At 69.3% G+C, this 115,343-nt stretch carries 80 protein-coding genes and 2 pseudogenes (1 of these 82 only partly in view); 43 read left to right on the forward strand and 39 right to left on the reverse strand.

What is annotated here, in order from left to right; translation table 11 throughout:
• The 12 genes from SALPAC4_RS0119830 to SALPAC4_RS0119900 all read right to left on the reverse strand — a co-directional run.
• Positions 1-379: the 5' portion of a cobalamin B12-binding domain-containing protein gene (locus tag SALPAC4_RS0119830; RefSeq protein ID WP_019871815.1), read on the reverse strand. The gene continues 137 nt to the left of window position 1, outside the view; only the first 379 of its 516 coding nucleotides appear in the window; the start codon lies at positions 377-379; its stop codon lies beyond the left edge, outside the window.
• Positions 376-2,202, reverse strand: coding sequence for a non-ribosomal peptide synthetase (locus tag SALPAC4_RS0119835; RefSeq protein ID WP_019871816.1), 1,827 nt, complete (start codon positions 2,200-2,202; stop codon positions 376-378). Before SALPAC4_RS0119835 ends, SALPAC4_RS0119830 begins: the two co-directional genes overlap by 4 nt.
• A 31-nt stretch (positions 2,203-2,233) precedes the next feature.
• Positions 2,234-2,440: an MbtH family protein gene (locus SALPAC4_RS0119840; RefSeq protein ID WP_019871817.1), complete on the reverse strand. Its 207-nt coding sequence runs from the start codon at positions 2,438-2,440 to the stop codon at positions 2,234-2,236.
• Positions 2,441-2,479: 39 nt separating this feature from the next.
• Positions 2,480-9,769: an amino acid adenylation domain-containing protein gene (locus SALPAC4_RS0119845; protein WP_019871818.1), complete on the reverse strand. Its 7,290-nt coding sequence runs from the start codon at positions 9,767-9,769 to the stop codon at positions 2,480-2,482.
• A complete protein-coding gene (locus tag SALPAC4_RS0119850; protein WP_019871819.1) occupies positions 9,766-14,313 on the reverse strand; it encodes a non-ribosomal peptide synthetase in 4,548 nt (1,515 codons plus the stop codon). The genes SALPAC4_RS0119845 and SALPAC4_RS0119850 overlap by 4 nt, the downstream gene beginning before the upstream one ends.
• Before the next feature lie 118 nt (positions 14,314-14,431).
• Positions 14,432-16,303: a non-ribosomal peptide synthetase gene (locus tag SALPAC4_RS0119860; RefSeq protein WP_019871820.1), complete on the reverse strand. Its 1,872-nt coding sequence runs from the start codon at positions 16,301-16,303 to the stop codon at positions 14,432-14,434.
• A complete protein-coding gene (locus SALPAC4_RS0119865; RefSeq protein ID WP_019871821.1) occupies positions 16,300-17,211 on the reverse strand; it encodes an LLM class flavin-dependent oxidoreductase in 912 nt (303 codons plus the stop codon). The genes SALPAC4_RS0119860 and SALPAC4_RS0119865 overlap by 4 nt, the downstream gene beginning before the upstream one ends.
• A complete protein-coding gene (locus SALPAC4_RS0119870; RefSeq protein ID WP_019871822.1) occupies positions 17,208-18,563 on the reverse strand; it encodes a flavin monoamine oxidase family protein in 1,356 nt (451 codons plus the stop codon). Before SALPAC4_RS0119870 ends, SALPAC4_RS0119865 begins: the two co-directional genes overlap by 4 nt.
• Positions 18,560-19,687, reverse strand: coding sequence for an aromatic ring-hydroxylating oxygenase subunit alpha (locus SALPAC4_RS0119875; protein WP_019871823.1), 1,128 nt, complete (start codon positions 19,685-19,687; stop codon positions 18,560-18,562). The genes SALPAC4_RS0119870 and SALPAC4_RS0119875 overlap by 4 nt, the downstream gene beginning before the upstream one ends.
• A gap of 493 nt (positions 19,688-20,180) precedes the next feature.
• Positions 20,181-20,384: a hypothetical protein gene (locus SALPAC4_RS0119880; protein WP_019871824.1), complete on the reverse strand. Its 204-nt coding sequence runs from the start codon at positions 20,382-20,384 to the stop codon at positions 20,181-20,183.
• Between the two features lie 1,275 nt (positions 20,385-21,659).
• Positions 21,660-22,424, reverse strand: coding sequence for an ABC transporter permease (locus SALPAC4_RS0119895; protein ID WP_019871827.1), 765 nt, complete (start codon positions 22,422-22,424; stop codon positions 21,660-21,662).
• Positions 22,421-23,350 carry an ATP-binding cassette domain-containing protein gene (locus tag SALPAC4_RS0119900; RefSeq protein ID WP_019871828.1) on the reverse strand — a complete coding sequence of 310 codons (930 nt, stop codon included), beginning with the start codon at positions 23,348-23,350 and terminating at the stop codon, positions 22,421-22,423. Before SALPAC4_RS0119900 ends, SALPAC4_RS0119895 begins: the two co-directional genes overlap by 4 nt.
• Positions 23,351-23,624: 274 nt before the next feature.
• On the opposite strand from SALPAC4_RS0119900, the gene SALPAC4_RS0119905 reads away from it, so the two are divergent.
• From SALPAC4_RS0119905 to SALPAC4_RS0119915, 3 genes are read left to right on the forward strand one after another with little or no spacing between them, the layout of a single operon-like run.
• Positions 23,625-24,179, forward strand: a complete 555-nt coding sequence (locus SALPAC4_RS0119905; protein ID WP_019871829.1) for a sensor domain-containing protein — start codon at positions 23,625-23,627, stop codon at positions 24,177-24,179.
• Positions 24,180-24,183: 4 nt separating this feature from the next.
• Positions 24,184-24,732, forward strand: coding sequence for a hypothetical protein (locus SALPAC4_RS0119910; RefSeq protein ID WP_223874801.1), 549 nt, complete (start codon positions 24,184-24,186; stop codon positions 24,730-24,732).
• Complete coding sequence (locus SALPAC4_RS0119915; RefSeq protein WP_019871831.1) at positions 24,729-25,343, forward strand: HD domain-containing protein; 615 nt, start codon at positions 24,729-24,731, stop codon at positions 25,341-25,343. The genes SALPAC4_RS0119910 and SALPAC4_RS0119915 overlap by 4 nt, the downstream gene beginning before the upstream one ends.
• Positions 25,344-25,662: 319 nt before the next feature.
• Here SALPAC4_RS0119915 and SALPAC4_RS27815 read toward each other — a convergent pair whose 3' ends face one another.
• Positions 25,663-26,532, reverse strand: coding sequence for a hypothetical protein (locus SALPAC4_RS27815; protein WP_162562157.1), 870 nt, complete (start codon positions 26,530-26,532; stop codon positions 25,663-25,665).
• A gap of 298 nt (positions 26,533-26,830) precedes the next feature.
• A complete protein-coding gene (locus SALPAC4_RS0119925) occupies positions 26,831-27,601 on the reverse strand; it encodes a DUF6042 family protein (protein WP_223874802.1) in 771 nt (256 codons plus the stop codon).
• Positions 27,602-27,661: 60 nt separating this feature from the next.
• Here SALPAC4_RS0119925 and SALPAC4_RS0119930 point away from each other — a divergent pair, with 60 nt between their 5' ends.
• Positions 27,662-27,871: a sensor histidine kinase gene (locus SALPAC4_RS0119930; RefSeq protein ID WP_019871834.1), complete on the forward strand. Its 210-nt coding sequence runs from the start codon at positions 27,662-27,664 to the stop codon at positions 27,869-27,871.
• On the opposite strand, the gene SALPAC4_RS0119935 is transcribed toward SALPAC4_RS0119930, so the two are convergent.
• Positions 27,856-28,500, reverse strand: a complete 645-nt coding sequence (locus SALPAC4_RS0119935) for a response regulator transcription factor (RefSeq protein ID WP_019871835.1) — start codon at positions 28,498-28,500, stop codon at positions 27,856-27,858. The two genes, SALPAC4_RS0119930 and SALPAC4_RS0119935, sit on opposite strands and share 16 nt — an antisense overlap.
• A gap of 476 nt (positions 28,501-28,976) precedes the next feature.
• Here SALPAC4_RS0119935 and SALPAC4_RS0119940 point away from each other — a divergent pair, with 476 nt between their 5' ends.
• On the forward strand, positions 28,977-29,618 hold the full coding sequence (locus SALPAC4_RS0119940) for a hemerythrin domain-containing protein (protein WP_223874803.1): 642 nt from the start codon (positions 28,977-28,979) through the stop codon (positions 29,616-29,618).
• A gap of 724 nt (positions 29,619-30,342) precedes the next feature.
• A complete protein-coding gene (locus SALPAC4_RS0119945) occupies positions 30,343-30,684 on the forward strand; it encodes an HIT domain-containing protein (RefSeq protein ID WP_018737804.1) in 342 nt (113 codons plus the stop codon).
• A 393-nt stretch (positions 30,685-31,077) separates the two neighbouring features.
• Here the strand turns inward: SALPAC4_RS0119945 and SALPAC4_RS0119950 are convergent, their stop codons facing one another.
• The 7 genes from SALPAC4_RS0119950 to SALPAC4_RS0119980 form a co-directional block, all read right to left on the reverse strand.
• Positions 31,078-31,758: a hypothetical protein gene (locus SALPAC4_RS0119950; RefSeq protein ID WP_019871837.1), complete on the reverse strand. Its 681-nt coding sequence runs from the start codon at positions 31,756-31,758 to the stop codon at positions 31,078-31,080.
• Positions 31,759-32,037: 279 nt separating this feature from the next.
• Positions 32,038-34,173, reverse strand: a complete 2,136-nt coding sequence (locus tag SALPAC4_RS0119955) for a UvrD-helicase domain-containing protein (protein WP_019871838.1) — start codon at positions 34,171-34,173, stop codon at positions 32,038-32,040.
• Positions 34,173-40,490 carry a DEAD/DEAH box helicase gene (locus SALPAC4_RS0119960; protein ID WP_019871839.1) on the reverse strand — a complete coding sequence of 2,106 codons (6,318 nt, stop codon included), beginning with the start codon at positions 40,488-40,490 and terminating at the stop codon, positions 34,173-34,175. Before SALPAC4_RS0119960 ends, SALPAC4_RS0119955 begins: the two co-directional genes overlap by 1 nt.
• A complete protein-coding gene (locus SALPAC4_RS0119965) occupies positions 40,487-45,196 on the reverse strand; it encodes a restriction endonuclease subunit M (RefSeq protein ID WP_019871840.1) in 4,710 nt (1,569 codons plus the stop codon). The genes SALPAC4_RS0119960 and SALPAC4_RS0119965 overlap by 4 nt, the downstream gene beginning before the upstream one ends.
• A complete protein-coding gene (locus SALPAC4_RS0119970) occupies positions 45,193-48,039 on the reverse strand; it encodes a helicase-related protein (protein WP_019871841.1) in 2,847 nt (948 codons plus the stop codon). The genes SALPAC4_RS0119965 and SALPAC4_RS0119970 overlap by 4 nt, the downstream gene beginning before the upstream one ends.
• Before the next feature lie 277 nt (positions 48,040-48,316).
• The gene (locus tag SALPAC4_RS0119975; protein WP_019871842.1) at positions 48,317-50,053 is read right to left on the reverse strand and encodes a hypothetical protein; all 1,737 of its coding nucleotides are present in this window, start codon (positions 50,051-50,053) and stop codon (positions 48,317-48,319) included.
• Positions 50,054-50,064: 11 nt separating this feature from the next.
• A complete protein-coding gene (locus SALPAC4_RS0119980) occupies positions 50,065-53,139 on the reverse strand; it encodes a helicase-related protein (protein WP_027644899.1) in 3,075 nt (1,024 codons plus the stop codon).
• A 287-nt stretch (positions 53,140-53,426) separates the two neighbouring features.
• Between SALPAC4_RS0119980 and SALPAC4_RS0119985 the strand changes: the two genes are divergently transcribed.
• The 4 genes from SALPAC4_RS0119985 (at position 53,427) to SALPAC4_RS0120000 (ending at position 56,178) form a co-directional block, all read left to right on the forward strand.
• Complete coding sequence (locus SALPAC4_RS0119985) at positions 53,427-54,560, forward strand: DNA cytosine methyltransferase (protein WP_050564996.1); 1,134 nt, start codon at positions 53,427-53,429, stop codon at positions 54,558-54,560.
• Between the two features lie 99 nt (positions 54,561-54,659).
• A complete protein-coding gene (locus tag SALPAC4_RS0119990; protein ID WP_019871845.1) occupies positions 54,660-55,340 on the forward strand; it encodes an ATP-binding cassette domain-containing protein in 681 nt (226 codons plus the stop codon).
• The gene (locus tag SALPAC4_RS0119995) at positions 55,337-55,561 is read left to right on the forward strand and encodes a hypothetical protein (RefSeq protein ID WP_019871846.1); all 225 of its coding nucleotides are present in this window, start codon (positions 55,337-55,339) and stop codon (positions 55,559-55,561) included. The genes SALPAC4_RS0119990 and SALPAC4_RS0119995 overlap by 4 nt, the downstream gene beginning before the upstream one ends.
• Positions 55,558-56,178, forward strand: coding sequence for a hypothetical protein (locus tag SALPAC4_RS0120000; protein WP_019871847.1), 621 nt, complete (start codon positions 55,558-55,560; stop codon positions 56,176-56,178). Before SALPAC4_RS0119995 ends, SALPAC4_RS0120000 begins: the two co-directional genes overlap by 4 nt.
• A 42-nt stretch (positions 56,179-56,220) precedes the next feature.
• Here the strand turns inward: SALPAC4_RS0120000 and SALPAC4_RS0120005 are convergent, their stop codons facing one another.
• The 4 genes from SALPAC4_RS0120005 to SALPAC4_RS0120020 all read right to left on the reverse strand — a co-directional run bounded on the left by SALPAC4_RS0120005 (position 56,221) and on the right by SALPAC4_RS0120020 (position 61,701).
• Positions 56,221-57,255, reverse strand: a complete 1,035-nt coding sequence (locus SALPAC4_RS0120005) for a CU044_5270 family protein (RefSeq protein ID WP_019871848.1) — start codon at positions 57,253-57,255, stop codon at positions 56,221-56,223.
• Positions 57,252-57,806, reverse strand: a complete 555-nt coding sequence (locus SALPAC4_RS0120010) for an RNA polymerase sigma factor (protein WP_019871849.1) — start codon at positions 57,804-57,806, stop codon at positions 57,252-57,254. The genes SALPAC4_RS0120005 and SALPAC4_RS0120010 overlap by 4 nt, the downstream gene beginning before the upstream one ends.
• Before the next feature lie 875 nt (positions 57,807-58,681).
• Positions 58,682-61,018 carry an ABC transporter permease gene (locus SALPAC4_RS0120015; protein ID WP_019871850.1) on the reverse strand — a complete coding sequence of 779 codons (2,337 nt, stop codon included), beginning with the start codon at positions 61,016-61,018 and terminating at the stop codon, positions 58,682-58,684.
• The gene (locus SALPAC4_RS0120020; protein ID WP_018732439.1) at positions 61,015-61,701 is read right to left on the reverse strand and encodes an ABC transporter ATP-binding protein; all 687 of its coding nucleotides are present in this window, start codon (positions 61,699-61,701) and stop codon (positions 61,015-61,017) included. The genes SALPAC4_RS0120015 and SALPAC4_RS0120020 overlap by 4 nt, the downstream gene beginning before the upstream one ends.
• 138 nt (positions 61,702-61,839) lie before the next feature.
• Between SALPAC4_RS0120020 and SALPAC4_RS0120025 the strand changes: the two genes are divergently transcribed.
• From SALPAC4_RS0120025 to SALPAC4_RS0120080, 12 genes are all read left to right on the forward strand, one after another.
• The gene (locus SALPAC4_RS0120025) at positions 61,840-62,673 is read left to right on the forward strand and encodes a sensor histidine kinase (RefSeq protein WP_019871851.1); all 834 of its coding nucleotides are present in this window, start codon (positions 61,840-61,842) and stop codon (positions 62,671-62,673) included.
• Entirely contained in the window at positions 62,670-63,335 is a 666-nt protein-coding gene (locus SALPAC4_RS0120030; protein WP_019871852.1) for a response regulator transcription factor, read from the forward strand. Before SALPAC4_RS0120025 ends, SALPAC4_RS0120030 begins: the two co-directional genes overlap by 4 nt.
• Positions 63,336-63,548: 213 nt before the next feature.
• Entirely contained in the window at positions 63,549-64,289 is a 741-nt protein-coding gene (locus SALPAC4_RS0120035; RefSeq protein ID WP_019871853.1) for a class I SAM-dependent methyltransferase, read from the forward strand.
• Between the two features lie 111 nt (positions 64,290-64,400).
• On the forward strand, positions 64,401-68,390 hold the full coding sequence (locus tag SALPAC4_RS0120040; RefSeq protein WP_019871854.1) for a non-ribosomal peptide synthetase: 3,990 nt from the start codon (positions 64,401-64,403) through the stop codon (positions 68,388-68,390).
• Entirely contained in the window at positions 68,387-75,085 is a 6,699-nt protein-coding gene (locus SALPAC4_RS0120045) for a type I polyketide synthase (protein ID WP_019871855.1), read from the forward strand. The genes SALPAC4_RS0120040 and SALPAC4_RS0120045 overlap by 4 nt, the downstream gene beginning before the upstream one ends.
• A 34-nt stretch (positions 75,086-75,119) precedes the next feature.
• Positions 75,120-76,673 carry an ABC transporter substrate-binding protein gene (locus SALPAC4_RS0120050; RefSeq protein WP_019871856.1) on the forward strand — a complete coding sequence of 518 codons (1,554 nt, stop codon included), beginning with the start codon at positions 75,120-75,122 and terminating at the stop codon, positions 76,671-76,673.
• Positions 76,670-77,626 (forward strand): ABC transporter permease, encoded by a 957-nt coding sequence (locus SALPAC4_RS0120055; protein ID WP_019871857.1) that lies wholly within the window; start codon positions 76,670-76,672, stop codon positions 77,624-77,626. The genes SALPAC4_RS0120050 and SALPAC4_RS0120055 overlap by 4 nt, the downstream gene beginning before the upstream one ends.
• On the forward strand, positions 77,623-78,420 hold the full coding sequence (locus SALPAC4_RS0120060) for an ABC transporter permease subunit (protein ID WP_027644900.1): 798 nt from the start codon (positions 77,623-77,625) through the stop codon (positions 78,418-78,420). The genes SALPAC4_RS0120055 and SALPAC4_RS0120060 overlap by 4 nt, the downstream gene beginning before the upstream one ends.
• On the forward strand, positions 78,417-79,958 hold the full coding sequence (locus SALPAC4_RS25505; protein ID WP_033665037.1) for an ABC transporter ATP-binding protein: 1,542 nt from the start codon (positions 78,417-78,419) through the stop codon (positions 79,956-79,958). Before SALPAC4_RS0120060 ends, SALPAC4_RS25505 begins: the two co-directional genes overlap by 4 nt.
• 1 nt (position 79,959) lies before the next feature.
• Positions 79,960-81,330 (forward strand): class I SAM-dependent methyltransferase, encoded by a 1,371-nt coding sequence (locus tag SALPAC4_RS0120070; RefSeq protein WP_027644901.1) that lies wholly within the window; start codon positions 79,960-79,962, stop codon positions 81,328-81,330.
• Positions 81,327-82,742 (forward strand): class I SAM-dependent methyltransferase, encoded by a 1,416-nt coding sequence (locus SALPAC4_RS0120075; RefSeq protein WP_019871861.1) that lies wholly within the window; start codon positions 81,327-81,329, stop codon positions 82,740-82,742. The genes SALPAC4_RS0120070 and SALPAC4_RS0120075 overlap by 4 nt, the downstream gene beginning before the upstream one ends.
• Positions 82,739-84,751: a condensation domain-containing protein gene (locus SALPAC4_RS0120080; RefSeq protein WP_019871862.1), complete on the forward strand. Its 2,013-nt coding sequence runs from the start codon at positions 82,739-82,741 to the stop codon at positions 84,749-84,751. The genes SALPAC4_RS0120075 and SALPAC4_RS0120080 overlap by 4 nt, the downstream gene beginning before the upstream one ends.
• 62 nt (positions 84,752-84,813) lie before the next feature.
• Here the strand turns inward: SALPAC4_RS0120080 and SALPAC4_RS0120085 are convergent, their stop codons facing one another.
• A complete protein-coding gene (locus tag SALPAC4_RS0120085; RefSeq protein WP_019871863.1) occupies positions 84,814-85,755 on the reverse strand; it encodes an NAD(P)/FAD-dependent oxidoreductase in 942 nt (313 codons plus the stop codon).
• Between the two features lie 101 nt (positions 85,756-85,856).
• Between SALPAC4_RS0120085 and SALPAC4_RS0120090 the strand changes: the two genes are divergently transcribed.
• Positions 85,857-86,972, forward strand: coding sequence for a saccharopine dehydrogenase NADP-binding domain-containing protein (locus tag SALPAC4_RS0120090; protein ID WP_019871864.1), 1,116 nt, complete (start codon positions 85,857-85,859; stop codon positions 86,970-86,972).
• A 376-nt stretch (positions 86,973-87,348) separates the two neighbouring features.
• Here the strand turns inward: SALPAC4_RS0120090 and SALPAC4_RS0120095 are convergent, their stop codons facing one another.
• The gene (locus SALPAC4_RS0120095; protein ID WP_019871865.1) at positions 87,349-88,416 is read right to left on the reverse strand and encodes a MerR family transcriptional regulator; all 1,068 of its coding nucleotides are present in this window, start codon (positions 88,414-88,416) and stop codon (positions 87,349-87,351) included.
• Between the two features lie 319 nt (positions 88,417-88,735).
• Between SALPAC4_RS0120095 and SALPAC4_RS0120100 the strand changes: the two genes are divergently transcribed.
• The 9 genes from SALPAC4_RS0120100 (at position 88,736) to SALPAC4_RS0120140 (ending at position 98,855) form a co-directional block, all read left to right on the forward strand.
• Entirely contained in the window at positions 88,736-90,205 is a 1,470-nt protein-coding gene (locus SALPAC4_RS0120100) for a choice-of-anchor M domain-containing protein (protein ID WP_188116875.1), read from the forward strand.
• A 124-nt stretch (positions 90,206-90,329) separates the two neighbouring features.
• Positions 90,330-91,448, forward strand: coding sequence for a WxL protein peptidoglycan domain-containing protein (locus tag SALPAC4_RS0120105; RefSeq protein ID WP_019871867.1), 1,119 nt, complete (start codon positions 90,330-90,332; stop codon positions 91,446-91,448).
• Complete coding sequence (locus tag SALPAC4_RS0120110; RefSeq protein ID WP_027644903.1) at positions 91,445-93,064, forward strand: TIGR03773 family transporter-associated surface protein; 1,620 nt, start codon at positions 91,445-91,447, stop codon at positions 93,062-93,064. Before SALPAC4_RS0120105 ends, SALPAC4_RS0120110 begins: the two co-directional genes overlap by 4 nt.
• Complete coding sequence (locus SALPAC4_RS0120115) at positions 93,061-94,659, forward strand: anchored repeat ABC transporter, substrate-binding protein (protein WP_019871869.1); 1,599 nt, start codon at positions 93,061-93,063, stop codon at positions 94,657-94,659. The genes SALPAC4_RS0120110 and SALPAC4_RS0120115 overlap by 4 nt, the downstream gene beginning before the upstream one ends.
• Positions 94,656-95,636: a choice-of-anchor M domain-containing protein gene (locus SALPAC4_RS0120120; protein WP_019871870.1), complete on the forward strand. Its 981-nt coding sequence runs from the start codon at positions 94,656-94,658 to the stop codon at positions 95,634-95,636. Before SALPAC4_RS0120115 ends, SALPAC4_RS0120120 begins: the two co-directional genes overlap by 4 nt.
• Positions 95,633-96,376, forward strand: a complete 744-nt coding sequence (locus SALPAC4_RS0120125; protein WP_018735239.1) for an anchored repeat-type ABC transporter ATP-binding subunit — start codon at positions 95,633-95,635, stop codon at positions 96,374-96,376. Before SALPAC4_RS0120120 ends, SALPAC4_RS0120125 begins: the two co-directional genes overlap by 4 nt.
• Positions 96,376-97,308 carry an anchored repeat-type ABC transporter permease subunit gene (locus tag SALPAC4_RS0120130; protein ID WP_019871871.1) on the forward strand — a complete coding sequence of 311 codons (933 nt, stop codon included), beginning with the start codon at positions 96,376-96,378 and terminating at the stop codon, positions 97,306-97,308. Before SALPAC4_RS0120125 ends, SALPAC4_RS0120130 begins: the two co-directional genes overlap by 1 nt.
• A 258-nt stretch (positions 97,309-97,566) precedes the next feature.
• Positions 97,567-98,214, forward strand: coding sequence for a choice-of-anchor M domain-containing protein (locus SALPAC4_RS0120135; protein ID WP_019871872.1), 648 nt, complete (start codon positions 97,567-97,569; stop codon positions 98,212-98,214).
• Between the two features lie 5 nt (positions 98,215-98,219).
• Positions 98,220-98,855 (forward strand): choice-of-anchor M domain-containing protein, encoded by a 636-nt coding sequence (locus SALPAC4_RS0120140; protein WP_019871873.1) that lies wholly within the window; start codon positions 98,220-98,222, stop codon positions 98,853-98,855.
• A gap of 180 nt (positions 98,856-99,035) precedes the next feature.
• Here SALPAC4_RS0120140 and prfH read toward each other — a convergent pair whose 3' ends face one another.
• Both prfH and SALPAC4_RS0120150 read right to left on the reverse strand, forming a co-directional pair.
• Positions 99,036-99,644, reverse strand: coding sequence for a peptide chain release factor H (gene prfH, locus SALPAC4_RS0120145; RefSeq protein ID WP_027644905.1), 609 nt, complete (start codon positions 99,642-99,644; stop codon positions 99,036-99,038).
• Complete coding sequence (locus SALPAC4_RS0120150; RefSeq protein WP_027644906.1) at positions 99,641-100,828, reverse strand: RNA ligase RtcB family protein; 1,188 nt, start codon at positions 100,826-100,828, stop codon at positions 99,641-99,643. Before SALPAC4_RS0120150 ends, prfH begins: the two co-directional genes overlap by 4 nt.
• Positions 100,829-101,038: 210 nt before the next feature.
• On the opposite strand from SALPAC4_RS0120150, the gene SALPAC4_RS0120155 reads away from it, so the two are divergent.
• Both SALPAC4_RS0120155 and SALPAC4_RS0120160 read left to right on the forward strand, forming a co-directional pair.
• A complete protein-coding gene (locus SALPAC4_RS0120155; RefSeq protein ID WP_019871876.1) occupies positions 101,039-101,320 on the forward strand; it encodes a hypothetical protein in 282 nt (93 codons plus the stop codon).
• A 58-nt stretch (positions 101,321-101,378) separates the two neighbouring features.
• The gene (locus SALPAC4_RS0120160) at positions 101,379-101,750 is read left to right on the forward strand and encodes a fibronectin type III domain-containing protein (protein ID WP_223874804.1); all 372 of its coding nucleotides are present in this window, start codon (positions 101,379-101,381) and stop codon (positions 101,748-101,750) included.
• 516 nt (positions 101,751-102,266) lie between these two features.
• On the opposite strand, the pseudogene SALPAC4_RS28635 reads toward SALPAC4_RS0120160, so the two are convergent.
• The 5 genes and pseudogenes from SALPAC4_RS28635 to SALPAC4_RS0120180 form a co-directional block, all read right to left on the reverse strand.
• Positions 102,267-102,591 (reverse strand): annotated as a pseudogene (locus SALPAC4_RS28635) (transposase); the annotation flags it as partial.
• 4 nt (positions 102,592-102,595) lie between these two features.
• A complete protein-coding gene (locus tag SALPAC4_RS28850) occupies positions 102,596-102,730 on the reverse strand; it encodes a hypothetical protein (protein ID WP_263404840.1) in 135 nt (44 codons plus the stop codon).
• A 67-nt stretch (positions 102,731-102,797) separates the two neighbouring features.
• A complete protein-coding gene (locus SALPAC4_RS28640) occupies positions 102,798-103,142 on the reverse strand; it encodes a hypothetical protein (RefSeq protein WP_223874805.1) in 345 nt (114 codons plus the stop codon).
• Positions 103,139-105,019 carry an FtsX-like permease family protein gene (locus SALPAC4_RS25515; protein WP_223874806.1) on the reverse strand — a complete coding sequence of 627 codons (1,881 nt, stop codon included), beginning with the start codon at positions 105,017-105,019 and terminating at the stop codon, positions 103,139-103,141. Before SALPAC4_RS25515 ends, SALPAC4_RS28640 begins: the two co-directional genes overlap by 4 nt.
• Positions 105,016-105,702: an ABC transporter ATP-binding protein gene (locus SALPAC4_RS0120180; RefSeq protein WP_223874807.1), complete on the reverse strand. Its 687-nt coding sequence runs from the start codon at positions 105,700-105,702 to the stop codon at positions 105,016-105,018. Before SALPAC4_RS0120180 ends, SALPAC4_RS25515 begins: the two co-directional genes overlap by 4 nt.
• A 154-nt stretch (positions 105,703-105,856) precedes the next feature.
• On the opposite strand from SALPAC4_RS0120180, the gene SALPAC4_RS0120185 reads away from it, so the two are divergent.
• Together SALPAC4_RS0120185 and SALPAC4_RS28645 are read left to right on the forward strand one after the other, a co-directional pair.
• Complete coding sequence (locus SALPAC4_RS0120185; protein WP_033665017.1) at positions 105,857-107,125, forward strand: serine hydrolase domain-containing protein; 1,269 nt, start codon at positions 105,857-105,859, stop codon at positions 107,123-107,125.
• 56 nt (positions 107,126-107,181) lie between these two features.
• Positions 107,182-107,352 (forward strand): annotated as a pseudogene (locus tag SALPAC4_RS28645) (GNAT family N-acetyltransferase); the annotation flags it as partial.
• Between the two features lie 121 nt (positions 107,353-107,473).
• On the opposite strand, the gene sph reads toward SALPAC4_RS28645, so the two are convergent.
• The 3 genes from sph to SALPAC4_RS0120200 all read right to left on the reverse strand — a co-directional run bounded on the left by sph (position 107,474) and on the right by SALPAC4_RS0120200 (position 110,186).
• Complete coding sequence (gene sph / locus SALPAC4_RS0120190; protein WP_027644909.1) at positions 107,474-108,430, reverse strand: sphingomyelin phosphodiesterase; 957 nt, start codon at positions 108,428-108,430, stop codon at positions 107,474-107,476.
• A gap of 102 nt (positions 108,431-108,532) precedes the next feature.
• Positions 108,533-109,444, reverse strand: coding sequence for an SDR family oxidoreductase (locus SALPAC4_RS0120195; protein WP_019871883.1), 912 nt, complete (start codon positions 109,442-109,444; stop codon positions 108,533-108,535).
• A gap of 10 nt (positions 109,445-109,454) precedes the next feature.
• Positions 109,455-110,186: a DNA alkylation repair protein gene (locus SALPAC4_RS0120200; protein WP_019871884.1), complete on the reverse strand. Its 732-nt coding sequence runs from the start codon at positions 110,184-110,186 to the stop codon at positions 109,455-109,457.
• A gap of 225 nt (positions 110,187-110,411) precedes the next feature.
• On the opposite strand from SALPAC4_RS0120200, the gene SALPAC4_RS0120205 reads away from it, so the two are divergent.
• The 4 genes from SALPAC4_RS0120205 (at position 110,412) to SALPAC4_RS0120220 (ending at position 112,127) form a co-directional block, all read left to right on the forward strand.
• Positions 110,412-110,807 (forward strand): ArsR/SmtB family transcription factor, encoded by a 396-nt coding sequence (locus SALPAC4_RS0120205; RefSeq protein WP_019871885.1) that lies wholly within the window; start codon positions 110,412-110,414, stop codon positions 110,805-110,807.
• Complete coding sequence (locus tag SALPAC4_RS0120210; RefSeq protein WP_019871886.1) at positions 110,804-111,280, forward strand: SRPBCC family protein; 477 nt, start codon at positions 110,804-110,806, stop codon at positions 111,278-111,280. The genes SALPAC4_RS0120205 and SALPAC4_RS0120210 overlap by 4 nt, the downstream gene beginning before the upstream one ends.
• 88 nt (positions 111,281-111,368) lie before the next feature.
• Positions 111,369-111,782 carry a VOC family protein gene (locus tag SALPAC4_RS0120215; protein WP_027644910.1) on the forward strand — a complete coding sequence of 138 codons (414 nt, stop codon included), beginning with the start codon at positions 111,369-111,371 and terminating at the stop codon, positions 111,780-111,782.
• A 54-nt stretch (positions 111,783-111,836) separates the two neighbouring features.
• Positions 111,837-112,127: a DUF2277 domain-containing protein gene (locus SALPAC4_RS0120220; RefSeq protein ID WP_018731150.1), complete on the forward strand. Its 291-nt coding sequence runs from the start codon at positions 111,837-111,839 to the stop codon at positions 112,125-112,127.
• Positions 112,128-112,138: 11 nt separating this feature from the next.
• Here SALPAC4_RS0120220 and SALPAC4_RS0120225 read toward each other — a convergent pair whose 3' ends face one another.
• A complete protein-coding gene (locus SALPAC4_RS0120225; RefSeq protein WP_019871888.1) occupies positions 112,139-112,993 on the reverse strand; it encodes a nitroreductase family deazaflavin-dependent oxidoreductase in 855 nt (284 codons plus the stop codon).
• 570 nt (positions 112,994-113,563) lie between these two features.
• Here SALPAC4_RS0120225 and SALPAC4_RS0120230 point away from each other — a divergent pair.
• Genes SALPAC4_RS0120230 through SALPAC4_RS0120240 form a run of 3 tightly spaced genes read left to right on the forward strand, consistent with a single transcriptional unit; the run spans position 113,564 to position 115,290 of the window.
• A complete protein-coding gene (locus SALPAC4_RS0120230; RefSeq protein WP_027644911.1) occupies positions 113,564-114,064 on the forward strand; it encodes a SigE family RNA polymerase sigma factor in 501 nt (166 codons plus the stop codon).
• Complete coding sequence (locus SALPAC4_RS0120235) at positions 114,061-114,840, forward strand: hypothetical protein (RefSeq protein ID WP_019871890.1); 780 nt, start codon at positions 114,061-114,063, stop codon at positions 114,838-114,840. Before SALPAC4_RS0120230 ends, SALPAC4_RS0120235 begins: the two co-directional genes overlap by 4 nt.
• A 48-nt stretch (positions 114,841-114,888) precedes the next feature.
• On the forward strand, positions 114,889-115,290 hold the full coding sequence (locus SALPAC4_RS0120240) for a VOC family protein (protein WP_019871891.1): 402 nt from the start codon (positions 114,889-114,891) through the stop codon (positions 115,288-115,290).
• Positions 115,291-115,343: the final 53 nt, after the last annotated feature.

A 115,343-nucleotide genomic window follows, 5' to 3' on the forward strand; every position in this document is an offset into this window, starting at 1 on the left:
TTGGCAGGTCGTCCTTCTCGAGGACGGCGGTCACCCCAGCGGCCCGCAGCGCGGGCGCGTGGTCGGCGTTCGGGTTCCCGGCGGTGCCGAGCAGCCCACCAACGATGATCGGCATCGCGTCGTGCCGGGGGTCGTGGCGCACCACCGCGGCCGCCCGGGCCGCGTCGGTGTGGCCGTGCCCGTTGACCGAGCTGATCACCAGTGTGTCGGGCCGCAGCCGGACGCAGGTCTCGGTCAGCAGGTCGTCCGGGACGCACGGCCCGAGGTTGGTGACCTCGTGGCCGGCCTCCTCGAGGGCGAGCTGCAGGTACATGAGGTTCCAGGTGTGGGCGTCGGACGACGTGCCCGTCACCAGCACGTGCAGGCGGCGCAGGGTCACGACGGACGCCCACCGATCAGGGCCGCCAACTCGGCCGGAGTGCGGTGCTCGAAAACGTCCACATAGGTCAGCTCGGCGTCGAACCGCCGGTACACCTTCGAGATCAGCCGGGTGGCCTTAAGAGAGTCGCCGCCCGCGTCAAAGAAGTCGTCGTTCACGCCGCACGGGGCGCCCAGGACGGCGGAGCACAGGTCGGCCAGCTCGGTGGCGACCGGGTCGACCTCGGGCGTGGCGGGCGCGGTGTCATTGCTGGAGATCATGCTGAGGTTCACCTTTCCGTTCGGGAGCAGCGGGAGCCGGTCGGCGATGCGCAGGGTCGCGGGTACGAGGTAGCTGGGCAGCCGCCCGGCGAGCCAGGTGCGGATCGCGGCGGCGTCCGGGGCGGTGCTGGGGTCGAGCGGGACCACCCAGGCGGTGAGACCGCTCGGGCCGTCGGGGCCGTCAACCGGGGCCACGGCCGCGACGTGCAGCTGCGGGTGGGCGCAGAGGGCACGTTCCACCTCCTCGGGCTCGACGCGTAGTCCCCGGATCTTGATTTGCCGGTCGCGGCGGCCCAGGTAGTCGAGCCCGCCGTCCGGCCGTTCGGCGACCAGGTCGCCGGTGCGGTAGTAGCGGCCGGTGCCGTCCGGGCCGGGACCGAACCGGGCGGCGGTCTCCTCCGGCTTGCCGGCGTAGCCGAGGCTGAGCGACGGTCCACCGACGAGCAGTTCGGCGGTGCCGTCCTGGTCCGGCAGGAGGATCTGTTGCACGTGGTCCAGGGGGGTGCCGATCGGCACCCGGTCGCTGGGCCCGATCCGCCGGCCGAACCCGCCGCCCAGCTCGGCGGCGTGGGTGACGAGCACCGTCTCGGTCTGCCCGTACGTGTTGAGCAGCCGGATCCGGTCGGGGGCGCGCCTGGCCCAGGTCCGTACCTGGGGCGCCCGAACCTCCTCGCCGCCGATGATCACCAGCCGGAGGTCGCCGAGCAGCGTCGCCGTCGCCGCCGGGGTCTCGTCGGCCTCATCGAGGAATGCCACCAGTTCGTACCAGAAGGCCGTGGGCAGGTCGATGACGGTGATCCGGTGGCGCCGGACCGCGCTCAGCAGGGCGGGCACGGATCCGCTGGTCGCGGCCGGGTCGATGACGAGGGTGGCTCCGGACAGGAACGCCGACCAGATCTCCTCGCCGCTGGTGTCCCAGCTCAGGGAGGCGAAGCTCAGCACCCGGTCGCCCGGGCCGGTGCCGCACAGCCTGATCAGCGAGGCGGCCGCCGCGTACAGGGCGCCCTGCGACACCCGGACGCCCTTGGGGTCCCCGGTGGAGCCGGAGGTGTGAATGACGTACACCGGGTTGTCGGGGTCCGTGACGTCGTCGGCCAGGCCTTCGCCGGACCGCAGAGCTGAATCGATGTGCAGGAATTCCACCGAGAGGCTGTGCGGGAAGCCCATCAGGGCGTCGCACTGCCCGATGACCGTCCGGACACCGCTGCCGGCGATCATCCGTTCGAGTCGGGGAGCGGGCTGGGCCGCGTCGAGCGGCGTGTAGGCCGCGCCGATCCGGCCGAGCGCCAGCAGGCAGAGCAGGCTCTGCCGGGTGCGTTCGGCGGCGACGCCGACCACATCGCCGCGGCCGATCCCGTGGCGGCGCAGGGACCCGGCGAGCATCCCGGCCTGGGACCACAGTTCGTGGTAGGTCAAGGTTCCGTCCGGGTCGACGAGGGCGGGGGCGCCGGGCCACAGCGTCGCCGAGCGGCGCAGCGCCGCGACGATGGTGCCGGGGCTCGGCCCCCGGTCGGGCACCGGCTCGGCGGCGGCCGGGCCGGTGCGGGAGTAGGTCGCTGTCATGGCGTGTCCCTGTGGTCGGAGGCGGCGGGGATCAATTCGTGGCTGCCTGCTGGCGCTGCCGGAGGCTCAGCGGCCGCATGTCGGTCCAGAGGGTCTCGATCCGGTCCAGGCAGGTCTGCTTGGGACCGCGGGTCCCCTCCTCCCGCCAGCCCGGTGGGGCGGGGCGGGTGGCCGGCCAGATCGAGTACTGCTCCTCGTCATTGAGTACGACCTTGAACTGTTCGTCGGTGTCGGACACGGCTTCGCCTTTCTCGGAGGTGACGCGAAACGGTGGATGTCAGTGCCGGCGAGCGCCGTCCGCCGTGCCCAGTGCTTCCACGCAGGCGTTGACGACGGTGGGACAGCGGTCGGTGGTGAGCATGGTGGCGTGGATGCCTGGCAGCTGGATGGTTCGCGGCGCCGCGGACCGGCCCAGCAGCTTCCGCCACCCGGCCGCGTACGGGCCGTAGGCGGTGTGCGAGGTACCGGAGGGGCGTTCGGGCGTGGCGTCGGTGCATTCGGCCGAGACCACGAACTGGGTACGCACCGTCGACTCGTCCGGCAGCGGGAGTGGGCGGTACTCGGCGAAGGCCGCCAGCATCTGGCCGCAGGCGCGCATCGGCAGGGCGTCGCCGAGGCTGACCTCGCCGGCCGAGTATCCGGCGTCTTCCAGCAGCCGGGTCAGTTCGGCCCGCAGCCGGTCGCCTTCCGGATCGCCGGCGGGCAGCCGGAGGATCCGCTCCGCGAGGTCCGCGCCGCGCAGGTAGCTGTCCCGGGCCGGCCGGTGCAGGTCGATGGTCCGGGCCACCTCGGGCAGGGTGGGTTCGAGCAGGATCAGCTGGACCGGTTCGCCGAGCCGGTCCAGCTGCCGCGCCAGCTCGAAGGCGATGGTGCCGCCGAGGGACCAGCCGACCACGACGTACGGGCCCTCCGGCTGCACCAGTCGCAGGTCGGCCAGATACCCGGCGGCCATGTCCTCGATGGTCTCCGCGGGTGCCTCCCGCCCGTCCATGCCCAGCGGCTGGAACGCGTGCACCGGGTGCGCCGTGGGGAGGGCACGCGTCAGGGGCAGGTACCAGGCGACGCCGCCGCCGCTCGGGTGCACGCAGAACACCGGGCGCCCGTCGCCCGCGGCACGTAGGGTCACCACCGTCCGCGTCGTGCCGGTGTGCCCGGCGCCGAAGACGGTGTCCAGCACCGGGGCGTACGCATCGTCGCGGCTCCGCGCGATCGCGCGCATGGCCTGTCCACGGACGGTCGGTTGCTCGAAGACGTCCTTGGGTGAGATCTCCACCCCGGCCCGGCGGCAGGCGCCGGAGAGCTGGATGACGGAGATCGACGTACCGCCAAGGTCGAAGAAGTTGTCCTCGATCCCGACCCGGTCGGTGCCCAGGACCGTGGACCACAACTCGGCCAGCAGCTGCTCGCCGGGGGTGCGTGGCGCCTGGTACCGGTCCTCGAGTTCCGGTCGTCCGGACGTCGGGCCGGGCAGTGCCGGGTGGTTGACCTTGCCGTGCGGCGTGAGGGGGAAGGCGTCGAGGGCTACCCACTGGTTCGGCACCATGAACTCTGGCAGTTGCTCCGCGCAGAACCGGCGCAGCGCCGACACGGTGACCGGCGGGTGGTCCTCGGCCGGGATGAACCAGCCGACCAACTGCTCGTCGCGGACCAGCACCACCGCTTGTTTCACCCCAAGGTGCTCGGCGATGCGGGTCTCGATCTCGCCCAGCTCGATCCGGTAGCCGCGCAGCTTGACCTGGTCGTCGACCCGTCCGACGAAGTCGAGGAGCCCATCGCCGCGCCACCGCACCAGGTCGCCGGTGCGGTACATCCGCGCGCCCGGCTCGCCGGCCGGGTCGGGCAGGAACTTTTCGGCGGTGAGGACGGGCCGGCCGAGGTAGCCGCGGGCGATGCCGTCGCCGCCGATGAAGAGCTCCCCGACGGCCCCGACCGGAACCGCCTCGAGCCACGCGTCGAGAATCTGGAGCCGGGTCTCGCCGAGCGGGCGGCCGAGCGGCAGTGGGCTGTCCCCAGCCAGCTCCCCGGCATCGCGCACCGGGTGCACCACCCGCCCGATCACCGTCTCGGTCGGCCCGTAGTGATTGATGACCTCGGCGTCCGGGCGCAGCTCCAGCAGCTGCCGCACCAGAGCCGGGTCCAGCGTCTCGCCGCCGACGACCCAGCCGCGCGCCGCCGGTGGCTGCCCCTGGCCGGTCCAGTGTCCGACCAGGTGGCGCAGGTGCGACGGGGTGAGCCGGATGTAGTCGTACGCCAGCGGCCCGGATAGTTCCTCGGCCAGCTCGGCCAGGGTCGCATCGGCTGGCATCAGGGTGACGCCGCGACCGGACACCAGCGGCTCGAAGAGGGCCGACATGGTCAGGTCGAAGCCGACCGACGAGTGCGCCAGGGTGCCGCGCCGTCCGGCAGTCGGATAGTTCGCGGCCGCCCAGGAGAGGTAGCGCACGAACCCGATGTGCTCCACCGCGACGCCTTTCGGCTGCCCGGTCGACCCGGACGTGAAAATCGAGTAGGCCAGGCTGCGGGGGTCGACGGTCACCTCGGGGCGTTGGTCCGGCATCGTGGTGAGCCGGTCGGCCACCCGGTCCAGCGCCACCACCGGCACGTCGCCGAAGACCTCGGTCCCCGGTAGGCCCCCACTTTGCCGGGTGCGGGTCAGGACCAGCGCGGGTGTCACCGTGCCGGCGATTCGGGTCAGCCGGGCCATCGGGTAGGCCGGGTCCACCGGGATGAGGTAGCCCCCTGCCTTGAGGACGGCGAGCATCGCGACCACGAGGTCCGGGCTCCGGTCCAGCAGGAGCAGCACCGGTGTCTCCGGGCCGACCGGCGGTGCCCCCAGCGCCCCGGTGTGCAGGGCGTGGGCCAGGCGGTTCGCCTGGGCGTCGAGGCCGGCGAAGGTGAGGCTGCTGTCGGCGGTGCGCAGCGCGGTCCGCCCCGGGGTCCGGTCGGCCTGCGCCTCAACGAGCTGGTGCACCGTACGGTCGTCGCCGATGTGCTGCTCGGAACGCCCCCACCGGGACGTGCGTACCGTGTCGCTCTCGGACGTGATGGCCAGGCGGGTGACCGCGATGTCCGGGGTACGGACGGCTGCGGCGAGCAGATTGGTCAGCGATGTCACGAGCCGTTCGGCGGTGCCGGGCAGATAGAGGTCATCGGCGTACTCGAGGACGCCCTCCAGCGCCGAGCCGTCGTCCAGCACGGTCAGGACGAGGTCGAACTTGCAGGTCGTGACCGGTACGGGTACGGGTTCGAGGTCCACGTCGCCGGCGCTGCGGCCGGCCGGCTCCTGGCTGCTGAAGCTGTACATGATCCGGAACAGTGGCCCGCTGCCGGCGCCGCGGTCGACGACCAGATGCTCGAACGGGAGCTCCTGGTGGGCCAGGGCGTCCGTGGTCCGGGCGTGGGTGCGGCGCAGCAGTTCGTGGAACGTCGGGGCGCCGGACAGGTCACCCCGCAGGACCACCGTGTTGACCAGGCAGCCGACCAGGTTGTCCAGCCGCGGGTCGCCGCGCCCGAACACGGTGCTGCCGAGCACGACGTCGTCGCCGCCGGTGATCCGGTACAGCAGGGTCTGCAGGGCCGAGAGCACCACGGTGGACACCGTGGTACCGCACCGGCGGGCCAGCGCGCGGATGCCCTGGATCTGCCGCGGTGCCAGCGCGAATTCCACCGCGCCGCCACCGCCGCCGGGCGTGGCCGGGCGCGGGAGGTCGCCGGGGACCTCGGTGGCGACGGCGCCGGTCAGCTCGGTGCGCCAGAAGTCCAGCTCCGCCGCGTACCGCCCGCGCTGCGCGGACTGGCGCTGCCAGACCGCGTAGTCGGCCTGCGCAAGGGCCGGCTCGCCGAGCTCGGGTTCACGGTGCCCGGTGTCGGCCGCGTACAGCTCGGTGAGGTCGCGCTGGATCAGGTCCATCGACCAGGCGTCAACCGCCACGTGGTGGGCGGTCAGCAGCAGGACGTGCTCCCGCTCATCAAGGCGCCACAGCACGGTGCGCAGCGGGTGCTCGGTCGCGAGGGCGAAACCGAGGGCGGCTTCGGCCAGCAGGAGCTGCGCGAGGTCCGTGCCCGGTGCGGCATCGCGCTCGTCGAGTGTCGCGCCGCATCCGGCGGCGTCCGCGACCTGGACCGGCATCCCGTCCGGGCCGGGGTAGATTCGGGTGCGCAGCATCTCGTGGCGGTCGACCACCCGGTTCAGCGCGCGGCGCAGCGCCCCCCGGTCCAGCGGGCCGATCAGCCGCAGCGCCAGCGGCACGTTGTAGACGCTGTCGCCGCCGGTCACCTGATCTGCCAGCCAGATCGACTCCTGCATCGGCGACAGGGGCAGCGGCTCATCCCGGGGCACCGGGGCCAGGTCGACGGCGTCATCACCGGTGGACGCCTCGGCCGCGAGTTCCGTGGCGACGGCGGCGACGGTCGGGGCGGCCAGCAGCCGCCGCAGGGAGAAGCCGGCGCCGAACTCGTCGCGGATCCGGGCGAGGAGCCGGAAGGCGAGCAGCGAGTGGCCGCCGAGTGCGAAGAAGTTGTCGCTGACCGCCACCTCCGGCAGGCCGAGCACCTCGGCGAAAGCGGTGCAGAGGAAGCGCTCCCGGTCGTCCCGCGGCGGGCGGGCGGCGCTGCGGGTGCCGTAGTCCGGCGCGGGCAGCGCGGCGCGGTCGAGCTTGCCGTTCGGTGTCGTGGGGAAGTCCGGCACCGGCACGATCACCGCCGGGATCATGTAGTCGGGCAGCGTCCGGGAGAGCTCTGTGCGCAGCGCGTCGGGGTCGACCGGGCCGTCCGGGATCACGTACGCCACCAGTCGCAGGTCACCGGGGCGGTCCTCGCGGACGACCGCCGCGGCCCGGCGCACCGGACCGGCGTCGAGCAGCGTCGTCTCGATCTCTCCGAGCTCGATCCGGAATCCGCGGAGCTTGACCTGGTGGTCGGTGCGGCCCAGGTACTCCAGGTCGCCTGCGGCGGACCAGCGGACCAGGTCGCCGGTGCGGTACATCCGGGCACCGGGCGGGCCGAACGGGTCGGGCAGGAACTTCTCGGCCGTCAGTCCGGGCCGGTTCCAGTATCCGCGGGCCAGCCCTTCTCCGGCGATGTGGAGTTCACCGAGGACCCCGATCGGGGCGGGGCGCAGGTTCGCATCCAGGACGTACACCTGGGTGTTGTCGATGGGCACCCCGATGGACCCGCGGCGGGTGCTGCCCTCGCTGGCCGGGCCGCTGGTAGACCAGATGGTGGTCTCCGTCGGTCCGTACATGTTGGTGACCTCGGCGCCGGCGTCGCGTAGCCGGCGGGCCAGTTCGGCGGGGAGCGCCTCGCCCCCGACCAGGACCCGAATTCCGGCCAGCGCCGGTCCGGACAGCTCCGGTGCGAGGGCCTGCCACAGCGTCGGTGTGGCCTGGGCCAGGGTAACCCGGTGGCGGCCGGCGAGGTCGATCAGTGCCGCCGGGTCGCGGGCGGTGTCCGCGTCGGCGAGCACCACGCCGGCGCCGGAGCGCAGCGGCAGGTACAGCTCCAGGCCGGCGATGTCGAACGAGGTGGTGGTGGTGGCCAGGACCCGGTCATCGGTGGTGAGGGGGAACCGTTCGGCCATGGCCGTCAGGAAGTTATCGAGCGCGGCCCGGGTGATCACCACACCTTTTGGCCGGCCGGTCGATCCCGATGTGTAGATCACGTACGCGGCGTGTCCGGCGGGGACGGCGGGCAGCTCCGTGGCGGGATAGCCGCCGGTGTCGGTCTCCTCCAGGACCACGAGCCCGGTGCTGTCGTCCGGGCCGAGCCGCTCGGCCGTGGCGGTGTCGGTCACCACCAGCACCGGGCGGGCGTCGGACAGCAGGTAGGCGATCCGCTCGAGCGGGAAGTCCGGGTCGATGGGCAGGTACGCGGCCCCGGCCTTGATGACGGCGAGCAGGGTGACGAGCAGATCGGCGGACCGCGGGAGCAGCACGGCCACGAACGTCTCGGCGCCCGCGCCCCGCTCCATCAGGAGCCGGGCCAGCCGGTTCGCCCGCTCGTCGAGCTCGCGGTAGCTGAGTGTCCTGTCCCCCTCGATCACGGCGACCGCACCGGGTGTGCGGCGGCACCACTGCTGGAAGCGTTCGCCAAACGACGCGGCGGGCAGCGGCCGGGCGGTGTCGTTCCACGTACGCAGGACGGTGTGCAGCTCGTCCGCGTCCAGCAGGTCCACCTCGGAGACCAGCCGGTCGGGCGCCCCGGTCAGCCCGGCGAGCAGGCTGCGGAACTGGCCGGCCAGTTGTTCCGCGGCCGCCGGGGTGAACAGGTCCGCGGCGGCCACCAGGGTGACGGCGAGGCGTTCGCCGTCGTCCAGGACGCTCAGGTCAAGGTCGCACTTGGCGAGAGCCACGTCGACCGGCTGCTCGGTGCCGGCCGCCGCGCCGAACGTCAGCGCCACGGCGGTCGGTTCGGTCCCGGCCATCGCCTGCACCAGCGGCTGGCTGCCCGCGACGCGGTCCCGGCGCAGCTCGCGGACGAGCCGGTCGAACGGGATCTGCGGGTGGGCGAAGTCGTTGCGCGAGCCAGCGACCGTACGGCTCAGCACCTCGTTGAAGCCGGGCCGGCCGGTCAGCTCCAGCCGGACCGGTACCACCCCGGCGAAGAGGCCGACCACCGATTCGAGGTCGGTACGCTCGCGACCGGCGACCGGTACGCCGACCGCGAAGTCGTCCTGGCCGGTGAGCCGGTGCAGGAACGTGCCGTACGCGGCGAGCAGCACGGTGAACGGTGTGGTGTCGTGGGCTGCGGCCAACCGGCGGACGGCCGCCGCGGTGGCGGCGGGCAGTTCCCGCCGGACGCTGTGGGCGCGCCAGTCCCGGTCTGCCGGGCGCTGCCGGTCGCCGGGAATCTCCAGGTCGGGCAGCCCGGCGAGCCGCTGCCGCCAGTACCGGAGCTGGTCGTCCAGGGCACCGTCGGCGAGTCGCCCGTGCTGCCAAGCGGCGACGTCACGGAAGGCCGGTGCCGCCACGCCCGCCGGGAGTTCGCCGGTGTAGGCGCGGGCCAGGTCGGCGAGGAGCAGGCCGCCCGACCAGCCATCCAGGACGAGGTGGTGGACGGTGACGAGCAGGACGTGTTGCCGGGCGGAGACCCGGTGGAGCCAGGCCCGCAGCAGCGGCCCGCGTTCCAGGTCGAAGGGCTGTTCGGCGGCGGTACGCAGCGCCTGCGGCAGCTCGGCCTCGGTGACGTCGATGACCGGCAGCGCGACCGGTGCCGCGGGAGCGGTCTGCTGGACTGGTTCGCCGTCCGGCCCGAGTTGGAACACGGTGCGTAGCGCCTCGTGCCGGGCCGTCACCGCGTCCAGCGCCGCGCGCAGCGCGTCCACGTCGAGCGGGCCGGTCAGCCGGACGGCGAGCGGCACGTTGTACAGCGGCGTCCCCGGCCGCAGTTGTTCGGAGAACCAGATGCCGGCCTGTCCCGGCGCCAGCGGCACGGGTCCCGGCGGCTGGACCGGTAGGCCGCCGCCGTGCGCCGCGCCCTGGCGCAGACGGGTGCCTGCGCGAGCGATCCGGGCCCGGACCGCCTCCAGGCGCGGGTCCGTCTCGGCGCGAGGCAGCTCTTCGATGGTCATGCGGTGCCTTCCTGCGTGTCGGAGACGAGGGCGCCCAGGACGGATTCGGCGACGGCGGCCACCGTCCGGGTGGCGTACAGCTCGGTCAGGGAGAACTCGATGTCGAAGCTCTCGCGGAGGCGGGCGACGAGCTGGGTCGCGCGCAGGGAGTGCCCGCCCAGGTGGAAGAAGTCGTCGAACACCCCCGGCGGGTCCGTCTGCAGGACCGCGGCGAACAGGTCCGCGACGAGCTGCTCCAGGTCGTTGCGGGGCTCCGTACGGCCCGTACCGCGCAGGCCGTTTCGCCGCGGATCGGGCAGGGCCTGCCGGTCCACCTTTCCCGCCGTGGTCAGCGGCAGCCGGTCGAGTTCGACGAAGAGGGCCGGGACCATGTACGACGGGAGCGTCGCGGAGCAGAAGCGGCTCAGGGCGGCGGCGTCCAGGCGGTGCCCGGCGTCCGGCACCACGTAGCCGACCAGGACGCGTTCCGCGCCAGGCTCGGGTGCGAGATGGTCGACGACGGCCGCCGTCTCCACCCCGGGCGCCACCGCGAGCCGGGCCGCGACCTCACCCGGCTCCACCCGGTGGCCGCGGATCTGCACCTGGTCGTCGGCCCGACCCAGGAAGTCGAGGCGCCCGTCGGCCCGGGCCCGAACCAGATCGCCGCTGCGGTACATGCGTTCGCCGGGGACCACCGGGTCGGGTAGGAACCGCTCGGCGGTCAGCGCGGGCCGCCCGAGGTACCCGCGGCTGAGGCACCCGCCGATGTACAGCTCGCCGGTCGTGCCGGGTGGCACCGGCCGCAGGGCGTCGTCGAGCACGTGCACCCGCGTGCCGTACCGAGGGCCGCCGATACCGACGACCTCCGCCTGCGCCTCCGCCAGGGTGACATCGACGGCGGTGGCGGTGATGGTCGCCTCGGTCGGGCCGTACGTGTTCACCAGCCGGCACCGCGGAGCCCACGCGAGCCAGCGTCGGGCGACGTCACCGGATACGGCCTCACCGCCGAGAACGAGCAGCCGGAGCAGGTCCGGCGGCGGCGCGTCGCCGAGGCGGTTGACGACGGCGGACCAGTAGGCGGGCGGCAGTTCCGCGACGGTCACCGTCGTGCGTCGCAGCAGCTCCGGGAACTCCTCCGGCTGCCACAGCTCGTCCGGGCGCAGCACCACCGTGGCGCCCACCGTCAGTCCGGGCAGCAGTTGTTCGAGCGAGGCGTCGAACGAGTGGCTGGCGAACTGCAGGACGCGGTCGGCGGCGGTGAGCTCGTACGCCGCGGCCATCGCCCGGCAGTGCCGCGTCAGCATGCCGTGCAGCCCGATGACGGCCTTGGGCCGGCCGGACGTTCCCGAGGTGTAGATGAGGTACACCGGCTGTTGGACATCCACTGCGGGCAGCGGGCCCGCGCCGGCTTCCGGGCCGGCGACCGGGACCGGTACGACGCCGTCGGGCAGGGTCAGGCCGCCGTCCACGACGGCGAACCTGGTCCCGGAGTCGAGCAGGAGAGCGCGTTTACGGTCGGCCGGCAGGACTGGGTCGACCGGCAGGTAGGTGCCGCCGGCGCGGAGCACTGCCAGCAGGGCGACCACCGAGTCGACGCCGCGCGGCAGGTGCACGGCCACCGGCTGCTCCGGCCGCACGCCGAGGGCGACCAGCCGCCGGGCCAGGTCTCCGGTCCGCTCGGTCAGTTCCGCGTAGGTGAGCCGGCCCGCGCCGCAGACCACGGCTGTGGCCGAGGGGGTGCGCGCCGCCTGCTCGGTGATCAGGTCATGGATCGGGCGGTCCGGTTCGTCCGTGGGTGTCCGCGTGTCCCACGGGAGTATCGCGGAACCGCCACCGTCCAGTTCGCTTACCCGGATGCCCGGGCTGGCGGCGGTCTGTTCCAGCACGGCCAGGAAGCGGGCGGCCAGTTGCTCGGCCGCAGCGGTGGTGAACAGGTCGGTGGCGTACTCGATCGTCGCGCTCAACCCGCCTTCCGCGTCCAGCTCCAGGTCAGCGGTGAGGTCGGCGGAGGCGCTGAGCCGGGGGAGCGCGGCATCGCGGACAGTCAGGCCGGCGACGGCCACCGGCGTCCGGTCCACGTGCCGCACGTCAAACAGCACGGTGAACGGACTCTCGGCCGGCAGGTCACCCCGGCGGCGCAGCTCGGCCAGTAGTCCCTCCACCGAGCAGCCGGGGACCGCCCGGCCCACTGCCGACCGGACCCGGCCTCGGGAGTACCGGTGGGTGTCCAGGTCGCCGGTGCGGACGGTCTCGATCAGGGACAGCATCGTCGGGTCCGCGGACAGGTCGACCGGGCGCGGGACGGTGTCGACGAAGAAGCCTGCGACGGTTTCGCCGTCCGCGTGCAGGCGGTCGGCCAGCGGCGTGCCGACACACGTGCGGGGGGTTCCAGTCCAGCGGGACAGCAGCGCGTGGAAGCAGGCCAGCAGAACCACGTTCGCGGTGGTCCGTGAGCTCGCCGCCAATCGGCGCAGCGCCGCCGTGGTGCCGTCCGGGACGGTGATGGTGAGGGTGGCGCCGCGCCCGGTCCGCGCCGCGGCTCCGGGGATATCAACTGGCAGCTGCGGTGCGACGGCTTTGGCGAGCCGGCGGCGCCACCAGTCGAGCCGCTCCGCGGCCGGCTCGGCTTCCTCGGCCACTCGGGCCAGGGTGAAGTCGCGGAATGACACTGGTTCCGGCAGGGCCGGGCCGTCCCCGCTGGCGGCCTCCCGGTACAGGTGCAGCAACTCGTCGCGCAGGACGTCGAGCGACTGGCCGTCGGCGGCGACGTGTGCGACCGACAGCAGCAGCACATGCCGGTCATCTCCGGTGCGGACCAGCAGGACCCGGGTCAGTGGCCCGGCGGCGAGGTCGAACGGACGGGCGAGCTCGTCCGCCAGCCGGTCCGTCAGCACGGCGGCCGGGTCGGCCGCGCTCCGGAGGTCGGCGTACCGGGGGATGATCGCGGCCGGGCGGCGTGCTGTCCAGTGCGGCCGGCCGCCCGCGCCGGCGACGATGCGGGCGCGCAGGGCCTCGTGCCGGGAGACCAGCCCGGTCAGCGCCTCGGTCAGGGCGGCCCGGTCCAGCGGGCCGTCCAGCGAGAGGGCCAGGGGACACGCGTGCTCGGCGGAGTCCGGCCGCAGCTGGTGTGCCGTCCACATTCGCTGCTGACCGGCGGTCAGGGCGAAGTCCGCAGGCGCCGGGCGCCGGGACGGGACCAGGCCGAGCGGTGCCAGCAGCCGCAGGGCAGCAGACGGCGCAACGGCGAAGACGTCCACCCCGGCGTCGGCGTCGGCGGCCACCGCCGCGAGCCCGCGCGTCAGCGTCTCGCTCAGGGCCTCGATGCCGGCGGGGTCGAACAGCCCGGAGTCATACTCCAAGAACGCGGTCATCGCGCCGGCCTCGTCGGCGACGTCAAGCAGCAGGTCGAACTTGGCGGTTGCCCGGGGCACCGTGACCGGCTCGACCGAGACTCCCGGGAGGTCCAGTGTCTCGCCCACCGCGTTCTGGTAGTTGAAGCCGACCTGGAACAGGGCGGTCCCGGTCGGGGTCCGCCGCGGGCACACCCGGCGGACCACCTGGTCGAAGGGGATGTCCTGGTGGGCGTAGTTGTGCAGTGCGGTCCGGCGGGTGTCGGCCAGTAGGGCGGTGAACGAGCTGCCGGGCACGACGCGGACCCGTTGCACCACCGTGTTCACCAGGTAGCCGACGACGTCCTCGCTGCCGGGAACCGACCGGGTGGCGACCGGTGAGGTCACCGCGACGTCCGGGCTGCCGCTCCAGTCGCTCAGGGTGGCCTGTAGCGCCGCGAGCAGCACAATGTAGACCGACGAGCGGGACGTCCGGGCCAGCGCACGGATGCCGGCCGCCGTACTGGCCGGGATGACGAAGTGGATGGCGGCACCCGCGCCGCGGTGATGCCGGTGACGGGGCCGGTCGGTGGGCACGGCCAGGTGCCGCAGCCCGGCGAGCCCGTCCGCCCAGTACCGCAGGTGCTTCTCGGCGTCGAGCCCGGCCAGGCGTTCGTTCTCCTGCCGGACCAGGTCCGGATAGTCCAGCTCCGGCCCCGTCCAGGCTGCCCCCTTTTGGTACGCCGCGCCGAGGTTGCGCAGCAGGATGCCGGTGGACCAGTCGTCGAAGACGATGTGGTGGACGTTGAACACCAGGACCGCGTCGTCGGGACCGAGGCGCAGCAACTGGGCCCGCGCGAGGGGCCCGTTCGCCAGGTCCAGCGGCTGCCAGCCGAACCCGGCGGCGGCGGTCCGGGCCGCCTCGACGGTGCCGCCGGTCAGGTCGACGATATCGAGGTCGAACGGGGCGTGCGGGTCGATCTCGTGCCACGGCTCGCCGTTCTCGTCGACCGGGAACCGGGCGCGCAACGCGGCGTGCTGCCGGGCCAGTGCGTCCAGGGCGGTCCGCAGCCGCTGCTCGTCGAGCGGGCCGCGCAGGCGAACCGCCACCGGGACGTTGTAGGCGGGGGCCGCGTCCTCGAAGATCTCGGCGAACCAGATGCGCTGCTGCCCGGCGGTCAGGGGCAGGCGGCCAGCCTGCTCGGTCTCCGGCGGCGTCACGTTCCGCGTGGTCATCGACTCACCTGCTCGGCGGGCGCGTGCCGGCGCCACCACTGTCGGTGGCTGATGCCGGTCTTCGCCAGGGCGGTCACGGTCACGTCGTCCTCCTCGTGCGGGAAACGGGCGTGGCAGGTCAGTGGGCAGGGTCCTCGACCGCGGCGGCGAGACCGGCGACCGTGGGCTGTTCGAGCAGGTCGAAGTAGGTGAGCCGGACGCCGTGCGCGCGCTGGATCGCGTGCAGGGCGCGCGCGGCGAGCAACGAGTGCCCGCCCAGTTCGAAGAAGTCGTCGTCGGCGCCGATCGGATCGACCTTCAGCAGCTCGGACCAGATCCCGGCGATGCTGGTCTCCAGCTCTCCCTGCGGTGCCCGGAAGGCTGCGGTGCAGCTGCGGCCCGCCACGGCGGGTCCGTGCAGCGCGGACCGGTCGACCTTGCCGGTCGGCCCCAGCGGCAGCTCGTCCAGGGCGGTGACCGTGTGCGGGATCTGGTAGGCCGGCAGCGTGTCGCGGAGCCGGTCCTGCACGTGCGCGACGAGGGCCGGACCGGCCGGCGCGTCCGGGGCGGTGACCACGAAGGCCTGCAGCCGCTTGGTGCCGTCGTCGGCCTGCGCGACGACCGCTGCCTTGCTGATCTCCGGTAGCCGGGTCAGGGCGGCTTCGACCGCGCCGGGTTCCACCCGGAACCCCTGGATTTTGACCTGCTGGTCGGCCCGGCCGAGGAACGTGAGGGTGCCGTCCGGTTCCCAGCGGGCCAGGTCGCCGGTGCGGTACATGCGGACCGGGGTCGCGTCCGGTCCGGGCAGGTTCCGGAACCTCTCGGCGGTCGCGTCCGGGCGGCCCAGGTAGCCGCTGGCCAGGCCTTCGCCGAAGGCGTACAACTCGCCATCCTCGCCCACCGGGACCGGCTGGTGCCCGGCGTCCAGCAGCGCCACGCCGGTCCCGCTGACCGGCCGCCCGATGGGGACCGGCCCGTTGATGGCGGCCGGGCCGCGCACCGTCCAGCAGGTGGTGAAGGTGGTGTTCTCGGTCGGACCGTAGCCGTTGGTGAAGGTGAGGTGCGGGTGCGCCGCGAGCAGACGACCGACGAAGTCGGGCGACAGGACGTCCCCACCGGCGAGCAGGTGCCGCAGGCCGCCGAGGGCGTCGAGCCGGGTGTCGACCATGTGGTGGAAGAAACCGGCCGTCAGCCACAGCACGCTGACCTGCTCGTCCGCCAGGACCTCGGCGAGCGTGTCGGGGGTGGTGCGGCCGGCTGGGTGGATCGCCAGCCGGCCCCCGAGGGTCAGCGGGGTCCAGATCTCCAGCGTGGACGCGTCGAAGGCGACCGGCGCGAGTTGCAGGAACACGTCGTCCGCGGTGAACGACGCCCAGTCCGGCTGCTGCACCAACCGGGCGACCGCGCGGTGCGGGACGCACACGCCCTTCGGCTCGCCGGTCGACCCCGAGGTGTAGCTGACGTACGCCCGGTCGTCCGGGGTGACCGGGGTGGCGGGCGCCGGGTCGGTGACCGGTTCGGCGAGGAGCTGGTCCAGGTCGGCTATCGGTGCACGGCAGGCGCCGGTGGTGCCAGGCAGGGACGGGTCGGCCAGCAGCAGCACCGGGTCCGCGTCCGCGACGAGGGCGGCGAGGGCGGCCGGCGGGGCGTCGTGGTCGAGGACGAGGTACGCGCCGCCCGCCTTGAGGATGGCCAGCAGCGCGACGATCAGCCGCGGGGACCGTTCGGCCAGCACCGCGACCACCCGATCCGGTCCGGCTCCGCGCTTGACCAGGTGTGCGGCGAGCGCGGTCGCGAAGGCGTCCAGTTCGGCGTACGTCAGCCGGTCCGCGTCGCTGGACACCGCCACGGCGTCCGGGGTGCGGCGGGCCGCCTCCGCGACGAGATCGTGGATGCACCGGGCGGGCGCCGCTGCGGCGGGGTGCCCGCTCCACGAGCGGATCGGCTCGGGCCAGGGGCTCGGGTCGGCGCTGCGCGGCTCAGCCGGACGAGCCGGCGACGTGACGGTCATACTGCTCTCCGATCGTTGTCGGGCGGGCCGGCGTCGAGCCAGCCGGTCAGTTCCTTGGGGGATCGGCGCCAGGGGTCGAACGCCTCGATGCGCCAGGTCGCACCGGCGGCGGCCAGCAGGCCGGTCCGGTCGGCGGCCTGCCCGGTGCCGGGCCGGCTGCGGTCCAGGGCGACCACCTCGTACGGGCGGTCCGGGGGCTGCTCGGGTGCCAGTTCGGCCAGGCGGCTCAGAATGGCCGTCAGCTCCGCCGGTTCCGGGCCGCGCAGCTGCCCGTGGTCGTCGCGGACCATGGGGGCGACGCCGTCGAGTCGGGCGGCGCGGCGCAGCGCTCCGGTCTGTGAGGCGGGCCAGGTGGCGGCACTCCAGACGGTGACGGCCGGGTGGCCGTGCCGGTCGGTGCCGCGGGGCGTCGGCAGGAAGGTGGCCCGGTCGACCCGGTAGTGCTCGCCGGTGTGGCTGAACTCGGTCCCGCGCCACAGGCCGGAGAGCACGCGCAGCGCCTCGTCGAGTTTCGCGGCCCGGGTCCGCGGCCCGGCGGGTTCGCCGAACGCCGCGAAGTCGAGGTCCGGTTCGGCGCCCAGTCCGGCCCCGAGCACCAGCCGCCCGGCGGACAGGTGGTCGAGTGTCGTCGCCTCCCGGGCCACCTTCCACGGCCGGCGCCGGGCCAGGGGGGTCATCAACGGGCCGCTGCGTAGCCGGGTGGTGCGGGCGAGGATCGCGGTGACGACGGTCCACGCGTCGGCCATCGGGAGGCGCAGTTCACGGGCGAACATCAGGTGGTCCCAGAGGAACAGTCCGTCCCAGCCGGACTCCTCCGCGCGGACCGCGACGTCGACCAGCCGTGCCGGGTCGGCGTAGTAGCCGGCGTTCGGGAGCAGGAGACCGTGCCGGACGCCCGGAGCGCTCACCGCGGTACCTGTTCGCCGGATCCGGCCGGGCGGGGGATCCGCTGGACGAGAGCGTTCGCCGAGCGGACGGCGCCCTCGAGGTGGCCGAAGAAGTACGGCGAATGCTCTGCACCCACCCGGTGCAGGGGACCGCCCGGGTCGCCGGGGGATCCGGCGTCGAGCCAGGCGCCGGGATGTGGCACCGCCGCGTAGCAGCCCTGGACCCACGGCTGCCGCTGCCAGTCCTGCGCGGTGACGTGCACGGGAGCCAGGGCCGGGGGCCCGAACCAGTCCGCCAGCCGGGCCGTGAGGCCTGCCCAGGTGATCCGGCCGGCGCGGTAGGCCCGGGCTTCCGCCCCGGTCAGGAATCCGACCAGGACACCGAGGCCGTCGCGCCCGTTGGAGTCGTCGACCAGGAAGCGCAGCGGTGCCCGGTCCGCGGTGACCCAGCCGCTGAGCCCGCTGTCGCGCCAGAACGGCGTCCGGTAGACCAGGTGGATCTTCACCACCGAGCCGCCGGTGGATGCCGGCACCGGCGAGGCGGCCACGCCCGGGATCGCCACTTCGACAGCTCGTTCCGGTGCCGGTCCGATCGCCAGGACGACCCGGTCGCAGTCGGCGACAAAGCCGTCGGCCTCCACCCGGATCCCGCCGGTGGTGCCGCAGATGCGGCGGACCGGGCGACCGGTCCGCACCGGGCGGTCCAGCCGGGCGGCGAGCCGCTCGCTGAGTCCGGCGGCTCCACCGGCCAGGCGGAACTCCTGGGCGCCGCCGGCGAAGGCGGTGAGGAAGTCGAGACCGCCGCCGGATTTGACGTAGAAGAGGAAGTGGAGCAGGGACACCTCATCCGGCTCCGAGGCCAGCATCTCCCGCACGATCTGCTCGATCAGCAACGTGGTTGCGGAGGTCATCCGCTCGGTGCTCAACCACTCGTGCACGGTGGTCCGGTCCTGCCGCTCCGCGTCCGGTGACGAGCCGGGCGAGTGGAGGTCGACCGCCTCGGTCAGCTCTTCGATGCGGTCTAGGGCGAGGCCGAGGGCCAGGGCGTTGAAGGGCGCGTCGGCGTCGTCCCGGTACCGGCGACCGGACAGGTCGAACAGTGCGGCGCCGGGGGCGACAGTCCGCTGGAGCGGCACGCCCAGCCGGTCGGCCAGCTGCCGGACCTCGGTGTGCCGGTTCCCGAGGTAGGCACCGCCGCAGTCCAGTTCGAGTCCGAGCGGCGCCGCTTCGGTGCGGGTGCGTCCACCCAGCCGGTCGGATGCCTCCAGGACCTCGACATCGTGCCCGTCCGCGGCGAGCGCCTCCGCGGCGCACAGACCGGACAGACCCGCCCCGACGACGACGATGCCGGTCCGGATTCGCGTACCGCTCACCGTTCGATCCATAGCGGACGAAGCTGGCTGTCGTTGCGGTACGCGTCGGCCAAGGCCCGTACGAAGGTGTGGAGCTCCTCCTCGTGCGAGGCGAGCGGGCCGGCGACGTACCGCGGATCGGAGACGCCCCGCTGGGTGGACGAACAGGCGTCCCAGTCCTGCTGATTGGTGGTCTTCCAGAAATCGATCGCATAGTCCGGCGTAAACCCGGTGCTGGTCAGCAGTTCTTCCGGAAAGAACCATTCGCAGATTACCCGGGTGCGATCCGCGGCGACCGGGTCGAGGCGGTGGGTGACCACGTAATCGTGCATCGCGGTGACGAAAAGTCCGGGTAGCACCGCGTGGTAGCAGACCTGTCGTGCCCGGTTCTCGTCGAGCTCAGGAAACGTCCACTCCGGGCCCTTTCCGTCGAGGGACATGCTCGCCGCGGAGTTCTTCAGATCAAGGGAACCGCCGAGCCACATCCCGGTGCTGGCGAATCCCTCGCCGTTAACGGTTCGTTGGACCTTGCTGAGTTCGGGATGCGTGCTGGGGCAGTGGTAGCACTCCAGGTAGTTCTCGACGAGGAGCTTCCAGTTGGCGTGGACGTCGTACACCTCGGTGCCGACCTGTTTGAGGGTGCCGAGGTGATAGGGCGCGAGAATGTCGGTGAGATTGCCGAGGGATTCGCCGAAGTCGTCCGCGTCCCCGGAGTGGTTGACGAACAGCCATCCGTTCCATTCGGCGGATCGGACCGGAAGTAGGCCCATGCCCTGCGGGTGTCGCTCGGCGGCGTCCTCGAACCGCGGCGCCCGGCGCAGGTCGCCGTCCAGCCCGTAGACCCAGGCGTGGTAGGCGCACCAGACCTGGGCGCGCCGGACCGTGCAGGTGGGGGCGACCAGCTCGTGCCCACGGTGGCGGCAGGCGTTGACGAAGACGTTCACCCCGTCGCCGGTGCCGGTGATCAGGATGTTGCGCCCGGCCGACATGACGGCGGCCTGGGTGCCCTTCTCGGCGAACTCGGCGATCCGGCCGACCGGCAGCCAGCCCTGCCCGAAGAATCGCTCCAGCTCCCAGGCGAAAATGTCTTCCGACGTGTAGGCGAGACCAGGTAAACCGCGTGCATCCTGGATGTCGACTATCATTCGATTGGTTGTTTCGGATCCGAATAACTTGGATGGTGCCCCATTTTTGGGCAGCATCGAGCGCATATATATTTCACCTTTGTCGGGACGGGTCGACAGTCAAGGAATGGTGCAGCGCTGAGCGCGCCGGGTCGGCCGGTCGCGCTCAGCTACACGAAATTTTGAGCACCGAATCGGTGATTGCGTGAGAAGCCGCTACTCGGGGTAGGGGGTGGATCTGCCGAGTTCGTAAAGTTCGGCCCGCCGCCAGCGCATGGTAGTTCCCTCCCCTGGTGCGTGGCCGTGAAGTTGGGATGATTATTTACCATTGTGAGTCCGCCTAGAAGGGCATGTAATACTCGTCATAATCCCTTGTGGAGTCTTGACCGCAGGGCTCCGACAAGGTAAAGAATATGACTAGTGGGGGTGGACGCTCCGGCTCGTGCGGTGTGCCAGCCCTCCGGTGATCAGGCGCCCGCCAGAGCCGCCAGCGTGCCGCCCACCGCGGGGCCGATCAACTCGGCCAGCGTTCGGCGGTGCCCAGGTTGCCGTTGCTGTCGATGAGCCGGGTGGTGTGCACAAGTCTCGGCAGCTGACCGCGGTAGGCCACGGTGAACAGGACGGTCAGAATCCCGGACAGGCCGACGACAGCGTAGCGGTGCCACAGTGTCAGCTGTCCGAGCAGAGCGACGACGGGCACCGAGAGCACGAACAGCATCCGGCCCAGAATCGCACGCGATCACGAGCCGAGGCTGATCCACCCGGTCGGTGGTGATCCCGGCCGGGAGTGAGAAGACCAGATTCGGCAGCTATCCGAGAAACGTCAGGAGCGAGACCTGGAACGTGCTCGCCTGCGATGACTGGAGGGCGGCCGTGCGCGCGTCGACATCGGACTCCGGCACCGTCGGTACCGCTCAACCGCCGATTTCGCGGCCTGGAGCACGACAATCTCGCTGTTGTCGCCTGCGCGCAACAGCCAGCTGTCGTGGCGGGGCGAGGCCGCACGGCGTCCCACCTGTGGCCGTGCGTCGCGCTGGTCCGGATCGACCTCTCGTACGGACCTCGGTTGGCCCCCGGGCAGGTGTCTCTTTCTAGTCGCCTCTTCTGCGACGCCAGGAGTAATGCAGGACGGCGGCGACCGGAGCTGCGGCGATGGCGCTGACGAACACCGCGAAGATTCCGGCGGCGTCGTTGAAAACAGACTGTAGCAATACAAAGTATGCCGCGAAACCGATCCAGCTCCACCAAAACACGCCAGCCCTGGTCCCGTTCAACGACTACCTCCTGTCCTTTCTTCGCGTCGCGGTCAGGCGCAGCGTCGGCGGTGTGACCCGGGCTGACCAGGCCGCAGCCCGGCTCCCGGCAGCTGCGGTACGCGCCGGACGAGCGTAGCTCGTTGTCTCCACCGCACTGGTAAGCGTTCGGCGAGCGGACGCCTCCGGTCGGTGGCCCCGCAGAGCGGGTATCGGCCGGGGCCAGGTAGGGAGGGTGCGGGAGGAGCAGGGCGCTCGTCAGCCATCGTGAACGGTGAACGGTGAGTACCTCGATCACCCGCATCATGAGCTCGGACTGGTTGACCCCGGCGGTTGCGAGCGCTCGCGGCACGGTGCCCTTCTGCGCCTGCAGAATGCCGAGCAGCGGGTGCAGCCGTGGCGACGCACCCCGACGCTTACCCAAGCCCCGCTCAAGGGCCAGTTTGGCCGGGGCGCAGAGCTTGGTGGGGCGGGCGTGGCTCGCCCCGGGACGAATCATCATGTCGAGGGTGGCGAGCGACACCCCCGGCCACGCCAATACTCTGCTCGAACTCCCGCTGCGTAGCGGTACGAATGCCCCCGTAGTCGAGACCAACCCTACGAATACCGACGAGCCCCCCTCGCCGCGCTCAACACCTGCTGCGTGTTCGCATCGGGGTCGGGTAGATCGAATATCACCTACCCGGCCGGCCTGGCCTGACACCCGATCGGACCAGGCCGGCTCCGGTGTGACGTTCCGGTCAGGCGTCCTTGCGACGCATGACCCACCAGCCGGCGAGCAGCGCGGCCACCGCCCAGGCGGCCACGATCAGCAGGCCGATGGCCGGGGGATAGGGGTCGCTGCTTCCGCGCAGGTAGTGGTCGCCGGCGGTCCCCGGCAGCGCGGCGGCTAGGTGGTTGAGTACCTTGTTGTCGGGGGTGGTGAGAATCGGTGGGATGACCACCAACACGACGAAGATCGAGACGAGTGAGGCGACCGGACCGCGCAGGGCGGCGCTGAGGCCGATCGACAGCACCCCGATCAGTGCCAGATAGACGCCGATCGCGAGGGCGTGGCTGGTGATCTGTCCGCCCTGGACGTCACCGCGGTCCCCGAGCAGCGGGATCGCCAGGCCGGCGCCGAGCAGCCCGAGGAGGATGCCGGCGACCAGGATGGTGGCCCCGACGACCGCGCCCTTGGCCAGTAGGACCCGTCCCCGCGACGGCACCCAGGTCAGCGTCGTGCGAATCAGGCCGCTCGAGTGTTCGCCGGTCATCACCAATGTGGCCAGAGCGATCAGGGCGAACTGGGCCAAGGAGGCTCCCATGACCGCGATCGTGCCGGGGCCGACCAGCCCGTTCGCCTCGAACAGGTCCCTGCTGAGGTCGCCGCCCTTCGCGTAGATCGCGTACTGCGCAGCGCCCGCCGCCATCAGCAGGGTGGCGGTGATCAACGCCCACCACACGGTACGAGTCGTCCAGAGCTTGGTCCACTCCGCGCGTACCGCACCGTGCAGCGCGTTCATCGCCGTCCTCCACTCACTGCCGATCCGAACTCCACGCTGTCTGCGGTGAGTTGCAGATATGCGTCCTCAAGGGAGGCGGGTTTGCCGCTCAGCTCGTGCAGGCGTACGCCCAACTCGTGGGCATGGTCGCCCACCTCCGCCAGGGTGAGACCTTCGACGGTGAGCTCCTCGTCGTTGAGGTGGTGTATCCGGGACGAATGCGGGAGTAGCCGCTCCTTGAGCCGGGCGAGCCCACCGGCGTCCGGTAGGCGTACGGTGATCGTCCGGCCGGAGTTGGTGGCGATGACCTCGCTGACCGGGGCGTTGGTGAGCAGTTTTCCCCGTCCGATGACGACGACCTGGTCGGCGGTCAGCTGCATCTCGCTCATCAGGTGGCTGGAGACGAAGACCGTGCGCCCCTCGGCCGCGAGTGATCGCATGAGCTGGCGCACCCACCGCACACCGTCCGGGTCGAGCCCGTTGACCGGCTCGTCGAACAGGAGCACCGGCGGGTCGCCGAGCAACGCACCCGCGATCCCGAGCCGCTGCCCCATCCCGAGGGAGTACGTCCCCGCACGCTTGCGCGCCGCGTCCGTCAGTCCCACGATCTCGAGAACCTCGTCGACCCGACTCGGGCTGATGGAGTTGCTGTGTGCCATGGCCAGCAGGTGGTTGCGCCCGGTACGCCCGCCGTTCAGCGCCTTGGCGTCGAGGAGCGCTCCGACCTCCCGCAGCGGTTGCGGCAAGCTCAGATACGATTCGCCGTTGACCAGGGCTCGCCCGGAGGTGGGCCGGTCGAGGCCGAGGATCATGCGCATGGTGGTGGACTTGCCTGCCCCGTTGGGACCGAGGAAGCCTGTCACCCGTCCCGCCTCGATGGTGACGTCGAGCCCGTCCACAGCGGTGAGCGAGCCGAAGCGTTTGGTGAGATGCTGAAGTTGGATCAAGGTTGGCCTCCACGGATCACTGTTTCCGTGGGCCAACGCTAGGAGGGGCAGCTTCTCGCCCACAGCTGTCCAACGGCAGGAACGGCCCTTTACTTTCGTCATGGCGGACCGAAGGCTGGCCTCTCCGCGGGCAGCGCGGACGCGCGCTGGGCGATCGCCAGCTACCGGGATCGACATCAACGATGGGGACAGGCCGTAGTGGTGCCATGTCCTCGGCCCCGAGGTGGACTCAAGTCCACTTCCCGGGCCGCCGGGCATCCGGATAATCAGCGCCATGGCAACTCAACTGGCGCGCTCGGCCCGCCTCCGCTGGCGCCTGCTCGGCTGGGCGTTCGTCCTCGTCGCGCTGGCGCTCGTCGAGGTTCTGGTGCTGACCTGGGCGATGACCACACTGACACTCGCCGTTCTGTGGGTCACCGTGCCGCTTTTCACCGGTGCGGTCCTGGCTGCTCGGGCGATGGCGGACAGCCGACGCCGGTTCGTCGCCCGGGAGTTGGGCATTGCCGTCGAACGGCGGTACCGTCCCCTGCCCGCGGCCAACCGGTGGGCCCGGTTCCGCACCGTTTTGCGCGATCCGGCCAGCTGGCGGGACCTGCGCTGGCTGTTCGTCGATGCGACCGCCGGGCTGGTGCTGCTGACAGTGCCGGTGGCGACCTTCGGCGCTGGTCTGCTCGGCGTGACGATGGCGCGCAACCTAGGCGAACGATGGTCGGTCCTGGCTCGCGTCTGCGGGGGCCGCCAGCGCTGCCGACTATCGCTAGAGTTGGAACGCCGGCCAGTGCTGTCAACAATGGCTGTCAGGAGAGCGTGTGGCCGTACGAGTTGCTAGTTCGATGCCGGGCGATTCCTCGTGTCCGGTCGAGGTGCTCTACGACGGATCGAGGATATGTGCCTCCAACGCGGAGGAAGCCCTCGGCCTGATCGTTGAGGGATACCGAGACATCAAGCCTGGACCCGCGCGGATGCAGGCGCGACTCGCGCTGGCGCTTCGGGCCCGGAGCATGGTGCAGATGCTGCTCAATGCCGGTGAACTCTTCGACGAGAGCATGGACGAGCAGCGGCGAATTCTGCTGGCGCGGCAGGACGCGCCGCCGCCGCGCGTCGAGGTGTGGGACGGCGTCGTGCCCCTGGTGTTGGTGACCTCGTTCTACAGGCCGCTCGGGGATCGAGACCAGCCACGCGTGGCCGGGCCGGGTCAGGTCTGGTGGATTGATCCTCACACTTCCGGGTCTCTTCTGCGGACGCTTCACCAGGCGCGATGGCTTGACGTCACGCGGATGGAGGCAGGCTCGGATGATCAGGGCAGCCCCTACCGCAATCTTGGCTCGAACGGCGCTGCTGGCTACTGGTGGCGCCCCTGCGAAGCAGGTGTAGGCGCGTGACGGTCGATTACGCACTGGTCGTGCCGACCGACCAGCAGATCCGGGTCCTGCACGAGCGGTACGCGCCGAACGAGGAAGCCTTCGATCTGGTCTACACGCACTGCCAGATCGTTTGCGCCGTGGCTGAGCAACTCCTCGGAAGGCACCCCTCGGCCCTGAATGTCGATCTGGTGCGAGCGGGAAGTCTCCTGCACGACATCGGTGTTTACCGCCTCTACGATGCGACGGGGCAACTCGATCACGAGAACTACATCCGGCATGGGGTGCTGGGGCATGCGCTACTGCGCGATGCCGGACTTCCCGAACTGATCGGCAGGTTCTGTTCTCACCACACCGGCGTCGGGCTCACCCGTGAGGACGTGCTGCAGCAGCGGCTGCCGCTACCGGTGGGTGACTACATGGCCGATACAGCGGAAGAGCAGATAATCATGTACGCCGACAAGTTCCACAGCAAGACGACGCCACCCACGTTCGTGACCAGCGCGTCCTACGCTGCCGGTCTGCGGCGGTTCGGTGAGGACAAGGTGACCCAGTTCGCGGCATTGGTGGAGAAGTTCGGTGAGCCGGACCTGCTGTCACTGTCCCGTAGCTATCAGCAGCCGCTGATCTGAGTCATTAGCCAACGGCTGTGGACGCCGAGTCTCTACCGGTGCCTGTTGGGGTTAGAGCCCTGACCGTCGGTGCGCCTCGGCCTGGACGATCGGATATCACCGCCCCGGGCTGATGTGGCCTGTGGTGCGGATCGCTGGCGCGGAAATTCGAGGGCAGCCAATCTCGCCGGCGAGTTCGTCCGCTGCGTCTCGCTCCGGGGCTGAAAGGTGATGATGCTGGAGATGGGCCGGCCGCTGTCGGGCACCCAGACGAAGTCCTTCTCGGCGGCCTTCGGCCAGCGAAGGTAGTGCCGGTTGCCAAAACTGGTCAACTCACCGTCTACGGCTGCCCACATCTTGGCCGTCTGGCCCCCGTCGATGAAGCAGCCCCAGCGGAACCCTGCGTCAGCCGCGATGGAGTCTCGTGCCTCCTGCGGGGTAGCGCCCTGGAAGACAGGGGAGCCCGGACGGCCGTCGAACAACCGTAGATGGGTTCGGCCCATGGGGTCCTCGAAAACCGCCATCCGGGCCTTCCGGCTGTGCGCAAACGGCGGTACGACATCGAGCGACCGGTCCGTGTTGATGGGATGCGCTGCGAGCCGGCGGCACGGCCCAGGGCAGGCGTCACGCGCGACGCCTCGTCCAAGACTCGCACGCTGCCTTTCTCCGGGTCGTTTCGGCGAGTGATCACCATGTTGCCATTGCCAAAGGCATAGCACTCGGCCTGTCGCCCTGTGAGACTGCCGGTCCACGTCAGCTCGACCCCATTGATCATGACCGTGCCGGCGGCGGTGAGATTGCACGTTGACAGCACTCCAGCCCGAGAAACTAGGGCCTCGCGAACGACCACCGGCATGCTGAGGATTCGACCCTGCTCGACGGCGAGGTTCAGGCTTGTTTGAACGGGCAGGCCTGACGTCTCGTCGAGCAGCGTGAAGAACGCGGCCGTGGAGGTCGCCGGGGCGTGCCGAGCCGCATCGATGGCGGTGGTGGGGCGAGGCGTAAAACGCACCGCTGCCGTCGTAGCACTCGGTTTCCAGCTCAGGTCGTAGATGTTGGTGAAGCCACCGTCAGCGAAGCTCAACGGGCTGGTGCGCAACATGAGGCCGCTGCCGAGGTTGGTTTCCCGCATCGCCACTGGTCGGTCAATCTCGGTTTCCATGAATCGCGCCGCTTCCTGCAGCGACCGGAACCGACGCTCATCAGCCATCGGACCCAGCCAAGCAGGTTTGATCGCCAGCCTCGGACTGCATCGCGGCGCGCTCCCTCCTCCCGGGGTCACACCACTGTCTGGTGCGGCGGCGTGCGAGTCCATAGTGGCAGGACTAACTAGTCAGCGTGGTCCGCCTCTTCGAGGAGCGGACACGTACGCTGCTGGCGCGCGCCCGCGCGGCGGGCCCCGCCCAGCGTCACTTCGCACCCGGTGGCGCGCCGCTCGGTGACGACAACCCGCAGACGAGAGGGGCTGCCACCGTGCTGGCGGTCGACCGTGTGGCTGGCGGTTGTCGTCAGTAGTCCGAGCGCTCGACGGGCCGGTTGAGCTGTACCGAGATCCGGTCGGCGTAGAAACGGTCCGGGTCGACGACCAGATCGAATCGCTGGTGAGGAACGAGTCGCTCGGCGTCGACCCGGGCACCCTGCCGCTGGGCGGAGAAATCCCCTTCCTCAACCAGCACCTGGACCGCGTGACGGACGTCCTCCGGATCGGAGTCGGTCGCTGCGGCCAGCCGGTCCAGCGACGTCGCCAGGGTCACCCGGCTGAGGTCGCCGCTCACGTCGTCAACAAACAGTCGCAGCACTCGCTGCGCCAGCCTGCCGTACCGCGACAACCATCGCCCCTTGTCCTCCTCCGCCCGCTGCTCGGGACTCAGCGGCAAGACCTCCGTCGGTAGCGGAGGGTTCGTGGCCAGCCTCAGCGCATGGTTCCCGTGGGACATGTCGACCTCGATGAGGCGGAGCGTGATCATCAGGTCCAGCACCTGCTCGGCCGTCCGGACCTGGGGGATGCCGAGCCGGTCGGTCACCTCGTCGTACTCGTTGATGCGCCGCTGACGATCGGCCAACTCGTCCTGGTACGCCTGCTCGTCATCGGGCTCGCCGGTTGGTTCGGTGGGATTCGGCCACGCCGGCGCAACCGGCAGGCTGTCTCCGAGCACGTCGGGCGCGACGGTGCGGTCCAGTTCAACGCCGGCCCGCCGAGCGCTCCATACCCGTTGTGCTCGCACCACGTTCTGGCGGTCGGTGTCCGGAAAGCGGTGCAGGATCTCCTCGAAGTCCATCGCGGACAGCGGGAGCCAGCGGTACCCACGGTCAAGCACAGCGCCGCGAGCCGGGCATGGGTGCGTGGGCGACGGGAACGCGGCCAGCTGCACCTTGAGGTCGGCGATGATGGCAGGGGAGGAGCGGCGCTCGTTCCGGGCGGCGGCCTGGAGGGCATCCGGCGGCGGCTGGCGGCGTTCGACGGATCGCTTGCTGTCCGGGAGTCGGCCGGCGGCAGCACCAATCTGATCGTCGAGTTGCCGATCGCGGGGGCTCAGCTGCCGAGATAGGCGAGTACGGCGAGCACCCGACGGTTGTCGCTGTCGGACAGGTGCAGCCCCAGCTTGTTGAAGATGCTGCTGATGTGCTTGGCCACCGCCTTCTGAGAGACGTACAGCCGAGCGGCGATGGCGCTGTTGGATCGCCCCTCGGCCATCAACGCGAGGACCTCCCGCTCCCGAGGGCTCAGCCGATCGAGAGACCGGTGCCGAGACCGCCCGGTGAGCAGTTCGGCGATCACCTCCGGGTCCATCGCGGTTCCCCCGGAAGCCACCCTCCGTACCGCCTCGACGAACTGCGCGACATCGAAGACCCGATCCTTGAGTAGGTAGCCCACCGCGCCCTCACCGTCGGAGAGCAGCTCACGCGCATACAGCGGCTCGACGTACTGCGAGAGCACAAGCACCGGCAGCCGCGGCACCACGCCCCGAGCCTCGATGGCTGCCCGCAACCCGTCGTCGGTGTGGTTCGGTGGCATCCGGACGTCAACGACGGCAACATCAGGGCGCTGCTCGACCAACGCGGCCTTCAGATCCGGTCCATTGTCCGCACAGGCGACCACGTCGAAGCCGGAGGCTTCCAGTAACCGATTCAACCCGTCGCGCAGCAACGCAAGATCCTCTCCCAGGACCAGCCGCACATCTACACCCGTTCTCGAGTAGCTACCCGCTCGCATCGTCGCACAACCGACCACGATGGCGGGTCCGGATGCGGGGTCACACTGACGACCCGGTGTTGGCTACCGCGCCTCCAGCCGGGGGCGCCCGGGCTTCGGGACGAACAGCATTCTGCGCCTGCTGGGCAGGTCAAGCCTGCCCAGTAGCGTGCTGGGACATGGGTGAGTTGATCGCGCGGAAAGCTTGGTGCCCTTCTGGCTGCACTTTCGGGGAGTAGTGCCGCTTATGGCGCACGGGTCCAGCGACCTGCTACGCCTTGAGTTCCGCCAGCCGTATGCGCCGTACGACAAGAGAAAGAGCCGGCCGGAACCTTCCGAAATACGATGCCCTATAGGGTGGGCCACGACAACCGTAGCCTTCGATGTGAAGTGGCTACCGGTGCGGCGCCGGTTGAATAGCATAGTTGCGATGCGGGTCGACACCTTGCAAAGGAGGGAACGTGAGTACATCGGGGGATACCACGGGGTCCGGGTACCAGGTCATGGTCGTCGTCCATCGGGCCATGGTGCGCGACGTCCTGCAGATCAGCGACGCGGCTCGCGCGCTCGCCGACCGGCCTGATCCGGTGCAGGCAAAGGCCCTGTGTCGTTACGGTGACCGGGTCTTCCAACTCATCGCGCACCACCACGAGGTCGAGGACGAGGTGTTCTGGCCGATGCTGCGGTCGCGTGGTGCTCCGGTGGAGACGATCGAGTTGATGACGACCGAGCACGACGAGTTGGCGGGACTGCTGGAGCGGGCACGGGAGCTACTCGCCGACGCCCAGCGGGGTGAGGACTCCTTCGCGGCACTGGCCGAGGTGGGGCTCGCCCTGCATCAGGCGTTGCTGACGCACACCGCAGACGAGGAGCGGGAGCTCGCGGGACGGCTCAAGCCTGTGCTCGGTGATCAGGAGTGGAAGGTTCTCGAGCGGGAGATGGTGCGGTCCGCGCCGAAATGGACCCTCGGCTTCATGCCGCCCTGGATGGCGTCGGCTGCCCGTCCCGAGGAGCGCAAGGCGCTACCGGCCGCGCCGATCGCCTTGCTGATGCGGGGCAGCTTGAGAAGACAACGGCGACTGGCCTTCGGGACGCGGGCCTGAGTCGCCGGGCTGGCGGCGTCCGCCGACGAAAGTAGCGCCCGTCGGTGGCGCCGGCTCTCGTCTTCCGGCCGACGTGCGCAAGCACGGTCCTGACGCTGGTGGTCGGCAAACTTTCGTCGCCCTTGCCCAGATCGCGGAAATGTCCCGGCATTGATGGGATACAAGCGGGCGGCATAATCGCCGTGCGTGCGTGCGTGCGTGCGCGTGCGTGCTGGCGGCGGCCGCTATGTCAGTCGCACCGAGACACGTCATGGTGAATCAGGGGTAGGCGGCGGACGGGGTGAGCAGGTACGGTGCACCGGTTGACCTTGAGCAAGAGGAACGGGGCGCGTGGGCTACACCTTTCATGTGGACCTTCGAGGGATTGTTGATCTGCTTAGCCACCATCTTTACGCCAGCCCCCGCGTGTATGTGCGGGAGTTGATGCAAAGCGTGGCCGACGCGACTACCGCACGTCGCCGGGGAACAGCAAGCTTCCCTCTGGCGAGGGCGGCTGCTGCTGCGAGCCGGACGTGCTGCCGACGCCGAACGGGTCGCCCGCGAAGTCCTGGCCAGTCAAGCCGATGAAACCAACTGGGAAGCGGCGGTACTGGTCGCCTCCGCGCTACTGCGGCAAGGCCAGAAAGCGACGGCGGACCAGTTCATGGAAGATCACGATCTAGACGAATGTGACCTAGAAGGCTACGACGACACGTACCAGGCGCCGTGAGGAAGCGAGTTTGCGATGACCGAGGACTTCTACTGCGACGAGGCGCTCAGCGGCCGAACCAAAGTGACCGTAGTGGCAGAGACCGATCAGGTCCTTGCCTTCGAGCACACTAGGCCCTTCTGGCCGGTGCACATCGTCGTGGTGCCGAAGCGGCACGTGCCGTCTCTGGTTGACCTGGGCGATGCCAGCACGGATATCCTGCAGCGCGTTCTCGAGGTGGTTCGCCAGGTCGCCGGCCGGGTTGAGCGGGAGCAGGGTGCTTGCCGGGTGCTGACCAACCTCGGCCGGTATCAAGACTCCAAACACCTGCACTTTCACGTCTGTAGTGGACTGCCTTTCCGCCCCGACACGGCCTAGGGAGAGCAGGTGCTTTGCATCTGGTCCGCAAGGGGCCGTGAGCACAGGGATGGTGCGGCTGTGTGTGAAACATGTCGCCGTTGATGATCCCTGTAGTTGCTGGCACCTCGCCCAGGCGCGGCCCTTCTCGGGGTGCGGCTATCCCGAGAATCGCAGGATGTGGAGCGACTACCGGCCCGGACCGGCTTGCCCGTCCCCGCCGGTGGTCGCCGCGGTTCACCTGATTAGTAGTGGTTGCCAGCCGTCGCGGTGTCGAAGGCCGTCGGGTTGCAGTCGGATTTGGTCGTGCACTGTGCCGAAGACCGGCTCGGTTCGTACCGTCTGGGGTCGATCGGCCACGACACAGACGGTCTCGCCCGGCCACCACCAGCCGCAGGAGCGAGCTAGACCGGCCTAAACGTTGAGGTGCTCGGTCTCGTCCGGCCCGTATCGAGCAAGATCGAGCTGACGCAGCACGTCGTAGTAGGCGATCCAGGACACGTCCTGCTGCCCGTACCAGCACGTCGGCGAGGGGCCGTTGACTGCGAGAGCGGCTCGTACGGGTAGGTAGTAGCCGTGCGCGAGGCTGCGGTGCAATGCCGTTCGCACGCCCTGGTGCAGCACGACGGCGAGCGGCACGCCGTTGTCGAGCGCCTGGTGCGGTGCCAGTTCGGGCCACGGTCGTTTGGTCTTGCTCGTCCGCAGGGGCGACAGCTCGGTGTCGGTGTGCGTGCCGCCAGCGCTCAGCGCGCCGCGTAGCTGAGAGTTGATCGCGGCAATGTCGCTCGCCACTGGTGGTGTCTCGCGTGGCCGAGGGTCCCGGACCAGTTCGAAGAGTTGGTTGAGGGTGGGCCAGCCGGTGGTCAGGGACCGGGCCTGGTTCGGGGAGTCAACCCACTCGAAGCGGGGTCGCGGCCGGGAGGTCCGGGCATAGATAGCCGTCAGGCAGCGCTCCGCGGTTTGCCGGTCAGCAGGCTGGGTGGACAGAGCGTGTTCGAGCCATTCCTGACGGATCGGGAAGGCTTGCTGCCACAGTTCGTGGGGAGAGCTGCTGCGAGTGGTCTGTTGCGGGTTCGCTGCGCCGTCGCGCCGCACGGGGGCGTTCAACGCGTCGGGGCGTCGTCGCCCTTTCGGTACGAGATCATGTGACGACTATGGCGTACCACCCAGCACCGGCGCAAGGCGGTTCGCCGCCTCGGGATCTGTGCTTTCCAGTGGGATCATGGTCTGACGTCAACACCACTCGACAACAGCAAACCGGCCAGGAGGGACTGATTCTTAAGGGGGGCGACGTGAGTGGATGTGTGGAAAGACGTACTGGGGGCAAGGCGTCGGTTCGAGGCCGCCGCCCGACAGAAAATGTAGCACTGATGGTCAACTACGCGTTACTACGACGAGTTCGTCGCGTGCCCGGGTGGCAGCGACGTACCTCAGCGAACGGCTCCGAAGCTCGGCGTCTGCTCGTTCGGTGGGATCTAGCATGGCGAGACGTTCCAATGCGGCCAGGGCTGGGTTGCTCGCGGCTAGCACGACCTTGGAGAACTCGGTGCCCTTGGCCCGGTGCATCGTCAGGATGGGCACCCGCCCGGGCGGTGGGCGGTCGCGGTCGATGGCGCGTGCATTCACTCCCTGCTCGGTGAGAGCGGTGACGACTCGGTCACGGTGGAACCGGTCCTGTACCAGGACCGCCACCGTCTCCGGAGCGTCTCCGGCCTCGAGCCACTTGCGGATGTGGCGAACGATGGCGTGGAGCTCGTCCGCGAGGGAGTCGGCGACCACCCCGATGGGCGCAGGTCCGCTTCGAGCGGATCGATAGCCCGTGCCCTCCAGTTCGTCCTGTAGGTCAACGTACTGGCTGCCCTCGAGGATCGCCATGGCGTAACGCAGGTTCTGGGCGGTCGTGCGGTAGTTGAGCGTCAACCGTTGGGAACGGCCGACGATGGCGATTCCGTAGCGGCCCAGGACCACGCGGCTGCCGTAGATGCGCTGGTGTGAGTCCTCGGCGATGAACAGGTCGTCGGGGCGTTCCTTGACGGCGGCCCGGAGCAGGAGCCAGTGCGTGGGGGAGAGGTCTTGCCCTTCGTCAACCAGCACATGATCGGCTGGGCGTTCTCCGCCTGCGGCGAGGTACGCCGCGGCGACTGCGGCGGCCTCGGTGAAGTCGAGGCTGCCGTCGGTTCGGCAGCGCGCCCGGTAGGAGTCGATCAGTGCCCAGACGGCCCGGCGTTTGGCTCGGTCCAGGGCGACGCCTCGTCCTGGCCGGCGCACCCGCAGGTAGCCGGTCTCGTCGTACACCTTGTTCGGGAGGACGACATGCGCGTACTCCGTGGCGAGGAACGTTTCGTTGGCGATCTCTGGCGGTAGTGACGTGCCGGTCGATTCGACGATGTCGCGCCACAGGTTCGGCTCGGTGCGCGACAGTGGTGCTGCGCGCTCCTCGCCGAGGACGCCACGCATGGCCGACGAGAGACCGCTTCCTGCGCTACGCAACACGGCGGCAGCGAGCGCGTCCACACCGGTCACGTACACACCCGCTTCTCCGAGCGCCTTGGTCTGAGACACCCGTGGGTCAAGCTGGGTGAGGCTGTCGCCGAGTGCCTCGGCGAGGTTGGTGGTGAAGGTGGTGAGGATGATTCGGGCCGCTGGGTCACGTTGGGCGAGGGCACGGGTCCGGTGGACGAGGACGACAGTCTTGCCGGTGCCGGCACCGCCGACCAGCCGGAACGGGCCGTTGTATGGCCGGTCGATGTACCGGCGTTGCTCGGGGTGCAGGAAGATGCGCCAGGCGCTGAAGTCTCCGCCTTCGATGACGCGACGGAGCTCTTCCTGGCCGTCAATGAACGCGTATTGCAGGGCGGCCGCCGGCCGTTTGAGGGACTGCAGTACGTCGGCATCGTCGTCGGCCGAGGAAATCTTCTCCAACTGCATCCGCTCGATGATCGCGTCTATGTCGTCGCCGGCTGCCAAATCAACCAGGATGGTGCCGATCCAACCGTCGTGACGTTCGGCGATCGTGAGGATGGCGTCCTCGTCGTTGGCCGTTGCTGCCTGCGCGGCGACACTCTCGGGAAGCCCGAGCTTATAGACCAGGTCGGCGGGTTCGTGCCCGAGGCGGGCAAACAAGGGCTTCGCTGATTCCGGGTCGGTGGCCGCGGGGGGTGGCGGCACGGGATTGAAAGCCGGCTCGATCTCCTCTACCTGGGGCAGGCCGTTGATGGGATTGACTTTCAGCCGTACGCGCTGCGCCATGGTGATGGCGTCGTCGTGTGGCCAGATGCCATGAATGACGTAGTGGGTGTCGCCGTCACCGTCGAGGCGAAACATCACGGCCCGCCAGAACTCGTCCACGCGTCCGGTGCGAACCCGTGGGTCGGAGCTCTTCTGAATGGGTTCGATGTGCAGGCCCGGGAGAGTGTCGTCGGCCCCGAGTTTCTGCAGGAAGCTCATCGCCTTGCCCCGGACTGAGCCATCGATCTTGCTGGCGAGCTTTCCCATGATGATGGTCGGCATCAGTGTCCTTCGTTCGTCTTGATGGCGGCGCGGGTCAGCGCAGTAACGACCTCGGCGGGGTCGGGATCCACCAGGTGCCATCCGTGCTGTGCCAGATCGCTTCGGTCCTGTTGGGACATGTGGGCGAAGGCAACGACCATGCGGAGATCAGGCCAACAGATGTCGAGCGGAATGCCGTCGGGCCCTTCCGCGCCGACAATGGGCGGTGCGACGTTCTGGCCGGCGAGCGCGCTGATCAGCGCCTTTTCGTTCTCGGTGAACGCCGCGTCGTAAGCGTCAGCCCAGGCTCCGACCGGGCGGCTCGGCCCGGCCTGGTCCGGCTGTGCGGTCACCGGCTCGACCAGGCTGGTGGTCGTCACGCTGGTCGGCCAGTCACGCGGGCCGAGTGAGTTGGCAAGCCGCAGCCAGGCCCGCCAAGAGTCGGCGTTTTGCTCAGCGAGCATTTCGCTGCGGTCGTCAAGCACGACGGCGACCTCGACGCCCCCGGCCGTCATCTCGATGACCGCCGCGAGGGATCCGAGGCGGCGCAGGTGGACCCGGCGTTCGCCAGCGGGCAGGTCCTCCCCGAGCAAGACAGCTCTACCCACCTGCGGAAGGGTGACCGTGGTTGAGGACTGGATCGGCTGGGTCCCGGCCGACAGGAACATGGGCACGGCTCGGGCAGCAGCCTGAACCGCCGCTGGGTTCGGATCACGTACCCAGCCAACGAGCCAGTCGACCATGCCGTGTCCCAGGGCCTTGTAGGTTTCCGGCGGGGCCTGGAAGCCGGGGACGTTCATCAGGCTGCCGGCCAGGCCCGCGTTCCACCATGGCGGGGCGACGTTCGTGGCGGTCTCGGCGGCGGCGACGTCGGCGCTGGTCAGAGCGACGACCAGGATGCCCAGCTCGCGTAGGTGGGCCCGCTTGACGGCGTCGTCGGCGAGGCGGTTGACCGTGGAGGTCGCATGGTAGGACCGCCCGTCCGTGAAGATCGCGACGTCGGGCACATTCATGTCGCTGGTCTTCAACAGGTAGTCCGGCCGGGAATCCGCAACGTTGACCTGCGGACTGAGAGTCCATTGGCGGTGCGTGCCGGGCAGGGTGAACCTGGCTAGGTTACCGACCGCTGATGGGGTTTCGGTGACAGCGGCCCCGATGCGTCGTAGCCGGCCGAGAAAGACGCGGTGGAAGGACCGCTCCAGATATGACTCGGGTTCCTCGTGTGGAGCCACCGTGGTCACCGTCCACGTCGTGTCCTCAGCGGTTTGGACCTCGGCAGCCAAGCCGAGCAGGGCACGGAGGTGACGCTCGGCCGACGCGCGTGAAACTCGCCGGGCGGATCCCGGTGCGGTGAATGGTAGCAGGCATCGATGGCAGGCGAGGCGCTCCTCGTGGCGGCAGGCGCAGTCCCGTACTCGGTCCCAGGCGAGGACCATCAGCTCCCGAAGGGTGTCCGGCTCGGCGATGCCGGCCAGGTAGCCGGTACCGCCGGGAACGGTGTCGTGCAGCAGGATCGCGTCGTGATTATCGCTGCCATCGGAGAGAGTGGGGTCAACGACCTGCTCGACCCGGATGTGGTCGGGATGACCGCCCAGCTGTTCTCGTAGTCCGAGCAGTAGCGCCGCGGACAGGCTCGGCACCGCGAAGTGGTCACCGAGGCTGACCGTGTGCGGTAGGCGGATCAACAGCCCTTGGGTACGCAGGGTCCGGGACAGTGTGACCGCGGTGGTCACTTCGTTCGGTGCGGTTCTGTACGGACACCATGGACGGTGCTCATGGGCACGGTTCCGGCCGGTTTCGGTGTCGCGCTTTCCACAACCGGAGCAGACGCGGAACAGGGTTCCCTGCCGTTCGGCGCCGGCGATGGTTCGGGTCGCGCCGTGGCCGGCTGGCCCGAGGTTGAGCCATCGGATGTCGACCGAACGCAGATGGACCCAGCCCAGCCCGGATCCTTCGACGAACCGGCGCTCATCCATATGTTCCGGGGAAACATCCGCGGCGGTCACAATCTGAAACGCGACGCGACCGCGTTCGTCGTGCCGGTCGGAGATGGCGACCTCGTCCCGGCGTACTTCGGCCGAAACCCGGGTGAGCTCGACGACGTCGAGGCGCTGCCCGGTGTCGTGAATGCCCCGGCTGCCACAGCGCGGGCAGGCGACGGGGACAGATTCTCGGCCCGCCGCGGCGATGTCGCACGCGTGCCCGCAGGCGGGGCAGAGCGCCCAGGTGCGGATCGACGTGCCGTCCAGACCGAGATCCACCGCATCGATCTCGATTTCCCAACCGCGGGCGTAGAAGGTGGCCCCCGGCGCGAACTCACGTAGGGCCTGGGCTGAACCCCGCTGAAACTGGGCGCTGTCGTAGCGGTAGCTGCCGTCGTCCGGATCCATCCAGGACAGCCCGACGTCTAGGGTGACGCTGTCGTCGAGCAGGGTGTAGTTGGGCAGCAGTCCGTATTCCTCCAGGACGCCGATCCAGTAGCTGCTCCGCAGATGAGCGAGCTGTCCTCTTGTCAACTGCCCGGTCGCCTGTGCCGAACGTAGCGCCTGCTTGTCAGCGTCGGTCACCGTCGGCGAGTGCATCCGGGCTTCCAACTCGGGCAGCAACTCGGTGATCGCGGCCTGACGCTGTTCGAGCAGTGTCACTGTCTGCCGCCAGCGGTCGCTGGCATCGCGAACGCGGTGGGCGAAGCCGCTACTGCCGGGGCCGGCGACCGGCTTCAGCCAATCGCGAAGCCGCCCCACCACCTCGACGGGAAGCTCCTCGAACATAGCGACGAACCGGCTCAGATCCGTCTCCCACGACTGCTCGGCGTGCAACACCAGGTCACCGAGGAAGGTTCCCGGCGCGTACGAACCGATCGCACCCGCGGCCTTGCGCGGACGACGGCGTCCGGGTTCCCGCGCGAACGCGTCGATCAGATAGGCCGTGTACTGCCGGCGCAGGATCTCCTCGGCGGCGAGGTAGGTAGCCGGCGGGCGCACATCGCCGTCAATCACTGACAGCGGGTCGCCGATCTTCGGTAGGTGTTCCCCCCGACCGGTGACGAAGGCCAGATCGAAGGCGTTGCCAGTGAGTCGGCCCGCCCGCCCGACCCGTTGCAGGTATGAGGCGACGGTACGGGGCAGCGAGGCGAGGATGACCGCCGACAGATCGCCGATGTCGATGCCCATCTCTAGGGTGGGCGTGGCGACCAGGACGTTCGGCGACTGAGGGCTGGTTGCCGCATCCCGGAAACCGTCCTCGTACGCCAGCCGGGTCTCGTCGTCGAGCAGGCTGGTGTGTTCCCGGGCCACGACCCGGCGCATATCCGGCGAAGCGTACAGCCGCCGGTAGAAGTTGTCCCCCAGTGGTTGCCGGCGCAACTGTCCGTGACAGCGCACGTTCAGGCAGGGGGCGTCCGTCAGCTGTGTGACGGTGGTGCGGCTGCCCGGGGTGCCGCCTCGACAGGTGTCGCAGACCAGTAGATGCCGCCCAGCAGCGAGATCGCTTTCCTGGGTGGGGGCCACCACCACCCCCGAGACCGGCAGCGCATAGACGGTCGCGCCGGACTGGCTGGTCGTCGTGGTTAGCACCCCATCGCGAGCGAGCCGGTCGAGCAACACCCGGGCGAGCCGACTACCGTCGAGTGGGGAGACGTCAAGTACCCGCGAGGTCCAGCGGGCGTACCAGGACTGAGCCGAGGTCACTGCGTCGAGACCACCGAAATCGGTGGAGCCGCCGACCTTCGGGTAGGCGGGGGCGGGACGGTCGCGGGGGAACGGCGGCATGCCTTCACCCCGTGGTCGGCCACCCCAGATAGACCAGCGGCGGCCGTCTTCCGCCCGGTAGCGGTCGAACCATGGATGGTCGATCGCACCCTGGACCCGCATCCGGTCCAGAACGCCGCGTACCCACTGCACCAACGCGGCGTCGCCGATACCCGCCTCGCCCAGACGCTCCTGCCACGAGGTGCCGCCCAGCGCGGCCCGGGCCAGGCCGGCGATGCGCGCCGGCAGCCCTGCCTCGACCTCGACGGTGACGGACCCGGTCAGTTCCAGAGTACGGCCGGTGCGCGAGTTCAAGCCGAACTCGAGGGCCGCGTCGAGGGCCAACCGCTTGCGCACCCGCGACTGCACCGACGTCCGGACGGCCCGCTGCCTCCGCTCCTGCCAGAATGGCAGGAAGGACTCCCGGTCGGCGCACTCCGGTGCCAGCAGTCGGTACCGTCGGACCGGATCGTCACCGGCCTGCGCCAACACCTCCTCGACCAGCCGGTCCAGAGTCAGCGCCCCATCCACTACCGCTTCCCGCAACACCGAACGCAGCGTCAACGTGTGCGACCGCGCCTGTACGAAGCCGGCTCGGTGCGCCGCGTCCTGCACCGAGTCGGTGAAGACCAGGGCCTTCTTCTCCTCGGGCGCCAACTTCGGCGCCCCGAACAGGGTCGACAGCGACACCGACAGCAGCGTGGCGATGGCGCTGCCGAGGAACCGGACACCATCCTCCTGACCACAGGACGGGCAGGTATCCTTGCGGCTGACTTCGTCGGCGGCAGTCCCCACATTGGTGAGCACCGGCAGGATCCAGCCATCGCGAAGGTCAGGGTCGTCTTCGGCGACCCGTTGCAGCAACTCACGGCTCCGGATCGCGAACCACACCAGTCCGTCTGGCGGATTCTCAGTGTCGGACCGGCGGATCGCTTCAGCGGGGGCGTACAGCAGGGGCCGGAACCGTCCCTCCCGGGTGGCGTGCTGCCGGCGAATACCCTCGTCGTCCGGGGCGAGGCTGTCGCCCACCGGTGCGAGACCGATGCCCCAGCCGGAACGCCCGCAATGCCGACAGTAGATCGCGGGAAAGGACGGCCGAGCCTCCTCGTCCACGGCGGCCGGCGGCCCGTCATCGCTCCACCGGAACCGGGCCGTCGCCGCCGCCGACCGGTCGATGCGGGTCAGCTCGCGCACCCACAGGTGTGCCTCGACCGAGAGCGCATCACGACCGATGACCTTGCGCACGTGCCCCAGCATCGCCACGACCTGCGACAGCAACGCCTCGGCTAGTTCCGGCTCATCCTGCGGTCCGAATACCCGCCGGGCAAGGTCGCTGAGGGAGAGGGCCGCACCGGCCGTGCGGGCCAGCTCGACCACGAGCGGATGCGCGCGGCATAACGCCGACAGCAGCTCCGGTGTCGCATCGGCCAGCTTGTCGGCGGTCACCCCATAAAGCAGACCGAGTACGGCGTACGCGGCCTCCTCGCCGGTGGCGTCCAGGCTCACCTCTGGCAGTGGCCGGAGCCCGGCGGCCCGCAACTCGCCCAGAGCGACCGGGGCGAACCCGGCCGCCGCCACCGACTCGGATGCACCGTTGGTCCACTCCGTCAGGCTGAGCCGGGTTTCGGTGACTACCGACGCCGAATCGAAGCGTTCCCCGAAGATGGTGCGGGCGAACCCACGCATGACCGACGGGTCGCCCTTGTCGCCGAGCGTCGCGGACGTGGCGATCGGAGTCATCAACCCCAGTGGACGGGAACGAGCTGCCTCATCGATCAATGGGTCATCGTCGCGCCAGTGACTTTGCAAGGCCAGACCGAGGCGGCGCAGCAGCATCCCTACGTCGGTGCCCTGCGCACCGTCGTAGGTGTGGAACTCGTCCAACACCAGATAGCGCAGACTGGTCGCGGACTGCCGCCACAGCTCCTGGTCCTCGGCGCGCAACAGCAACTGGTCGAGCATCTTGTAGTTGGTGAGCAGCAAGTCCGGCGCGGCTTCCCGGATGACCGCCCGGTCGTTGATGAGCCCATCCGGGGTGACGGTCATGCGGGGGGCAGTCGCCTGCCCGGTGTAGAGCGCCGCCGTCACCCCGGCCAGCGCCGGCTGGGTGGTGAGCAGCTTGGTCAACCGCGCTGCCTGGTCATTGGCGAGCGCGTTCATGGGATAGAGAATCAGGGCCTTGGTGCCGGTCACTCCCGCACGGCGGGCCCGTAGCACGTGGTCGAGGATCGGATGCAGGAACGCCTCGGTCTTACCGGATCCGGTGCCGGTGGTGACCAGCGTCGGCAGCGGTCGGCGCGGCCGACCGTCAACCGCCGATGCCAACCGGGCGAACGCCGCCGCCTGATGGCCATACGGCGGGAACCCCTCGTACCACTCCAGACTGGCCCGCCAACCCTCGTCGGCCGGCCGGTACGGCAGCCGTAGCCGCACGTACGGGCCCTTGAACATCCCGGTTTCCGGGTCGGAGAGGAATCGGTCTAGCCCGTCCCGCGCATCCCCGTCGGTCAGCCCGAACGTCGTCGTCAGGTAGTCAACGAGCGCTTGCTGAATCCGGGCGGCCTGGAAGGTGGGCAGTAGTTCGGTCACTGCCGCTCCCGCAGCCGCTGCTCGAAGACCATGTACGCCTGACGCATGTCCGCCTCCCGATCCAGGGTGATGAACGGCAACTCGTAGGTATAGGTGTAGCCGGCCTGGTTGGTCGCGGTCCGTTCCTCCGCCGTGATCCGATCGCCCTTTTTCCGCGACACGGTGAGCACCGAGTTCGGCACCAGTCGACCGTTGACGTCGTAGTGGTAGACGTTGCGGTCGTAGCCGCGCAGCACGGCGAATTGGGTGCGGTAGATCGAACACAGCTCGTCGGCAGTCAACCCCAACATCAACGCGACCAGCGCGTCGATCTCCACCAGCGCCTGCCGCCGATCGGCAGCGATCCGCAACGGCGTCGCCGACGTCCACTCCGGCCCCACCTCCCCGAGTGGCGCTCGCCGCCGATGCGCAAACCCGCCAGCCCATACGTCCTCAGCGAACTTGTCGGTCTGGCAGCTCTGCCAGAGGTCGGCGTAGGCGTCCGTGACGGAATTTAGCCGTAAGGTTCGCAGAGCGAGCTCAGTTTGTAGGGAGGAGGCTGTGGTGAAGGCAAGACGTCGGACAGTTGACGGGGAAATAGTCGACTTTGGAGCGACCCGGACGGAGTAGTCATGTGTTAGCGAGGACATGAATCCAAGTAGCCGAACTAAGGCTTCTGCATTTCGTCTGCGTGTTCCGGCCGAAGAGACGCCATGAATATGCGCCGTCCCTGGTGGGAGTAGCGTAGGAGTTAAGGTCCGTTCACCTTGATTGGCGGCCATGTTGCGCCAGGCGATGCGGTAGTGGTCGCGGGCGGGGTCGGGGTGGTCCTCGTCACCCCAGTCGGTGTACGCGCAGTCGTAGGCATAGCGGTCGCCGACGGGCTGGTAGGCGGTGGCCGGGATGGCATCGGCGGGCAACTGCTCGAAGTCCGTCGCCGACCAGTCCTGGTTATTGCGCATGGTCGGGTTCGGGCTCTTGTAGAGCGGGGTGGCAACGAACAGGTGTGGTCCTTGTAGGATCACGTCATCCCAAGAGTCCGGCACCGCCCACTCCGACTCGAAGTAACCCTTCTTGCGGTCGGAGCTTTCATGCCAACCCGGTGAGAATTGAAGTCTGAGCTCCCCGATACGTGACGCCCGGGAGAGCTTTTCCAGCACGGAGGCACTGGACTGGTTCACCGCATACACCATCCGGGTCTGCCGGAGTGACACCTCATCGGTCTCCATGACGGCATGCCAAGCGCGCAGCGTTTCGTCGGTGATCCGCATGATGCGCGACGCGTGCGGGCGAACGTCCCAGTTCCCGTCGTCGTCCTTTAGCCCCGGCTCTGGTCCGGAGCCGTCGTGCGTGAGCGAACGCATGGCGGTGTCCGGGTGGTAGAGCCAGCTCGCTTGGGTGAAGGCGGGTTCTTCATGTCGGGAACCATGCACCGTCACCCCAAAGAACTTACTGTCCTTGATTTCGAAGAGAGTAAGAGCATTGACAAAATGCCAATGGCGGCGTAGGCGGAGATACAGCTCAGCCCGAAGTAGCCCCGCCTTCTCGTCGGTAAAGTGCGAGTTCAGATGGATCATGCCGATTGCGCCGCGCTCCGACCTGTGCCGCCACATCACTTCCATGAAGCAGCGGTACAGGTCAGGCTGCAGGCCCACGAGATGTGGGTACTGCACTGGGGCACCCACGAATGCTGCCGTTGACAAGACGTCCGCCGTGCCATCAACCACGAGCTCCGTCATGCCAGGCAGGGCAAGAGTCGCGGTCCGCTTCGTGGCGACCTGCACCTGTGTGGGCTTGTTCGTGAGTTGCCACCACGGGTCACCCTCGGCGAGTAGCGCGTCAACGTCGGAGCGGGGCCGTACCCAGGGTGGGTTACCGACCTGCAGGTCGAAGCCGCCGTGGGCGAAGACGGTGGCGAAGTCGAGGTTCCAGTGAAAGAAGCCCTGCCGCGTGGCCACTCGCTCACAGACAGCCAACCAGGGGTGATCATGTAGCACCTCTGGGACAGCCCCGGCGTGAGCGAAACCCAGGTCGATCTGTTCCGCCTGGTTCAGCTCCTCCCAGTCCGTCGTGGAGCTGAGTTGCGCTGTCGACGCCTTGACTCTTGTCTTCTCCGGACGAAGATCATGGGCTCGACCTAAGAGAGCCTGGAGTCCGGCGATCCAATCGGAGAGCGAGGGCGGATTGACGCACGCTCCGTCGACCCTGGCGAGTTCGGCGGTGAGTGGCCAGAACCAGAGCGCGGTCCAGGCATTCATGGCTCGGCGCAGTCGCTGATAGGCGCCATTGGGGTCGGCGAGTGCCCGTTCGATCTGCTCCCGTTGCACCGCACCGCCGACAGCGAGCTCTTCCGCGCCCCACACTGGGATAGCGCGGCGGTTTTCCCGCTCCGCGATCTGGAGTCGGTGGTATGCGATCTGCCACAGCGTCTCGACCCGATGAGCCAGCTCGATTAACGCGTCCACCTGCTGCTTGGTTGGCTTGGCCCGCACCCCGCGCCGCCAGTCCTTGAGGCGCTTTGCAGCCTCGGGTGCCAGGTCGGCGGCCTCCTTCGCGTCGGCGGCCGAGCCCCAGCCGTCGGCGGGCAGCAGAAAGTGGTGGATGCCGTCGGTGGCGACGCGCCCGGCCTTGATGTCCTCGACCAGTGAAGTCAGCGGCACCTCCTGCGGGACGGCGCCCAACCACGACTTGTCGGTGACCTGGTTGCGGTGGTAGACGGCCCGGCGGGCGCCGATCAGTGAGTTGCCGCGCCGTAGGTGGAGGCCGAACCAGGGCGCGGACAGGCCCTCGACCATGGTGTCCAGCCAGAGGGAGATCTCCGCCAGCTCGACCGCGGTCTCGTTGAGGTCGACGCCGTAGACGTTGTGCAGGGCCAGGTATGCCTTGACTTCCTGCAACCGTTTCGGGTAATCGTCTGGGTCGATGCGTCGGTCGAGTTCCTTTTGGCGGCGCTTGAGGTACTGCTCGGCGAGCTGTCGTACGGCTTCGAGGGCGAATGCCCCCGAGCCGAGCGCTGGTTCACAGATCGTCATGGTGAGGATCTGCTCGGCGGGCGTGTCGTCGGTCAGCAACTCCTCCAGAGCTTGCCCGACGGTGAAGCGAGTCAACACCTCTGGGGTGTAGTAGGAGGCAGACTGCTGGCGTTCGCGGCCGGCTAGGCGGAACACGAACGACCCTTGCGGGTGTAGCACCGGCCGGGACTCGCCGGTCACCGGGTCGATGGTCGTCACGAAGTCGGTGGCGGCAATGCCGTCGGCCCGCTCGACCGGGACCACCCAGGAGCCCTTTGAGCCGTCCCCGTTTCTCGCGACCTCGTAGAGGTCGGTGTCGGCGAAAAAGCCGGTGTAGGACATCAGCCCCTCGTAGACCGCGCCGAGCTGGTTGATGCCCAGCTCGGCATAGGAGATGAAGCCTCGGTCCTTACCGCGTTGTTCCTTGCTGAGCAGCAGATGCGCCAGCACCTGCTGGACGGCGGCATTGCCCAGCCCGACTGCGTCAATGTGGGAGGTGGCCTCAGGTCGGAAGAGGTCGGCGCGCAGCGGGTTGAAGACCAGACCGGTAGCGAGCGTGGGGTTCTCCTCGGCGGCGGCCGGGGTGTGGCCCTGGTCAACCAGGCGGAACAACACGCCGAACGACTCGTAGAGGTGGGTGCCGGTGCGGGACCGCGGGGTGGCCAGCTCGACCTGCACCAGCTCACGGAGCCGGTCGAGGCTGTATCCCTGGTCGTACTCGGGAGCACCGACCGGGAGGACGCCCAGCTCCGGCGACGCCTCGGCGTAGAGCAGGAACAGGATTCGGTAGAGGAAGCGCAGTGACTGCCGGGCCAGTGGTTGCGCCTCGGACTTCGGCAGCGGCGGCAGGCCTTCGGCGCGGCGGCGGGCGACGACCTCGTTGGCGACGATCTCGATGGAGAGGCGCACGCCGTCGCGTAGGTCCTGAGAGACGCCGACGGTGTGTTTGACCGAAGCCTCCAGGACCCCGTGCCACCACAGCGTGCCGGCTGCGTCCGGGGCGATCGACTCGGCGCAGAGGCAGGCCAGGGCCCGGTCGATCTCTCCCCCTTTTCTGGTGTCGTTGCGTTCGCAGACCGACTGCAGGTCAACGGCGAGGTAACGGCCTTCGGCCCAGCGTTCCCGTTCGGCGAGCAGTGCCCACCGACCGGCCAGCACCAGCGCCAGCTCGGGTGCGTCGTCGGCGAGGAAGAGCGCAGATAGCAGGCGGGCCGCGCTCTTGATCTCCTCGCCGTCTTCGGTGAGCTGGACCGGTTCGCTGAGCGTAGCCGCGTCTCGGGCAAGCAGTTCCTCGATAGCAGCCACCGGAAGGGCGGCGAGCACGACCAGTGGTGCCGGGCCCGATGTGCCGGCCGAGGAAACCCGGCTGAATGGCCCGGAGCCGGAGACGATCAGGCCCGGCGCGTCGAGACCGAGGACGTCACGCAGCGTGCGGACCACCCGTTCTGGCACCTCGGGTGCGTTCCGGCTTCCGGTCTGCCCGGTGACCGAACCCGGATCGTACAGCTCAGAGAGGGTGGCCAGGTCGACCTCCAACTTCCGACGGGCCGCCAGGAATCGGGATCGCGGCGTTGACCGACCGGCCTTCTCCTCGGCGTCCCATGCGGAGCGCCGTTCCAAGATCTTTGCTCGGAACGACTCCTTGGTGGCGTCGGTCGTGAAGTAGTGCTCGGAGATCCAGCCCTCACCGACGAGGATCGCGTCCGACCTGCTCACTGGAGTTTCCCCTCGGTATCGGGCACGACCACCAGCAGCGGACGCACCAGCTGCCGGGCTGGCGCCATCGACTCAGTCAGCTTCCGTTCCGCGGCGATGCGTTCCCGGCTTGCCGCTGCCTTACTCCGCCGGATCAGAACCGCCGCCTCTTCGTCCCACGCATCGAGCTTGCGGCGCCACGCATCAACCCGTTGCTCAGCGTCCCGACTCGCCGCCTCGAAGACGGTCTTCTCCAGATAAGCGGCAGCCTGATGCACCGCCGGCTGGATCAGCGGCTGCAGGTGATCGATCGTGGCGATGGCACCCGGGTTGGCGCGGGGTACGGTCCAGCCGAGCATCCGCACCGCGTCGTGGACGGAGTCATGCGGTGTTACCAGCGCGAAGGACGGGTCGTCGGAAACCGGGAACTGGGTGGTCAACCATGCCGTGGATACCACCTGCCCGCGCTTGTTCGTTAATGTGCCGAGCAGTAACACCGTCGGCGCGTCCACCGCGCCGCGGACCGCGAACACCTCGTTGCGTCCCAGCGCCGCCAACGCTCGGTCGGCGGCCCAGTCGAGCACTGGGTGCAGCGGACTCAGGTAGTGCGCGTCCGGCCAGCTCGTGCCCTTGTCGTCGCAGAGCGCGGTGGCCAACCTGTCCTTGCCCCGCGCGATGGTGGTGGCGAGCACCAGACGCTCGGTTACCTTGCGGTCCGCCAGATAGCTCTGCGGCAGCACCTCCAGCCGTTGCACCAGATCAGCCGGCGGAGTCAGCTCCACGGTGCCGAACGCCTCGTCGCGGCGCCACCCGACTCCGCCGCGAGCCGGTGCCGCCGTCGGGTCAATGAACGCCTCGCGCAGCGCCTCCTCCAGGTAGGAGACTTCGTCGTCGTACAGGCCGGCTCTGTCGTCCGGCGCGACCTCCTGGGCGGTAGCCGGCTCGGCACCCTGCCCCGCCGGGTCGAAGAGTTGGGTGAAGAGGGCGGCGACGTCGTTGCCGGCGGCGACTTCGGCGACCGGCCGGAGGACGTCATCGAGCTGTTTGCCGCCGGCGAGCACCGCCCGGATCTCTTCTTCTTCGCCCTTGACGTCATAGCGACCCATCAGCGATGCGACGTCGCCGAGGGCGGTGTGCGCCTCGTCCTCCTTTTCGATCAGCTTGGCCAGCACCCGGACGTCGCCGGCGAATCGTTCGCTAGCCGGGTTGAGCAGCAGGGCGGTGACCTGCGGCGGGTGTTTCTGGCCATAGCGGTCGATGCGCCCGTTGCGTTGCTCGATGCGGATCAGACTCCACGGGATGTCGTAGTGGATGAGCTCGTGGCACTGGGCGTGGAGGTTGACGCCTTCCGAAGCCACGTCACCGGTCACCAGCACCCGCACCGATGACTGCTCCTGCTTGAAGCGCTCGACGAGTTCCTGCTGTTCGGGGTCGGTCAGGCCGCCGTGCATCAGCTCGACCGCATTGCCTGGCAGACCGAGGTCATGCGGGAGGCTGCGGTGCAGCCAGCGCAGCGTCTCCAGACGTTCGGCGAAGACCACCGCCCGGGTGGCAGCGCCGGCCCCGATACCGATCTCCTTCAGGTACTCGACGAGGCGGGTGTACTTGGCCGACGGCGTACGCAGGGCGTGCTCATTGAGACCGGCGAGGTGGCGCAGCGCTCGCAGCTCGACCTCGGCCCGATCGGAGGGGCACTCGGCGTCCTTGGTGACGCGCTCGATGCGTCCGTCGATCGTCTCCTGCAGTGCCGCCGGTGACGAAAGGAACGCTTTCGCCAGGGTCCACGGAAAGAACGTCCCGCGTGCCCCCGAGTACGGACTCCCGCCGGTGTCTGGCCAGAGCCAGGTGCGTTCTAGCTCGCTGGCGACCGCGTTCTCCGCTGGGGTGGCTGGGATCAGGATGTTCTTCGGCTCGCGTCGCTCGGCCCAGTCCGCGCCGACCGCGCTCGCGACCTCCGGGCTGTGCCGGTGGCGCCGCACGACGAGTCGCCGGACCTCGTCCCGGTCCAGCTCGCCGCTTGGCGGAACGGCCACCGGGTCGAGCATGCGGATCAGCTCGGCGAAGGAGTCGGCCTTGCCGTTGTGCGGGGTGGCGGAGGCCAGGATCAACGCCTCCGTAGTGCGGGCCAGCAGCCGGGCGAGCCGGTTGTTGAGCGTCTCGGCGTTCGACAAGTTGTGTGATTCGTCAATGACGACCGCATCCCAGCGCTGCTTACGCAGGCTGGCCACGTAGCGGTCGGATTTGAGAGTGTCGATCGAAATGATCGCGCGCCGGTAGTAGGTGAACGGGTTGCGGGTGGCTGGGAGTTTCTGCCGGACCTGCTGGATGCCGGCGGTGTCCAGGCGTACGAACGGCAGGGCGAAGCGCGTCCAGAGCTCCTGCTGCATCTGCTCCAGTACGTGCCGCGGGGTCACCACGAGAATGCGGTCGCCTCGCCCGCGGCGAACCAGCTCGGCCAGGATCATGCCGATTTCCAGGGTCTTGCCGAGGCCGACTGCATCGGCGAGGAGGAGGCGCGGTTGCAGGCTCGCCGGATCCAACGCCTTACGGACCGCCGACTGCTGGTAGCCGAGTGCGTCGGCGAGGCCGCGAGTGGCCACCGACAGCGACTGGTCGGCGAGCGGAATCGCGGTCTTGCGCAGCGTGGACTCCAACCAGAGCCGGGCGGTGCGGTACCGGGGACTGCCGTCCGCGACGACCCGGGCCTCGGCCGGATCCAGCGGAGTCATGATGTCGAGACTGTCGTAGAACGTCGCCGTCGTGTCACGTACCAGCTCGCCGAGACCTTGCACATGCACCGCGACGCCGTCGGCGGTGTCCTCGGTCGCTCGGACCAGCCACTCCTCGTCGCGGATCACCAACATTGCACCGGGGGCGAGCCAACGGCGGACGTCAGGCTTGGATGCCGTCACAGACCTGATCTCCAATATTCGACAAAAAGAACACCAAGGAATATGTCGGTTGTTCTGTCCGGGCAGCCTAACCTCTGGACGGCGTTACCGATGCCCCCAGACAGGTTGGAGAGATGGGCCGAAAGTCCACCCCGCCGAACCGCCACCTCGGCCCGCCGGTCGGCAGGAACACGCCTCGACTCGAAGCAATGTCCCTCCCTGACCGGATCAAGAACACCGGGGTAGCGGATCAGGTCGAGATCCGCAGGTAGCCGCTCCGCCCGAACAACACACCACGGTCCAGGAACCGATTGAAGAACCGGCACGACGGCTCGCCCAGGTGCACGCAGGCCGCACAAGCCCCACTACCGATCCCGCAACCCGGATCCAGCGGACAACGGTGCTCTGCGGCAACGAACGCGGTCAACAGGTCGTCGAGGTTCGACTCGAAGACCGCCTGCATGCCGCCGAGTACGAAGTCGCCCCGGGCGGCCGAGTACAAGAAGAAGCCGAGATGGTGGGGCACGAGATACTCGCTGAGCGCGTCGCGCTCGATGCCGGCGAAGACGGCGGTCTGCCGGATGAGCCGGTGGGCATAGGTGTGAATCAGCTTCAACACGTCAGCGCCGATCGACTCCACCCGCGGATCGTCGCGTTTGTCGGGAACCGAGGCTGACTCCAGAATGGCGACTCGAGCCACGACCGGGTCGATGCAATCCGGCGTCCAACCCGGAAGCCGGTGACCGCGACTAGCCAGCCACGTCGCGACCCGGATCGGGTCGAGCCGGATCAGGAACGCCTCGGTTTCGGCCAGGTTGCCGTAGAGCCGGTAGCCGCCCCGCTTGCGTCGGAACGGCACCAGCCGACACTTCGACGGATCGTCCTCACCCCGCGTGTAGCCGTACATGGCGTTGAGGATCGGGAACTTGTCAACCAGGTCGAGCCCGTCAATGCCGGCCCGCTGCAGGGCCTGCGGGTACTTCTTCCGGTAGCGTAACTCGAGTGGGTCGTCGGGATTCGGCAGGCGTAACGCCGTCGTCGGGGTCCGGCTCTCGGCCAGAGCCATCGCGATGTCGACGGCCTCCCGTTCGACCACCTCACGCCGGGTCGGGGCAAGTCGGTCAACCGGGTGATCGCCCGCCTTGGCCAACTGGCCAGCCTGCTCGGCGACCATCACCATCTGCTCCGCGATCTCCGGCGGCATGTTCCCGGCGATGAGTTGATCGACCAGTTCCTCGCGGGTCTGCTTCGCGGTTACGTCGGCGGGCCTCGCCACCTGTAGACCCTCGATCACCCAGATCAGCGCCTTGCGTGGACCCCCGGCGAGCTTGAGGTTCTCCCGATGCTCGGGCCGAGGTGGGTTGATCAGCACCATGCCCCGCGGCACATAGACCATGCGGGCCTTGTGCACGTTCCAGCGCACGGTGCCCTCACCGCACCCGCACTTCTTGTGGAAGCCCAGCCCCGGCATAGTCGGTGTGTCACAGTCCGGGCACACGAAGCGGATGTCCGCGGCCTTGGCGCTCCTCGGCACGACCACCCGTACGTCGTCGTGCTGCGAGCATCGCCGGATCCGGGGCTCGGTGATCGCCCCGCATTCATGCACGCCGACGAAGTGGAGCTGACCCCAGGCACGTTTGCCGCACTTGCAGTGTGCCTCCTCGGACGTGCCGATGCGTTTACAGACCCGGCACAGCCAGACTCGCGGAAATCTCTCGACGGTCACGCCGCGGCGTTCATCGAGCTCGACGACCTCCACCGGCACCTTACGCAACAGCTCCCCGGCCATGCCGCCGTCTTTGTCGTTGGCGGTCCACGCGCCGATCTCAGTCAACAGACTCCACCGCACCACGTCGGAGTCGATTTCGATCGGGCTGGGGGCCGACCACTCGTCCACCCGGTAGATGTTGCCGCGCAGGTCAACCGTCTGCGCCGGCAGGAAAGTGCGCAGGATCTGGCTGCCACTACGGGAACCAAGTTTCGTCATGTCGTCCGCCTTCAGTCGTGAATGGGAGCCTGGGCCTCCACATCCCGAAGGCTCCGCATGGGGGAGGGGTAGCCGATCTCACTGATGAAACGGGCCGTGGTGGCCGGGTCCTCGAGGTCGGCGAACCACTCGCGGACCCACTCGACGATCTGCTGCCGGTGTAGGGAATCCTCTGGCCCGTTGAGGCCGAGAAGCTCCGCCACAGTCGCTGCCTCGACATCCGGCGTCAGTTTCGCGTCGCGGACGTACTGGCGCAGCTTCGCGGGTGTGCTCAACCGCTGCTTGCTGGCCGGCTCGTGCACCATCAGGGTGCGCGCCGCAACCAGCCCGGGAAGCGTGAGGGCTAGAACCCGTCGGCTGCGGCGCGTGATCGGGATGGCGTCAACGAACCGATCGCCTTGGCTCACATACTTGTCGAAGTGCCGGAACGTCTGGGCGTCGCGCTCCCGGCCGATCTTGTGCAGGACGTACACCAGGCCCGGGTGTCGACGACCGACCCGGGCGGTGGTCTGGATGAACTCAGCCGTTGTCAGCGGCAAGCCCAGCATGACCATCGTGTTGAGCCGGTCGATGTCCACCCCATGTGACAACATCGAGCTAGCCGCGATTACGTGAATGCGATCCGCGAACTTTTCTTCGGGCTTTTCGAGTCGCTCCAGGATGTCCCGCACCTCGTCGAAGTCGGTTTGCCCGGTCAGCTGCTCGACGTTGATGGCGTTGACGGTGTTGTTGCTGCCGAGGCTTCGACCGGCGGCCTCGACGTCGTACAGGGTGGAGCCGTAGACCACGTTTGTACCGTAGAGGCTGAGCAGTTCATCAACGTGCGTTGGATCGATACCAGCCTCTGTGCAGACGGCCGACGGCTCGTCCACTAGCCGCCGTACGCAGCGCTGCAGAGCGTCCAAAGTCCGGTCACTGACGTGCTCCAGTGTCACTCCGCGCGGCGCAACCGCTACGAAACGCCGCAGCTTTTCTGCTTTGCGCACCGTCCAGAAAGACTCCCCCGAGCGAGGACCCGGCTGCGGGAAGACCCGGCCTTCGCGCCGGTAGAGGACCTCGACCTGGCGGTCGTATCCGGTTAGCGTCGCGCTGCTGGCTACGATCTTGGTGTGGCTACCGGACAGCTCGTGCTGTAGGTAGTCGAGCAGACTCTCGTAGTGCGAGTCAACGGCACCGAGACTGTCGCGCAGCAGGTGCAACTCGTCCTGCAGTCGCAGCGACGGTGCGAACCGTTCCGCCGGCATCGGCAGCGGATTGAGCGTGCCCTGGCAATCGGGCACCAGACAGCCGTTGGGTGTCTTCGACCTGGTCGCGTAGGTGAAGCCGTGCCATTCGACCGAGCAGATCTTCTGTGGCGGCCCGACGAGACCGCGCATCGCCTGCTGCAGGCCGATTGATGCGGCCTTGTCCAGCGTACCCACCACCACGGTCGGGAGGAAGCGGAAGATCTCCTGGTCAACGATGTATACCGGCAGCGCCCCGCGCTTCCAGGGGCAGTGCGTGTTGGTGCAGTGATGTTCCAGCTTCCAGCGTTGCCGGTCGAACTTCATCTGCAGGTCTTCGTCGCGGCAGAACGGACAGTGCAGCAGCACCCGGTACTTGTCAGGTACGCCGGGGCTATCCGGACCGACCTCGTCGCCCTCCGGCCTGGGCACGATCTTGTTGGGCGTACCGGCCTGGCCGACCAGGAACCCGAGGCTGAACGGAGCACCTTTGACATCGGCTACCCGATGCGCCGCCGCATCACGGCGTACCAGCTCGGCCCCGGCGAGCGCGTCGGCGAAACGCTGCGTCTGTTGCAAGCTCAGCAGCCGGAGCGGAAACCGGGACCAGGCCGTCACGCCGGTACGCTTACCGGTGAGCCGATCGAAGAAGGCCGTCGTCAACAGCAGCCCCAGATAGGTCTCGGTCTTGCCGCCACCGGTGGCGAACCAGACGGTGTCGACGAATCTAGCGTCATCGGCGGGTTCGGCGAGGAAGCGAATCGTGGACAGCAGGAAACCAACCTGGAACGGTCGCCAGGCGTCGTAGCCGCGCCCTTTCGCGCTCAACCCGATCGCCTTGTTCATCAGCTGAAACGACTGGCGAATGTCCCGATTGGTTTGCAGCAGCTGCAGCCCGGTTCGAAGCCGGTCGAGTTCGGCGAACACATCGGTGGCCTCCTGCTCCGCCTCGGCGCGCATTCCCGGTGTCCAGCCCTCAGCTGTCTCCCGGGCGGCCAGCGCCGATGAAGACCAGTGGGCGTGGTCGTACTCTTCGAGAGCGTCTACCAGTGCGGTGAGTTCCGGAATCGGGTCGGTGGCGAGCCGCTCGAACGACAGCGTCGGCTCCGGCCGGGTGCTGTTCCAGTAGTCGGGGCGGACGGTCTGCACCGTGGTGGTGTCCGTACTGCGGAACACCCCGGGCGTGGGCACCTCGACCCCGACATTGATGCCATACGCCGGCACGTCGCGGTCGTAGCGGAAGCTGTCCGGCAAGGACTCCAACTGGAACGGGGTGGTGGTGAGACCCGTGACCTCCAGCTGCGCTTCATACAGGTGCGAGTCGGTCAGATCGCGGGCCTTCTCTGGGCTGGTGTTGACCAGCTGTAGGACAAGTTCGGTGTCCTGGTGCCAATCCTCCACATCGATCCGGACTTCAGCCGTGAGGCCCGGCGCTCCCACGGCGCTGAAGGCATCTCGCAGCTGCTCCGCGCCGAAGGTTCCGCCATCGGCGCTGGCCACGACGGAGATCTTCTCCTCAACAGGACCCGTACGCCACCAGCGCCGGTCTGGGTCGGGACCATCCTTGGGGTCCCTGACCCAGGCGCGCGCCCGTACCGTTACCGTCATCGACCACGACGGCGCCTCGGCTGGCCGGAACCGGATGCCGATCGCGCACGGGTCCAGCCGCTCAGCTCGGTCGTCGCTGGTGCCCTTACGCACCTCGTCCTCGCACGCGAGTCGCCCCAGCCAGAAGGTCCCCGACGGTGCCACTTCCAGGCGATCCAGGTCGTCCCCGCGGCCCGCCGCGACCACCCGCCGATCGAGCCAGGTGACGAAGGCATCGCACGCCTCCTCCAGTGACTGCACCGCCTTGCCGCTCATCGGTTCTTCCTCTCCGTTGACGCGCCGTGCCCGGTCCATTGACGCTCAGCGTAGGAAGCGGGTGCGACAAAGGACTGCGAATCGAACAAATGTTCCATGGTTCCGTTGGCGCATCACCCTCCGACTCGACGAAATTCGACGGTCAGAGCCCAGCGGCAGCGCGAAGGCCCTCTTTGCCACCTCATCAACGCAGCCTGTCACCGCAGCGTTGCTGCCAGGGCTCGGACAAGCCCATCTGCCCGCATCCGGGGCCGCGCCGAGGTGGGGCGACCTACTAAGGTCCCAGCATGGCTCCACGACGACCCGCTACGATCGCCGCTGTAGATCTTTTTTGTGGGGTGGGCGGCTTGTCCTACGGCCTGCAGGAGGCCGGTGTCGACATCGTCGCCGGGGTGGACCTCGACCCAAGCTGCGACTATCCCTTCCGGGCCAACGTCCGCGCATCCTTCTATCAGAAAGACGTGTGCGACCTAAGTGCCGACGAGCTCAATGCGATGTGGCCGAAGGGCAGCCTACGTGTCCTCGCTGGTTGCGCGCCCTGCCAGCCCTTCTCCTCATACCGCCGGGGAGTGGACACGTCCCGAGAAGCGCAGTGGCCCCTCGTTGACGAAATGCGTCGCCTGGTCGAGGGCGTCAAGCCCGAGGTGGTCACAATGGAGAACGTTCCCCGGATCATCAGTACGTCGATCTTCAGAAGGTTCGTCGACTGTCTCAAAGAACTCGGCTACTTCGTAGACTTCAAGTCCTGCCACTGCCCAACCTATGGCATCCCCCAGCGTCGACGTCGTCTGGTTCTCGTAGCCTCCCGCCTCGGCGAGATCAGCGTGCCCAAAGGCACGGTAGAGTCAAGCAGCTATCCCACAGTTGAGCAAGCCATCCGAAAGCTCACACCCATCGGCCACGGCGAAGTTGATCCAGCAGACCGGCTACACAAGAGCCCCACGCTGGCGAGCATCAACCTGGAACGAATCCGGGCCTCGAAGCCGGGCGGCACCTGGGAAGAATGGGACGAGAGCCTCCGTGCACCGTGCCATCGGAGGTCGTCCGGCTCCACCTTCCAGAACGTCTACGCTCGCATGGTGTGGGATGAGCCCGCACCGACGATCACGACGCTGTCGTACAACTACGGCGCCGGCCGGTTTGGGCACCCCGAGCAAGACCGTGCCATCTCACTGCGCGAAGCCGCCATCCTGCAGAGCTTCCCACCCAACTACGAGTTCGTAGCGCCTGAGGGTCCGGTGCAGTTCGCGCCCCTAGGGCGACTGATCGGCAACGCTGTGCCGCCAAGGCTCGCCCAAGCGGTCGGCGAGGCGATCGTCGAGCATGTCGAGGCCGCCGAGGGGCGGGTCAACAGAGTTCGTCGGCGGACGACGGTGCCCCCACCGTCCACGGACGCACCACATCTCGCATCGGGATCGTGAACCCACTCGCAACGCTGCCGTCGAAGACCGATTCGCGAGGTTGACCTGGTGCCCGTACAAATCAGGGATTGTTCGTTCCAGTATCGGGCAGGTGTTCCGGTGATCCGTGACCTGACCATCGAGTTTCAGCCCGGTGCGACGGTGTTGCTCGGCCCTGACGGTGCCGGTAAGTCCACGCTGCTGTCACTGATCGTGGGGCTACTGCGGCCAGATGCCGGCACCGTACGGATGGGCCGGCTGGTCAGTCACGCCCGACGTACCCGGTCCCGATACCGTCGTTCGGTCGGTTGGCTACCGCAGCGCGTCGTGGCGATGCCGGGTTTGAAGGTGCGGGAGCAGGTCGCCTATGCGGGCTGGCTGAAGGGGCTCAACCGCCGGGATGCCTGGGCCAACGCGGCGCAGGCGTTGGGTCGGGTTGGCCTGCGGGAGCTGTCGGAACGACCCAGTAAGACGCTCTCCGGTGGTCAGCTCCGCCGGGTCGGAATCGCGCAGACCCTGGTCCACCACGCGAAGCTGATCGTGATGGACGAGCCCTCGGCCGGGTTGGATCCGCAGCAGCGGCGGGTGCTGCGGGAGGTGCTCAACGGGGTTGCCGGCGATGTCGACCTGCTGGTGTCGGCGCATCAGACCGAAGACATCAGTGATATCTACCAGCAGGTGGTGGTGCTGGATCACGGCGTGGTGCGGTTCCACGGTGGGGTGCCGGAGTTTATGGCGCTGGCGCAGCCGAACGTCGAGCGCTGGGCGGAAGCCGGCTGTCCCGCATCGGCGGTTCGGTGAGCGGCACCGCCCTGCTTCTGGTCGCGGTCACGGTGGCGTTGCCGCTCGGCCCGGCTGTTAGTGGCCCGCGCGACGGAGCACCGCGGTGTGCTGGGCAGTGGCCCACGCTGTGCCTGTGGCCGGAGCAGGAGCAGGCCCGAGCCGTCATCCACCCGGTGCTGGCATCGGCGTACTCCCGGCTCGGCGAGGCCGGTTCCTTCGCATCGGAGCAGCCGCGGTGATCTGGTGGTGGCGGACCCGCGCGTTGACCGCGGTGACGGTCGCGTTCGCCGGGAGCCTCGCCGCCGCGATCGTGATAGGCGGTGAGGTGCTGCCGCTGCCCAGTCTGGCCGGGGGCTTGCTCGTGCCGATCGTGTTCGCGCTGTTGCTGCCGCTCGTCCCGATCGTCTTCCGCTGGCATGGCATCGACCGCAGCGGCGGTGACCTGGACGGCACCGCGGTCCGCCTGGTGGCCGCTCGGGACCTGGGTGTTGCCGCGGCGATCGTGCTGGTGACCGCGATTCTGGTCGGCGTAACCTCGGCGACCGGCTCGTGGCAGAGCGGTCCCGGATATCTGCGTAACCTCATCGGTTTCCTCGGGTTAGCCCAGCTGGTCACCCCGATCATCGGCACCCGACTCGCGGCGCTGGCCCCAGTCGGCGCGGTGGTCGTCAGCGCGCTCTTCGGCACCGGCCACGGTGGCCTGGTGCACTGGTGGGCCTGGCCGGTCGCCGACACCCACTCCACATTGGCCTTCGCCGAAGCGGCACTGCTGCTGGGGACCGGTACGGCGGTAACGGTGTGGCGGTTTAACCGAAGCGGGCCTACCCGGCTGGGCCGATGGCGAGCAGCCCGATAGCCGGCCCAGCTGGGCTGATCCAAAGGCGTGCCCCGGAGTCTGTCAGCGGGGCATGGCAGCGTACTCGGCGACCAGGTACGACCGGTAGGTGATCACCGCAGGGATCGGCACGTTCAACATGCCCGCCGTCTCGGTCAACACCTCCTCGTATCCCAGCAATGCGCCGGACCCCGAATCGATGATCACTGTGTACTGGGCGGGTAGGCCATGGAAGTCGGAGGTGATCGAGAATGCTTCCCCGGGCCGTCCGGCACGGTCGGTGACGGTGCCGGTCACCGTGATGCCCGGTAGCTCAGCGAGGAGTCTGAGTGCCGCCGCGCGCTGCGCTGGGGTCAGCAGCCGCACCCCTGCGAGTTCGGCAACGGACTTCAGATACTGCACCGGTGCCTCGTGGGCGGGCACGCCCGTGGTGAGCCACTCGCGTAGCGCGGTGGCGTCGGTGGGCACTGGTCCCTGCCAGTGGCTGTAGTACTCGCCAGCCGTGTAGTCGCGCGTCTCTTCCGACGAGTCGATCTGGCCGCCGCGCCGCTTCCATTCCCGGCGGTCGGCCTCGGACCGGAATATCGGGGGCAGTGCCTTCCGGACCTCCCGGCCGGCGCCGTCGTCGGTCTGCCAGGACCGCCACTGCTCCGGCACGACTGCGGACGTCGTCCGTCCGTCGGTGACCGAGGAGTTCAGGAACCAGTTCGCCGACTCCAGGTGCTCCACCGTGCCGTCCGGCCGTGGCGGTGCTGGCTGCCCCGCCGCCACCTCCGCCAGGCGCCGCAGCCGGGTGCTGGCCGGTTCCGCGCTCGCCGGCGGGCCGTAGGTGAGCATCGCCGGAGTGGCCGCGTACGCCGGCTGCGGCTTTCGAACGCTCTCCAGCGCCACGCCACCAGCAGCCACCGCCAGGACCACCCCGCCGGCCGCCAGTACGAGACGGCGTCGTAGCACCGCCCGCCTGGCCGGGGGAGCGGTGCGGTCGGAGGCGAGGATGTGCGCCAGGTCCCGCGCGCGACGCTCCGCATCCTCGGGCCGGCTGTCCCACGCGGGATCCAAGCCACCCAACGTCAGACGAACCTCATCTACAGCCTTCACCCTCGTCGCCCCCCATTCGACATCGACGGCGTGAACCGTGGCGCCGGCCCCGCCTCAGCACTGACCCCACCCAGTTGTGCCCGAAGTCGCCGCCGGGCACGCAGCAGCCGCATCGCGAACGTCGCCCGCGAGCACCCGAGAACGACCGCCGCCTCGGCAGTGGTCAGACGCTCCCAGGCGACCAGCCGAAGCACTTCCCGATCTGTCGCCGGGACCTGGTCGAACGCGACCGCAACGTCACGTTGGCGAATCACCTCGTCCGCGTGATCCGCCACCACGGCCTGATCCCGCTCCGCCGCAACCCGCAGCGTCAACTCCCGCCACCGTCGACGCCCCCTGGCCTCGTTGGCCAGCACCAGTCGCGCCACCCCGTACAACCACGGCAGGGCCGATTCCATTGGAACCTCGTTCAGGCGGCGCCACGCGACGAGGAAGACCTCGGCGACCACATCGCCGACCTCAGCGCCGACGACCCGGCGAGTCACATATCGCCACACGTCACCGTGGTGCCGCTCGTACAACCCGGTGAAACGGTCTTCGCTGCCACCCATGGCACCTCCTACTGGTGCTTATGTCCGGCACCAGCCGCGACATCACCACCAGTAACGAGAAACCACCCAAGAGCGTCCGCCGCCGGCCGATGACCAGAGCGGCCCGCCTGTCGGTATGTGCGGAGACCGTGCGGTGCCTGGCCGACCTGCTCAGCCGTGAACGGGCACGCCAGGGCAATCGGGCGGGCATCCGGGCGGGCATCCGGGCGGGTGGCCGGGCGGGCGGCCGTGTGTCGTCCTGCCGGGCCAGGCAGTGCTGTGCCGCCTGCTGTCGAGTTGCCCTCATGGATGGGGCGCGGGGTTCCCCGCGCCCGCCCAGCAGCCCGCCGTTGTCTGGCTCACGCCGAAACTGCGCCGGCCGCCCCTGGTCACCGCTGAAGGACCGCGCCGGCCGCCCCTGGTCACCGCCGAAGGACCGCGCCGGCCGTGTTTGTGCCGGCGGAGCCAGTTCATCCAAGTTGGTCCACTCGTGGCGGCGCACCCGCCTCGATCAATACCTCGTTCTACTCCGGCTGATAGCAGCTGCTCGCGACGGCGCGAGTGGAGCCTTGGTGTCGGTCCCGCCGGTGGGGCAGCTCGACAGCAAACGTAACGCTGGCACCCTAGCGGCCATTAGCATCGACAACCATTAGCGCCAACCGAGGCTGCTTCGGTGTGCCCTTCCTCATCCGCCTCGCCGTCAATCCGTGCCCGCCGACGCACCAACCCTTCGGGGCATCGCCGGCCACCATCTCAGGGGCGCCCCGGGCCCGCAACATGAGCCTCTGTCCCCTGGAAAATCGGCGACACCGTCGCGGCAGCCCTGGTCATCCTCCACACCGACTACCAACAAGCCACCTGATCAACCAACGTCATGACCCGCTATCCGGAAGGGCTCACTCGCTGTGGAGAACCGTGGCGATCGGGATTCTGCCGGCTCTTCTGGCGGGCAGGGCAGCGCCCAGGACCGCGATCGCCACGCCGACGAGCACCACCAGGGACAGCCCGCCGACCGTCCAGACGTTGGTGATTCGGGCCGGTAGGTCGAGCTCCGCGGCCTCGGCCATCAGCGGTAGGACCAGGCGGTGCGCACCCACCCCGAGCGGGATGCCCAGGCAACCTGCCGCCAAGCCCAGCGTGGCCATGGACGTCACCATCATTGTCACCACCTGACCTGGTGTCATCCCGATCGCCTTCAGCATGCCGAGATCCCGGCGACGTTCTCGCGTGTTGAGCAGGACGGTGTTGAAGACGCTCAGCGCGACGACCAAGCCGATGATTGAGACGAAGGCGATAGAAATGATCGTGACCGACACGGTGAAGGAGTTACCCAGGCCGGAGTCGGCTGACCAGGCTGACAGCCCTGGATCTGCCTGGCGAACCGCGGCCAGGTAGGTGGCGACCGGCGTGTCGGAGGCGAGTCGGATGTAGTAGAGGACTTCGTGACTCACCACCTGGTGGTCGGGTGCGAGGCGGGTGCGGAGCTGCCAGTCGGCGAAGATGGTGTCGCGGTCAAAGGCGCCCTCGATCGTCTTGCCCACGATTGTCACCGGCTCGTGGCCACCGGCATAGGCCAGTTCCAACCGGTCACCGACCTGGGCGCCCAGGTGGTGGAGGGCGGCCGAGGAGGCGACCACCTCATTCGGCGCGGTCATCCACCGGCCCTCTACGAGCTGGTCCTGATGGCCGAGGGTGGCCGAGTCGCCGCGCAGGAAATTCACCGGGACCGGGTCGCGGTGGCCGAGGGCGGTGAGTTGCATGGGCAGCTCAGCGGTGACGTGGGAGGTTCCGGGCAGCCCGCGTAGCAGCGACTCCACCTGCGGGTCGGTGCGGTCGGTGGGGGGATTGCCCAGGGACGGGTTGTTCGGGCGCACCTGCACCTGCACGGCGTCGGCGCGGTCCACGGCCTGGCCGTAGCGGACCAGCGACGCGGCCAGACCGCCAGCGAACGTCACGCTGGTGACGCCGAGTAGCAGCGCCGCCATGGTCAGCCCGGTCCGTCCGGGACGGCTGAAGGGTAGCCCCAGACCCAGGCTGACGGCCCGGGGCAGCCGAACCCCGGAGAGCACGCGTTGCACCCGCAGGCCGCGCTCCATCTTCGGCGCGACGCTGGCATTGATCGCCTCGGCGGCGGACAACCGGCGGGCGCGGGACGCGGGAACGAGGGCGGTCAGCATGACCAGCGCCGGGACGCCGAGGAGCCCGGTGAGTGGCACCCACGCGCCGGTCTCGAGCTGACCGCCGAAGCCAAGGCCCTGAAACGCGATGCCGATCAGGGGACGGGTAGCGACCGTGCCCAGTACAGCCCCGGCAGCGGCACCGGCCGTCGCCGGCACCGTCACCATGACGAGGTAGACGGACACCACCTGACGCGGTGTGAAGCCGAGCGCCTTCAGCACGCCGATGTGCCGGAGTCCGGAGACGACCGCGCCGCTGATCACGTTCGCCACGATCAGGACGGCGACGATCAGGCCGAGCACTCCGAAGACGATCAGAAACGGCAGGATCGTGCCAGGGCCGGCGGCGACAGCTTCCTTCTGGGTCAGGTAGGAGCTGGCCGCGAGCAGGCCATCACGTGGCAGGCTGGCTGTCGCCGCCGCCACCTGCGCGGTGGTCGCGGCGTCGCGGAAGCGGTAGAGCACCTGGGCGGTGGTCGGCCCAAGCTGGGCCATCGTGGCGGGAGAAACCCAGGCGTCGGCGGTGTGGGACACGCTGTAGGCAACACCGACGATGGTCAGCTGCGGCCGGCCCGGCGTGGTGATCTTCTTCCCGATGATGTCCTGGGTGAAGCTGTCCGCCGCGCTCGGTGACGACGGCGGCAGTAAGTTCACCACGATCTCGTCCGGGTCGGTGGCCCACCGCCCGGCCCAGAGGTCTACCCGGTCCACCGGTCCGGCGGGGTCAGCGCGGCCGACGACGGTGAGCGGTCCGGTTGCCCAAACCGGCCCGCCGTCCGCCGGAACGTCCAAGACGAGTTGTCCGAACGGGCCCGCGACCGCCTCGGTGTCGGTGTCGGTGGCGTCGGTGGGCGGTGCCGGGGTCGAGTAGGTGGCGATGACGTGCGGGCCGCGCTGCGCGGCGAAGGCCCGCTCGAAGGGGCCGCTCGACAGGTCCAGCAGCCCCGCCGCCAGTATGACCGTCGCGCTTGCGCAGAGCGCCACCAGCGCGATCACCGAGGTCTGGAACCTCCGTCGCCGTACCGCCGCCCGGGAGGCCCGCCATACCGCGCTCATGCCGTCCGCTCCAGTGCCCGCTCGCCGACGATCCGGCCGTCGGCCAACTCCACCACCCGGCTCGCGCAACGTTCGGCGACCGCCGGATCGTGGGTGACCAGCAGCAGCGTTTGGCCGATCTGGTTGAGGTCGAGCAACAGGTCCATCACCTGCTCGCCGGTACGGCTGTCGAGCGCTCCGGTCGGCTCGTCGGCCAGCAGCAGCGCCGGGCGGTTCATCAGCGCGCGGGCCACGGCGACCCGCTGCCGTTCCCCGCCGCTGAGCGTCGCCGGGTAGGCGTTACGGCGGTCGGCGATGCCGAGCTCCTCGAAGAGCTCCAGCGCCCGCCGCCGCGCCTGCCCGGCCCGAACCCCCATCAGCTGGGCGGCCAGCGCCACGTTGTCCAGCGCGGGCAGGTCGTCGAGCAGGTTGAAGAACTGGAAGACGAAGCCGATGCGGCGTCGCCGGAACAGGGCCAACCCGGCCTCGCTGAGTTCGCCGAGGTCCTCGTCGTGCACCTCGACCCGCCCGGCGCTCGGCCGGTCCAGCCCCGCGATCACGTTCAGTAGCGTCGACTTACCGCAGCCCGACGGCCCCATGATGGCGACCGCTTCCCCCGACCCGACCCGGAGTGAGACACCGTCCAGGGCCGTCGCGTCGCCGTACTCTTTGCGCACCTCATCCAGGCGCAGCACCGTTGTCATGGCCCGAGGCTAGGTCGGCGTCCACGCCGGAATCGTCCCCGCCGGGATGCAGCTCGACGCCGGGTGTCATCCTGCCGATGTACGCCACCACCACCAGGGACCGATGCGTGCCCGCGCCCGATCTGAGATTGTGGTCCGGTGATTCCCTTGGCCGCCGCGCTGGCGGCAGTAGGTGTGGCAGCTGGAGCCGCCGTGGCGTTCGGGATCGCCGCGGCCCGTGCGCGACACCGGCACCGCCGGGTCTTGGCGGAGCGGGGCTGGCTGTTGGAACGGGAGCGCCAGGCTGCCGCCGCTGCCGCGGTTGACGCCGAGCGGGCCCGCATCGCCCGGGACCTGCACGACATCGTGAGTCACCACGTCAGCGTGATGGTGGTGCAGACCGGTGCCGCCCGGGAGGTGCTGGGCGCCGCCGGAGAGTCGGTCGCACCCGAGGTCGCCGAGGCGCTGGCCGCCGTTGAAGGGGCCGGTCGCGATGCGCTGACGGAGTTACGGCACCTGTTGGGACTGCTCGCCCCCGCCGCCGACGGCCAGGAAGCCACCGAGACGCCCGACGAGTACGCGCCGCAGCCGAGCCTGAGCCAGCTGAGTCAGCTGGTCGATCGAATCGCCTTCGCGGGCCTGCCGGTCGACGTACGCGTCAGTGGCGAGCCGCATCCCCTACCGACCGGAATCGACGTGACGGCGTACCGCATCATCCAGGAGGCGCTGACCAACGTGCTCAAGCACGGCGAAGCCGACCGGGCCGAGGTCGAGGTCCGGTACGCGCACCGGTACCTGCGCGTCGAGGTCCTCAATCCGGGGCCGAGCGTCCTGTCCGGCCTGCCCGCGGCAGGGCAACCGGCCGATGGCGCCGGCCGCGGCCTGCGCGGCCTGCGCCAGCGGATCGCGGTCTACGGTGGCGACCTCGACGCCCGGCGTCGTCTCGGCGGCGGCTACCGGGTTCGCGCCCGCATCCCCCTGGACCCGGCGTGACGGGGCCACGGGTTCTCATCGCTGACGATCAGCTGCTGGTCCGCACCGGATTCCGGATGATCCTCAATGCTCGCGGGGTGGAGGTGGTAGGTGAGGCCGCCGATGGCGTTGAGGCCGTCTCCGCGGCGAGACGGCTCCACCCTGATGTGGTTCTCATGGACATCCGGATGCCGAACCTCGACGGTCTCGCGGCCACCCGGCAGGTCATGGCGTTGCTACCGCGGTGCCGGGTCATCATGCTCACCACGTTCGACCTCGATCGATACGTCTACGCGGCGCTCGCCGCGGGTGCCAGCGGCTTCCTCCTCAAGGACGTGACCCCCGAGCACCTGGCCAACGCGGTACGCCTCGTCGCCACCGGCGATGCCCTGCTTGCCCCCGCGATCACCCGTCGCTTGGTGGAGCGGTTCACCACTGAGTCCGCCCCGGTGCCACCGCACCACGACCTCAGCCCGCTTACCCCGCGTGAGCTCGAGGTGTTGACCCTGCTCGGTGCCGGACTGTCCAATGCCGAACTCGCCCAGAAGCTCATGCTCAGCGCGGCGACCGTCAAGACGCACATAGCGCGCATCTTCGCCAAGCTTCACCTGCGGGACCGGGCCCAGGCAGTCGTCCTGGCGTATGAGACCGGTCTCGTACGCCCTGGCGGCCCGTCCCGCTGACCCGGGCATCCGCTCCGGCTCAGATTCGCCCTCCACGATCGCCGCGACCGTCAATCCGCGCCGTCCTACCGACGTAGGCCACCTTTAACTCAGCTGCTGACGGCCGAGGTCCGGCGGCTGCACAACAGCTGTTCGCGCGTCAGCTTCGGAGCCCGGGTGGCGCTGAATGAAACGATTGTCATAATCATTAGATCTACGAGCCCGGAGGAAGACATGGACGATCCGTACGCACAGTCAGCCGAGTACATAGACCTCCTCATTGCCGACGCGTGGGGCCTCTTCGCCCCTGGACTTTCCGAGGCCCTGCACGAGCTTGGCGGCGACACCGGCGTCACGGTGGACCTGGGTGCCGGCACTGGGCGCGGCGTCTCGGTGATCTGCGCCAGCCTGCCCGACGGCTCACCGGTGCTGGCCGTGGAGCCCTCACCCGCGCTCCGTGCGGTGCTCCTCGCCCGAGCGCACGAGGACGAACGCCTGAGTGCACGGGTGACGGTCTCGTCGGCCGACGCGTTGGGCGTACCACTGCCCGACCGGGTCCGGGCACTGGTGGCGATGAACATGATCGGCCACCTGTCCCCGGACGACAGGCACGAACTGTGGGCGCGTGTCGTCCCGCGCCTGGTCCGCGGGGGCCGTGTGGTCGTCAACCTCGCTCCGCCGACGCGTCCGGTCGAAGTCCCGAGAACCCGTATGGCCAGCCGTAGCGTGGGCAGTCTGACCTACGAGGGTTGGGCGAGCGCCAGGGCGATCGGCGAACGACAGATCAGGTGGCGCATGACCTACCTGACCCGGTCGCCGGAGGGATCGCCGGTCTCGGAGGTGGCCGTGGACTACGACTGGTGGGTCATGGACGAGAAGGAGCTGCGCGAGGAGCTTGCGGAACATGGGCTGACCATGCGGCAAATCGGGCATCCCGACGCCGGCATGTACGTCGCGACCCGCGCGGAGGAATGACCCCGACCCCAAGTTTGAATTGGGAATCATTTTCAACTAGGGTCTCCGGTGCATCGGCCGCCGTCCACCCGGCGGCGCGCTCCACAAAGCCGTCGCAGCTACGGAGACCGGATGAACCTGCCCCTGATGCCCGAAGTCGTCCTTGACGACGTACTCGACTGCATCGCCGAGGTCCTCGGCACAGATCCAGGGCTGATCGATGCAGAAGCATCACTGACAGCCCTGGGTCTGGAGTCGTTCACCGCCGTACGGCTCCGCCGGCGGATCCGGGAACGCACGGGGCGCGACCTCCCACTGACCGCGTTCCTCGACAACGCCACCGCGAGGCACCTCGCCCAGCACCTGTCGAAAGCCCCTGACGAGCCAGCCGGTACCGCTGAAACCAGCGGTCAGCGCAGCGGCGGGCAGCCGGGCGACCGGTCGACCTTTCCTTTGACCGCGGTCCAGGAGTCCTACCTTGTCGGGCGGGAGTCAGGCCTGGTCCTCGGCGGAGTGGCCACCTTCTACTACTACGAGTACGACCGGATCAGCGACAACGCCGCAACCGACCTCCAGCGACTCGAAGTCGCTTGGAACCAGCTAGTCGACCACCACCCGATGTTACGGATGGTGGTCGACCAGCGTGGCCGTGGGGAGATCCTGCCCACGGCCGGTCCGTACCGTATCGGTGTCACCGACCTACGCGACGCCTCGCCCGCGCAGGTGGACGAAGCGTTGGCCGCGATCCGGCACGACCGCTCCCACCAGGTACGCCCGACCGGGCAGTGGCCGTTGTTCGACCTGCACGCGGCGTTCCTACCCGACGGTCGTACCCGCCTCTACGTCGGCTTCGACGTGCTGATCACCGACATGGCCGGCTGGATGCTGCTGATGCGGCAGTGGGGACAACTCGTCGCCGACCCGACGGCCTCCCTGCCCGAGCCGCCCGCCGATTTCGCCGACCTGCTGCGAGCTCGGGAGACGGATCTGGAGTGGACCCAGCGGCGGGAACGGGACCGCGCCTACTGGGCAGCCCGTGTCGCCGAGCTTCCTCCAGCGCCACGCCTACCGGTGACCCGGGCTGTCGACTCCACCGTGCCGCCCCGCTTCGCTCGGCACGCCGGCCAACTCGACGCGGAGGCCTGGCGGATCCTCCGTACCCGGTGTAGCGAGCACGGCGTGACAGCGACCGCCGCGTTGCTTGCCGCGTTCGCGGTGATCCTCGGGCGGTGGGGCGCCGGCGACGAGGTCTGCCTGAACACCACACTTTTCGAGCGTCCGGAGAAGCCCGAGGGTATTGATCTGGTGGTGGGCGACTTCACCACCACCGCGCTGGTGGGTACCCCGAGGATCGACCCGGCCTCGTGGAGTGGTTTCGCCGGCTACGCATCGGAGCTCAACCGTCGCTTCTGGGAGGACCTGGACCACCGGTCGGTCTCCGGAGTTGACGTGCTGCGGGGGCTCGGCGACAGCTCTGGCGCCCCGCCCTACCCGGTCGTCTTCACCAGTGGGGTGGGACTCGCCGGCGACGGTACCGCGGCCCCGGCGAGCTGGCTCGGCGTGGAGGTCTTCGGCGTTTCACAGACCCCCCAGGTACTGCTCGACCACATCGTGTGGGACGAGGGTGGCGTGCTCCGAATCGCCTGGGACGGTGTCGTTGACGCCTTTCCCGACGGCTACCTACGCGGCATGCTCGACGCGTACGTCCGGCTGCTGCACCGCCTCACCGAGGCCAGCGCGTGGAAGGACCCGAGCCTGGCCTGGGATCCCTTCGTCCTGCCCGTGGAATCACTGGACGTCGACCCGTTCCCTGGTGCCGGCCCGCTGCTGCACGACCCGGCGACCAGTGCCGCCCGTCGGGTGCCGGAGCAGCCGGCCCTGTACGCGGGGGGCGCCGTCACCTCGCACGGCCGGCTCGCCGAGGGCGTCGCGGCGACCGCTGCCGCTCTTGCCGCCGCCGGTGTCGGTACCGGCGATCTGGTGGCGGTCGCCTGCGAGAAGGGGCTGGCCCAGGTCGTCGCGGTCCTGGCGGTCAACGCCGTCGGCGCGGGCTACCTGCCGGTCGAACCGTCCTGGCCGGATGCCCGGGTGGCCACGATCTGTGCCCGCGCCGGAGTGCGGCACGCGCTGGTCGGCCGGGGCGTCCGGACCATGTGGCCGGAGGGCGTGTCAACGCACCGCCTGACGGCGGCCGGACGGCCCGGCGGCCGATCAGGGAAGTTCGCCTCCGAATCAACCCCACCGCCATCGCGACCCGACCCGGATGACACCGCCTACGTCATCTTCACCTCCGGCTCCACCGGGCAGCCGAAGGGCGTCGAGATCCAGCACCGCGCCGCCCGCACCACCATCGACGACATCGTCGACCGCTTCGGCGTCCACGCCGATGACCGGGTGCTGGCGCTGTCCGCGCTCAGTTTCGATCTCTCCGTCTTCGACATCTACGGCGTTCTCGGCGCGGGCGGGGCGCTGGTGCTGCCTGACCCGGCCCGGCAGCGCGATCCGCAGCACTGGCTGGAACTGGCCGAGCGGCATGGCGTCACGGTGTGGAACACCGCCCCCGCGCTGTTGGAGATGCTGGTCGAGTACGCCGAAATCGAGCCGGAGGTCGCAACCGGGGCGCTACGCGCCCTACGGCTGGTGATGCTCTCCGGTGACTGGATCCCGTTGACCCTGCCCGAACGCCTGCGTCGGCTCGCCCCACAGGCCCAGGTGATGAGTCTGGGCGGTGCGACCGAGGCGTCCATCTGGTCGATCACCTACCCGGTGACGGACGTCGCCCCGGGGTGGCGGAGTATCCCCTACGGTCGGGCGTTGCGGGCCCAGTCGTTCCACATTCTCGACCCGGATGGCGGGCCGTGCCCGGTGGGTGAGCCGGGGGAACTGTTCATCGGCGGCGATGGGCTCGCCCGCGGATACATCGGCGATCCGGAGCAGACGGCGTACCGCTTCGCCCAGCACCCGCTGCTGGGTGAGCGGCTGTACCGCACCGGAGACCTGGGACGCTGGCGGACCGATGGGAACATCGAGTTCCTGGGACGTGCCGACCGGCAGGTCAAGATCCGCGGACACCGGATCGAACTCGGCGAGATCGAGGCCACGCTCGGTCGGCACCCGGCCCTGCGGCAGTGCGTGGTGGCTGCGGTGCGCGGTTCCGACGAGCGTCCCCGCCTGGCCGCGTACGTGGTGCCGAAGGCGGGAGAGGTTGTCCCGACCATCGAAGAACTGACCGGGACGCTGCGCGAACGGCTGCCCGAGTACATGGTTCCGAGCAGGTTCCTCGTACTCGACTCGCTGCCGGTCACCTCGAACGGCAAGATCGACCATGCCGCGCTGCCCAATCCGTACCAGGCGGGGGACGACGACGTGCAGCCACGTCAAGCGACGCTCCCGCCGCCCGCGTCGCCGGTGGAACCCCCGGTCCCGTCCGCCCCACGTTTCGCCAGCTGGGCCGGCACGGCGGTAGCCGAGGCGGAGGCACTCGGCCTCGACGTCGCACTCGTTGTACGCCCGGGTCGAATGTCACCAGCGCAGGCCCTCGTCGCGGCGACGCGTTGGCTCGACCGGGTCCGCCCGGAAGACGCCCCCGCGCTGGTCGAACGGATCCCCGCTGACGGTCTCATCGAACTCGCACAGCGGACCACCGATCTACCACGGGTCGACGACGCCCCGCCACCAGTCCCACAGCGCACGCCGACCCCACAGAGCGCGTCGACCGCCGAACCGCCAGCGGCCTCGCCGGACCGGTCCGGGCCGGAGCGTACCGGTCACCCGGTCGCCGGTGGTCGTACCGCTGATCCGGCCGTGACAAACGCGGTCATCGCGGTCCTCGCGGACCTGACGGGGGAGCAGGTTCGGGCGGACAGCGCGTTCGCCGCACTGGGGGTGACCTCACTCACGCTGGTCCTGACATACCGCAGGCTGCGGGAGAGCATCGCGCCCCAACTCGCGCTCGCGGACATTTTCGGCCATGCCACGGTGGCCTCCCTCGCCGCGCACATCACCGCCCTGGCCACTCCGAGAAGCACCCAGGTACTCGGGCCGACGACCACCCCGGCGCCGTCCGACCGACGCTCGTCCCGGCTGGCCGCCCGTACCCGGGCCCAGGAGGTGGACCGGTGAGCACGGCCGAGAACCCTGATGAGTCGTTGATCGCCGTCACCGCACTGGACTGCCGGTTTCCCGGCGCCCCCGACACCGAGGCGTTCTGGGACCTGCTGGTCTCCGAGCGCCACGGCCTCACCCGGCACACCCTCGACGAGCTCACCGAGCGAGGAGTGCCCCCGCGGTTGCGTGAGCATCCCGCATACGTCCCGGTCGGCGGTGTCATCGCCGATCAGGACCGGTTCGACCCGGAGCCGTTCGGGCTCACTGACGCCGAAGCCGCGCTCATGGATCCGCAGCAACGGCTGTTCCTGGAAGCGTGCTGGCGTGCCCTCGAAGCCGCCGGGCACGGCGACGGGATCGGCGCCGGAGCCGTCGGGGTGTTCGCCGGGGCGGCGCACAGTGACTATCTGATGCGCAACCTGGCCCACCGGTACACCTCGGCCGCCAGCGATCCGGTCGGGAGCCTCCAGACGGCGATGGCGACCGTCGGGGACTACCTTCCGCTTCAGGTGGCACACCGTCTCGGCTTGACCGGGCCGGCGATCGCCGTCAACACCACCTGCTCCACCTCGCTGGTCGCCGTGCACCTGGCGGCTCAGTCGTTGCTGGCGGGCGAGTGTGACACCGCGCTGGCCGGGGGCGCGTCGCTGATCGTCCCCCAGGGCCGCGGCTACCTGTACGTCCCGGATGGGATCTTCTCCGTCGACGGCCGGGTGCGCGCGTTCTCCGCCGAGGGCACCGGAATTGTTCACTCCCAGGGCGTCGGCGTCGCGGTCCTGCGTCGGCTCGCCGACGCGCGCGCAGATGGCGACCCGGTGCTGGCGGTGCTGCACGGATCGGCGGTCAACAACGACGGCGCGGACAAGACCGGCTTCACCGCACCGTCCCCACGCGGCCAGACGCGCGTGATCGCCGAGGCGTTGGCCGTGGCCGGGGTGGAGGCGCGACAGATCAGCTACGTCGAGGCCCACGGCACCGCCACCCGCCTCGGCGACGTCGTGGAGATCGGCGCGTTGCGCCGCGTGTTCGGTTCCGTGGGTCCGGCCTGGTGCGCTCTGGGCTCGGTGAAGAGCAACATCGGGCACGCCAACTCCGCCGCCGGCATCGCTGGGTTCGCCAAGACCGTACTCGCGCTGCACCACGGGGTCCTTCCGGCCACCCTCGACGCCGAACCGCTCAACCCGGAGCTAGCCCTGGACGATTCCCCGTTCACCGTCGCCCGACGGACCGCCGACTGGTCCGGGGCGCGGTACGCGGGCGTGAGCTCGTTCGGCATCGGCGGCACGAACTGTCACCTCGTGCTGGGCAGCGCACCGGCCGTGCCCACCCCCGAACCCGACCCGCGTCCCCAACTGGTGTTGCTCTCCGCCACCAGCGACGGCGCCCTGGCTAAGAGCGTCACCGATGTTGCCGACACGTTCCACACCACGACGGTGGCACCCGCCGACCTCGCCTACACCCTGCACGACGGACGACCGTTCCGGCGACACCGCGTCGCGGCGGTCATCACCGGCGATCGCGTCGGTGACCGTGCTGCCCTGCGCACCGCCGTCCGCCGCGCGGCGGGCACCGGCGTTCCCAAGGTTGTTTTCCTGTTCCCCGGCGGTGGTGCCCAGTATCCCGGCATGGGCCGTGGGCTCATGGCCGACGAGCCGGAGTTCGCCGCCACCGTTCGAGAGTGCGGGGCGCTGTTCGACGTACCCGGCCGGCCCCGGCTGGTCGAGCTGATCGAGGCCGACCGCGTCGACCCGGCCGCGCTGCGGCTCGCCCGTGACCCGGCGTACGGCCTGCCGGCGCTGTTCACCGTGTCGTTGGCCACCGCCCGCGTGCTCATCCGGTGGGGCGTACGACCGGATGTCGTGGTGGGGCACAGCCTGGGCGAGTACGTGGCCGCGGTGGTGGCCGGCGCGCTGCCGGTAGCGGACGCGGCGGCCCTGGTGCGGGTCCGGTCCCGAGGGATGTCACGGGCCGCAGGTCAGGGCGCGATGCTCGCTGTTCCCCTGTCCGAGACGGAGGTCGCCACGCTGCTGACCGACCATCTCGACGTGGATCTGGCCGCGATCAACGCGCCCACCTCGTGCGTGCTCTCCGGAACCGAGGAGGCGGTGGCCGCGCTGGAGTCACGGCTGGCGGCAGCCGGGGTCAAACCCACTCGACTACGGCTGGACGCCGCCGCCCACTCCCGTCTCGTTGACCCCGTCCTGCCCGAACTCCGGGCCGCGGCCTCCGGAGTGGACGCCCGGACGCCGGTGGTGCCGCTGGCCACCACCCTCACCGGTGGCTTCCTCACCTCCGCGCCCGACGCGGACCACTGGGCACGGCACCTGCGGTCTGTGGTGCGCTTCTCCGATGCCCTGGCCACCGCCATCGGCGACGGCCCGGCCGTGGTCGTGCAGACGGGACCCGGTGGCGGCCTGCTGCAGCTTGCCCGCCAACACCCGATGCCGAACCTGACGGCGACCGTCGCCACCTTCCCCGAGCCCGACGAACCCGGTGACGAACGGACCGCGCTGCTGACCGCCGCCGGTGAACTCTGGACGTGGGGGGTGGATATCAGCGCCGAGGCCCTGCACCGGTCTGGCCGGCGGCGGGTCGCACTGCCCGGCCACCCCTTCGATCGACGGCCGCTGTGGATCGAACCGCCCGAACCGGGGGCGGAATCCACCGCTGATGCCCCGGATGAGGACGAACCCTTCCAGGTGCCGGTCTGGCTCCGCGTACCGGCACCGGACAACCCGGCCGCCAGCACCGGCCGATGGCTGCTGGACGGGCCCGAGGGCGACCCCCTGGTCGAGGCGGTACGGGTTCACCTGATCGCCGCTGGCGCCCAGGTCGCCGACCGCGCCGAGGTCGCCGCCGACGCGACGATCCCGTGCGCTGGTGTGATCGTGCTCGACCTCGCGCCCGACGGCGACGACCCGGCCGCGCGGGTGACCGGAGCGGTTCTACGCCACGCCGAACTGGCCCGCCTCACCGCCACCTGGGCACACGACAGCTGTCTGCTGCACGTCACCCGGGCCGTCCAGCAGGTCGAGAGCACCGATCGACCGAACCCGGCTGCCGCCGCCGGCACCGCCGTACCCCGGATCCTGTCGCAGGAGTTCCCCGGACTGCGGTGGCGCGCCGTCGACCTGCCGGTGGCCGGGGCGCCGGACGAGCTGGCCCGCCGGGTCGCCGAGGAGGCGACGGACCTGGTCACCGGTGATCGGACCGGGACGGAGGTGGCGCTACGCGGCGGACACCGCTGGCTGCGCACCGTGAACCCGTGGCGGCCCCGTTCGGACGGACCCATGGACCGGACGGATGCGGGCACCGCCCTGCTCATCGGCGGGCTGGGCGACGTCGGCCTGACCATGGCCGAACATCTGGCCGAGCGGGGTTGGCGGGTCGTCGTCACCGGCCGTACCGGCCTGGTACCCGAAGCGGCGCCGGGAAGCCCGGCAGCCGACCGGATCGAGGCAGTCCGGCGACTGACCGACCGTGGTCTGCCGGTGGAGGTACGCGCGGTCGACGCCGGAGATTCCGTGGCCACCGGTGCGCTGCTGCGTGACATCGTCGACCGTTTTGGCCGGCTGGACCTCGTGGTCCACGGCGCGGGAGTGGTCGCCTCGACGGCGGTCACCCCCCTGCGGTCGGTCGACCCCGAGGCGGCACACAGCCACGCTCGGGCCAAGGTGTCGGCGGCCGTCGCCCTGCGGCGGGCCCTCGTGGAGTTGCCCGAGGAGGCCCGGCCCGCCACCGTACTGCTGATGTCGTCGGCGACGACCCTGGTGGGCGGCTTGGGACTGGCTCCGTACGCTGCGGCGAACCGCTACCTGGACGCGCTGGCGGAGCGACAGGGCACGGAGGGCGGCACGGTCTGGCTCAGCGTTGCCTGGGACGGCTGGCGGGTTGGCCCGGGCGGCACCGAGCGGGCCGTCGCCTCCCGGCACTCGATTGGGCGGCGGGACGGTATGCGGGCGCTGGATCGGCTGCTCGTCCTGGCCGGCCGGGGGCGGGCCCCCGCGTTGATCGCGGTCTCTCCCGCCGAGCTACGCCCCCGCCTGGCCGGCGGGGCAGTCGGCACCCGGCGACCCGTCGTGCCCGCGGGGGAGAGCGGCCAGGCTGAGAACAGTGCCCGTGGGCACGCGGAGGCGACCCTCACCAAGGTCTGGTCGGAACTGCTCGGTTTCGAGGTATCCGACCGGGACGCCGACTTCTTCGCCCTCGGCGGGCACTCGCTGCTCGCCACCCGGATGCTGGCTCGGCTGCGGGACGAGCACGGTGTCCAACTGCGCTTGCAGGATCTCCTGGCACGACCGACCGTCGCGTCGCTGGCGGCGCTCCTGCCGACGACCGACAACTCCGACCCGCGACCGCCGACGGGCGAGGAGTCCGACCCGACGGGCGACGCCGGCCCGTCCGCGGGCACCGCACCTCCGGCCGGCCTGGAGTTCGCGGAGGCCGGACCAGACGGGGACGGGCCGCGGGAGTTTCCGCTGACCCGGGTACAGCACGCGTACTGGGTCGGCGGCTCGGGTGGCTACCGGCTCGGTGACGTGCCCTGCTCGTTCCACCTGGAACACGACTGTCCCGGGCTGGACATGGCCCGATACGAGGACGCGTGGAACGCCGTGATCGCCCGGCACCCGATGCTCCGCGCGATCATCACTCCCGAAGGCCGAAACCGAATCCTTGATCGGGTGCCCCGGTACCGCATCCGGGTCCGGGACCTCTCCGCGCTCGATGAACCCGTCCGGCTGGAGAAGCTCTCCCGGATCAGAGCGGAGATGGTGGGGCGGGAACCCCGTCCGGGCCGCTGGCCGCTGGTCGACATCCGTGCCGCCCGGTTGCCCGGCGGGATCGTACGCCTCTTCGTCAATGTCGATGTGCTCGTTTGCGATACCGCCAGCTTCCTGCTCTGGGACCGCGAGCTGCGCGCCCGGTACGAGGATCCGCAGGTTGAGCTGCCACGGGTGGGAACCACCTTCGCCACGTGTGTCGCCGCGCTGGAACGTCGCGCGCACAGCCCGGAACACGAACGCGCGGCGCGCTACTGGCGTGACCGGCTCGACCACCTGCCCGGGCCCCCCGCGCTGCCGGTCCGTCCGGCACAGCCGGGGATCCGGCCCCGGTTCGCGCGTCGCACCGCACGGCTGGAGGCGGCCCAGTGGCAGGCGCTCCAGGCGGAGGCAGCCCGGCGTGGCCTCACCCCGACCGCCGTGCTGCTCGCGGCGTACGGGGACGCGCTGGCCGCCTGGTCCGGACAGGGACAGTTCGCCATCACCCTGACCCTGTTCGACCGCCCATCGGTGCATCCGGACGTCAACCTGGTCGTCGGGGACTTCACCTCCCTGCTGCTGCACGAGGTCGATCGGTCCCGCCCGGGGACGTTCGCCGACGACGCGGGCGAAGCGCAGCGGACCCTCTTCCGCGACCTGGACCACCGCGAGTTCTCGGCGCTGGAAATGCTGGCCGAGAAATCGGCTCGCAGCGGGGCCACCGAGTCCGTACCCGTGGTGTTCACCAGTGCGCTGGGGCTGACCGATCCGCTCGGCGGCGAGCACGACCTGGACTGGATGGGCACCCCTGTCTACGGCATCAGCAGTACGCCGCAGACCTGGCTTGACCATCAGGTGATCGAGCAGCATGGCGCCCTGCTTCTGCAGTGGGACGTGTTGGAGAACGTCCTACCCGCCGATGAGGCGGACCAGGCGTTCTCCGGCTATGTCGACCGGGTGCGCCGACTGGCCGACGAGGCCGAGGAGTGGGAGACGTCCAGACCGGCACGGCCGACCGTGGCCGGGCGACCGGCGGCGTCCGGGCCACCGCGCGGCGATTCGGTGGGCACGGGCTCGGGCGAGATCGCGCTGCTGCTGCGTGACGGTGCCGCCGAGCCCCCACTGTTTCTGGTCCATCCGTCCGGTGGTGACGTGCTCTGCTATGGCGAGCTCGTCGGGCTGCTGAGCAAAGACCGCCCGGTGGTCGGGCTCACCGACCCGGCCCTCACCGGAGGTGTCGAGCCCGCGGACATTCCGGCCCTGGCCGAGCACTACCTGGACGCGGTGCGCCAGCACCAGCCATCCGGTCCGTACCTGCTTGGTGGCTGGTCGATGGGGGGCACGTTGGCCCACGAGATGGCCTGCCTGCTCGAACGGCGTGGCGAGCGTACCGATCTGCTTTTCATGATCGATTCGAACACGCCGGACCGGATCAGGACTCTGCACGGCCAGGGTGCTCCGCAGGCCATCGCCGCGGTGCGCTATCTGCACTCGCTGGCGGCGTTCCTCGACCTGGACCTCGGGTTCGGCCCAGCCGAGGAAGCCGAGCTTCTTGGCCGCCCTGGCGACGAGATCCGTCGTGCCGTCACGCGACGGCTGCGCGACGCCGGCCTGTTGAGCCGGCGGGACACCGCCGACACCCGGCTGCGGGTGTTCGAGCGGCACCTGCGGATTCTCGGGGAACACCGGGCGGGCCACCTGAACGATCCGACGACTCGGCTGCTCCTCGTCCGGGCCGCGCTGCCGTCGCCCCACAACAGCGGCGTGGGCATGGGCGTGGACGACGCGCCTGACCTGTCCCGCCTCGGTTGGGATGGCCACGTGCGTGGCCCGATACACGAGGTGGTCGTTGCGGGGCACCACTACTCACTGCTCACGGGGGGCGCCGCCAAGACGATCGCCGAGCACCTCAACAGGACACTCGCGGCGCTGCCGCATCCGTTCCGATAGCCATCCGATTACACCTAGTCAGAGAAAGAAACTGATGCTTACCCCTGTTAGATCCCGTCTGGCCCGGCGAGGGGCGCTGCCCCTCGCCATCGCCGCCCTGCTGCTGGCTGGCTGCGGCACCGACACCACGACCGGCGGTTCCACCGACGAGCCCGGCACGCCAGTCGATGGCGGCACCCTGCGCTACGTCGTACCGGGGTCGCCGGCGACCGCGAGCAACGACCCGCATGGTGGACTCGGCAACGAGTCTGACCTCATGCGCTTCGCGCTGACCTACGACGTGCTCACCGTGCCCGGCGCCGACGGCACCCCGCAACCGCGGTTGGCCCAAACGTGGGAGGCGAACCAGAGCCTGGACCGCTGGACGTTCCACCTGCGCGAGGACGCCACCTTCACCGACGGCGAACCGGTACTCGCCAAGGACGTGCTCTACTCGCTGACCCGGATAGCGGACAAGGCTGCCGAGAACTACGGCCGACTGGCCGACTTCGACATGGCCGCAGCCAGCGCGCCCGACGACCACACGGTGGTGCTGGCTACCCGCGCGCCGATGGCCGAAGCGCCGAAGGCGCTGGAGTCGATCAGCTTCGTCGTTCCCGAGGGCAGCACGGACTTCGCCGAGCCGGTCGGCGGTTCGGGGCCGTTCCGGGTGACCGAGACCGACGCCCAGACCGCCGTGCTCCTGCGGAACGACGACTGGTGGGGCGAGCGACCGCACCTGGATCGGATCGAGATCCGGGCGGTCGCCGACCCGCAGGCTCGCGCGGCCGCCGTGACATCCGGCCAGGCGGACGTCGCCGGCAGCGTCAGCCCGGCGGCGGTCAAGGCCGCCGAAGCGGGCGGTGACGTGCAGGTCGTACGCCGCAAGGGCGTCACCGAGTATCCGATTATCATGCGCCTTGACTCCGCGCCGTTCGACGATCCGCGAGTGCGGGAGGCGTTCCGACTCGCGACCGATCGGCAGGCACTCGTCGACACGGTGTTCCTCGGATACGGCCAGATCGCCAACGATCTGCCCACCCCGTACGACCCGTCGTACCCGCAGGATCTGACGCAGCGCACCCGGGACCTGGACCGGGCCAAGGAACTACTCGAGGAAGCTGGACACGCGGACGGGCTGAAGCTCACCCTGCACACCACGACGTCGTACCCCGGCATGGACACCGCGGCCACCCTGTGGGCCAGGCAACTCGCCGAGGTCGGGGTTGAGGTCGACGTGAAGGTGGAGCCGGCCGACACCTACTGGACCGCCATCTACGCCAAGAAGGACTTCTACGTCGGCTACTACGGCGGCATCTCCTTCCCCGACCTGGTGCGCGTCGGCCTGCTGGCCGCCTCGCCGACCAACGAGACCGCCTGGCGCAACGCGTCGTTCGACGCCGAGTTCAACGCTGCCATGGGCATCCTGGACCCGGCCGAGCGCAACAGCAAACTGGCCCGCATCCAGCAGGACCTGTGGCGCGACGGCGGGTACGTGGTGTGGGGCGTCGGAGACGGGCTGGACCTGACCAGCCCTGGTGTGCACGGGCTGCCCGACGGTCCCGGTTTCCAGCGGATGTTCATCGAACGCGCCTGGAAGACGAGATGATCGTACGCCGCCTCACCCGGACGGCGCTTCTGGTGCTGGCGGCCACCGTGGTGGTGTTCGCCGCTACCGAGGCGCTGCCGGGTGACGCGGCGTCCCTCCGGGAAGCTGGTCGAGCCTCGCCGGAGCAGGTCGCACAGGCGCGCGAACAACTCGGCCTGGACCAACCGGTGGTGGTGCGGTACCTGCGGTGGCTGAGCGGGCTGCTCCAGGGAGACCTGGGCTCGTCGCTGAGCAGCGGCCGGCCGGTGAGTGACCTGCTCGGCCAACGCCTGCCCGCGACCGCCAGCCTGGTGGCTGTCGCACTCGGCACAACAGCGCTGCTCACCGTCGCCGGCCTCATCGTCACGCAGTTGCGGCGGGGCCGGGGCGGAATGCTCGCCGCCGGTCTCGCCGCGGTGCCCCAGGCCGTGTACGCGGCAGCGTTGGGCGCGCTGCTGTCCGCGACGTTGGGGTGGCTTCCGGCCGTCTCCCTGCTGCCGCCGGGCGGCAATCCGTGGCAGGACCCGCGCACGCTCGTCCTGCCGGCGCTGACGCTGGCGCTGCCGTCGGCCGCGTACGCCAGCACGCTGCTGCGTGGGGTCCTGACCGACACCCTGCGCCGGCCGCACGTCGTTGACGCGTACCGGCGCGGGCTGCCACCGATGCTGGTGCTGTTGCGGCATGTCCGGCCGTTCTTGGTCGTACCGGCGTTGCAGGTTCTCGCGTTGACGGCCGGCTGGCTCGCCGCCGGAACTGCCCTGGTGGAGACGGTCTACGGTCTTCCCGGCCTCGGCGGGTTGCTCGTCTCGGCGGTGGCGGTGCGGGACATACCGGTGGTGCAGGGCGCCGCCCTGATGCCCGTCGTGACCGTGCTGCTCGGAATGCTGCTCGCCGATCTCGCCGCCGCGGCGGTGCATCGAACCGGCCGTCCCGCCACGGTGCGGTCGGCTCGGACGGTGGAGAGTAGCTCGTGACGCGCCTTCGCGGGAACGCTGTCGCGCCGGGGGTGGCGCTGGCAGTGTTCACCTTGGCTCTGCTGGGTCGGTCCCTCGCTCCGAACGACCCGGAACAGCCGGTGGCCGTGCCCTGGTCCGCCCCGTCGACACAGCTGCCGTTCGGCGCCGACGCGTTGGGCCGCGACGTGCTGTCCCGGGTGCTGGCCGGCGGCGCGAACCTGCTCGGGGTTGCCCTCACCGCGGCGGCGGCGGCCCTCCTGATCGGAGTAGCGCTGGGGCTGGCCGCAGGCTGGTGGCCGGCCCGGGCGGGCCGCGCGGTGCGCTGGCTCGGCGATCTGTTGCTGGCGATGCCCGCCCTGGTCCTCGCCCTGGTACTGGCGGTGGCGCTACCGGGGGCAGCGGCGGTGGTGGTCGCCGCTGTGCTCAGCGGCGCGCCGCTCACCGCCCGGGTCGTGGCCGCCCAGTGCGCCACCGTCCGGGACAGTGGCTACCTGCACGCCGCCGTCGAACGTGGCGAACACGGAGCGGTTGTTCTGATACGGGAACTCCTGCCGGCGTTGCGTGGCCTGGTGGCGGCTGACGTTGGTCTGCGGTTGATCACGGCACTGCAACTGGCCACCACGCTCGCGGTCCTCGGGTTCGGCCCGCAGCCCCCCGACCCCGATTGGGCCCTGATGCTTAGCGAGAACCTGCCCGGCGCGGCGCTCAATCCCACCGCGCTGCTGGCGCCCGCCGTGCCGTTGGCGTTGTGCGCGTTGCTCTGCGCCGCTACCGCGCGCACCGCCACACGTGAGCGGGAGGGGGTGTGGTGAGACAGCGCGTCGAGCGTCCGATCGAGTCCGCCACATCCGACTCGGCGCCCTTGGTGGTGATGGGACTGTCGGTGCGTCGGGTCGGTGACGGCCAGCTTGTATTGCCGGCCACGGACCTTCGGCTCGGCGCCGGTGAGGTGGTGGCGGTCGTCGGGGCTTCCGGGGCAGGCAAGAGCAGCCTGCTGCACGCTCTTCTGGACAGCCTGCCGTCGGGTCTGCGCCGAGACGGGGGAGTGGTGCGCTGGCGCGGCCGGCCGATCCCGGAGGGGCGGGCGGCTCGCCGCTGGCGGCGGGCGCACTGCGGGTATGTGGGGCAGGATCCGATCCTCGCGCTGAACCCGCTCTGGTCGGTCGCGCGTCTGGTGGGCGAGCAGTTGAGCGGTTCACGACGTAACCGGGCACTCCGAGTCCGTGAGGTCTGTGACCTGCTCGGCCTGCCCGCCGAACTCGCCAACCGGCGGGGTGGTGAACTCTCCGGCGGCCAGGCTCAACGGGTCGCCCTGGCCCGTGCCCTGGCCACCGAGCCGGACGTCCTGCTGCTCGACGAGCCGACCTCGGCCCTGGACGCGGAGACCCGGGGGATGATCGTCGAGGCGGTACGGGCGCGTCCAGGCGGCTGTACTCTGCTGGTGACCCACGACCCGTTTCTCGTCTCCGTCGCCGACCGGGTGGTGGACCTGGCGCCACCGGCTACCGTGACGCGACCTTCCCCTGCGGCGCGACGTGTCACCGCGCCGACACCCTCCACCTTGATGTCGCCACCAGTGCGAAGCTCGGCCGCCGCACCCCTGGCACCCGGCCACCGCACCGCACCGCTTTTGGCCGTACAAGGGCTGCGAGTGGCCCGACCGGACGGCACACCGCTGTTGGAAGATGTGCACCTGGACCTGGCCCAGGGCTCGTGGACAGCAGTTCTCGGTCCTTCCGGCAGTGGCAAGACGAGTCTGCTGTACGCAATCGTCGGTCGCCGTGCACGCCAACGCGGGCGACTGTCGCTGTACGGGCACCCGCTGCCAGCCGACGTACGGCAGCGCGACCGCGAGCAGCGACGCGTGGTCCAACTCGTCGGTCAGCATCCGGCTGGGGAACTCAATCCGGCGTACCGTGTCGGGCCCGCCGTAGCCCGTCCACTGGCGGTGCTGCACGGCGTGGGCCGCCGTGAGCGGGCCAGGGAGGCCCTGCGCCTTCTCGGCTCGGTCGGGCTCGCGGCAGAGATCGCACGCCGACGTCCACCCGCTCTCTCCGGAGGTCAACGCCAACGGGTCGCGCTGGCCCGAGCCCTGGCCGCGCGGCCAGGGGTGCTGTTGCTCGACGAGCCGACCTCGGCACTCGACCGCGCCTCCGCCGCGGTGGTGCTCGACCTGCTCGACCGGCTGCGGGACGACGGCTTGGCCATCCTGTCGGTCACCCACGACCCCACCGTGGCGGCCCGCGCCGACCGGGTCCTGCACGTCCATCACCGACGGCTCGTCGAGGGCCGCACCGACGGTCCACTGCCCCTCACCGACAACCAAACGGAGGAATCCGGTGCCCGTTGAAGTGACCGTCGATTCGATGGTGTCCCTCGTCTCGGCGCATCCCTGGGTCGCCGCGGCACGCGCCACAACAGACGATTCCATCGCGGTGTGGCCCGAGCCCGCCGCCACCCTCGCCGGTCCCGAACCCGGGCCCCTACTGCGGGAGCACCTCGATCACTGGGCAGAGGTGTACGACTGGGTGTACCAGGAGGCCGTCGGGCGACACTCGGACGACCTGGATCTGTCCGGCTGGCGTGCCTCGGACACCGGCCAGCCCTTGCCGATCGAACACATGCGGGAATGGCTGAACTGCACTGTCAGCTTGGTTCTCGCCCAACGGCCGCGACGCGTCCTGGAGATCGGCTGCGGCACCGGCCTGCTCGCGCACCGCCTGCATCCGAACCTGCGTGGCTACGTGGGCACCGACGTGGCGCCGGCGGCGGTACAGCGACTCGGGGAAGCAGACCTGCCCGGTACCGCGTTTGTCCGGGCCGCCGCACACGAAACCGCGACCGACAGGGTGCGGGAGGCCATGGACCATGCCTTCGGCCGGGGCCTTGCGCCAGAGTGCGTTCTGCTGAACTCCGTCACCCAGTGCTTTCCCGGGCTCGGCTATCTGGCCGAGGTGCTACGGCAGGCACTGGCCGTGGTGGCCGACGGGGGCACGGTGATCGTCGGCGACATTCGGCACAGCGATCTCCTGACCGCGCACTTCACGTGGCTGGAGCAGTCTCGCAACCCCGGCATCGGCGGGGACGACCTGCAAACCCGGATACGAGCGGCAATCACCGCGGATGAGGAACTGTCGTTTGCGCCCAGGGCCGTCGCGGGGTTGCTCACGGCGCAGGGGCGGCCGGTACGGATGAGCCTGCACGCGCGCACCATGGAACAGGACACGGAGCTGACCCGCTACCGTTACGACATTGTCCTGCACGTCGGCGCCGGCACGCCGGAGGCGCCCACACCGGTCCGGACGATCCCCTGGTCGGAGCAGCTCGGTGTAGACCTGGCCACGCCGCTTCGGGTGGCGTCTTCCGACGATCCGATCGTCGTCTCCGGCATCCCCAACGCGTTGTTGAGCGATGCGCCGACGGCGGTCACGCCCCACGCTCTCCGCCACGCCGTACGCGAACTGGACGCCGCGGTACTGCTCGACCCGGACGACCCCCGGCTGCTGGCCGTCGCCGCGCCCGCCGCCGGTGGGCTGCTGGCCCTAGAGGACCTCGTCGGTAGCGGACCGGAGAACGGACCCGAGGCACACGAGCCGCTCGCCGGCTTCGTACGCCGCCGGCTGCCGGAGGTGCTGCGTGACCACCTGCGGCGGCAGATGCCGGGAGCTCGGCCACCCAGGATCGTGGTGGCTGACGACTGCGACGGCAGGGGAGCACGGTGAGCGGTCCGCCGGTCGACGCCTTGGCGGACCTTCCCGGGGTGGGCGCCTGGCAGTGGGTTCCCGGCCCCCAACGGCCGACCCTGTTGGTTGCTCCCAACCTGCCCGGCACCGACGGACGGACGAAACCGGCCGCGGAACAGGCGGTCGTTGACGAGGCGGCGGTGGCCGGAGACGCCGCCGTGGCCGGCGCCGACCTGTCCTCGCTTCCTCAGCTGAGCCGGCTGATGGACGAGGTCGCCCTGCTCGCGATGGCCCGGGTGCTGTACCGGGCGCGGCTCTTCCGCGACGGCGCGAAACATGACACCGGACAGGTGCTGGACATGTTGCGGGTCGCACCGCGACATGCCTGGATCGTACGCCGATGGCTGTCCACGCTGGTGACCGAGGGAAGGCTCCGGTATGACCGGGCCAGCGGCCGCTACCACGATCTCGTCGCGCCGGACCGCGTCGGGTACGCCCGTGCCCGGCGGGAGCTGGACGAGGCGCGTCGCGGCCTTGGCTATCCACCGTCGATGACGCGGTTCTTCGTGGCTACGGCCGAACGGCTGCCGGCCCTGCTGCGGGATGAGGCCGGGGTGCAGGAACTGCTGTTCCCGGATGGTTCCACCGACACCGCCGAGGGCAACTATCGGGACAACCTACCCAGCCGTTGGGTCAACCACGCGGCGGCGGCGCTGGTTGCTGGCCGCACCCACGGTTCAAACCATCCACTGCGGATGCTGGAGGTGGGCGCCGGGATCGGGGCGACCACCCGACCGGTGCTCGAGGCGTTGTCCGGGACCGAGCTGGACTATCTGTTCACCGATGTGTCGCGTTTCTTCCTCACGTCGGCCCGCACGCTCCTCGGAGACCGGCCGGGGTTGCGGTTCGGCCTGTTCGACATCAACCTGCCGCCGGTCGCCCCAGAGTTCACGCCCGGCTCCCGAGACGTCATCCTCGCCGCGAACGTCCTCCACAACGCTCGCCACATCGGCCGGGCGCTGGCCGCACTGCGGGAACTGCTGGCCCCGGACGGGCTGCTGGTGCTCGTCGAATCCTGCCGCGAGCACTACCAGGCGCTCACCTCCATGTACCTACTCATGTCTCCATCCGCCGAGGAACAACGCTGGTTCACCGATGTACGAGCCGGACAGGACCGGGTGTTCCTCAGCCCAGCCGAGTGGGTCGACCAACTGGACGCGGCCGGCTTCGATCCGCTGCCGGTCCTGCCCGGCGACAAGCATCCACTGGCTGACGCGGGACAGCGGGTGATCGTCGGTCGGGCTCGATCCGGTGTCCGGCGTCCGGATCCCGTGCTTGTCGAAGCGGCCCTCGCGGCCCGGTTGCCGCCACCCGATCGCCCCGAACGGATCCACGCCGTGGACCGTGTCATGTCCGCCCCGAACACTGTCTCGATCGGAGTATCTCGTTGACCGACCCCGCCGATACCACCAGTCCCACCGCACTCGTCGATGCCGTACGCGGTGTCTGGGCCGATGTCCTGGATGTCGACGTGACCGCTGTCCCGGCCGATGCCAGTTTCCTCAGCCTCGGCGGTGATTCCGTCCTGACCGTACGGATGGCGGCGTTGGTCCGGCAACGGCTCGGGGTGGCCCTGGCCCTGGCCGACGTCCGCGTTGAGCACAGCCCAGCCCAGCTGGCCGCCCTCATCCAGGAGCGCGGCACCGCCACGGGCGGCGTGCGCGCGCTGCCGCTGAACCTCAAGCGCCGAGACGACCCCGAAGCCCCGTTCCCGCTTCTTCCGCTGCAACAGGGCTACTTCGTCGGCCAGCAGGACGGATGGGAGCTTTCCTACCGGTCGGCCCACCACTATGTCGACATCGGCCTGGAAGATATCGAAAGCGACGAGGTTGCCGAGGCGTTACAGGATGCGCTGGAGCGGCTCGCCGAGCACCAGGCGGTGCTGCGCGCGCGGATCCTGCCCGACGGTCGGCAACGGATCCTGCCCCTGGACGATCCGGAGGCGATACCGGTGCTGCGGGTGACCGACCTCAGCACGGCCGGCGCGGAGGAGATCGCCGAAAGGCTGGCCGCCATTCGCCGCGAGATGAGCACCGACGGTCCGGATCCGACCCGAGGATGCGGTCTGGACATGCGGCTGACCCTGCTTCCGGGGGCCAAGGCACGGCTGCACTCCTCGACCAGCCTGATGATTGTCGACGGCTGGTCGTCGGGAGTCTTCTACCGCGATTTGTTTGCCCTGGTCACCGATCAGAATGCGATGCTCACACCGCTGGATGTCGACTTCGGTGACTACGCCGTGACCCTGGATGGGCTGTCCGAGACCGAGTCGTGGCGGGCCGACCGTGACTGGTGGTGGAATCGGCTCGATGGCCTTCCGCTTCCTCCCGCCCTGCCGTTGATCGCCGACCCGGCCGACGTCCGACCGGCCCTGATGGGCGCGCGGCAGGCGGTCCTGGACGCGGACCGGTGGGCCACCCTGCGGGAACACTGCAGTCGACATGGGGTCACCCCATCCGCGGCGATGTTCGCCGTCTTCTCCACCGCCCTGGCCCGCACCTGCGGACACCGCCGATTCCTACTCAACACCCTGCAGCTGAACCGCCTTCCGCTACACCCGGACGTGCCACGGCTGGTTGGGGCCTTCTCCTCCACCATGCTCGTACCAGTGGAGCTGCCGGCGTCGGCGACCTTCTCCGACCTCGCGGTCCGCGCCCAGCGCGACATCGGGGACGCTATGGCGCACAACCTGGTGACCGGTGTGGAGGTCTCCCGTGAACTCGGACGGCGTCGTGACACCAGAAGGCCGGTGGCTCCGGTGGTCTTCCAGAGCACATTGGGGGTCGACGCCGCGCTTGGTAGTGAGGTACCCCGGGCGGCCGGGCCGTTGGGCTCCATCGACCTGTCCAGCCACTACCAGCAGCTACGGACCCCGCAGGTGGCGCTCGAGGTTCGGCTGTTTGAGCTACGGGACGAGCTGGTGGTCGTGTTCTCCCTGGTGGAGGAGCTCTTCGAAGCCTCGGACGTGGACCGGATGTTCGAGGAGGTCATGGCCATGGTGGAGTCGCTCGTCGAGGCAGACCAGTGGGCCGCTCCGGTCGACCTGCCGGGTTCGGTGGATGCGCCCGAGCAGGGCCCCTCGCTCGCCCGGCTGTCCGTGCCGACCGCACCGACCGGGCCGGTCGACGAACCCGGCCCACCGCGGGACGACCTTGAACGGGTGATCGCAGAAAAGTGGACGGTGCTGCTCGGCTGCGGGGTGCCGGACCGGGCCGCGAACTTCTTCGGGCTCGGTGGGGACTCGTTGCTCGCGGTACGAATGCTCGGGGCCCTTGCCCGGGAGGAGATCGGGCGGGTGACACCACGTCGGTTCCTCGACCATCCCACCGTGGCGGGGCTCGCCAGCGCTGTCCGTGAGCCGGCCGAAGCCGCCGGCCAGAACGTCGGCATCGGATCGTGAACGGAGCCGTGGCGGGGCGTTCCGCCCCGCCACGGCCGTTCGGATAGCACGCCGTTCCAGCGCTATGGCTGTTCTGCCGCCGTGGCGCCGGTCAGCCCGGCATCCTCCCGGAACAGTTCCTGGTCCAGCCAGACCGCGGCGCGCGCGCCGTCCGCAGCGCCCGTGATGACGAACGTCAGCGCGTCGGGCAGTGCGGCCAGTCGGGCGGTGTCCCCGGCGGCGTACACACCCGGCACGGAGGTCCGTTGGAACTCGTCGACGCGTACGCAACCGTCCGGCAGGAGTTCGCACCCGAGCTGCTCAGCCAGGGCAGAGTGCTGACGGGTGGGCGCCCGGTGGTACACGGCCTGCCGTTCGAGCACGGTGCCGTCGGCGAAGACCAGCCGCAGGTCACCTTCCTCCCCGTCGATCCGGATGACATGCTCGGTGCGGACGGGGATGCCAGCGGCGGCGAGCCGGCTCACGGCCGGCTCCGGTACGGGATGCCCGTTCGTGCAGACAACGACATCGTCACTGAACCGGTCGGCGACGTACAGCGCCTGCATCACCTGCGGCAGTTCGTGCCCGAGCACCGCGAGGGTCATGCCCCGGGTCTCGTAGCCGTGGCAGAAGGGACAGTGGAAGACGCCGCGCCCGAAGCGGGCAGCAAGTCCGTCGACGGCGTCGGTGAGATCGACCTGCCCTGTCGCAAGGACCAGCTTGCGGGTCCGGTGGGTCTCGCCGCCCGCCAGTCCCACGGTAAATCCGTCCTTGGCGGGCGTGATGCTGTCAACCTGACCTATCCGCAGCTCCACGCTCGGGTACGCCGAGAGTTCCGCTCGGCCCGCCTTGCGCAGTTCGGCCGGGGAAAAGCCGTCCCGGCTGAGGAACATGTGCATTTCGGACGCCGGTGCGTTACGCGGGCGATCACTGTCCACAACCAGCACCTGCCGGCGCTGCCGGCCCGACACCAGAGCGGCGTTGAGACCGGCCGGCCCCCCGCCCACCACGATCACGTCGTACACGGAATCCTCCTCACCGGCAGCGCCGGCACTCGCGTTCTAAACGAAAATGACAATAGTTATCATCTAGGTCGGTAGCTAGTGCCCAGGGAAAGGTCTCCACGATGAGCCGCATCACGACGATCGGTGTTCTCGGCGGCTACGGAGCCGTTGGTGGCGCGGTCGTGCGCCGCCTGCACCAGAGCGCGGCCGCGCCACTCCTTGTCGCCGGTCGCGACCTCGGCCGGGCCGAGAAGCTCGTCCGCTCGTTGGATGCGAGCGGCACCCTCGCCGAGCCGGTGGCGGTCGACCTTGCTGATCCGGCCGCGCTCGACCGATTCGCGGCGCGGTGTGACCTCCTCGTCAACTGCGCCGGTCCGTCGTACCAGGTTCTCGACACGGTCGCCCGAGCGGCGCTGCGCAACGGCGCCAACTACGTTGACGCCGCCGGCGACGACCCCACCTTCCTGCGTCTGAACACCGGCGGTGACGCGCGCGAGTGGCTGGCCGCCGGGAGGGTCGCCCTGTTGTCCGCGGGGGCGCTCCCGGGGCTGTCCGGGCTCCTGCCGCGCCACCTGGCCACCACCGTCGGACGGGTCAGCCGGCTCGACGCATACCTTGGCGGAGTGGCACCGCTGTCCCCGGCAGCGGCCGGAGACGTACTGCTCAGTCGTGGACCCGAGCACGGCATACCCGGGGCGGGCTGGCGGGACGGCGTCGTCCGGGAACGCAGCCTCGAGCCCCGCCGCGGCCTGCTACTCACCGGATTCCCCCAACCGGTGGACGCCTTCCCCTTTCTGTCCACCGAGGCGGTCCGACTCGCTCGCGCGCTCCAGATCGGCGAGGTCAACTGGTACACCGCTTTCGGCGGTGACCGGCTACCCGAGCAACTGGCACTAGCCTGGGCCCTCGGCGATACAGCTACATCAGAGATCGTCGATGCGGCGGCCGAGGACGTACGTCGGTATGGCACGTGGTACGGCCAGGAGTTCCACCTCTGGGCCGGCAGCGACGCCGAGTCGACTCCGTACGTCCTTTCGCTGGCCTGCGAAGACTCCTATGAACTCAGCGGATTCATGGCCGCCGCGGCGGCTACCGCGGTGCTCCGGGGCCAGGCACCCATGGGAGTGCACTTCGCGGCCGACGTGCTCAGGCCCACCGAGATCTTCCAGGCGCTCACCGTGGACCCCGTGGCGAAGATCAGCCTTGATGGACCAGACGTACCGGCTCCGTCACATTGACACTCCGCACGACATCCCGTCCATCTGGGGCTTACCGAGAGCCGTACGGACATGTGGCCTTTCGAGGTGCCATCGGACCGGGACGCGAGCGGGGTTCCACCTACTGGCTCTACCCGTGTAGCCGGCGATCTTCGGCTTGCCGGACCTGCTGGGCGATTTCTCGCGACTGACGTGGCACTCGATCGCGTCGGCGTTCGCTGTGGTGTGGTGCGGAGGCCAGTTGCGGCAAAAAGGCCAGTGCTATTCGTATTTGCGACACACGACGACTCACTTTCCCCAACGGATGACGAGTGCTCTACGGAAGAGCCGGTGCCCTTGTTGGAGCGCCGCGTAAGGGCGTTGGGTTGGCAACGCCGTTACGCGGCGACGGGGCGCCCTACGCGGCGATGATGTCGGCGACGACGCAGGCGATGTTGTCCGGCGCGCCGGCCGCGTAGGCCAGGTCGATCAGCCGTTGTGCGGTTGACTCGGGGTCACCGGACTCGGCGAGGGCGGTGTGCAGGTCGCTTCGGCCGATGACGGCGGACAGGCCGTCGGAGCAGAGCAGGTAGCGGTCACCGGCCACGGCGGTACGCAGCGCCAGGTCGGCTTCAACGGGCTGGCTGCCACCACCGAGCGCGCGGGTGAGCAGTGCGCGCTGCGGGTGGGCGGCAGCCTCCTGGGGACTGAGCTTGCCGTACTCGACCTGGCTCTGTACCCAGGTGTGGTCCTGGGTGAGCTGCGCGAGTTCACCGCCGCGGAGCAGGTAGACGCGGGTGTCGCCGATGTGCACCAAGGCTAGTTGCGTGCCGCGACGCAGCAGCGCGGTCAGGGTGGTGGCCGGCTGGTTGTCGTCGGTGCTGGTGGCGTGCACCGCGCGATCGACGTCGTCGATGGTTGTGGCCAACATGGCGAGCAGGTCAACGGCGGGCCGGTCGGTCAGTTCGAGCGCCTTGAGCGCGTTGACGGCTGCGCTACTGGCGGTGGCGCCGGCGCCCCGGGTGCCGTCGGCGACGGCCAGTAGCTGGTCACTGGCGTAGGCGACGTCCTCGTTGCTGTCGCGCCCGATGCCCTGGTCGCAGCGGACTGCGTAGCGGATGGTCGGGGTGGGGTTGGTTGCGGACATGGTGCCGCCCTCCTGGGACAGGTGTGCGACGAGGCGGGCGACGTGGTGTGCGCGGTTCGCGGTGTCGGCGGTGACCTGCTGCCAGTAGTCGGTTACCGCACGGGCTGCCGCGTCCGGCTCCAGGTCGCACACGGTACGGATGTCGGCCAGCGGCATGCCGATGCGGCGTAACTGGGCGATCAGTCGAGCATGCGCCAACTGCTCCGGGTCGTAGAACCGGTAGCCGGACTCGGGATCGACCGCCGCGGGCGGCAGCAGCCCCACCTCGTCGTACAGGCGCAACGCCTTCGGGGTCAGCCGCGCCGCCCGGGCGAACGCGCCGATCGTCAGCAGCTCCACGGTGTCATCCTCCTCGCACCGGCCGGGTGGCCGGCACGGACCACGGTGCTGCTTGCCCAAGGGGCAAGGTCAAGGAGCGAGTAGGGCCTGCCCGGTGGCAGGTGCGAGCCGGTGGCGGGGCAGGTGTAGCGGGCGGTGCGTGGGATCGCCCCCCATCCCCGCGTGGAACTGGTTGACCAACAATGCAATAATGAAAACCGTTGTCGTTACCGTTGTCGACACGCCTCGTGGCGTGCGAGCCGAAGATCTGCTGGCCCGGCAGGCCGACGGTGACATCACCACGTACCACCGCGCGGGCACGCGGTGTGAAAGGGGAGGTATGAATGCGACGGTGCGGGCCCGCGGCTTTGCGGCCCTGTTAGCCGGGGCGGTGGTCGTTGGCCTGGTGGCGGCGCCGGTCGCTGCTTCGGCGGCGGAGAAGGTGGTGCTGTCCAAGGGGCACGCCGACGCGATCGACGTGCGCTACAGCGACGGCAGTCTGTCGTTGAAGGTCAACGACGACACGGTCAGCCCAGCCGTGGTCCGGGATCCGACGGATGTCACGTTCCAGGTCCTGCCGGAGGCGGCGATGGATGTTCCGGACGATCCCCGGTTCGCCTTCCTCGGCCCGGTAGGTAGCCAGATCTGGCTGCTGCCAATGACCCAGGACCCGGATCTGCTCTGGCCGGGTTGGAACACCACGACTCTCGAGTCCGATGTGTTCGAGGACGACACGGTGCGACTGAGCCTGGTCGAGGTGCAGGGGCCGGGTAACGTCACGTTGTTCACGCAGGACTCGTTCGGTGGTCCGATCATCAAGTTCCGCGGGGACGACGGGCTTCCGGACGCGATCGATGTGCCGGTGCACACCCACGCGCACTCGAACTGGGCGTTCAGCGCGCTGGGCGACTACACGCTGACGTTCCAGGTCGATGCGACGCTGACCGGCGGCACCACGATCAGCACCGGACCGGTGGACTATTCGTTCCTCGTCGGCGAACTGCCCGGGGACGGCTCGGAGGTCAGCCTGTCGGTCAGCGGCATGGCCGATGAATACCAGCCCAACGACACCGTCACGCTCAACGCGGTGCAGACGCCGCAGACCGAGCTGGATTCCTATCACTGGTTCAGCAGGTGTCCGGGTGCGACGGACTGGACGATGATCCCGGGCGAGGCGGGTGCCAGCTACTCGTTCACCGCGACCCGGGAGCTGAACGCCTGCGAATACGTGGCCAAGCTCTACGACGACGATGACGTGGTGTCGGCCGTCAGCGAGCCGGCTATTCTCTGGGTGGCGTTCGCGCCCGCGGAGCCGGGCAACTCGCAGACGATCACCGCGTCCATCGACGAGACCCAGGGCTCCCTGGTCATCAGCGTTGACCCGGACGACCGGGCGGTGGTGCTGCCACCCGCCCAGCTCAACAGCGCCGGTGACCGATGGGAGAGCAGTGGTGAGCTCCGGCCCGTCACGGTGACCGACACCCGCGCCGGCCAACCCGGCTGGAGCGCATCCGGGCAGGTCCCGGATGACTTCGCCGGTCCCGACGGCTCTTCCTTCAGCGCCGGCTACCTCGGCTGGACCCCCCGGGTCCTGGCTCAGGGCGCCGGGCAGGGGGTCGTTGCCGGCCCCGAGGTGGCACCGTACGTCGTCGGCAGCGGCGGCGGCCTCGGCAGCAGCGCGGTTCTGGGCTCGGCGCCAAACGAGGCCGGGCGGGGCACCGCCCAACTGGGTGCCGGGCTGCGGCTCAGCCTGCCCACCGAGACGGCTGCGGGAACCTACACCGCGACCCTCACCCTTACCGCGATCTAAGGGTGCCGGCCGGTCCGAGGGCCCGGCACTGACCTCAGGGCCCCGGACAGCTGCGGGGTGGGCGGAGCGTAACCGCGCCCGCCCACCCCATTCCCTGCCCCACGGAACGGAATTCGTCGCCTCCATGCGCCTGCTCGCCGCCATCGCCACCGGCCTCGCCCTGCTCGGTGCCGCCTCGGCCCCACCCACACCGCCACCGGGCCCGTCGTCGGCTCCATCCGCTGTGACCTGGGGGGTGGCGCCATCGAGTCCGGACGGACCGAACGGCCGCCCGGCTTTCACCTACAAGCTCAACCCCGGCGCGACGTTGACCGACTACGTCGCGGTCACCAATCACTCGACGCGTCCGCTCACCCTGAACCTCTACGCCAGCGACGCCTTCACCACCGGAAACGGCGGTTTCGACCTGTTGGCCGGCGGTCAGCAGCCCACTGATGTGGGTTCCTGGGTCCGCTTCACCCAACGCAGGGTGACGATTCCGTCAACGTCGCGACTGAATGTTCCGTTCACCCTTACGGTTCCGGAGAACGCCACACCGGGCGACCACGCCGGAGGTGTGGTCGCGTCACTCGCCACCACGGCGGCGGATGGCCAGGGCAACCAGGTCGCCGTCGACCACCGCGTCGGTGCCCGGATCTACCTGCGGGTCACTGGAGAGCTGAGACCCGCGTTGACTGTCGAGAACCTTCGGGTACGGCACACCGGGTCGCTGAACCCCCTGGTCGGTGGCGCGCTCACCGCCACCGTCACCGTCCGCAACACCGGCAATGTCCGGCTCACCGGCCTACCCACGCTCGAGGTGGCCGGCCCCCTCGGCCTCGGCCGGCGTTCCGTGGCAGCGGCGGACCTACCGGAGATCCTGCCGGGCGGTGCGGTGACCACCACCGTACGGATAGCGGGTGTGCCGCCGCTCTTCCGGCTGACCACGAGGCTCACTGTCACCCCCGCCGCTGTCGGCGACCAGGTCCTTGACCCGCCACCGCGGGGCGATACGACGCGGGCCACCGTCTGGGCGGTGCCCTGGCTACAGCTGGCCCTACTGATCCCGATCGGGCTCGCCGGGTGGCTGCTGATCGTTGCCCGGCGCCGGCGACTTCGAGCGATCGCGCAGGCGGTGGCGGCCGCCCGTGAGCAGGGCCGGTCAGAGGCCAGCCGGACGACGCCGCCGGACGCTGCCGACAACGGTGCCGCTCAGGAACCGCACGAGACAACACCATCACGTCGCCTGGGGAGCGAGCAATGACAATGAAAAGCAGGTGTGCCGGCGCGGCCGGCCTTGCCCTGGCCGTCCTGGCCCTGGCCGTAGGGGCCGCGCCGGCTGTCGCTGAAACGGCCACGATTGGCGCGACCGGTGCGGACCTGGTGTCGGTGACGCTCGACGGTGACGCGATGTCACTGCGGATCCGAGACGCCGGCCAGGTGGCCCGCGACGTGCCGGGCTACGACCCGGCCGAGGTGGTGCTCGGCCCCGGCGAGGGTTTGGCGGGCCGGGTTCCCGCCAGCTCAGCCCTCGCCTTCCTGGGGCCGGCGGGCCAGCCGGTGTGGTCGCTGTCCGCCGGCGACACCAGGTTCCCCACCCTGGACACCACCGGGGTACCTCTGGGCGCTGTCACCGAGGACACGGTGACGCTGCGCCTGCGGTCGGTCGAGGGACCGGGCACCTTCACCGCCTACCGACTGTCGGGCCTCGAAGGGGCGACCGCGTTGTTCGGCAGCGGCACGAATCTGCCGCGCTCCCTGCGACTACCAGCGGCTACGCGTACCGATGGTGTGGTGTGGGCCTTCGACGTGGCCGGCGACTATCGGCTCACGCTGACCGTGTCGGCGGACCTGCGCTCCGGCGAGGCAGCCAGCGCTGAGGCGACATATCGGGTTCGCGTACCCGAGATCGTCCCGGCTGGGCAGGTGCTGCCGTCGGCTACGCAGCCTCCGCGGCCCGGCAGTCAGCCGGACACGGCGGCGCTGGCCCCGACCGTCGCCGAAGTGGGGCCGACTGCGATACCGAAACCTCTCGCCGCGCCGATGGCGCCGGCCGCCGCGAAGACGGGCACCACCGCGAAGACGGGTACCACCACGGAGACGGGTACCACCACGGAGACGGCTGCCCAGCAGGTCATCGCCGACGGACACGTCGACATGGGGCCGCAACTCTCCGGAACCGACTGGACAATTCGGATCAAGGACGACCGCACCAGCCCGGCTGTCTGGCGAGAGACCGCCGACGTGGTGTTGTGGATCAAAGACAACGCGAAGATCACTGTACCCGCCGGTGCGGACTTTCTCGGCGCGCAGGGCGATTCGGTCTGGCTGCTGCCACAGTCCCAGCAGTCCGGCATCGTCTGGCCGGGCTGGAACACCCAGCACGAGTCGGTCGTCTCCGGTATCAAGGGCGACGTCACCTGGACGCTGAAGGGCGTTGACGGGCCCGGGCGGTTCGCGCTCTTCCTGACCGGCTCGTTCGGCGAGGCCGACGTGCTGTTCGACTCCGCGACGTCGTTCCCGCAGCAGCTGGCTGTTCCGCTGAACACGCACGCGCACGGCAACTGGGCTTTCAGTAAGCCCGGCCGGTACCGCCTCGCGGTGCAGATGAGCGGCACCACCACCGCCGGCACGGCGGTCACCGACACGAAGACGCTCACCATCGCCGTCGGCGACAGCACCGACCCGAGCGGTGGCTTCGGATCGGGCAGCGGCTCCGGGGACGACGGACCGGACCAGGGCGGCACCGGCCCGCTGCCGCGTACGGGCGCGGGGTGGGTGTTGCTGGCGGGCACCGTTGGCGTCGTCCTTGTTGTCACCGGGGCGTTGCTGGTGCTGCTCGCCCGTCGCCGTGCTGGCGCCAACCAGGAGGGCTCGTGATTCCGGCGCCCCGGTCCTGGTTGCGGCGGGCGATCCTGCCGCTGCTGATTGTGGGGCTGGTCGCCGGCTGTCGATCGGAGGTGGCGTTGAGCGCGAACGACGAGCGCCTGCAGGTCATCACGACCACCGGAATCCTGCGCGACCTGGTGCACAACGTCGGCGGTGACCGGGTAGCGGTCAGTTCGCTGGTGCGCGACGGTGCAGATCCGCACAGCTATGAGCCGTCGCTGCGCGACATCCGGGACGTGGTCTACGCCGACGTCGCCTTCAGTAACTATCTGCTACTCGAAGAGCAGGCCATCATCAAGGCGCTGGACGCCAACCTGCGCGCGGGGGTGCCGAACATCTCGCTGGCAGAGGGAGCGGTGAAGTACGCCGCGGAGATTATCCCGCTGGTCGAGGACGTGTCGCTGGACACCCTCTGGCTGGGCATGCGGGTACGGGGGACCGGTGCGGTGCACGGTGCGAACCGCGCCTCGGACGTGTTGCTCAGCGCGACGTCGGCTGACGGTCCGGGTGGTGTGGTCGCCTACCTCACCGAGTCGTTCGGCAACCCGTCGGTCTATGTTGACTCCACCGACGGGTTCGATCCGGCCAATGGCTTCCGTGCCGACACCGCCGTGCTTCCACCCGACGCGCACACGCACATGAGCTGGGCGTTTACCAAACCCGGTGTCTACCGGCTGAGCATGCGGGCAACGCTGTCCGTTGACCCGCAGGCACCATCGGTTCCCATGGGCGAGCAGGTGTTCACGTTCGCGGTCGGGGTGGATCCGCACTCGGTGCCGGGCATGCCCGAGGCGACGGTCCTGAATGGGGGACACGCTGATCTCACCGTCGACCTCGACCAGCAACGGCTCTACCTGTTCGCCGACCCGGAGGGCAGCGGGGAGGCCGAACAGCGGGTCTACGATCCCGCTCGCACGGTCATCGAGGTGCCGGGTAAGGCGCTGCTGGAGGTGCCCGGCGACCGCCGGCTCCGGTTCCTCGGCCGACCCGGTAGTCGGGTGTACCAGCTTCCGCAGGCGGTACTCGGCAAACACGTACACGGGGAGATCGACCCGCACCTGTGGCAGAACGTGCGAAACGCGATCTCCTACACCGAACTCATCCGCGACACCCTCATCGAGGCCGATCCCCGAGGCGCGGCGGCCTATCGGTCGAACGCCTCGGCCTACATCCACAGGTTGGAGCAGCTCGACACGTACGTGCGCAACACCATCGCCGAGATTCCGCCGTCGCGACGGCACCTGATCACCACTCATGACGCCTTTGGCTACCTCGGCCAGGCGTACGGGGTGAACATCTCCGGTTTCGTCGCCCCGAACCCGGCCGTCGAACCGAGCCTTGCCGACCGGCGCCGTCTTACCGAGACGATCCGCAACCTGAGGATCCCGGCGGTGTTCCTGGAGCCGAACCTGGCAGCCCGGTCTACCACCCTCAACGAGGTGGCCCGTGAGGAAGGGCTCCGGGTGTGTGCGATCTACGGCGACACCTTCGACCGCGACATCACCAACTACGTGCAGATGATGCGGTTCAACGCCGAATCGCTGCGTGACTGCCTGACCACCACCAACCAGGGGAGGCCTCAGTGACATCCGGATGGGTGCGACGCCGCACCCGCGTACGCGGGCTGCTCCCACGCTGCGTGCTCGCGGTGCTGATCGTGCTGACGACGACGCCGGCTGCCGCAGCGGCGCAGGAGCCCACCCCGGGGCTCAGCCAGTCGATCGCCGCCGACCAGCCGCTCACCACCGGTCGGGCGGAACTCGGTGCCGGACACATCGACCTCGGCCCCCGTTACGTCGATGACCAGTGGACACTGATGATTCACGACGGTACGCAGGCACAGCCGGTGTGGCGTGACCCCGACGAGACGGTGTTGCGGGTGTCCGACGCGGCACTGCAGACCGTTCCGGAGGATCCGGCGTACGAGTTTCTCGGCGTCGATGTCGGCGAACAGGTGTACGTGGTGCCGCAGGTCCAGAACCCCGATGTCGTCTGGCTCGGCTGGAACACCCAGGATCCCCGGGTGATGCAGAGCATCGACCGTGGCGTCACCCTCTCCTTGCTTGGCGTGGACGGCCCCGGAACCCTCACGACGTACCTGCAGTCGGGGAACTTCGCGGCCCCCGAGCCGCTGTGGCGCTCCGTCGAGCCGAAGGCCCAGCCGTTCTGGGCGGAGGTCAACACCCACACCCATGCCAACTGGGTCTTCACCGCACCTGGCGTCTACCTGATCGCGGTGCAGGTGTCCGCCGACCTGATCAGCGGTGAGACAGTGTCAGCAACCCGCATGTTGCGCTTCGCCGTGGGCGACGGCACCAGCGTTGACGAGGCGTATACCGCCACCACCGACCTCCCCGGATCGGTGGAACAGACCTCACCGGTCAGCGACCGCGCCGAGGCCGGCAAGCCAGCCGCCGAGTCCATGACTCTGCTCCTCCCCGCGATGGTGACGCTGGCGGTCCTGCTCGCCACCGGCCTGGTGCTTCTGCTGCTGCGGGGACGCCGGGCCAAGCGGCAGGCTGAGCGAGAAGGCGGGACCTCGCTGTCCGGGGGTGACCGTTGAGCGAGCTCGAGGTGGATCAGCTGGAGGTGGACCTCGGTGGCCGACCGGTCCTGCGGGACATCAACCTGCGCCTGGACCGGGGTGAGCTGGTCGGCCTCCTTGGCCCGAACGGCGCCGGCAAGACCACCTTGCTGCGCGCGATCCTGGCGCTGACCGGTATCCGCGCCGGCCGGGTGCTGGTCGGGGGCAAGCCGTCGCGCCCCGGCCGCTGCGAGATCGGCTATGTCCCCCAGCGCCACGAGTTCACCTGGGACTTTCCCATCTCCGTCGAGCAAGCCGTGTTGAGTGGCCGGACCGGCCGCATGGGGCTGTTCCGTCGCCCCGGCGTCGCCGACTGGCGGGCTGTCGGCGCCGCGCTGGACCGGGTACAGCTCACCGAGCTGCGTCGCCGCCCAGTCGGTGAGTTGTCTGGTGGGCAACGTCAACGCGTCCTGGTCGCTCGCGCGCTGGCTCTCGCGCCGCGGATCCTCCTGCTGGACGAGCCGTTCACCGGGCTGGACATGCCCACCCAGGAACTACTGGGTGACTTGTTCACCAGTCTGGCCGGTGCGGAGCACGCGGTACTGATGACCACCCATGACCTCGTGGCCGCAGTGGACACCTGTAGCCGCCTGGTCCTGCTCAACGGCCGGATCATCGCCGACGGACACCCGGCGGACCTGCAGGACGCCGCGCTGTGGACGACGACTTTCGGCGTGAGTGACACCTCCCCGCTACTGAAGCTCGTGAAGGCGATCTGATGTCGATCACCGACTTTCTCACCGACCTGTTCAACCCCAACCTCGCGTTCCTGCCGAAGGCCTTGGCGATCGCGGTCATGTCGAGCATCGTCTGCGGTGTCGTGGGCTGCTATGTGGTCCTGCGGGGCATGGCCTTCATCGGTGACGCCGTGGCCCACGCGGTCTTCCCGGGAATCGCGGTCGCCTTCGTCCTGCAGGGCAGTTTGGTCCTGGGCGGAGCCGTCGCCGGGGTTGCTACCGCACTGCTGATCGCGATCTTTTCGCAGAATCGACGAGTCAAGGAGGATTCGATCATCGGTGTCTTCCTCGTTGGCGCGTTCGCCCTCGGCATTGTGATCATTTCACAGGCCCCGGGGTACGCCGGGTCCCTGCAACAGTTCCTGTTCGGCTCGATCACCGGCATTCCCGACCGGGACCTCTATGTCGTCGGTGGCGCCGGCTTGGTCATCCTCGGCCTGGTGCTCGCCCTGCACAAGGAGTTTGTCGCGGTCTGCCTCGACCGGGAGATGTCGCGCTCGATGGGGCTTCCGGTCTTCTGGCTCGACATCGTGCTCTACGTTCTGGTCACCCTCGCCGTGGTGATCTCTTTGCAGACGATCGGAAACATTCTCGTCCTCGCTCTGTTGATTACCCCTGCGGCGGCGGCGCGTCTGCTCACTGACCGACTCGGCGTGATGATGCTGCTCGCCCCGGTGATCGGCGGCTCGGCAGCGGTGGTTGGCCTGTATCTGTCGTGGAGCTACGACACACCCGTTGGTGGCACGATCGTGCTGATTGCCACGGCCGTCTTCCTTGCCGCCTGGTTGCTTGCCCCTCGACATGGCCTCTTGGCCAGGCGGTGGCGGCGGAGGGCTGGGCAGGGCGATGGTTCCCGGCCCTCGTCACTGTCCGACCCCAGTTCCCGTCAGGAGGCGTCACCGGTTACCCGGTAGACCGCCCGGAGGGTCGGCGAGGGTGAGTGGACCTCGATGATCTTGGGATGCTCTCATCGCCAGCCCGTGACTTCAGTCGCGTTGGGTGCGCGGTCGGCCGCTTTCGGTGGTCGTTGTCCGGCCCCGCAGCGTGGCGATCCGCTGAGGGTGCATGACCGTGACCGAAGCCATGCGACAGTCGCTTCCCCCAGTTAAAGAAAACGACTATCGTTTCCAATAGCCGCGGTCCAAGGGGGACCGCGGGGAAGGAGTTCCTTCGTGCGTAAGCCCATCCGCCTGCTGCTCGCCTCCGGGGCGGCGACCGCGGCGCTGCTCGCGGTAACGCAACCAGCGCAGGCATCACTGGTGAGGTTCAGCTCCGGGCACATCGACCTGGTCGACATCGCCTACGAGGCCGGCGAGCTGGAGCTCGGTGTCCACGACGAGGACAATGACGTCGAATACGCCACCGACGAGGTGAAGGTCGTCGTCAAGCAGCAGGCCGAGGTGACGGTCCCGAACGACCCCGCCTTCGACTTCCTCGGCACCCCCGGCGTGTCGACGGTGTGGATCCTGCCCCAGATCCAGGACACCGACCTCGTGTGGCCCGGCGTCGCCACCGAGGAGGTCGAGGCCGGCGTCTTCACCGACGACGAGCTCACCCTCGCGGTGCAGTCGGTCAGCGGGCCCGGGGAGCTCGCCCTCTACACCGAAAACGCGGTCGGGCAGCCCAACGTCCTCGTCGACAGCGGTGCCGGTCTGCCCGACACCATCGCCCTGAACGCTGGCGACCACCAGCACTACAACTGGGCCTTCGACCGCGCCGGCACCTACTGCGTGACCTTCAGCGCCACCGGCACCCTCGCCGACACCGGGCAGCAGGTCAGCAGCGAGGCGGTCACCCTGCGCGTCGTGGTTCAGGGGTGAGCACTATGCACCTCCGTCGCCGAATTTTCACCGGCCTCGCCGTCACCGCCGCGCTGCTCGCCGGCACCACCGCTACCGCTGCCGCAACGCCGATCGTGATCTCCAGCGGCCACGTTGACGTCCTCGACGTCGACTACGCCGACGGCGCACTGACCGTCAACCTGCTCGACGACGACTCGGTGGAGCGCGACCCCGCCGATGTCATCCTGAGCGTCCCCAACACCGCCAAGGTCACCGTGCCCAGCCGTAGTGAGTGGTCGTTCCTCGGCACCGACAATCAAGCGTGGGTGCTACCGCAGGCCAGCAGCTCCGATCTGCTGTGGGCAGGTTGGAACACTGAAGAGGTGCCCAGTGGCGCGTTCCAGAACAACCGGGTCACCTTCAAGCTCACCAACGTCACGGGGCCGGCCGGCTTCAGTGCCTACACCGTCTCCGGCGGCACCCCAACGGTGCTCTTCGACAGCGGTGACGGGCTCCCCGACAGCCTGAATGTCAACTACAACACCCACGCCCACGTCAACTGGGGCTTCGACGCCGCCGGCACCTACGACGTCACCTTCGAGGTCACCGGCGTGCTCGCTGCCGACGGCACCACCATCAGTTCCGGTGCCAAGACCTGGACCTTCGAAGTCCTTCCCTGATCCGACCCTACCCCCAGGCCGCCAACCACAGACCTGCAAGGTACGGGAATCTGTAGGCGGCTGAGCCGGCCGGCGCGAGCCCATCACCCCTGGGCCTCGCGCCGGCCATCTCCATACCAGTGCCGCCGTCCGGCCCGACGGCGGCAAGAGCCGCGCGGCGGCCGAGGCTGAGGAGGCCGGTCAGGGGCGTTCGATCCGCGTCGGGTCGCCCCGGACCAACTCGTCGTGGGCGCGCCTTCTGGTGGCCACCAGCGCTCGCTGGGCTGCCTCGTCGCCGACGGCGAGCCGTTGCCGTAGCAGCCGCAGGGCGATGCCGCGGTTGAGGCTGAACTGCCGCTCGGTGTCGACCACGACGGTGGTGCCGGTCGGACGATGCGTAGCCCGTACGGCGGTGCTGGCCTTGTTGCGGTGCTGGCCACCCGGCCCACCCGTGCGTACGGCAAGCACCTCCACGTCCGCCTCGGCGAACCGGGTGACCGGGGCGTCCACCTCGCACCGGCGGGCTGCGACGTACCAGTTCTTTCTGCCCTGGCCGGCGCGGTAGGGGCTGGGCGCCTGCCAGCACAACGTCCCGGTCCAGCCGTCGGCGAACGCCGCCGCCTCGGCGCCGGTGAGTCGGAGTAACACCGACCGGTAGGTGCCGGGTCGGTCACCGACGACGCTGTCCAGCCGTACCACGTCCACGTTGTTGCGGGCGGCGTCGGCCTCCAGCCGGCGCAGCAGCCGGGCCACCGCCCAGGCGCACTCCTGGGGACCCCGGCCAGCCGACAACAGCAGGTGCAGGTTCATCGCTGTCCCCGTCGCCGGCGCTCCGGTCGTCGGTCGCCGCGCGGGGGCACCCCCATGTCCGGGGTCTTGTAGGTGACCACCGGGACCGTGGTCGTCACCGGAGTGGCGAGCTCATGCGCGACCAGGTCACCCACCACCTGCTCGATTCGTTTGTACGCGGTCGGCGCCTCCTCGAAGAGCAGCTGCCGGTCGCCGCAGACCACCAGCGAACCCAGCGGGGTACGGCGCAGCTCCTTGACCGTGTGCTTGGCCCGGCCCCGGCGCAGCGCGTCCGTCCGGGACATCTTGCGGCCCGCCCCGTGCGCCACCGAATGATTGGCCTGGGTGCCCGCGTGCCCGGCCACCAGGTACGACGGGGTGCCGCGGGTGCCGGCGACGAGCACGTCCCGGCCGTCGCCCGGTGCCGCGCCCTTCCGGTGCAGGTAGTGCCCGTCACGTACCTCGACCAGGTTGTGGCATTGGTCCACGATCGGAGCGGTCGGCTCGGCACCCAGCGCGATCGCGGCCCGGGCGGCCAGCAACCGCCGGTTCAGCGAGCCCCAGCGCACCGCGTCGTCGTGCCGCGCCAGGTACGCGGCCGGGTCCTCGGCGGGCCCGGCGCCGCGCTGCTCGGTGTGCGCGCGCAGAATCCGCTCGCCGAGGCCGCGGGATCCGCTGTGGACGACGAGGACCGTGTCACCGGCGGTGAGCCGCAGTCGTGCGGCGTGGTCCGGGTCAAGGACCTCGCCGACGCGGGCGAGCTCGACGAAGTGGTTGCCCCGCCCCACGGTACCGAGACCGTCGAGGTGGCCGGCGGGGATGTCACCGTCCAGCACGGACCAGGCCGGGTCGCCGGCGTCTCGGACCGGGTCGAGCGGGCGGTCCAGGTCGGGGAAGCGGGCGGCGAGCCGTTCGGGTACGACCCGCTTCAGCGCGATCGGGAAGACGGCGATGCCGCAGCCGATGTCCGAGCCGACCAGGTGGGGGTAGAGCACGGTCGAGGTCATCGCGGCGCCGATCGGGGCGCCCTTGCCGGGATGCAGGTCCGGCATGCCGGCGACATGGAGCATGCCGTCGAGGGCTGCGACCTGGTGGCACTGGTCAACGGCGTCGGACTCGACCCAGCTGGTCGGGGAGGCGAAAACGGTAACGGTGGCAGGGGTGGGTGCCGGCCGGGACTCCGGCCGGGCAGGTGGAACAGACAAGGACGCTCGCTTCTCGCCAAGGGATGGGTGGACCGCCGCCGATCGCGATGGCGTGGCGGCGACGAAGGTGCTGCCCTCACAACGACATGCTGCCCAGCGTCCCGGAGTTCACTGTCGCCGACAACCGACTTTCCACATTTCGAGGTGCAGTCTGTCGACCCTGCCGGTGGGCCTTGACGCTGATAGCCGCGGTAAGTTAGAAAGCCCGGCATGAGCTGGGCCTGGGTCCGGACCGCGACCGTGATCGTCGTAGCGGTCGTGCTGGTGCCGCTGCTGACGCTGCACGCCTACCTGCTCCTCTGGTTCTATCCGGATCTGACTCACCACCTCCGGCCGGCGCTGTGGCTTGTGATCTTCGCGTTGACCGTGGCGGGGGCGGGATGCCTGGTGATCGGCTGGTTCCGTCGGCACCGGTCCGCGTGGTGGTGGGTCTGGCTGCCCGCGGCCGCGCTGTGTGTCGCGGCAAGTTGGCCGTTCGTCGCTCGTCTCTAGAAACTACTGGATCGAGATGCGGTCGTCGGGCGGGACGTGGCGGCGACTGCCATATCCGGTGACGAGCCGCTGCTCGTTTACGGTGCAGTTGCTCAGCATTCCCGGCAAGACCTACCAGTTCCAGCTGCGCGCCGAAAACATCGGCGGCTACAGCGGGCCGTCGAACACGGCGAGCGTGACCCTGACGATCACGGCGCCGAGCACGCCGGCCAGCGTACGCGCTGTGCCGCAGACCACCTCATCGGCGGTACGGATGTCGTGGAGCGCGGTGAGCCGGGCCACCGGGCGGAAAGTATGGGCACGTGGCCTGGGTGGCCGAACCGACGGCTCGTACATCATCATCGAGGAGTGTAACTACACGACCGCCAATTCGTACTCACGGCGACGCATCAGCGCAAGCAGCGTGGATAGCTACCTCGCACTGCTGTGAGAGCGGGGGACCCGCTGGGCGAGTCGGTCGGCTTTAGCTGAAGAGGTGCTGCCGGCACAGCGACCCGCAGTCTTGGTCTTGTTGTCGGCGGCGTAGATAGTCAGGATAGCGAGGGCTGCCAGGGGTAAGAGTGGTGCGCGGCGGCACCAGAAGTCCCCACGTCGGGCTTGGTGCTCGTCCAGGCCAACACCTGAGTCGTCAGCCCGGCGACTCAGGCCTGTGCTCCGAAGGCCAATCGCCGTTGTCTCCCCAAGCTGCCCCGCATCAGCCAGGCGACCGGCGCGGCCGGCAGCGTCTTGGGTCTTGCCGGTCGGGATGCGGGAAGTATGTTTCGCTGCGGAAAATGCGGTGGGGCAGGGTAACTCGACAAGGATCTCGTAGAGCCGCGAAGCGCGTGCCCTGGCCGTGGGCCACCCCGGCGCCGCCCCGGAGTTAGGCATTCCATTTTCCTAGGAAGCTCTACGGGATATGAGATACACGGGTGGTCCAACGCAGGCGCGCCATGCTGCCGTTTCCGGTGTTGTAGCGGTGTAGCCACCGGAATGGGGTCAGTCGGGCCTCGCGTTCGTCAGTAAAGGCGCGGCGGCCCTGCAGGGTCTCGCGTTTGAAGGTGGCGTTGAACGACTCCGCGGCGGCGTAGTCGGCGGAACTCCCGACCGCGCTCATCGACTGCCGGACCCCGGCTGCGGTGCAGGCCTCGGCGAAGGCCCGAGAGGTGTACTGCCTGGGCTCCGTGGTCGGTGTGCATGATCGGGCCGTGCAGGCTGCCCCGGGTGCGCTGGGCGGCGCGGAGGGCGTCGATGACCAGTTCGGTGCGCATGTGATCGGCGATCGCCCAGCCCGGCTCAGGCATCCCGGGCCGATGCTGCCGTCTGGTTGAGGTTGATGCCCCAGAAGAACAGGTACTTCACCTGCCCGCCGGCATCGGCGATCGCCTGCAGTTCGGGCAGGCTGAGCGGCGGTGAAGCAATCTCCGGCATATCCAGCAGGCTGCCGGAACCAGCCACTAACGCGCTATTGATTTGGCTGCCAGGAGTAGCCGGCCTTTCAGTCTTTGGACGGGTGCCAGGTGCGTACGGCGCGTGCGGCTGTGGTGCCGCAGAGCAGGGTGAGAGCAATGGCGATAGCGGCGATGCCGAGTAGCGCTGCCGACAACACTGGTACGGAGACTTCGCCGGTCCTGCGGATCTGTAGGGCCAGCGTTCCGAGGAAGGCGGCGACGAGCGCGCCGATCACCGCGGAGACGATGAGCGGCAGGGCGAGGTTCCAGGCGGCGATGCCGAGGTAGAGGCGGGTGCGGGCGTCGTATGTGGTGAGTACGCCGAGGGAACGGATCTGGCTGAGGAAGATTCCGGTGGCGGCCAGGATGCCGGCGAGGGCGAGGATGGTCACGCCGGCTGCGCCGAAGGAGAGCACCCAGTTGAAGACGGCGGCTCCGGCGAGTCCGCCGCCGATCCACTCTTGGCCGGGAGTCGAGATGTGCGGTTTAGCCAGCTCCCGGTACGCGGTGCCGGCGATGGCGTTGACCCCGCTGTCGCCGTCGGGGTTGAGTACGAAGAAGCCGTCCACTTCGCCGGACGGTGGCGGGGTCGTGGCGATAGTGAACCGGGGGCTGGAGATTTCGGTGTCGTGCTGGAGGACCCGGCCGGTGCGGTTGATGGTGGTGTAGAGTCCTCGATCGGGGTGGCGGCGGTGGGGCAGGTCGACAGCTGTCCCAATGACCGCAGTGCTGGGCATATTGCCACGAGCGTTCGACCCGCCGGGGTGGTGTAGGTGGCCAAGACGCGATCCGGGCCAATGCGGTCGATGAACCGCTGCGCTTCCTGCGGCTGTGCGTCACCGCGAACGGTGACGAGTTGGTTGCCGACAACGACGGCGGAGGCGGTGACCCCGTTCGCGATTCCGTGGGTGCGCTGCACGATCCACTCCTGCTGGACCTGCACCTGAACGAGCAGGCCGAGGCCGATGACGAAGGCCGCGCACAGCTGCGCCACGAGCACGGGACGTGCGCTGAGCCAACGGCCACCGACGATTGCCGACGGCCGGCCTCGTCGCGCGCCGTGACGAGCGATGAGTCGGCCGCCGGCGCCAGCCCAACCGGCCAGAACGGCGGGCAGCAGCGCCAGGGCGAGGACCGTGGCGATGAGGAAGGCGGCCAGCCCGACCGAGGATCCGGCGCCGGCACCGTCGCGGGCGGTGCTGGCCCCCCAGACTGCCAGGATGATCGCCAGCGGGAACAAGGCCCTGATCGGCCGCCCGAACCGTTGTTGGATCCGACGCGGTGCGGTCTCCGAAGCGGCGCGGCTGCGTAGCTGCGCGACCAGTACGAGGGCCAGCACCGCGGCCGCGGTGGCGAGCGCCAGCAGCGGGAGCCCGGCACGGAAGCGGGCCAACACGTCAGCCTTGACGACATGGTCGACTACCGGCAGCGGTACGTCGACCACGGTCGTGGCCGCCGCGGCGAGCGCCCCCACCAGGGTGCCGACCGTGACGGGGAGCGCGGCCTCACCCAGGAGGAGGTAGGCGCGGGCGGAGCGCGGGGCGCCGAGGGCGTCGAGCAGGGCCAGCCGCCGGTCACGCCGCTCAGCGTTACTACGCACCGCGAGCAACAACAACAGTGCGGCGGGGAGGGCGATCAGACACGCCGCCAGGATGAAGAAGTCGATATCTGTCCACTTGCCGTAGTTCGTATCGGTCCTGGTGGTTCGATCGACCACCATCTGTTGTTTGTCGACACCGAACCCGCTGATAGCCACGAGCCCGTCCCGCCGGTCGAAGGCGGCATCGGTGCGGGGCCGATAGTAGGCGAGCCGTTCCTGGTCGGCGGCGAGACCTTCGGCGCCGATGGTGCCCCCAACCCGCCCGTAGCGTTCGGTCAGCTGATCCCGGCCCGCCTGGTCAAGCAGCGACGGGGAGACGAAGACTTCCCCCGGGGCGGGCCACCGGGACAGCCCGGGTGGCGGCGCCGCGTCCGCGCGGCTCGGCGCCAGATACACGACGAGGAACTGACGGTTGTTCACCCGGTCTGCATGCGGGATCCACCGGGCGACCGCGCTTTCCTCCTGCCCCTGGACCAGGAACACCGGCTCCCGTGCGGCGACGCTTGTGTTCCGCGCGTCGTACATGGCCGCGATACTGATGAAGGTCCACGCGGTGAGCAGGGTCACCGCGGCAGCCACGGCCAGGGACCACCGATGCGTCACGGCACCAGCGCCGGCCCGTCGCCCCGCGCGGTGACCGGCAGCGAGCAGCACGAACGCACGGTTCACGAGCTACCCGTCGGCATCGCGGTGAGTCGGCCCGCGTCGAGGGCGAGCTGCTGATCCGCGCGCGCGGCGACCCGGTCGTTGTGCGTGACGACGATCAGCGCGCAGCCGTACCGGCGCGGCAGGTCGAACAGGAGATCGCTGACGACCTGCCCCGAGGCGCTGTCGAGAGATCCGGTCGGCTCGTCCGCCAGGATGACACCGGGCCGCGTGATCAACGCGCGCGCCACCGCGACCCGTTGGCGCTCACCGCCGGACAAGGTAGCGGACGCGGCGTCGGCGAGCTCTCCAACACCAAGATCATGCAGCAGTGTCTTCCCCCGCTCGTAGCTCGCCCGCCGCGGTGCGGAATTCAACAGTGCCGGCAGCGTCACGTTCTCCAACGGCGTCAACTCGGGCAGTAGCTCACCGAACTGATACACCAAGCCGACCGACCGCAGCCGCAACGCCGATCGCGCCCTCGGCGGCAGACTTGTCAGTTCTTGGCCGTTGATCCAGACGCGACCACCCGCCACTGGCAGGATCCCCGCGAGGCACATCAGCAGCGTCGTCTTCCCCGTGCCGCTGGGCCCGGTCACCGCCAACGACGTCCGCGACGGCACGTCGAACGAAACGTCACCGAAAATTTCACGTTCGGCCACCGCATAGCGTAGCGCCTCGGCCCGCACCGTAGAGGTTTCCCTCATTGCGCCCTCCCCGGGACATGCGACGTGGGCCAGCATAGATACTGACCCACTCCAGATCGAACGGACACCCGGCGATGCCAAACTATGTCCTGCCGGTTACGGACCTGGGAATGAAAGCGGAATCGGGGTTGCGGGCGCCTCCTAGGATCGCGATATGTCTAGTATTCCTCGGGCGTTGAAGATCGCAATCGCCAGTGCGACGCTGGCTGCCACCGCCTTTGTGGTGCCCACATCCGCTGCCGCGTTACCTACTCAGACAGCTGGGGGAAGCTCCTCCGGCGGGCTGGATCGGGGTGAGTTACGCACCGCGCTCGCCGCGGTGCCCGAAGCCGGGGTTCCGGGTGCGCTGGCCGCTGTGCGCGATGGCCGGCACGACTGGCGCGGCAGTGCCGGCCAGGCGTTCCTGACCAGCTCCCGACCGATGCAGCCGCAGCTGCGGCACCGCATCGGCAGCATCACCAAGACGTTCGTCGCCACCACTGTGCTGCAGCTCGTTGACGAGGGCCGGCTGGGCCTCGACGACCCGATCGGGGAGCTGCTGCCGGAGACCGTGCCGGGTGAGCGTGGCGCCGAAGTCACCGTCAGGATGCTGTTGAACCACACCAGCGGCATCGGCAACTACACCAACGCGATGCTCGACTCGTGGGCGGCGATCGACGAGATGCAGGTAACGACGTACGCTCCGGCAGATCTGGTGGCGACGGGCCTGGCCATGCCGCCGACCAACGCGCCCGGGGCGGGGTTCAGCTATTCGAACACGAACTACATCCTGGCGGGCCTGCTGATCGAGTCGATCACTGGAAACCCGGCGGCGGCAGAGGTACAGCAACGCATTCTGCGGCCCCTGAAGCTAACGGGGACGTCGTTTCCTGGGACTGATCCGACTATTCGTGGCCCACACAGTGGTGCCTACTTCGCCCCGTTCGGGGTTCGTGACCTCAGCGAGTTCAACATGAGCTGGGGGTGGATGGCGGGCGAGATGATTGGGACCACGGCGGACCTGAACACCTTCTTCCGGGCCCTACTCGGCGGTGATCTGCTCAGTCCGGCCATGCTCGATGAGATGCTCGCCGGGGTGCCAATGCTGCCGGATGCGCCCGATGCCGGTAGCTATGGTCTGGGTATTTACTCGATTCCTACCCCGTGCGGTGAGTTCTTTGGTCATGACGGTGCGGTTGTCGGTCACCTGACGTTTTCATTGCACAGCCGGGATGGTGGGCGCCAGGTATCGACCGGGATAAACCTCAGTCACTATCAGATCGGCCTGCCCGAGGCACATCCGATCGACATCGCCTGGCAGTCGTTCCTGCTGACGGCGATGTGCCCGACCAGCGAGACGAGTGGCCGGTCGGCAGCGGCCGTGCTGCAGCTGCCCAGCGTGACCCGGATGCCGGGCAATGACGCGGCGGTTGCGGGGCCCTGATTTCACGCAGGGGCGAGGCCGACTCTCCGATGGCAGGCGGCCTCGCTGCTGCGAGAGTGCGGAGGACGTCCCTGATTCGGGCGGCACGACAGTCGGAGCTCGGCGATCTGGCGCGGCTTGAGGTCCAGGCTGGCCGGCTCTTCCATACGGTTGGCAGGTCAGAAATAGCTGATCATGCCGTGGATCGACAGGCCCTGCGGCGAAGTCAGCGGCAGGGGCTGATCTGGGGTCGGTGGGTGGCGGGCCGCGAGGTCGCGGCGGTGCCGGTGGTACGACTGGGGCTGGGCAGCGGCGTACCCGCCGCTGCCCAAGCGCTGGAGGACTGCTGTCTGCCCCAGGCCGTACGTGTCAGATGTCGGCCGCGACCGGGTAGTGGTCGGCGTAGTCGGTGTAGCAGTAGCGGACGAACCAGCTGGTCACGCACCACTTCGGTGCCTCGACGGCTAACGTCTCGTTGTCGCCGGCACCGTTCCTTACGTGGCCGTTGCGTTGCAGGATGTAGTCGAGTTGCTGGCGGCTGTCCCGGTCGTCGTTGTAGTCGGCCATGTCGTTGCGCTGTGCGTCCCACGAGTACGGATGGCCGGTGAACGCGGCATCGCTGACATCGAGCCGGGCCAGCATGCTGTCGTACTCGGTGGAGTAGCGGTCAACGTTGAGATCACCGGCGACGATGACTTGTTCGTCCGCGGGGATTTGGCGAGCGTCCAGGAAGGCGTCGAGCTCGTCGAACTGGGCTGCCCGTACCTGGGCCCCGGTGCCGTCGGCGCAGCCGGTGTCGGCCGCCTGCGCATGAGTGCCCACCACGTGTACGGGTTCCTCGTTGACGTTGAGCTGCGCGTAGACGAAGCCCTTGTTGGAAAACCAGTCTGCGCCGCAGCCGTCCGCATAGACGTACTGGATTTCTTCCACGATGGGCCACCGGCTCAGGACGGTCACTCCACCATCCTCCGGGGTCGCGCTGGAGTATGAGCCCAGAGTGGCGTCCCAGCCGGACCTCGACCGGCCGAGAACTGGGGTTTGGTAGGGGTACTCCGCAGCAAGCTGGTCTTTGAGCTGGTCGGATGCCTCATTGTCGAACAGTTCCTGCAGGATGACGACATCCTGGCCGGTGATGTAGTCGGCCTCGGCGATCAGGTTGGCGCGCGTGACCTGCCCCCAGTTCGGGAAGAGTAGCTGGGGCAGGAACATGACGTTGTGGGTCAGGACCTGCAGCGGTGCCGGGGCGGCGGCGGCAGGGGCGATGGGGGTGAGCAACCCGGTCGCGGTGAGAGCAAGGGCGAGCAGCAGACTCAGCGGTCTCTTCATGAGCATCGATGGTGGCTGTTGTGGTCAGCCGAATTCAATTACTCGAGGATGTTCAATGGATGAACATGTTCACCGTCGTGCGGCTACTGGCCTGGGCTGGGATCAGCGATATCCGGTGGTGTCGGCGGGCTTGCCGACGTCCTGCACCTCGACCAGGTATCGCCAGGCATCGGGCTGACTCCCATCAAGGTCGGTGAAACCGTAGACCTTCGCCAGTTCCCCGCTGGAGAGCGACCTGCCATGCCATCGGGAGGCCTCCGGGTCCTGTGCCAGGGCCGCCACGGCGCGGCCAACATAGGCCGGGCTCTCGGAGATCGCGAAGTGGGGCTCGACCGCGAGGGCGTCGCGCCAGTTCTGCTCGGTCACCCCGAAGCTGTCCAGCATGTCCTCGGACCGCAACCATCCGGGCGTGAGTAGCACCGATGTCGTGTCATGCGATCGGAGTTCGTGCGCCAGTGCGAACGCCATCCGGCTCACGGCGCCCTTGGCGAGATCGTAGAAGAACGAGTTGCGGTAGGTGGCCGCGTTGTACTCGTCTGTCCCGTCGGTCATCTCGACGACCAGTCCGCCCGGGTTCCGGATGAGCAGGGGCAGCGCGAAGTGACTGGTGACGGCGTGGGTCTCCACGGCGAGACGCAGCGTGTGTAGCCCGGCGTCCAGGTCTGACTCCCAGACCGTCTTGTTCCACTCCACCTGGGAGGTGCCCCAGATGTCATTGACGAGTATGTGGAGGGCGCCCTGCTCGGACTCGATCCGGGCGATCAGCGCGCGTACCTCGGCGGGGACCAGGTGGTCGACCCGCACCGCGATGCCGACCCCGCCAGCGGCGCTGACCAACTCGGCGGTTTCCTCAATGGTCTCCGGCCGGTTCATCTCCGATCGTTGGGCGCGGGTTGATCTGCCGGTGACGTAGACGGTAGCCCCGGCCGCTCCGAGCTGGATGGCGGTTCCTCGCCCGGCGCCTCGGGTCCCTCCGGCGACGAGCGCCACCTTGCCGGTCAACTGCTTGGCCATGCGCCGTACCCTAGCGGCGAGCCGTGGCTCCCCGCGTGGCTTTTTTCCGGCCCAGGTAGTAGGTCCGCTGCTCCTGGTCTAGGTGTTCGATGGCGGCACGTAGTAGCGTCCGGGGCATGGTGGCCGCGTGCCGGTCGAGGAACTCGAGCAGCCGCGTCCGGTCCTGGTCCCCGGCGCTGCGCAACAGCCAACCGGTGGCCTTGTGGATCAGATCATGTGGATCAGCGACGAACATCTCGGCGATCCGGAACGTGTCGTCGAGGTCGCCGACGCGTACGAACGCCATGGTGCTGACGATGGCGGTTCGTCGCTGCCACGGGTCGTTCGAGCGGGCCAACTCGTACAGCACGTCGCGGGGCTTGTCGACCAGATGGGCCCCCACCACGTTCGCGGCACCGAGGTCGACCAGGTCCCAGTTGTCGATCCGGTCATGCCGGCGCAGGTAGAGGTCGTACAGCTCCGCCCGGCGGGCGTCGGTGGTCTTCTTCCGCGTGGCCTGCTTAGACATGATGCTGACCGCGCCGGCGCGTACCTCGTGGATCGGGCTGTCGAGTAGGAGTTCGATCTCGCTGGGCGCCAGGTCGATGAATTCCTTGGCCAGCGCGAATACCTGACCCATTCGGACGCCCAGGAACGTGTCGCCCTCGGCGTGCCTGAAGTAGCGCTGGATCTTGCGGAGCTCCTCATCCGACTGGTGCGTCTGCAACTTTTCGAGGAACTGCTCGGCGCTGACATCCGTCATGGTGGCCCCTCCGATCGATAGGCGATCGTACCGATCTCCTGAGCCGCCCAGTGCCGCTCGACCACGCGTGTCCCGGGGAGCCGAACCGCCGCGCACCGGTAGAACGGGCGCGTAGGGCGGGCGGCCGGTCAGCTCGCGTCACCTCGCCGGAGCACCCTTCACCTGCGAAGACATGCCGGGGTCGGGCTTGACAGGGCAGCAGTCGAAGGATATAACCAACTCGTTATGAAACAAACTGGTTATGCGCTCGATGAGCCCGAGCGTCTCGATGCCACCTTCGCGGCCTTGGCAGACCCGACTCGGCGAGCGATCCTCGCCCGGCTCGCGCAGGGTGACGCGACGGTGAAGGAGATCGCCGCCCCGTTCCCGGTGAGTCAACCGGCGATCTCCCGGCACCTGAAGGTCCTGGAGAGCGCGGGGTTGATTTCCCGCGAACGTGTCGCCCAACGTCGGCCGTGTCACCTTGAGGGGCGCCAGCTCAGGTTGGTCGTGGACTGGCTGGAGAACTACCGCGGCTACTGGGCGGAGGCGTACGGGCGCCTGGACGAACTCCTCGACGAACTCCAGGCCGGTGACGATGCCCGCCAGTCGAGCGGCGGCCGGGAGGGGCAGGGAATATGACGGCGAAGACGCTGCGGGTGACCACACCGGCACCGACTGACATCGTTTTGACCCGGGCGTTCAACGCGCCGCGGCACCTCGTGTTCGATGCTTTGACCAAGCCCGAGTTGCTCAGGCGGTGGTTCGGCGCTCGCGGTTGGCGCCTGGTCGAGTGCGAGGTTGAGCTACGGGTCGGTGGGAGCTGGCGCTTCGTCTCGGTGGGGCCGGATGGCCTGAAGATGGGCCAGGGTGGGGTGTACCGCGAGGTCCAGGCGCCGGACCGGCTCGTCTATACCGAGTCCTACGACGACCAGTGGGTGCCGGGCGAGTCCCTCGTCACCACCGTCCTCTCCGAACGCGCCGGGTTGACCACGCTCCAGACCACGCTGCGCTACTCGTCGCCAGAGGTGCGCGATCTGGTGCTGGCCACGCCGATGGAGCGGGGCGTGGGGGAGAGCTACGACCGGCTCGACGAGGTGTTCGCGTCGCGATGATCCGGGCCCGGGGGAGCCAACAAGAATATGTCGGCGGCCGGAGAGCGTGTCCGCCATGCAAGGAGTAGTGCGAGCGAGAGCGGAAAAAATGAACTGGACGCTGGAAGTGGTGCTGGTGCCGGTAGCGGACGTGGACCGCGCCAAGGATTTCTTCACCGAAAAGTTGGGTTTCCACCTGGATTTCGATTCTCGCGGCGACAGCGAGTTCGGTCCGGTGCAGCTGACCCCACCGGGTTCCGGGTGCTCGATCATCATCGGGAAGGGCATCAGTTCGATGGAGCCGGGCTCGCTGAAGGGGGTGCAGTTCGTGGTCGCGGACGTGCGGAAGGCCCGTCAACAGCTGGTGGAGCGGGGGGTCGAGGTCAGCGAGGTCCGAGTGGCCGGGCCGGAGGGCTTTCGCCCGGCCCGGGACGGCGACAGCCTGGACAATGTCGGCTTCATCGTTTTCGACGATCCGGACGGCAACCACTGGACAGTGCAACAGATCTCGTCCCGCGGATAGTGCGGTGGGGCGTGGGCGGTTCAAGTTGGGGCCCGGGCCTGGCATCGTAGAGCCATGTGTCGGAACATTCGCGTGCTCCACAACTTTGAACCGCCCGCCACCGACGACGAGATCGAGGCCGCCGCGATCCAGTACGTGCGCAAGGTCAGTGGTGCGACCAGACCATCTGCGGCCAACGAGGAGACGTTCAACGAAGCCGTTCGGGCGGTCGCCGCGGCCACGCAGACCCTCCTGGGTGACCTGGTGACGAAGGCGCCGCCCCGGGACCGCGCAGTGGAGGCCGCGAAGGCCAAGGCGCGTGCCGCCGAGCGGTACGGGGACCGCGCAGCAGCGGGGCGGGGCTGACCGGGCCGTGGTCAGGCCGAGTCGTCACCTGTCTGTTCAGCGGAGAGCCGGTCGAGGATCGGTAGGAGCTGCGCCTCCTCGTAGTCGAGATGCGCCTCGACCGCGGCGGTGAGCCGGTTGACCTCGGTCCGCACGCTCGTCCGGTCCACGTCGGCTGACCCGACCACCTGCTGCAGTTGCTGGAGCAGCGCGTCCAAGGCCGCGTGTTCCTCCCGCAGCCGCCGCACCGTATCGGCGAGCTCGGGATGGTGCTGGGCAACCACCGGGAGCAGTTGGTCGTCCTCGCTGCGATGGTGATGACCGAGGCCGCCGCAGAGGGCGAGGCAGTTGATGCGCAGCTGCGCACCGAGGCTGCTCCCCGGCCGTGCCAGCTCGCTGCGGATGACCGCCAACTCGCGGCGGAAGGCGTCGTGAATCAGCTTCAGGCCACTGCTCCAGGTGGCCCCGACCGGCCGGCCGCGGAGCGGGTTCAGCGCCACAACCGGTGGCGGTTCCGGGGCGAGGGAACGCTTCCGCCGCAGTACGGGGTCCAGCTCCGCCGCCCGGTCGAGCGCGGCGTCCCGTTCGCCCTCCTCGAGCAGCACCGCGTGGGCCTCGATCGTGAAGGCGTCGTTCTCCAGGGTCACCTGCGGCTCGGCGAGCAGGTCGTCGTACCAGTCCGGCCTGGTGCGACTTCCGTCGGGCAGCGCGACGACCAGGATATGTCGGTCTTCGCCGAGGAAGAACTCCACCCAGGTGGTACGCGGTGCCCCGGTTTCTCGGTGTGCGGTGGTGAGCAGAATGTTCCGCCGGTCTTCGGGAGTCTTCGAGCTCTGTCCCTGCGGGGCGTGGAAATCCTTGATCTGGGTAGCGTGGTCGGACGGCAAAGCGTGTACTCCATTCCTTGGGTGGGTGTCGTTCTTGTCAGCGGCTACCAGCGCAGCCTGAGCCGATGGCGGCTGGCCAACGAAACGGTGTGGGCACCACAAATCACCGGCTGGGGCCGGATGCGCTTGCGGAAGTAGCGCGGCGAGAGGTGGGGAAAAGAAAAGCGCAGGCGACAGCAAGCAGAAGTGCGGTTGCTGTGCTGGCAAATAGCTGATCCGGAGGGTGGGGCTCGGCCCCGCCGGGCGATCACGCCCCGGCCGGGAACCCTATTCGCTTCTGGCGTGTAGCCGACCCGGCAGTCATAGCGCGACGATAGCATAGGTGAATATCTGGGTCTCACCCAAAGCTGCCAGCTCTGCCCGGAATGCCGGCTCTACCGGGTCGGTTGGGTCTACCGGCTCGGTGGGCCACGTGGCCGCTGCGGCCGCTCGCCGCGCGGGTAGCGGGTAGCGGGTAGCAGGCAGCAGGCGATGGCCGAACGTCAGGATCCGCTGGTCGAGGTGAGGTGCCCGGGCACCCGAATCAGGGGACCATGCAACATTTCCAGGGGGATGCGGGGTAGTCATAGTGTGAAGGTGCCTGCACTCCCGCCGGACGGGTCCGGGTTCGACGCGTTCGTGCGACAGAGCGCCGCCGGGCTGCTGCGCTTGGGCAACATTCTGACGCTGGACCGAGCCGCCGCGGAAGATCTCGCCCAGGAGACCCTGATCCGCGTCGGACTGGCCTGGTCACGGGTACGCGCGGACGGAAATCCGGTTGGCTATGCCCAGCGCACCATGACCAACCTCTTCCTCAACGAACGCCGACGTCGCCGGCCGACGCCGACCGACACCATCCCGGAAACCGGGTACGAGGACACCGCACTGGCCGCGGTGGAGTCGACCGCCGGGGTTCGGCGGATCCTCGCGAGCCTGCCACCGAAGCAGCGGGCGGCGATCGCCTTACGTTATGTCGCCGACCTGCCGGACGACGAGATCGGTCGCCTCCTGAACTGCACCCCGGCGACGGTGCGGTCGCAACTCTCCCGAGGCTTGTCCCGCCTCCGTACGACGCTGACAGCAGAAGGGTGAATTCGGTGTCCGAGAATTTCGCCGACAAGCTAGCCGAACTGGATAAAGAAGACTTCCGGCTTCCGGTTACGGACGCTTTCGTCACCCGGGTGCATCGAGGTGTACGCCGACGTCGAGTTCTGCGCGCGGGTGCGGCCGGCGGCGCGGTGGCCGCCACCGCCATCGCCGTCACTGTCGCGGTTTCCCTGACCGGGATCACCCAATCGGCCCCGCTTCCGAACTCGTCCACTGGTCCGTCGGTGGCCGCCCCGCCGACCTTCGTTGCGTACCCGCTTTACCAGCCACTGGACGGCTATCGGGTCACCTCCGTTCCGGAAGGGCTGCGGGCCAATGTTGCGCAGTTCGGACCTGTTAGCTACGCCGTGTCGAAGAACCAACTGCACAACGACAGCGGGATGCCCACCTCGACCGGTGGCGGAGCGGTCGCCGGCTCCGACCATCCGACCGCCACGACAACTTACCGTAACTATGTGCGGCCCAACGGGGCGAATTGGCTCTGGATTTCGGTGTTGCGCCCGGAACGGACGACGGCGGAGGTTGATCGGGCGCAGGTCACCGAGTGGCTGGTCGGCTGGGCCATCAAAGGCACGGAGGTGATTGACAGCTTCCCGGTTCCGGCCGGTCAGGCCCAGCTCACCAGAACTGGCGGCTCCGAGGTCACCGTCCACGCGGTGGTGATCACGACGCCCAGCGGTACGGTGATCGACGTCAGCGGGAATGGAGCGGTGCCAGTCGCGGACCTGAGGGCGGTGGCCGCCGGAATACTGCCGCCGTGACGAGTCGTCGCTCGCCGGGAGCGCGGCTGATTACAGAGCGGAGGGTTCATGGTCAACGAGGTGGCGGTACGGATCGCGCGCCCGTGCACGGATCTGGCGGCTGCGGAACGGTTCTACGTCCAAGGTCTCGGCCTGGCCCTGCTGCAGCGGATCGCGGCGAACGGGCCCGGTGAGCACGACCTGTTGATCCTCGGGCGACGGGAGGCGAACTGGCACCTGGAGCTGGTCGGCGGCGCCGACCTTACGGTGCGGCCGGCGCCCACCGCCGAGGACCTACTGGTGCTCTACCTGGACCAGCCGATCGATGAGGCGACTGTCGATGGCCTGAAGCAGGCCGGCGGTCGGGTGGTCTCCCAGGGGCCCTACTGGGATCGTTGGGGCGTCACTGTTGAGGACCCGGATGGCTACCGGGTGGTCCTATCCAGCCGATCCTGGTCGAACGCGGGCTGATCAAGTCCAAACAAAGTTTTGGCGTGCATCCCGGCAAGCGGGCTGCCAGACCC

The sequence above is a fragment of the Salinispora oceanensis genome (assembly GCF_000383575.1).
GTDB classification, from domain to species: domain Bacteria; phylum Actinomycetota; class Actinomycetes; order Mycobacteriales; family Micromonosporaceae; genus Micromonospora; species Micromonospora oceanensis.

Excerpts from the sequence above, each read along its gene's own strand:
- SALPAC4_RS0119925 (WP_223874802.1), bottom strand. The coding sequence starts at position 27,601 with ATGGACTTCGAGGAGATCCTGCACCGCTTTCCGGACACCGACCGCCAG.
- SALPAC4_RS0119845 (WP_019871818.1), bottom strand. The coding sequence starts at position 9,769 with ATGACCATCGAAGAGCTGCCTCGCGCCGAGACGGACCCGCGCCTGGAG.
- SALPAC4_RS0120100 (WP_188116875.1), top strand. The coding sequence starts at position 88,736 with ATGAATGCGACGGTGCGGGCCCGCGGCTTTGCGGCCCTGTTAGCCGGG.
- SALPAC4_RS0120155 (WP_019871876.1), top strand. The coding sequence starts at position 101,039 with ATGAGCTGGGCCTGGGTCCGGACCGCGACCGTGATCGTCGTAGCGGTC.
- SALPAC4_RS0119835 (WP_019871816.1), bottom strand. The coding sequence starts at position 2,202 with ATGACAGCGACCTACTCCCGCACCGGCCCGGCCGCCGCCGAGCCGGTG.
- SALPAC4_RS0120010 (WP_019871849.1), bottom strand. The coding sequence starts at position 57,806 with ATGGGTGGCAGCGAAGACCGTTTCACCGGGTTGTACGAGCGGCACCAC.
- SALPAC4_RS0120220 (WP_018731150.1), top strand. The coding sequence starts at position 111,837 with ATGTGTCGGAACATTCGCGTGCTCCACAACTTTGAACCGCCCGCCACC.
- SALPAC4_RS0120090 (WP_019871864.1), top strand. The coding sequence starts at position 85,857 with ATGAGCCGCATCACGACGATCGGTGTTCTCGGCGGCTACGGAGCCGTT.
- SALPAC4_RS0119980 (WP_027644899.1), bottom strand. The coding sequence starts at position 53,139 with ATGAGCGGCAAGGCGGTGCAGTCACTGGAGGAGGCGTGCGATGCCTTC.
- SALPAC4_RS0120185 (WP_033665017.1), top strand. The coding sequence starts at position 105,857 with ATGTCTAGTATTCCTCGGGCGTTGAAGATCGCAATCGCCAGTGCGACG.
- SALPAC4_RS0119905 (WP_019871829.1), top strand. The coding sequence starts at position 23,625 with ATGGCAACTCAACTGGCGCGCTCGGCCCGCCTCCGCTGGCGCCTGCTC.
- SALPAC4_RS0120240 (WP_019871891.1), top strand. The coding sequence starts at position 114,889 with ATGGTCAACGAGGTGGCGGTACGGATCGCGCGCCCGTGCACGGATCTG.
- SALPAC4_RS0119875 (WP_019871823.1), bottom strand. The coding sequence starts at position 19,687 with ATGATAGTCGACATCCAGGATGCACGCGGTTTACCTGGTCTCGCCTAC.
- prfH (WP_027644905.1), bottom strand. The coding sequence starts at position 99,644 with ATGAACCTGCACCTGCTGTTGTCGGCTGGCCGGGGTCCCCAGGAGTGC.
- SALPAC4_RS28850 (WP_263404840.1), bottom strand. The coding sequence starts at position 102,730 with ATGCCGGAGATTGCTTCACCGCCGCTCAGCCTGCCCGAACTGCAGGCG.
- SALPAC4_RS0120200 (WP_019871884.1), bottom strand. The coding sequence starts at position 110,186 with ATGACGGATGTCAGCGCCGAGCAGTTCCTCGAAAAGTTGCAGACGCAC.
- SALPAC4_RS0119910 (WP_223874801.1), top strand. The coding sequence starts at position 24,184 with ATGCCGGGCGATTCCTCGTGTCCGGTCGAGGTGCTCTACGACGGATCG.
- SALPAC4_RS0120140 (WP_019871873.1), top strand. The coding sequence starts at position 98,220 with ATGCACCTCCGTCGCCGAATTTTCACCGGCCTCGCCGTCACCGCCGCG.
- SALPAC4_RS0119850 (WP_019871819.1), bottom strand. The coding sequence starts at position 14,313 with ATGACCACGCGGAACGTGACGCCGCCGGAGACCGAGCAGGCTGGCCGC.
- SALPAC4_RS0119880 (WP_019871824.1), bottom strand. The coding sequence starts at position 20,384 with ATGCTGTTCGTGCTCTCGGTGCCCGTCGTCGCTCTGCTCGGACAGCTG.
- SALPAC4_RS0120110 (WP_027644903.1), top strand. The coding sequence starts at position 91,445 with ATGACAATGAAAAGCAGGTGTGCCGGCGCGGCCGGCCTTGCCCTGGCC.
- SALPAC4_RS0119860 (WP_019871820.1), bottom strand. The coding sequence starts at position 16,303 with ATGACCGTCACGTCGCCGGCTCGTCCGGCTGAGCCGCGCAGCGCCGAC.
- SALPAC4_RS0119895 (WP_019871827.1), bottom strand. The coding sequence starts at position 22,424 with ATGAACGCGCTGCACGGTGCGGTACGCGCGGAGTGGACCAAGCTCTGG.
- SALPAC4_RS0119970 (WP_019871841.1), bottom strand. The coding sequence starts at position 48,039 with ATGTTGGTGATCCGCGACGAGGAGTGGCTGGTCCGAGCGACCGAGGAC.
- SALPAC4_RS0119955 (WP_019871838.1), bottom strand. The coding sequence starts at position 34,173 with ATGCCGACCATCATCATGGGAAAGCTCGCCAGCAAGATCGATGGCTCA.
- SALPAC4_RS0120015 (WP_019871850.1), bottom strand. The coding sequence starts at position 61,018 with ATGAGCGCGGTATGGCGGGCCTCCCGGGCGGCGGTACGGCGACGGAGG.
- SALPAC4_RS0120055 (WP_019871857.1), top strand. The coding sequence starts at position 76,670 with ATGATCGTACGCCGCCTCACCCGGACGGCGCTTCTGGTGCTGGCGGCC.
- SALPAC4_RS0120040 (WP_019871854.1), top strand. The coding sequence starts at position 64,401 with ATGAACCTGCCCCTGATGCCCGAAGTCGTCCTTGACGACGTACTCGAC.
- SALPAC4_RS0119945 (WP_018737804.1), top strand. The coding sequence starts at position 30,343 with ATGACCGAGGACTTCTACTGCGACGAGGCGCTCAGCGGCCGAACCAAA.
- sph (WP_027644909.1), bottom strand. The coding sequence starts at position 108,430 with ATGAAGAGACCGCTGAGTCTGCTGCTCGCCCTTGCTCTCACCGCGACC.
- SALPAC4_RS27815 (WP_162562157.1), bottom strand. The coding sequence starts at position 26,532 with ATGGCTGATGAGCGTCGGTTCCGGTCGCTGCAGGAAGCGGCGCGATTC.
- SALPAC4_RS0120195 (WP_019871883.1), bottom strand. The coding sequence starts at position 109,444 with ATGGCCAAGCAGTTGACCGGCAAGGTGGCGCTCGTCGCCGGAGGGACC.
- SALPAC4_RS0119985 (WP_050564996.1), top strand. The coding sequence starts at position 53,427 with ATGGCTCCACGACGACCCGCTACGATCGCCGCTGTAGATCTTTTTTGT.
- SALPAC4_RS0120180 (WP_223874807.1), bottom strand. The coding sequence starts at position 105,702 with ATGAGGGAAACCTCTACGGTGCGGGCCGAGGCGCTACGCTATGCGGTG.
- SALPAC4_RS0119975 (WP_019871842.1), bottom strand. The coding sequence starts at position 50,053 with ATGACGAAACTTGGTTCCCGTAGTGGCAGCCAGATCCTGCGCACTTTC.
- SALPAC4_RS0120215 (WP_027644910.1), top strand. The coding sequence starts at position 111,369 with ATGAACTGGACGCTGGAAGTGGTGCTGGTGCCGGTAGCGGACGTGGAC.
- SALPAC4_RS0120050 (WP_019871856.1), top strand. The coding sequence starts at position 75,120 with ATGCTTACCCCTGTTAGATCCCGTCTGGCCCGGCGAGGGGCGCTGCCC.
- SALPAC4_RS0120210 (WP_019871886.1), top strand. The coding sequence starts at position 110,804 with ATGACGGCGAAGACGCTGCGGGTGACCACACCGGCACCGACTGACATC.
- SALPAC4_RS0120205 (WP_019871885.1), top strand. The coding sequence starts at position 110,412 with ATGAAACAAACTGGTTATGCGCTCGATGAGCCCGAGCGTCTCGATGCC.
- SALPAC4_RS0120035 (WP_019871853.1), top strand. The coding sequence starts at position 63,549 with ATGGACGATCCGTACGCACAGTCAGCCGAGTACATAGACCTCCTCATT.
- SALPAC4_RS0120020 (WP_018732439.1), bottom strand. The coding sequence starts at position 61,701 with ATGACAACGGTGCTGCGCCTGGATGAGGTGCGCAAAGAGTACGGCGAC.
- SALPAC4_RS0120105 (WP_019871867.1), top strand. The coding sequence starts at position 90,330 with ATGCGCCTGCTCGCCGCCATCGCCACCGGCCTCGCCCTGCTCGGTGCC.
- SALPAC4_RS0120130 (WP_019871871.1), top strand. The coding sequence starts at position 96,376 with ATGTCGATCACCGACTTTCTCACCGACCTGTTCAACCCCAACCTCGCG.